Genomic DNA, 114,872 nt, shown 5'->3' with positions numbered 1-114,872 from the left:
GCTCGGCGTGGAGACGGTCAAGACGCACGTCGGGAACGTGCTGGCCAAGCTCGGGGTGCGCGACCGCACCCAGGCGGTGATCGCCGCGTACGAGTCGGGGTTCGTGGTCCCGGCCGGCTGAGTCCCCCGGCCGGGGGAGGCGGCTCACCCCGCCACGGGAGGGTTCCGAGCCGCCGTGAGCCGAGGCTCGAAGCATGACCGCCACGCTGCTCGCACCGACCCGTCACCGGTCCCGGACCGCGCCGCTCGCCGCCGGCTGGCTCGCGCTCTGGGGCGTGCTCGCCCTGATCTCCGCCGTGACCGGCGTCGGCTACCCGTTCGGCGACCACGACCGGGACCGCCCGGTCAACCTGCTCCGGCTGGTGCCGGAGGCGGTCGGGCCGGCGCTGTTCGCGGCGCTGCTGCTCACCGCCGCGATCGTCGCGCTGGCCATGGCCGGTCCGGTCGCCCACCCGTCCCGGCCGCTGCGCGCGCTGCTGCTCGGCTACGGCTGGGCGGTCGCGTTCGTGCTGGCCGTGGTGGTGCCGGACACCCGGGTGCTGATCACGCTGGGCTACGCGCCGATCCTGCTCGTCGGCGCGCCGTTCGGCTGGCCGCCGGTCGACTACGCCGACGTGTTCACCTGGACGCTGCTGTGCAAGACCGCCGCGATGGCGGGCGGGGTGCTGCTCGCCCTGGCGGTGCTCGGCTGGCAGCGCCGTACCGCCGGGGCCTGTGCCGCCTGCGGTCGCGGCGACGCCGACCGGGGCTGGACCACCCCGGCCGCCGCGGCCCGCTGGGGGCGCTGGGCGGCCTGGACCGCCGCGGTCATCCCCACGTTGTACGCGCTCACCCGGCTCGCCTGGGCGGCCGGCATCCCGCTCGGCATCTCCCGCGACTTCCTCGACGAGATGCACGACAGCGGCATCGTCTGGGCCGGTGCCGGGCTGGGCGCCTTCGCGGTGGCCGGGGCGGTGCTCACGCTCGGGCTGGTCCGCCCCTGGGGCGAGCGGTTCCCCCGGTGGATGCTCGGGCTGGCCGGCCGCCGGGTGCCGGTGTGGCTCGCGGTCGCGCCGGCCACGCTCGTCGCGCTCGCGGTCACCGCCGGCTCCCTCGGGCTGGTCACCGCCCCCCGGTTCTGGGAGCTGACCGGCGGGTTCAGCCTGACCACGCTGCCGATGCTGCTCTGGCCGTTGTGGGGTGTGGCGCTCGGCGCCGCCGCGTACGCCTACCTGCTGCGCCGCCGCGGCGTCTGCCGACACTGCGGGCACTGACCGCCCCCGGTGGTCGGTCCCGGTCACGGGGCGGGACCGACCACCGGGCGGCACCGGAAATCTGAGCTAGCGTGGGCGGGTGAGCGCTCACACCCAGGTCTCCCCGGTCCCGCCCGCCGAGCTGCCCGGCACGCTCGGCGCACTGCGCGCGGCCGGTCACCACTACCGCACGGTCAAGCAGGAGCTTCGCGACAACCTCCTCGCCCGGATGCGCGCCGGCGAGGAGCGCTTTCCCGGCATCGTCGGCTACCAGGACACGGTGCTGCCCGAGGTCGAGCGGGCGTTGCTCGCCGGCCACGACATGGTGCTGCTCGGCGAGCGCGGGCAGGGCAAGACCCGGCTCATCCGCTCGCTCGGCGGGCTGCTCGACGAGTGGATGCCGGTGATCCCCGGCTCGGTGCTCAACGAGCACCCGATGCACCCGCTCACCCCGGCCTCGCGCGCGCTCGTCGAGTCGGCCGGCGACGACCTGCCGATCGGCTGGCTGCACCGGTCGATGCGCTACGGCGAGAAGCTCGCCACCCCGGACACCAGCGTCGGCGACCTGATCGGCGACGTCGACCCGGTGCGGCTCGCCCAGGGCCGCACCCTCGGCGACCCGGAGACCATCCACTTCGGGCTGGTGCCCCGCACCAACCGGGGCGTCTTCGCCGTCAACGAGCTGCCCGACCTGGCCGAACGCATCCAGGTGGCGTTGCTCAACGTGCTGGAGGAGCGCGACATCCAGGTCCGCGGCTACCAGTTGCGGCTGCCGCTGGACCTGCTGCTGGTGGCCAGCGCCAACCCGGAGGACTACACCAACCGGGGCCGGATCATCACCCCGCTCAAGGACCGCTTCGGCGCCGAGATCCGCACCCACTACCCGCTCGACCTGGAGCTGGAGCTGGCGCTGATCCGGCAGGAGGCCGACCTGGCCGCCGGCGTGCCGGAACACGTGCTGGAGGTGCTCGCCCGGTTCGCCCGCGAGGTGCGCGAGTCACCCTCGGTGGACCCCCGCTCCGGGGTGTCCGCCCGGTTCCCCATCGCCGCCGCGGAAACCGTGGCCGCCGCCGCGCTGCGCCGCTCCGGCCTGCTCGCCGCCGGCGGCTCGGCCGAGGCGGCCGTCGCGCGCGTCGGCGACGCCGCGTCGGTGACCTCCACGCTGCGCGGCAAGGTGGAGTTCGAGAGCGGCGAGGAGGGACGCGAGATCGAGGTCCTCGGGCACCTGCTGCGGACCGCCACCGCCGAGACGTTCCGGTCCCGGCTCGCCGGGCTGGACCTCTCCGGCTTCACCGCGCTGGTCGCCGAGGGCGCCGTGATCGAGACCGGCGAGCTGGTCTCCTCGGCCGAGTTGCTGCGCCAGGTCGGCACCGTGCCGGGGCTGGCCAAGGTGCTCGACCGGCTCGGCCTCGGTGACGCGCCCAGCCCGGAGGAGGCCGCCGCCGGCATCGAGTTCGTCCTCGAAGGGCTGCACCTGACCCGCCGGCTGGGCAAGGACGTCACCGACGCCGGGCGCACCGTCTACGGCGGCCGGGGCTGACCGTGGCCGGCAACCGGTTCCGGTACGGGCAGTGGCGCGGCGGACCCGACCCGCTCGCCCCGCCGTACGACGTGCGCGCCGCCGTGGACGCGGTCGGCGCGGAGGTGCTCAACGGCGGCAGCCTGCGGGAGGCGCTGCGCGACCTGCTGCGGCGCGGCCCCGACGGGCGTGGCGGCCTGGAGGATCTGGCCGCCCGGGCCCGGCGGATGCGCCGGGAGGCGCTGCGCCGGGGCGACCTCGACGGCACGGTGACCCGCGCCCGCGCGCTCCTCGACCAGGCGCTCGCCGCCGAACGCGACGAGCTGCGGGGACGCGACGGCGACGACGCCCGGTTCGCCGAGGCGGTCCTGGACAACCTGCCCCGGTCCACCGCCCGCGCGGTGTCCGAGCTGGCGGGATACGACTGGGCCAGCGCCGAGGCGCGGCAGACCTACCAGCGGATCCTCGACGGGCTGCGGGGCGAGGTGCTGGAGCAGCGCTTCGCCGGGCTGCGGGACGCGGCGCGCGCCGCCGCCGACCCGGAGGCCCAGCGGCAGCTCGCCGAGATGATGCGGGACCTCAACGACCTGCTCGCCCGGCACGCCCGCTCGGAGGACACCACCGACGCGTTCGCCGAGTTCATGCGCCGGCACGGCCGGTTCTTCCCGGAGCACCCCCGGGACGTCGAGGAGCTGGTCGACGTGCTGGCCCGCCGGGCGGCGGCTGGCGAGCGGCTGATGCGGTCGCTGTCCGACCGGCAACGCGAGGAACTGGGCGGGCTGATGCGCCAGTCGCTCGGTGACCGGCTGGCCGGGGAGCTGTCCCAGCTCGACGACCACCTGCGGTCGCTGCGCCCCGACCTGAACTGGCAGCGCGGCGAGCGGGTCCGCGGCGACCAGCCGCTCGGCTACGGCGAGGCCGCCGGCGCGCTCGACGAGATCGCCGAACTCGACGAGCTGCTGGACTCCCTCGACCAGGATCAGGCCGGCGCCACCCTGGACGACGTCGACGTCGACGCGGTGGCCCGGACGCTGGGCCGCGACGCCGCCGACGACGTACGCCGCCTGCGCGACCTGGAACGCGAGCTGCGCCGCCAGGGCTGGGTCGACCGGGACGCGGACGGGCTGACGCTCAGCCCGAAGGCGCTGCGCCGGCTCGCCGGCACCGCGCTGCGGCGGGTCTTCGCCGACCTGACCGCCGGCCCGCGCGGCCAGCACGACCTGCGTACGGCCGGCGCGGCCGGCGAGGTCAGCGGCAGCTCCCGCCCCTGGGAGTACGGCGACGAGCAGCCCCTGGACGTGGTGCGCACGCTGACCCGGGCGGTCCGCCGGGCCGGCCCCGGCGTGCCGGTGCCGCTCGCGGTCGAGGACTTCGAGGTGGTGGAGACCGAGCGCCGGGCGTCGGCGGCGGTGGTGCTCTGCGTCGACCTGTCGTACTCGATGATCTCGCAGGGACGCTGGGGCCCGATGAAGCAGACCGCGCTGGCCCTGTCGCACCTGATGGCCACCCGGTTCCCGCAGGACGCGCTGCAGATCGTCGGCTTCGGCCGGGAGGCGATGCCGTTGACCCAGCAGGAGCTGGCGGCGGCGGAGCCGGACATGCAGCAGGGCACCAACCTCCAGCACGCGCTGCGGCTGGCCGGCCGGCACCTGCGCCGCCACCCCGGCGCCGAGCCGGTGGTGCTGGTGGTCACCGACGGCGAACCCACCGCCCACCTCGACCCGGAGGACGGCGAGGCGTACTTCCACTGGCCGCCGCTGCCGGAGACGATCGAGGCGACGATCCGGGAGGTGGACCGGCTGACCCGCTACGGCGCGACGCTCAACCTGTTCATGCTCGGCGACGACCCGGGGCTGCGCCGGTTCGTGGACGCGGTGGCCCGCCGGTCGAAGGGCCGGATGTTCACCCCCGACCTGGGCGACCTGGGCGAGTACGTCGTCTCCGACTACCTCCGCGCCCGCCACGGCCGCCGCTGAGGTGTAAGGAGGGGCCCCCGGTTAACGCATTCGGCATAGGAGGGGCCCCCTCCTAACACCGCAGCGCTCGCCGGGCCCGCCGATACGCCGGCTCGCGCCACCCACCCGTCCTCCCCGGTGCCCTGACGCACTCACGGTGTGCCGTCAACGCGCGGGCGGGCTGGTCGCGTCCCGGGTGGCTGGGAGGGCGTGAGGCACCCATGGTGTTCCAGCCACGCCTCCGTCGGCCGGTGGGTGGAACGTCATGGGTGTCTGGGCGGGCGTGAGGCACCCGTGGTGTTCCAGTGACGCCTCGGTGGGCCGGTCGGTGGAACGCCGCGGGTGTCTGGGAGGGCGTGAGACACCCATGGTGCTCCAGTGACGCCTCGATGCGCTGGTGGGTGGACCGCCATGGGGCTCCGGGGACGGGATGCACCCGTGGCGTTCCACTCGGCGAGCCGGGCCGGCCGGCGTTGTGCGGTGGTATCTGCTCGGGTGGGCGGGGTGTCCGGTTCGGTGGTGGTGGGTGGCACGCTGGCGGTGGAATCGGGGCGGGGTGCGGGGCGTTGTAACCCGGTGAACGACCGAGGAAGGCACGCCCCACGGCCCCACCCCCGCCGAGGGAATGACGGTGGCCGCCCGGTCGTTACACACACTCCCGGCGCCGCACCGCGAGCAGCCGGACCCCTTGATCTTTTCGAGCGCCTGACGGTGCCCACACCCCGCCCCCGCGGGGTGTGTCGACCCCCGAATGGAGCCCCCACCATGAACACGATCCTGCGTAAGAGCATTCTCGGTATTGCTGGTCTGGCCTTCACCGGTGGTGTGTTCGCCGGTCCGATCGCCGCCCACGCCGACACCCCCGCCCACGCCGCCAAGCCGGTCACGGCCGCGACCGTGCAGGGTGAGCAGTCGAGCATCAGCCTGAACGACGAGCAGACGGCCAACGTCAAGGCGATCATCGCCGCGACGAAGAAGGCCGGCCTGCCCGAGCGGGCCGCGGTCATCTCGATCGCCACCTCCCTGCAGGAGTCGAAGCTGGAGAACCTCGGCCACCTCGGCGACCGCAACGACCACGACTCGCTGGGCCTGTTCCAGCAGCGCCCCTCCTCCGGTTGGGGCACGCCGGAGCAGATCACCGACCCCGAATACTCCACCCTGGCGTTCCTGAAGGGGCTGAAGCAGGTCGACGGCTGGCAGGACATGCCGCTGACCGACGCCGCGCAGACCGTCCAGGTGTCCGCCTACCCGGACGCGTACGCGCAGTGGGAGAAGCAGGCCACCGACCTCGTCGCCCAGCACTGGACCAAGTAAGCAGCACCGCGAGGGCCGGCACCCCGAACGACGGGTGCCGGCCCTTCCGCGTACCCGGAACGGGTGAACCGGGCCGGGTAGCCGCGGTGCGGCCGGCGGAGACCGGGGTTGGATGCGGGCATGGACGAGGTGGACGCCGCCGACCTGCGACGGGCGTACGACGAGCTGTTCGCGGAGGTGGACGCGGGCGGGTTCGGGCCGCCGCCGGAGGGTGAGCTGAGCGCCGAGCAGATCGTCGCGCACCTCGCCGCCAACGACGAGTTGATGAGCGAGGCGACGGAGGCGGTGCTGGCCGGTTCGCCGTTCGCCTACTACGACGTGGACACCATCCACCGGCCGCAGCTCGACGCGCTGGTCTCGGAGTGCGGCGGGCTGGACGGCCTGGCCACGCTGCTGCGGGCCACCAGCCAGAAGCTCTGCTCGCTGGCCGAGCGGCTCGGGCCGGCCGCCGAGACGCCGGTGGAGACCGTGCTGCGGGAGGGGTTCGACCTGGACGTGGACGAGTCGCTTCCCTGGGGCCGGGCGCTGGACCTGCACATGCGGGTGCACCTTCCGCTGCACCTGACCCAGCTACGCGCCCTGCGCCGCCAGCCCCACCTCGCCTGAGGGCGCGCGGAAGGTGCGGCGGTAGGCCGTCGGGGACACGCCCACCCGGGCGTGGAAGTGCTGGCGCAGGGCGGCGGCGGTGCCGAAGCCGGCGTCGCGGGCGACCCGGTCGACGCTCAGGTCGGTGGTCTCCAGGAGCACCCGGGCGTGTTCGGTGCGCTGCTGGAGCAGCCACTGAGCCGGGCTGAGCCCGGTCTCGGAGCGGAACCGCCGGGTGAACGTGCGTACGCTCATCCGCGCGTGTGCGGCCAGCTCGCGCAGCGTGACCGGCTCGTGCAGCCGCTGCCGGGCCCACTCCCGGGTGGCCGTGGTGCCGGCCTCCGCGACCCGGGGCACCGGCCGTTCGATGTACTGCGCCTGACCGCCGTCGCGCCACGGCGGCACGACGCAGCGCCGGGCCGCCCGGTTGGCCACCGCGCTGCCGTGGTCGGTGCGGATCACGTGCAGGCAGAGGTCGACGCCGGCGGCCACGCCGGCCGAGGTGAGCACCCGGCCGTCGTCGACGAACAGCACCTCCGGGTCGAGGCGTACGCCGGGGTGCAGCCGGCGGAAGCGGGACGCGTACGCCCAGTGGGTGGTGGCGGGCCGGCCGTCGAGCAGGCCGGCGGCGGCGAGCACGAACGCGCCGGTGCAGATGGACATGATCCGGGCGCCCCGGTCGTGGGCGGCGCGCAGCGCGGACGCCACCTCGGCGGGCACCGTGCCGTCGGTGAGCGGCGGGCCGGCGTGGATGCCGGGGACGATCACCGTGTCGGCGCTCTCCAGCAGGTCGAGCCCGTGGTCGGGGAGCACCTGGAAGCCGGCGGTGCTGCGGACCGGCCGGCCGCCGGCGGTGCAGGTGCTCACCGCGTACAGCGGGGTCTGGTCCTCGGTGCGGGCGGCGCCGAGGACCTGGGCCGGGGTGCCGAGGTCGAGGGCGACCACGCCGTCGAGGGCGAGGACGGCGACGCGGTGCGGTACGACGGACATGGCCCGATTATTGCGCACGATGGCTTTCCGGCCACTCGTCCCGTCCCCACCAGCGGCCCGAGACTCGGCGGGTGAGAAGACTGCATCCCGCCTGGCTCGTCGCGGCGGTCGCCTTCGTGGCCCTGGTCGGCGCCGCCGGCTTCCGGGCCACCCCCGGCGTGCTGCTGCACCCGCTGCACGCCGAGTTCGGCTGGCCGCTCGCCACCATCTCCGCCGCCGTCTCGGTCAACCTGCTGCTCTACGGCGTCACCGCGCCGTTCGCGGCGGCGCTGATGGACCGGTTCGGGATCCGCCGGGTGGTGGCGTGCGCGCTGGCGCTGGTGGCGGCCGGCAGCGGCCTCACCGTGGCGATGACCGAGAGCTGGCAGCTCATCCTCTGCTGGGGCGTGCTGGTCGGGCTGGGCACCGGCTCGATGGCGCTGGCCTTCGTGGCGACGGTCACCGGGCGCTGGTTCGTGCGGCGTCGGGGCCTGGTCACCGGCGTGCTCACCGCCGGCGGCGCGGCCGGTCAGCTCGTGTTCCTGCCGCTGCTCGCGGTGCTGGTGCGCGACCACGGCTGGCGCACGGCGGCACTCGTCGTCGCCGGGGCCGCGCTGGCGGTCGTACCGCTGGTGGTGTGGTTGTTGCGCGAGCACCCGGCGGACCTGGGCCGGCCGGCCTACGGCGCGACCGAGGTCGTCCCGCCGGCCCGGCCGGAGGGCGGCGCGGCGGCCCGCGCGGTCGGCGCGTTGACCGCCGCCGCCCGGACCCGGCCGTTCTGGCTGCTCGCCGGCGGCTTCGCGATCTGCGGCGCGACCACGAACGGCCTGGTCGGTACGCACTTCGTGCCGGCCGCGCACGACCACGGGATGCCGGAGACGACCGCGGCCGGCCTGCTCGCCGTGGTCGGGCTCTTCGACATCGCCGGTTCGATCGCCTCCGGCTGGCTCACCGACCGGGTCGACCCGCGGCTGCTGCTCGGCGCCTACTACGCGTTGCGCGGGGCGTCGCTGCTGGTGCTGCCGAGCCTGTTCGCCGGCTCGGCCCGGCCGAGCATGCTGGTCTTCATCGTCTTCTACGGGCTGGACTGGGTGGCGACCGTGCCGCCGACCGTGGCGTTGTGCCGGGAGTGGTTCGGCGCGTCCGGCGCGGTGGTCTTCGGCTGGGTGTTCGCCGCGCACCAGGCCGGCGCGGCGGTCGCCGCGACCGGCGCCGGCCTGGTCCGCGACCGGCTCGGCGACTACGCGGCGGCCTGGTACGTGGCCGGCGCGCTGTCCGTCGGCGCGGCCGGGCTCTCGCTGCTGCTGCGCCGCCGGGGTGGGGAGCCGGCGTTCGCCCTGCCGGTGCCGGCCGGCCGGCGGGCCTGGAGCTATCGGGGCTGAGCGGTCAGCCGAGCGCCCACTGCTGCTCGGCGGCGCCGGTGCACGGCGCCTGTTCGAGCTCCCGGCCGGCCTCGGTGCCGGCGTCGTCGACCTGCGCGCACTTGCCGCTGTGCACGGCGACCAGGAGCACCGGGCCGGCGCCGGTCGGGTTGAGCTTCCACTGCTGGTTGGCCTGCCCGGTGCAGGTCCACTGCAACACGTCGGCGCCGTCGTCGCCGCTTGCCGCGTTGACGTCCAGGCACTTGCCGCTGGCGGCGTTGACCAGCAGGTAGGTGTCGGCGGAGACCGGCGTGACGACCCACTGCTGCTCCGGCCCGCCGGTGCAGTCGGCCAGCGCGGCCTGCGCGCCCTCCGGGTTGTCGCCGACCACGCCGACGCAGCGCCCGGACGGCACGCCCCGGACCACCTTCGGCGTGGCCACCGGCGCGGCGGGCGTGGTCGTCGCGGCGCTCGGGGTGGGCGACGGCGCGGCCTCCGTCGTCGGCGGCGGCGCCGAACTCGACTCGCTCGCCGCCGGGGTCGGCGCGGCCGCCGCCGGCACGATCTGCCGGTCGGCCCCGCCACCGAGCACGCCGGTGGCGAAGAAGGCCCCCAGGAGTACGCCGACCAGGGCGACGCCCAGCGCGATCCGCATCAGCGGGTCCCCGGGCAGCCGGACGCCACGGGCGCGGCGGGCGCCGTAGACGGTGCCGGACGGGTCGGTGTGCTGCTCGGCCATGGGGGCATCCTGACCCACCGGGGCGTCCGAGGGCCAGTCGACCCGGCGGCCGGGTGACTCAGTCGACGACCCGGACGTCCTTCCAGAACGCCACCCGGTCGCGGACCATCTCCGCGTCCGGCTTCGGCTCCGGGTAGTACCAGACCGCGTCCGCGCTGGTGGCGCCGTCGTGTTCGAGCGTGTAGTAGGAGGCGGTGCCCTTCCACGGGCAGACCGTGTGCGTGTCGGAGGGGCGGATCAGGTCGTCGCGCAGGGCGGACCGGGGAAAGTAGTGGTTCCCCTCGACCAGCACGGTGTCGTCGCTCTCCGCGACGACCAGGTCGTTCCAGACGGCTTTCGGCATGCCCTCCACGCTATGCCGGTGGCCGCGCGCCGGCCACCGGTCAGCGCACGGGTTCCGGGTCGGTGACGTCGGCGACGGTGGCGCCGAGCGCGGCCAGCGCGGCGTCCGCCGCGAGCGCGACGGCGAGGCCGTGCTCGCCCGCGCCGAGGGTGATCTCCCGGCCACGCAGCCGCTCGTCCGCGATCACCGGCCAGGCCGTGGTGGCCCCGAACGGCGTGATGGTGCCGCGCGCGTAGCCGGTGGCCTCCTTCGCGGCGGCGGCGTCCGGCAGGGACATCCGGCTCACCCCGAGCAGGGCGCGCAGCTTGGGCCAGGAGACGACCCGCCCGCCGGGGGTGAGCACGAACAGGTGGTCGCCCGCGCCGCGACGGACCACGATCGTCTTCACCACGTCCGGCACCTCGACGCCGCGGGCCGCCGCCGCCTCGGCCAGGCTCGCGACCGGCCCGTGCCGGATGACGCGGTACGGCAGTCCGGCGGCGTCGAGGGCGTCGAGAGCGGGGTTGACCATGGTCGTCACGGTAACCCGCGCGTCGCCGGCGGGTCGGCGGAAGGCCACCGTGGACATCCCACGAATTGTCGTACCCGGGCGTAAAGTGATCTCATGCGAGCTGTCCGTGATCATGAACGGGCGGTGGACGCGCTCCGGCGGTCCTACGCCGCGGTGCCCGCCGGCGAGACGGTGCGGCTGGCCAAGCAGACCTCGAACCTCTTCCGGCCCCGTTCCGCGCCGCGCGCCCCGGGGCTGGACGTGAGCGGGCTGACCGGGGTGCTGGCCGTGGACGAGGCGGCCCGCACCGCTGACGTGCAGGGCATGTGCACCTACGAGGACCTGGTCGACGCGACCCTGCCGCACGGGCTGATGCCGCTGGTCGTGCCGCAGTTGCGCACCATCACGCTCGGTGGCGCGGTGACCGGGCTGGGCATCGAGTCCACCTCGTTCCGCAACGGCCTGCCGCACGAGTCGGTGCTGGAGATGGACGTGCTGACCGGGGCGGGGAAGCTGGTCACCACCCGGCCCCAGGGCGAGCACGCCGACCTGCACCGGGCGTTCCCCAACTCGCTGGGCAGCCTCGGCTACGCCACCCGGCTGCGCATCGAGCTGCAACCGGTGGGCCGGCACGTGGCGTTGCGCAACATCCGGTTCACCCGGCTGGAGGAGCTGGTCGACGCGATCGGCGAGGTGGTCGACAAGGGCGCCTTCGCCGGCGAGCCGGTCGACGCCATGGACGGGGTGATGTTCAGCCCCGGCGAGTCCTACCTGGTGCTCGGCACGTTCACCGACGAGGCCGAGGGCCGCCCGTCCGACTACACCGGCCAGGAGATCTACTACCGCTCGCTGCGCCGCCGCACCCGTGACGTGCTGACCGCGTACGACTACCTGTGGCGGTGGGACACCGACTGGTTCTGGTGCTCGGCCGCGTTCGGCGTGCAGCACCCGCTGGTCCGGCGGCTCTGGCCGCAGCGCTACCGGCGCAGCGACGTCTATCACAAGATCGTGCGGCTGGAGCACCGGCACCAGGTGGCCGCCCGGGTCGACCGGTGGCGGGGCCGCCCGGCGCGCGAGCGCGTGGTGCAGGACGTGGAGATCCCGCTGGACCGGACGCCCGAGTTCCTCCGCTGGTTCGCGGGGAACGTGAAGATGGATCCGGTGTGGCTCTGCCCGCTGCGGCTGCGGGAGCCGGCCGGCCCGGGATCCGCCCGGGCCTGGCCGCTATATCCGCTCCAGCCGGGCGAGACATATGTGAACATCGGCTTCTGGGGGAGCGTGCCGATCACGGCGGGCGCCGCCGACGGCGACGTCAACCGGCAGATCGAGCACATGGTGTCGGAGTCGGGCGGGCACAAGTCGCTCTACTCCGACGCGTACTACGACCGGGACGCGTTCGACCGGCTCTACGGCGGGGAGACCTGGCGCGCCGTGAAGGACCGCTACGACCCGGATCACCGACTCACCGGACTGTACGAGAAGGCGGTATCCCGAGCATGAGTCTGACCGACCGAACACCGGGGGCGGCGAGCGCCTCCGCCGGACCACCGGCGGACGGCCGGCGCACCGGACCCACCGTGGCGGACGTGATCCGCGCGGTCACCACCGGCGACCTGCCCGTCCGCGTCACCGGATACGACGGCAGCGCGGTGGGCCCGGCGGACGCCGGGATCACCCTGTCGATCCGCACCGAGCGAGGGCTGTCCTACCTGCTCACCGCGCCCGGCGACCTGGGCATGGCCCGGGCCTACGTCAGCGGTGACCTGGGGCTGGACGGGGTGCACCCGGGCGACCCGTACGAGGCGTTGCGGGTGCTCAAGGACGAGATGCCGCTGCGCATGCCGCCGGTGGCCGACGCGCTGGCGCTGGTCAAGGCGCTGGGCTGGGAGCGGCTGCGCCCGCCGCCGCCCCCGCCGCAGGAGGCCGCGCCGCGCTGGCGGCGGGTGATGAGCGGGCTGCGCCACTCGAAGGTGCGGGACAGCAGCGCGATCTCGCACCACTACGACGTGTCGAACGCCTTCTACGAGAAGGTGCTCGGGCCGTCCATGACGTACACCTGCGCGGTCTTCCACAGCCCGGGCGACACGCTGGAGGAGGCGCAGCGTGCCAAGTACGACCTGGTCGCCGGCAAGCTGGCGCTCAGGCCGGGGATGCGGCTGCTGGACGTCGGCTGCGGCTGGGGCGGCATGGTCCGGCACGCGGCCCGGGAGTACGGCGTGAAGGCGCTGGGCGTGACGCTGTCCCGCGCGCAGGCCGAGTGGGCGCGGGCCGCGATCGAGCGGGAGGGGCTGGGCGACCTGGCCGAGGTGCGCCACCTCGACTACCGGGACGCGCCGCGCGAGCAGTTCGACGTGATCTCCTCGATCGGGCTGACCGAGCACATCGGGGTGCGCAACTACCCGGCCTACTTCGGCGCGCTGCGGTCCCGGCTGAAGCCGGGCGGGCGGCTGCTCAACCACTGCATCACCCGCGCCGACAACCGGGCGCCGCACCGCTCCGGCGCGTTCATCGACAGGTACGTCTTCCCGGACGGCGAGCTGGCCGGCCCGGGGCGGCTGGTCAGCGAGATCCACGACGCCGGGTTCGAGGTGCACCACGAGGAGAACCTGCGCCAGCACTACGCGCTGACGCTGGCCGGCTGGTGCCGCAACCTGGTCGACAACTGGGACTTCTGCGTGAACGAGGTCGGCGCGGGCACCGCCCGGGTGTGGGGCCTCTACATGGCCGGCTCCCGGATGGCGTTCGAGCGCAACGGCATCCAGTTGCACCAGGTGCTCGCCACGCACAACGGCCCGCAGGGGGTCAACGGCTATCCGTTGCGTCCCGACTGGACGCCCTGACCCGTACCGACGAGAGGCCGCGCCGCCCGCGCGGCCTCTCGTCGTTCCTATTGACAAAGAAGTTTTGTACGTACAAACTGATTTTGCCATGAGAGACGTCCTGTACCTGGAAGAACGCGAGCAGGCCGAAGCCCTGCTCAAGCCGCAACGCATCGAGGTGCTGCGGCAACTCGCCGAGCCCCGCACCTGCACCGAGGTCGCGGCCCGGCTGGAGCAGACACCGCAGCGCGTCTACTACCACGTCAAGCAACTGGTCGCGGCCGGCCTGGCCGAGCAGGTCGCCGACCGGCGGGTGCGCGGCATCACCGAAGGCATCTACCAGGCCGTCGCCCGGTCCTACTGGCTGTCCCCCCGGCTGGTCGGCCGCATCGGCGACGGGCGCCGGGTGCGCGACGAGCTGAGCCTCGGCTACCTGCTCGACCTGATGGAGGAGGTCCAGGCCGACATCGCCGCGCTGGACCGGGCCGCCCCCGAACTGCCCTCGATCGGCGTGTCCGGAGAGATCCGGGTGCCCGCCGAGCGGCGCCAGGAATTCCTGCACGACCTGCAGTCGACGCTGCGGGACCTGTTCACCCGCTACGGCGGCGCCGACGGAGACGCCTTCAAACTCGCCGTGGCCTGCTACCCGAAAGGCGACACCCATGACTGAGCCGCTGACCGTCCGCGCCCGCCTCGCCGCCGACCTGGCGACCGTCCGCCGCGCCCTGACCGACCCGGCCGAGCTGCGCGTGTGGCTGGCCGAACACGCCGAGGTCGACCTGCCCCGACGCTACGAGTTCTGGGGCCGCTACACGCCCGAGGGCGACGCGCCGCACCAACGGCTGCTGCACGCCGACGACAAGTCGCTGCGCTTCGCGTGGACGCTCGACGGGGTGGAGACCACCACCGAGTTCGAGCTGGCGCCCGACGGCGACGCCACCATCCTCACCCTGCGGCAGAGCCACTTCCTCATCGAGGAGGCGATGAACGGCAGCACCATCCGGGGCGTGCTCCAGACCTACTGGGCGCTGAGCGTCGCCAACCTCAACGCCCACCTGGAGGGCCGGCCGCTGCTGCCGCGCACCGACTTCACCTCCGCCGACCTGCGCGGCGAGCTGCTGATCGACGCCCCGATGGACAAGGTGTGGACGTCGCTGACCGACTCCGAGCAGGCCAGCGCCTGGTTCGGCTACCCGATCGGGATCGAGCCGTGGGCGGGCGGCCGCTACGCGATGGGCGGCTTCGAGACCGGCTACGCGGCCAAGGTGCTGGACGTGACGCCGGGGCGGGTCCTCTCGGTCGACTGGGGGCCCACCGGCGTGAGCACCTGGGAGCTGGCCGAGTCCGGCGGCCGGACCAGGCTGACGTTCGTGCAGTCCGGCTTCGACGAGGGCAACCCGCCGTACGCGGCCTGGACCGGCGCGGTGGCCGGCCTGGCCGAGCTGCGCCGCTTCCACGAACTCCCCGCGTGGCAGCCCATCTGGCTGGCCGACGAGGCCCCGACCGGCGCCTGACGGCCGCGAGGGGGTCCCGCGCAGCGCGCCGGACAAGCTGCGGGACCCCCGGGCAGTCGGAAAGGCGTCACTCCGATCAGGCCGGTGCGGACCTAGACTGGTCTGCGTTGCCCCATGCATGACGCGACCGCGTCCACTGTGCTCTCCACCGCGGCTAGAGGACGTCCGTGACCGGTGAACTCGTCGACCAGATCGTCGACCGATACTTCGGGCGGACCGGCCGGTTGCATGGGCCCTACACGGCCCCCGGTGGTGCGTCGCTGTCGACCGTACGGACCGAGATCATCCCCAGCACCCTCTATCGCTACGAACTGGTCGACGGCGACAGCCGTGCGCTGATCCTGCAGATCTACCTCAACATCGCGGCGCTCGGCGGGTTGATGTGGGAGCAGGAGATCCGCGTCCTCCTGCGCGCGAACGGCCTGCGTCACCCGGCGCTACCGGAGATCGTCGACGGCGGCTACGAGGACGACGGGGATGCCTCGCGCAACGGGTTCGCCTTCGTGGTCACGCGCGGCGGGTTGAACACGCTCGCCAGCGTGGCGGGCAGCACGGGCTTCCTGCACGAGCGTCCGGCCGAGGCGCTGCGGCACTTCTCCATGCTCGCCAGCGCCCTCGCGATCCTGCACGACCACGGCCTGATCCACCGCAACCTGTGGACCGGCTCGATCACCGTTGAACCCGTCAGCGAGGAGACCGACGAGCTCGTCCTGCGGCTGTCGCGGTTCGAGATGAGCACGCTCGTGGCGAACCTGCTGCGTGCGGCCACACTTGACGCGTCGTCCACCAACGATCAGGTACGTGAGCTGCTGCTCGACCAGCGCGACGGCTCCCGGGCGCTTCTCTACGCCTCACCGGAGCGCATCGACTTCCTGTTCCCGCCCGCTGACCGGGGCGGCTTCCTGGACGACCAGCGGTCCGACGTCTACAGCCTCGGCGTGGTGGTGTGGGAGTGGTTCTTCGGGCCGCTGTCCGTCGAGGTCCCGGCGCACCTCGGCGACACGGACGAGGTGCAGGTGTGGGCACGTGCGGCCCGGGAGCGGATGCGGACCCGCCTTCGGGAGGAGCGGAGCATCCCGCGCGCCCTGTGTGACCTGCTGCTGTGGATGCTCGGGGAACAGCCGGGTGACCGCCCGGAGTCGTCCATGGTCGTCACCCGGCTCGCCGAGCACTATGCGGTCCTGGCCAACCACTTCACCGCCCGGGTGAGCGACCGGCCGTTCCTGGTGGCCTACATGCCCAAGGAATCGATCCCGACGATCTACGAGTGGGGCTGGATCCGGTCCAGTCCGATGACGCCCGAGGGGCGGGCGGAGCTGGCCGCCTTCCTGGAGCACGACCTGCGCGCCGCGATCCTCGTCCACGCGCCGCACGGCTCCGACCCATACATCGACGCCGGCACCCACGTCGGCAAGCGCGAGGCGCAACAACTGCTGGTGGGCGAGCGGGCGGCCTGGTTCTGCCAGCCGTTCCGCCCCACCAACGCGTTGGGCATCGCCAGCGCCACCCCGATCGACGAGGTACTCCTCATCAAGTACGTGGTGCCGTTGGAGAGCCACCGCGCCCGCCGGATCCAGGCCCAGCTCGACCGCAGCCGCTTCCGGCAGCGACCGACGCCGATCCAGGCGATCGCCTACGACATCCACCCCAGGGAACTGGAGTCGCAGCGGTCGGGCCGGCCGTCCTGGCGCCCGCTCATCGAGTCGGTTCGTTCGCCCGTCGAACGGACCTCGGACGAGATGCTCTACGAGCAGGCGATCGAGTGGCTGCTCGAATACCAGGGGGTCGAGCTCCGGGCCCGGGAGTACGCATACAGCCGCGTCGAGACGTCCGGGGGAGGCCAGATCAAGCTGGTCTTCGACGACCTGCGGGACCTGGCACGACAGCATGGCCAACCGATGCTGGCGAAGTTCGCCTCATCCGTCCGGCGCCGCCCACCGTTCGCGCGGTTCTTCGAGAGCCTGTCGCTCCAGGACGGTAACGCGCTGATCGAAGCGGTCGCGGACGACCGGGGCGTGCCGGCCGACCGGGTCTTCTCCGGCAACGTCCGGTTTGTTCGGTTCGACAATGACACCACGCTTGTCGTCCAGGCCGTCGCTGGGACCGGCCGGCTGCCCGAGCGCGGCTGGTTGCGTCCCGCGGACGACTTCGGGACGCGAATCGCGCTGCAACGCCAGCTCGCCGCCCGATGGGAACTGCTGGACAACCGCACGCTGCTGGACCAGTTGCGCAACCCGGTGACCATCCGGGGCGTGCCGACGCGGTGGCAGCAGGCGATCCACGCGTTCGACAACGGCGACCCCAAGCCGCGGCCGCTGGGCGGCAGCAGCGCGGAGACGGTGCTGGAGATGCTGGTCTCCCAGCCTTTCTACGCCGTGCAGGGACCGCCCGGCACCGGTAAGACCGAGATCGCCAGTCGGGCGGTGGCCGCGTACCTCACCGCGGACCACGGCTCCCGGGTGCTGATCTCGGCCCAGGCCAACTTCGCCCTGGACAACCTCGCCGAGCGGCTCCTGCGTTACCTGGGCGCGCTGGACGAGCACGGCCGGATGGTGGTCAAGCAGGACCTGCTGCCGGTGCGTATAGTCTCGCCTTCGACGGACACCGTGGACGCGACGCCGATGGGGCAGTTCAAGCTCTCGCAACTGACGCCGCAGCGGCGGAAGATGATCGCCGACGCGGTCAAGCAGGATCTTTCCCGGGACGACGGCTGGACAGCGGTCCGCGAGCGGTACCTGGCCGCCCTGCCGGCCGCGCTGCCCGAACTCGACGACCGGTTCCTCCGCGGCGCGAACCTCGTCTTCGCGACCTGCCTCGCGGCGACCCGCGGAGCGCTGGCCACCACCGACAGCTCGCTGTTCGACTGGGTGGTCGTCGAGGAGGCCGCGAAGGCCTGGCCCGGGGAGCTGGCCATCCCGCTCTCCCAGGGACTGCGCTGGACCCTGCTGGGCGACCACAAGCAGCTTCCGGCCCACCGGCGCGACGACGTCCTCGGCTTCCTCGGGGAGTGCGCGCTCGACCCGAACCCGGACCTCAACGTGCACGGGCGCCGGCAGGCTGAGTACGAGCGGGTGTTCTCCCTGTTCGGCGCGCTCTTCGACGACGAGATGCCGGCGGCGCGAGGGCCGCTCAACCGCCCGTTGCGCACGCTGGACAGCCAGTTCCGGATGCGTCCGGCGATCGGCGAGTTGGTGAGCCGGGTGTTCTACCCCGCCGCCGGCGGGCCGGAGTGGACCGGCGGGCACCTCCCGCCGGGAAAGGTGTCCTCACCGGTCGACGGCGATCCGCACCGTTTCGTGAGCCCCGAGGCGATCAGGGGCCGGGACCTGGTCTGGCTCGACACCGCCAAGGTTGCGGCCTGCCAGGACGTCGAGGCGTGGAGCAACGAGGGTGAGGCGCGGATCGTGGCCGACTTCGTGCGCCGGCTCCGCCCCGCGCCGGCTCCGGACGGGCTCACCGTCCTCACCCCGTACCGCGAGCAGAAGGACCTGCTCCACCGGCTGGGCCTGCCGATGGAGCAGCTCTCCACCGTGCCGGCCTTCCAGGGCCGGGAGTCGGACGTGGTCGTCCTGTCCCTGGTGCGCGACCGGCTCCGAGGCGACTCCCCGATCAGCAACATCGGCTACCTGATCCAGCCCGAGCTGGCCAACGTGATGATGTCGCGCGCCCGCAAGCTGCTGGTCATCGTCGGCAACTTCGACCACTTCGTCGGCGTCGGCGACTTCTGGGCCCGGGTGTGCGCCGGCGTCGAGCAGTTCGGGGTACGCCTCGACGCGGCCGAGGTGATGGCGGAATGAGCGCCACCACGCTCTACGTGCCCTGCGAGGTGATCCGGGTTCGGGTCACGTATGGGTACGGGGAGGGGCTCAGCCCGATCGAGTTGGTGATGCTCGGCGCGGTCTGCCAGCGACCGGACGGTGTCGCCGTCGAGGAACTGCTGACCCTGTTCCGGCTCGGCGAGCGGGTCACCCTGGACCTGCTCGGCGATCTGCTGCGACGCGGCTACGTGGTGGTGGACTTCGGCACCGCGATGGTGCGCCCCGCGCCGGGGATCGGTCCGATGCAGCTGGGCGCCCTGCGAGGTGCGGAACGATCCAAGGCGACCGTCGACCTGATGGTCGACCGCCTGGTCGGCGCGGTGTTCCCGGTCGAGGAGGGCCGGCGCCGTTCGGGTGACTACCGCTTCGAGGTGCCCGCGCCACTCAACGCCCACGAGGACCGGATCACCGAGGCGCAGTTGCTGGCCGTGCTGGACCGCGCCTTCGAGCGGGACCAGCTCCGGCGCAAGGAGAAGCGCCTTCCCGGCCGGACGCCCCGGGTCATCGCCGCCCACCTCGCGCCGGACCACCTCGGCAGCACCGGGGAGCTGCGCTGGTTGCCGGTGGATGTCACGGTCCGCGAGGACGAGGCGACCAATCTGCTCCGGTTCGCGGTGACCGATCGCCGGCTGACCGTAGCCCAACGGGCGCTCGCGGAGTCCCGCCTCGGGCAACTCGTGGCGGACCAGTCCGACAGCCGCTTCGCCCAGGCGCTCCGCGGTTGCGTGGACCGTACGTTCACGGAGCCACCGACGCTGCCGGAGCTGCTGAGCCGGTTCAATCGGCAGACGGCGGCCGCCGGACACGCCAAGGCGGGCACCCGGATCCAACGCCACCAGGACCTACGGGCCGACTACGAGAGCATCGCCAACGAGCTGCGTGCCCTGCGTGACGCCGAGATCGAGGCCACCGCCGTCGGCGGGCGGGAACGGCACGACGAACTGGTCGCCCAACTCGTCGCCGACGCGCATCAGCAGATCGTGCTGGTGTGCCCGACGCTGCACTACGACGTGCTCATGCGCTACTTCCCGCTGCTGGAGGCGGCGCTCGGGCGGGGTGTCCAGGTGGTCCTGATCTGGGGTGACGGCCGCGAGGCGGAACTCCCCTCGAAGGTCCGCACAGCCCTGTCCAGCCTTCAGTGGCGCAACGACGGCAGTGACCTGTCGCGGTTGCTGTCGTCGACCATGCCGAGCCGGCTCAACGCGGCGCTCGTCGTCGCCGACGACCGGGAGGCGCTGGTGACCGGCTACCACTTCCTGCGCCGGGACGAAATCGGCCTCCAGCAGGTCGGCCTGCATGTCCGCGCTCCGCACGCCGGGCCCTGCCTGCCGATCGAATCGTTGCTGCTGTGGGCCCGACGCACCCTCCAGCACCAGTACGGGCAACTCATGCTGGTCCGGCACGACGAGTTCGACCCCGTCCCGGTGGGAGCCCCGGCGCGGGTCACCGACGCTGCGCCCCGCTGGCCGGAATCGGAGGCCCCGGCACCCGGGCCGCCGCCGGAGGGTGAGACGGACGAGCTGACCGCCAGCCAGGTCAAGCTGTGGGCGGAGCAGTGGCAGAACGCCGCGGCCCGGCTGGCCCAACTGGTGGCCGGTCGTACGCTCCCGCGCGTGCGCCTGGTCGAGGACGCGGCCCACCGGGAGCTGCTCTGGGACGCGCTGCGCCGGCCCGGGCGGCGACTCGTGCTCGGCGGCTTCCTGGCGCACCCCGACGCGCTGGACCCGCGGTTGCTCACGGCCATCGACGAGCGGGCATCGGCCGGCCGTCGGATCTCGCTCGTCTACCACCGGTCGACCGCCTCCGGGACCGGCCGCGACGCCCACGGCTCCCTCCAGGGGCTCGGCGGCGCCACGCCGGTGACGGCCGAGCGCCGGCCGACCAACGCCCGGGTGCTGGTGACCGACGACCGGGCGGTCGTGGGCAGCTTCGACTTCGTCGGCAGCAGCGGCCGGACCGGCGCGCGCTACCGGGAGAAGGCCGAACTCGGCCTGGAGGTGGTCGGGAGGCAGGTCGTCGACGACATCGCCCGGCTGCTCGGCATCGAGGTGGTGGAATCCGAGGCACCCGTCGCCAGTGAGCAGGCTCCGGCCGTCGAGCTGTCGGCGGCGGGGCGGCTGCTCGGGGCCGTGGCGAACCTGCCGGCCGACGACCGGGCCGGGGTGGTCGTCGCCCACCTGACCGGGAACGCCGAGGACTGGCAGCTCCTGGAGGACCTGCACCACGTCGACGCGCCGGACGAGATCCTGCGCGTCGCCGCCGCCGCGATGCTGCGTCGGGACCAGCGGCGGAACACGCCGACGGCTCAGCGCTGGATGCACTGGTTGGCCGGGGAGGCGTGGCACCGGGGCGCGTTCGTCGAGGCGGCACTGCTGCGGTCGGCGGTCGTCGACCCGGTGCTGCGTCCACGTACCAAGGTCACCGCCGTGGCCGCCGCGCGTCGAGGGCCCCGGGTCGGCAGCGCCCTCATCGACGCCTGGAGCGACGACCTGGCGTCGGCGGAACATCAGGCTCTCGCCGTGCTGGCCGCCGTGGACCTGCTCCTGGCCGACGGGCAGCCGGCCGTGCTGTCCAACCTGGTCGACAACGACGTGCCCGACCTGCTGCCGCTGTTCGAGCTGGTCGAACCGTGGGCGGATCTCGTCACGCTGACCACCAGGTACTGGAAGTCCACCAGCGGGCCGTTGCCGCTCCGGGTCATCAACGCGGACAATGCCGGCACCGACCGGCGACAGGTCCTCGACAGTGCCTGGCAGTCCCTGGGCACCGCGGTCGACCAGTGTCGCAATGCCCGTCTCGGGTTCAAGCTGGCCAGCCGGCATCTGTTCGGCACCCATGGCGTCTACCACGCGATCGTGGACGCGGTGGCGGACCGGAACGTCGACGCGGTGCGGGAATGGGTCGGCGGGGCAGGTGGGGTGGACGCGCAGGAGCAGTTCAGCGCCGCCGAACGAGAGGCTGCGGGCCTGCGCAAGCCGACTCCGGTCGCGCGCACCCAGCCGTACGTGGACAGGATGCGGCGGATCCAGGACGCGGCGGGCGCGCTGCTGCGTTGCCACGACGAGGAGGTGGGCGAGGCGCAGGACCTCCGAGCCGACGTGGCCCGGGTCTTCGCCCGCCAGCTCCACCACCTCTGGCCCCGGCTGCGCCAGGCGTCGGTCGACGGTCCGGAGTCGATCGTGATCGAGACGGCGTTGGACGATCTCGCCCTGGTGCAGAGGTGGGGCTCGACGTGAACGAGAACCTGATGGACGTATTGCCCACGTGGTCGCAGCGGTGGCGGTTCCCAGAGCTGGTCGCGGTGCGGGAACGGTCCGCCGACCCGGATGACACGGATGTCCTCGACGCCCTCCTGGACGGCCTCGCCCAACCGGTGACCGCCCCCGCCGACGCGGTCCGCCGGCTGGTCGGGCTGGGCGAGTTCCGGGTCGCCGCCGGCCTGTGGCGGGACGACGCGCTGATGGGGTCGCTGACCGCCACCGACCGGGCCGCACTTTCCGCCGTGATCCTCGACGGCGAGCAGGCGGCCCTGGCCGACGTGGAGCGGCGTCGCAACGAGCTTGTCCAGCGTGAGGGCCGGGTCGCGTTCTCGACGTCGGAGCCGGAGGGCCTCCGGGCGGCCGTCGGTCGCCCGGCCGAGCTGAACGCGTTGTTCGACGAGTGGCGCGGCCGGATCGAGAAGGCCGAGAAGGCCCGAGCCCGGGACATCCGCCAGCGGCTCGCCGCCCGGACGGACGACGCCCCCGAGTGGAGGGAGGCGGTCGAGGACTGCATCAAGGCGGGTGAGCTGACCGCGGCGACGGACATCCTGGAGGCCGGCCCGACTCCGTTTCCGGACGCCTCGCCCTTCGCGGCGAGGCCCCGGGCCGCCTGGCCGTGGGGGGAGTGGAAGCTGGTGCAGTTGTTGCAGTGGTACGCCGACCCGGGCCTGGCCCCGGCGGGCTTCAACGTGCGCTGGCGACCGCCGGCGGAGGACGACGCCGCGGCGGGTGTGATCGACGCGTTGCGGGCGCTGCGGGAGACCGTCGACCGCGGCACGGTCACCGAGTTCGTGCGGGCCTTCCACATCCTCCTCGACGTGCCAGGTGTCCCGCACGTGGTGGCGGACGAGGCGGAGGGCTTTCGGGCGGAGCTGTGCGGGCTCACCGACGCGCGGCTGCCCCGTGAGCTGCTTCCCGACCGGATGACGCTGTGGTTCGGCCCGGCGGACTGGACCCCGCCCACGGAGCGTTCGCCGGCTGTCTGGTTCCGGCTCGACGCACCCCCGTCCGCCGGGTCCGGCGGACCCGCTGTGCTCACCCCCCAGACCGTCTTCGAGCTGGTCGCGCCGGACCACGGCCGGGCCCGGTCGTACGCCGCCCGGCGTATCCACCTGCTGCGCGAGCTCTGCCGGCAGCTCGACCTCGACGACCTGATCGGTCCGGACACCGAGCTGCTGTTCGAGCCGGCGACGTTCCGCACCGGGGTGGGCTGGTTGCTCGAACTGCTCGGTGTCCGCGTCGACGGAGTGACCCTCGATACGTTGATCTACGACACCGCCCGGCATCCGGTGCTTCTCCGTGCCGCCCTCGACCATCTGCTCGGGCCGCGGGCCTCCCGACCGGACCGGATCACTACGCAGGACCTCGCACGGTGGCGTGCCGACCGCGCCGGCGTCGAGCGCCTCTGCGCCCGCCTTCGGCGGGGTCTCGACCGGCGCTCGGAGGCGGTGCTTGCCGCGGCCGTCCTGACCGGCATGGACTTCGGCGCAGAGCCGTTCACCGCTGACGATCTCGCCGCCCGGCTGCTGGAGGTGCAGGTCGAGGCGGAGGCGGACGGGCCTCGGCGGCCGGCGACCGACCTCGTCGACGTCGATCGAGCCCTGGAGCGGCTGGTCGACGCCGGGTTGGTTGTGGTCCGTCCCGAGGACGGCGGTCACCGACTGCGCAGCGCCGGTCTGCTGTCGCTGCTGACCACCGGCGCCGACTGGGCGGCGGTGGCCGGCGAGATCCTCGACCGCCTCGCCGAGCGGTTCGACGAGGTGCTGGAGAGCGTGCAGACCGAGCTGTCCAGACAGGCGGTCCTGCACTGGATCAAGAATGACCTTGAGGCACTCGACCTCCAGATCGACAGCATCCGGCAGTACGCCGACGTACTGCCGGAGGAACCGCGAGAGATGTGGAAGCTGCTCGCGGAGACCCTCAACCGGCTGCAGAAGGCGCGGCAGGCAGCCGGCGACGGCATCCGGGAGCGGTTGCGGGCCGAACGGGTGGATCTCGTGAAGCTGCTGGAGGAGTTGGTCGCCATGGAGCGCCGCTACCAGCGTGACGCCGCGCTCGACCTGGACGCCGAGGACGGTCCGGTCGTGGTGGAGGCGAGCTACTTCCTGCTCGACCAGGCAGTGCGGAACCTGCTCACCAACGCGGTGCAGCAGTTCCGGACGCGGGGCGGCGGTCGGATCCAGGTCCGGCTGCGCAACCTGGCCGGCGTCGCCCCCGCCGAGGGAGACTGGGCGGTCATCGAGGTGCACGACTCCGGGCCCGGCCTGACGGCCGAGCAGCGGGAGCGGTTCGAGGCGGGGGAGAGGTTCAGCAGCCGCACCGGTGGCGAGGGCACCGGCCTGCGTTACGCCCGTTCGCAGATCGACTACTGCGGTGGCAGCCTGACGCTGGATCCGGGTCGCAGCGACCTGGGCGGCGCCCTATTCCTGATCCGGCTGCCGCTGGCGTCGTCGTCGCCGGAGCTCAGCCGCCCGGGCTGAACAGGCGATCGATCATGATCCGGACGTTGATCCCCGCATTGCCCTCACCCTTCCGGTAGACGCCGACCACCCCGTAGCGCTCCACGCTTTCGGACTCGAATCCGGCCGGGGTGTCGGCGGTCATCAGCACACTGCGGGTGTCGGTGTGGTCCCTCAGGTATTCCAGGACGTGCAGACCGAGCCCGTCGTTCATGTTCTGTTCGAGGTGCCGGTCCACCAGTGCGCCATCGAAGTCGAGTGGGCCGTCGGCGGTGAGCCGATCCCACTCTTCGAGGCTGCGCACCAGGGTGCAGTCGAACTCCGGACGCAGCCGGATCATCAGGGTGCGCCCCAGCACGTCGTTGTCCTCGACGATGAGTAGCCGGCGGCGAGCCCCGGGGATGGGCGCGGGCCGGCCGCCGACAGCACGCGGCCTGGCGTTCGGCGGCGTCGGTGTGTCGCCGGTGGATCGCCGCAGCGCCTCGGCCAGGTGGGTGTGCCCGAGAGCGTCGAGATGATCGGGCAGCTCGCCGAGCCGGTCGCGGCTCTCGACCAGTTCCCACAGCGCCGCCACCTGATCGCCGGGAGGGAAGCGTTCCCGCTCGACCGGGCTGATCCCGTAGAGGTCGGCCAGCTCCCGAACGTTTTCCCGCTGCATCCTGCGGCAGAAGTCCACCTTGGCCCAGCCGGGGAACGGATTGCCGCCACGGCGGCGCGGGACCGCTCGCTGATCCAGCATCGTGGCCTGCCTCCTGCCGCGAGGCTCCGGTCGGTCGGCGCCTCGTCGCTCGTCGCGGGCCCGCCCGGGCTGCCAGGGCTGCGGACGGGATGAAGGGCTCCAGCACAGTGTGACGCGAGCACACCACAGCGCGACGACCCAGGCAAGCGGGTCAGATGGCGAGGACGGCGTTGACCACCAGGACGAGAGCCAGGAGGGTGACGAAGAGGAGGGCGGCGAGCCGGAGCAGTCGTACCGATTCGCGCAGTTTGTGGTAGCGCTGGCGGTGCTGCTGGATCCCCACCCACAGTTCGACTTCGGCGGCCTGCCGGATGTCGCGCGAATGCTGGCCGCGCACCGCTGTCCGGAACTCGTCGAAGTTCTTGACGTGTGCCACGGTGTCGGTGCCATTGAAAAGCAGACTGCGGGGCAACGACGCGCCGTCGGGCAGAATCTCCCGACTGCTACGCACCGTGACCAGGACGTTAGCCGCCTTGACCAGGGACCCGACCACGAGCGTCGCGCCCAGCAGGGCCACCGCGGTGCACGCCAGCATCCACCAGGCGGGCATGCCGTCGTCGCCGCCGAGGAGCTGACCGAGCAGCAACGCGTTGCCGGCGGAGAGGATCGCGCCCGCGCTGAGCACCGCCGAGGCGCGACCCGCGGTGGAGACCCGCAACCGGTCGTACCGTTCGATGTGCCATCTCAGCAGGGTCAGCGCCCTGTCGTCGGCGTCGTCGCCCGGTGCCTCCTCGCGGCGTTGGATCTTCCCCCTCGCCATGGACAGCCTCCCTGATGAAGCGGCGCGGTAGCCTCGGCTGCCAGTGCCCTGTGGACGCTCACGGAAGGGTAGAGCCTTGAGTCAAACCCCCGGCGATCGCCTGACCGACCCGGACGTGTGGCGCGCCGCGCTCCCCAACGAGGTCTACCAGGGCCTGGTGTCGTGGTCTCGGGCACAGCCGTACCGGTGGACCCACCGCCGGTGGCTGACCGACGGGCGCAGCGGGGCCCTCGTCGCCCTCGTCCGCCGGACCCCGGACCGGGGAACCATCAGTCAGATGATCATGAAACTCCTGCCGCCGGACGCGGCGGAACAGGAGACCCGCCAGGTCGGCCTGGCCCAGCAACACACGCCCGAGTCGTTCTGGCGGCGGCACATGGTGCCGACCACCACGAAGTGCGCCATCCCGGGCACCCACTGGTGGCTGCATCTGCAAGAGATCGCCCAGGCGGACGTCGGCGAGCTCCGTCCGTTGTCGGCGCTGCTCGACGACGTCCACTTCGGCGGGTTCTGCGCGACGATCGTCCATGCGGTCGGCGACGAGTGGAGCGACGGTCACGACCCGGCACCGGTGACGGGTACGGCCGTGGGCCACCTGGGTGACTTCCTCGCCGGTCACCGGGACCGGCTCGCGGACTTCGCGGCCCGACACGGGCTCTCCCTCGACCGGCCGTCGGACGAGATGACGTTGCCCGGACGCCCGGACCCGCTGCCCGACCCGTTCGGCCTCCTGGCCGGCACGCTGCCGGTGGCCCACGAGGAGGTCGAGGTGTTCGTCGGCAACGGCCACGGCGACCTCCACCCGGGCAACGTGTTCGTGCCGGTCCGCGACCAGGTGTACGCCGCCGACTTCCGTTTGATCGACCTGGGCCGCTTCTCGCCGGTCACGCCGGTGTCACGCGACCCGGTCAAGCTCCTGCTCTCCGTGGCTGCCGCCTGGCTGCCGGCGCTGGTACCCGGCTCGTCGTTGCGGTCCACGCTCGCCGAGCTCGTCGTCACGCCACAGCGCCACCCGGCGGCGCCACCGATGGCCGGCTACCTGACCGTCGCTCGGCAGATCCACGAGGCGGCTGCGGGCTGGAGCCGCCGCCGCGGGCTGGAGCCGGAGTGGACGCGCCAACACCTGCTCCTGCTGGTCGGATCCGCGTTGCGTACCGTCGCGGACGAGGCGCTTCCACTGGACGACCGGTGGTGGTTCCTGCAGGTGGCGGCGCTGGCGACCCGCGCCTACGGCGAGTCCTTCGGGCCGGAAACGGCGCACCCGGTGACCCCGCCCACCCGGGCGGTCGCGGTGCCCGCCGAGCCGCTGGCGGCCCGGCGGCCGAGCCCGGGGACGTCGGCGCGGCTGGACACCCCGGCACGTCCGGCGCCGGCCGGCTACCCGGGCTGGGTCAAGGTGCAGTTCTGCCGCAGGCTCGGCACGAGCTGGGCCGAGCTGGCTGACTCGCTCGACGTGCCGCCGTACGAGCGGAGCCGATTCGCCGCCGGCTCCGAAGGGCGTGAGCTGTGGGAGTGGCTCCAGGTGCGGCACCTCCTGCCGGCGCTGCCCCCGGCGCTCGCACTGATCGGCCGGGACGACCTGGTCGAGCTGCTCGCCGCACCCGGGCCCGAATGACGTCCCGGGTGTCAGGGAGGTCGCCATCGGGTACAGCACCGAGATGTTCTTCATCTTCGGGCTGCGGACCAAGGTCGACCGGTCCGGCGTCGTCACCCAGGTCTGCCGCCACTGCGGCAACCAGGCCGCGCAGGTGATCAGCCGGCGGGTCACGAAGTTCAGCCTCTTCTTCATCCCCCTGATCCCGATCCGCACCCGCTACACGCAGCAGTGCACGTTCTGCGGCGCCCAGTACGACATCTCCCGCGCCGAGGCCGAGCGCCTCCCGGTCGGCTGACCGTGACCCGCTTCCTCTGCTGGCTGATCGGGCGGCAGCCGGTGACCCCGCCCGTCGTACCGGTGCACACCGCCGCCCGCCCGCCGTGCACGCCCGGCCGCCGGCACCGTCGCCGCAGCCGGCCGACGGCGGGCGCGCTGTCCCCCCGCTCCCCGTGGAACCGTTCCGCCGGCCGTTGAGTCGCCGGCCCAGGTGTTAAGCGGGGCCCCCTCCTCTACCGGAGGCGTTAACCGGGGCCCCCTCCTTACACTTCATCGGGTGGAAGATCGGCTGGGGGAGATTCGGGGTGGGGGGCCGCCGCGGCGGCACAACGCCCGCACCATCGCGGCGCTGACCGGCAACCCCGGTTGCACCCGTCGTGCCGTGCTGGACAGCGCCGGCGCGGACAAGCCGGCGCTCGCCGAGCGACTGGGCTTCCCGGCCCGCTTCGGCCAGTCCCGGTTCGCCATCACCCGGGGCAACGCGTTCGAGGCGCAGCTCAAGGCGGACGGCGGGGTGGAGCTGCTGCGCCTGGTGGCGGAGCGGCTCGGCGTACCGGTGCCGCCCGGCGCGACCTGGACGGACCTGGGCGGCGACGACGACCGCCCGGGGCGGTCCCGCGCGGCGTTGACCGCGCCCGGCGACGGTCCGGCCCTGTTCGACCATCCGCTGCTCGGGCTGGACGTGGCCGGCCGGCGGGTGCACCTGGAGCCGGATCTGGTCGCCGCCCGGCTGGCCGGCCGGTTCCACGTCGTGGAGATCAAGTCGTTCCCGGTGATCGACGGGCAGGCCGACCCGGCCAAGGTGGCCGCCGCCGCGATCCAGTCCGCGGTCTACGTGCTGGCGTTGCGTGAGCTGCTCGCCGCCGAGGGCCGCGACCCGGAGCTGGTCTCGCACGAGGTGGTGCTGATCTGCCCGCGCAACTTCGGCAATCGGCCGGTGGCGAGCCTGCTTGACGTGCGCAGGCAGTTGCTGGTGCTGCGCCGCCAACTGGCCCGGATGGCCCGCGTCGACGAGCTGCTGGCGACCGTGCCGGCCGGTTTCACCGCCGACCCGGCCGCCGACCCCGGGGTGCTGGCCGCCGCCCTGCACCAGGTGCCGGCCCGCTACGCGCCGGACTGCCTGGCCGTCTGCGAGCTGGCCCACTTCTGCCGGCACGAGGCGCGCGGCCACACCGGGGCGCTGGGCCGGCCGGTCCGGGAGGCGCTCGGCGGCGTGGTCGAGGTGGCGGACGTGCTGGCGCTCGCCGAGGGCGGGCGCGCCCCGGAGCCGGAGCAGGCGGAGGCCGCCGCGCTGCTGCGGGCCGCCGCGCGCCTGCGCGCCGACGCCCTCACCGGAAACCCGGCATGAGTACGCGCCGAAGCGCGCGCCGGATCGCGCCGCGTGACCGCCCGGCGCCCGCCGGGCCGGCGTCGGGTGGTCGTGCCGCGTGCGTGGGTCGGGTGGAGTGTGAGCGTCCGGCGCCCGGCGGGACGGTGGCGAAGCGTCGACGCCGGGCCGGTGGGCCGCGGTGAGCACGTTGCGGGCGCTGGCGCGGGCGCAGGCGGTCGCCGCCGGCCGGGCCCAGCCGGTGGCCACGGTCCGGCACCTGCACCTGTCGGACCGGCCGCTGGTGCTGGTGCCGCTGGCGCTCGCCGGTGAGGCGAACGCCCCGCTGGCGGCGCTGGTCGGGTCCGCGCCGGAGGACGCCCGGCTGCTGGTGGTGCCGCAGCCGCGCAACCGGGACCAGCGGTTCGCGTTCGCCGCCGAGCTGGCCGGTGTGCTGCTGCCCTGGCTGGACTCGTTCCGTCAGGTGACCGAGGCGGTGGCGGTGGACCGGGGCCGCGACGTCCGCCACCGGTACGTGGACGCGCCGCAACTGCTGGTGCCGAACCCGGCGGGGATCACGTTCCTGCGGTTGTTCGGCCGGTCCACCCGGTTCCGCCGCCCGGACGGCGAGCATCCGGTGCACCCGTCGGTGCCGGTGCTGGGCCGCTGGTTGACGTTCTTCGCGGAGCGGGCCGAGCAGCCCGGCTCGTCGGCGTTGCTGGCGTTGACCGACGCGTTGACGGTGCACTGGGCGACCGGGCAGAGCGCGGTGGAGGATCTGCACCTGCCGGCGGTGCTGGGCTGGCTGGATCCGCCGCCGGGGTCGACCGGGGCCGAGGCGGCGGCGCGGGCCGAGGACCCGGCGGTGTGCCCGCCGGCCGGGCCGGCCACCGACCCGGACTTCGACAACCACCGGCTCGCCCCGGCGATCGAGGCGTACGCGGCGGCCGAGGACGACCCGGTCGCCCGCGCCGAGGCGTACGACGTGCTGTGCGGGCTGCTGCGTGACCAGCTCACGCCGACGTGGGAGCTGATGTGGCGCGGTGTCGGGTTGTTGCGGGCGTTGCCGGCCGGCGCGCGGGTGGCCGGTCGGTGGGCCGGTGACCGGGACGCGTTCACCGGGTTCGCCGAGCACGTGGACGCCGGCGGCGGGCCGCAGCCGCGTCGGGACGGGGCGGTGGCGGCGGCGGTGCGGCTGCAACGGTTGGAGCGGGCGTCGACCGCGTGGGCGGTGCAGCGGGCGTACGACGATCCGCTGGTGATGGCGGAGCACCGGCTGGCCGGGGAGGCGTTCGTGGGTGAGGTGACGCTGGCCGACCCGAAGCGGGTGGACGACTCGGGGAGGCGGCCGGTGTTGCGGCCCCGGATCCAGGTGGTGACCACCGAGCCGGTGCCGATGCCGGTGGGCGCGACGCTGTACTCGCCGGCCCGGCCGGGGCAGAAGGCGACTGTGGTGTTCGTGACGCCGGGCGCGGACGGCAAGACCGAGGTGGTGCTGGAGTTGTCCGGCGGGATGGGGCGGGGGTTGACCGCGCCGGCGGGCAGCGTGCCGGAGGTGGGGGAGCGGATCTGCCTGACTGGCCTGTCGGACGGGTTCCTGCCGGGCGGCGCGTTCCCGGCGCCGGAGGAGACGCCGTGGACCCACGGTGGCCCGCCGGGGCGCCACGAGGAGTAGTTGTATCAACTCATTTACATGCTTGAAACTTAATCGGTTCAGTAGTGCACTGGGGGCATCACCGTCCCGACCCGAAAAGGTGACCCATGCGACGAAGCAGGTTCCGCCTCGCGTCGACCGCCGCCGCCACCGTCCTGGCCGCCGCCACCGCGCTCTCCGTCATCACCCCCGCCGAGGCGCACACCGTCTCACCGGTCAACGCCAACGCGTCCACCGCCACCCGCGCCGTGCTGAACTGGCTGGCCCACCTGCCCAACCGCAGCAGCAACCGGATCGCCTCCGGCTTCTTCGGCGGCTACAGCAACAGCGGCTTCTCGCTGACCCAGACCGAGGAGCTGCGCTCCGCCACCGGCCAGTACCCGGCGATCCTGAGCTGCGACTACGGCTCCGGCTGGGCGACCAACAACGACATCACCGCGCTCGTCGACCACTCCTGCAACTCGTCGCTGAAGTCGTGGTCCGCCGCCGGTGGGCTGGTCACCATCAGCGTGCACCTGCCCAGCCCGGCCAACGCCAACGGCGGCGGCCTGAACACGCCGATGGGCAACTTCGCCGACCTGCTCAACCCGTCCACCGCGGCCGGCGCCCGCTGGCGGCAGCTCCAGGACAAGATGGCCGCCGGCCTGCAGGACCTGGAGAACGCCGGGGTGCCGGTGCTGTTCCGGCCGTTCCACGAGGTCAACGGCGACTGGTTCTGGTGGGGCAACCGGGACCCGAACACGTTCAAGCAGGTCTGGCAGCAGATGTACACCTACCTCACCGGCACCAAGGGGCTGGACAACCTGCTCTGGGTCTACTCCGCCGACTTCAGCCGGGGCAACCGGACCGCGTACTACCCGGGCGGTTCCTACGTGGACGTGGTCGGCATGGACGCCTACGACGACAACCCGCAGGTCGCCGGCATCCAGTCCGCGTACAGCGAGCTGGTCGGGCTGGGCAAGCCGTTCGCGTTCGCCGAGATCGGGCCGGACAGCCAGGGCTCCTTCGACTACGGGCGCTGGGTCACCGCCTTCCAGCAGAGCTACCCGAAGACGTCCTACTTCCTGGCCTGGAACGACGGCTGGGGCCCGGCTCGTAACTCCGGCGGCAGCACGCTGTTCAACAACTCCTGGATCGCCAACCGGGGCGAGGTCGACCTGGGCAACGTGACCGAGCCGGGTGGCGGCGGCACCACCACCCCGCCCCCGTCCGGCGGGACGCTGCTCAACGGGTTCGAGACCGGCACCGAGGGCTGGACCGGCGCGGGAGTCACCGGCGGACCTTGGCAGGTCACCGAGTGGGCTTCGCAGGGCACCCGCTCGCTCAAGTCCGACGTCAACCTGGCCGCCGGGGCCGCGTACCTGAAGAAGACCGCCACCACGAACCTGAGCGGGCGCGGCACGCTGCGGGCCACCGCGCGGGTCGCGCCGTGGGGCAGCTTCGGCGCCGGCAGCCAGGCGAAGCTGTACGTCAAGACCGGCGCCGGCTGGCAGTGGTTCGACGGCGGCTCGGTCGCCGTGACCTCGGCCGGGGTGAACCTGTCGCTGTCGCTGTCCGGCGTGGCCAACCTCGGCGACGTGCGGGAGATCGGCGTGCAGTTCGTGCCGGCCGGCGGCGCGAGCGGCACGTCCGCGATCTACGTGGACAACGTCACCGTCCAGTGACGACCGAGGTCCGGCCCGGCCGCCGCGCCGGGCCGGACCTCAACCCCGAACGGCGAGGGCCGCCCGCACCTCGTCCGCCGCGGGCCGGTCCGGGTCCGCGGCCAGCAGCGCCTCCAGACTCCGGGTGTACGCGAGGTCGCGCGCCCGCCCGGCCGGAACCTCGACGTCCGGCGCCACCCCGCAGCCCTCCCAGTTGGTGCCGCTGACCGCGTGCACCGGCCGGGCCACCGGCACGGTCAGCTCCAGGTGGCGGTGCAACCGGTGCCCGATCCGGGGGTGGGCCCCGCCCCGGGTCCGCTCGCCGACCACCGTGGCGCGGCCGAACTGTTGCAGGTCGTACGCCAGCTCCTCGCCGCCGGAGAACGTCACCGGACCGGTGAGCACGTGCACCGGCTTCTCCGGGGCGTAGCGGGGGACGGGCAGCCAGGCGGCGCTCCAGAACTGGCGGGTGGCACCGGACCGCTCGTGCATGGTGTGCAGGTGCACCGGCTCGGCGAAGAACCAGCCACAGAGCAGGGCCACGCCGTCCGGGCTGCCGCCCTCGGTGCCGCGCAGGTCGAGCAGGAGCGCGTCGGTGTCGGCGAGCAGCCGCAGCGCGGCGGTCAGCGCGTGGCCGGCCAGGTCCGGCGGGAACACGTACGGGGCGATCTCCAGCAGTCCGACGTTGCCGGGCAGTCGTTGCACCCGGACGATGCCGCCCATGGTGCGCGCGGCGAGCCGGGCGAAGTGCTCGTCGGTCGGGTCGTCGGCGGCCTCGGGCAGCGGTTCGTCGTGGTGCTTGAGTCGCAGGTGGAGGTCGTGGTTGACCGACTGGAGGTCGGTGGTGACCAGCGCGCCGAGCGCCGCCGGGCCGGCCGCCCCGGCGTACGCGCCGGAGCGCAGGCGCTCGCCGAGATGCGTGCCGATCTGCTCGGCCACGTCGGGCAGGACGTATTCGGCGGCCACCAGCTCGGCGGCCCGCTGGACGATGTCGGTGATCTCGTTCGGACGCATGGGGGGCAGTGAAGCATGCCGGCCCGGCCACCCTCAGCCAGCTCGCCGCCCGCCTCGGCGCGGCGAAGGGCACGGTCGCCCACCACCTGCGGGTGCTGACCGAGCCCGGCATGGTCCGCGAGGCGCACCGCCGGCAGGTCCGCGGTGGAACCGAGCGCTACCACGAACGCGCGTTCCGCCGGCTGGTCGGCCACGCCACCGACGCCGGCGCCACCGCCGTGCTCCTCGGCGCGTTCGCCGAGGAGTTGGCCGGCGACCCGGACCCGCTGGTGCACCTGCGCCAGCTTCGCCTCACCCCGGCTCAGGCGCAACGGCTGCGGTCCACCCTGGACGCGCTCGTCGGCGAGGCCGAGGAGGCGCCGCCGGGCGAGCCACGCTACGGCGTCCTGGTCTCGCTCTACCGGCACCCCGCCCAGGTCAGGTGACCGACAGCGAACGACTCTGGCGGCGACCTCCGGCGCTGACTAGGCTTGCGCCGTTCGTCGTCCGCCGTCCGGTCCTCGTCGCCGAGGGCGCACGTCTGGAAGAGAGCCGGAGCGCATCGTTGTCCCCCAGCACGACGTGAGCCTCGCCGTCGCCGCGCCGGCCCGTCACCCGCTCGCCGGCCGTGTCGGACTCGTCGCGGCCGCCGTCGTCGTCCTCGGGGAGATGGTCTGGCTCGTCGTCGGCCTGCCGGGTGCGGCGCTGGTCAGCGACCTCGGTGCGATGGCGGTGTCGAGCTGGGCGGCGGTGCTCTGCGTCCGCGCGGCCCGCCGGCACCCGCTCGCGCTGCGGCGGTTCTGGGGCCTGCTCGCCATCACCATGCTGCTGGCCGCGCTCGGTCGTACGGTGTGGACCGTCGAACGGCTCGGCGGGATCGACCTGCCGCACACCCCGCTGGTCGGCGCGCTCTTCGCCGCCGGCATCGTCACCGGCACCGCCGCGCTGCTCTGCTCCCGGGCCGGCGGGCGCAGCCTGGTCGGGCAGGCCCGCACGCTGCTCGACGGCGTGATCGTCGCGCTGGCGCTCATCCCGGTCGGCTGGGTGGTGGTGTTCCGCGACCTCGCCGACGCCGACCTGTCCGACCCGCTGCGCACGTTCGGCCTGCTCTACCCGATGTTCGACCTGATGCAGCTCACCATCCTGGTGGCGGTCGCCGGGCCGGGCCGGCAGATGTGGCGGGCGCTCACCGTGATCGGCGCCGGCCTGGCGATCCGGGCCGGCGCCGACGCGGTCTACGTCTCCCTCGTCGCGCACGGCAACTACGCCGCCGGGCACCCGGTCGACGTCTGCTGGCCGTTGAGCTACCTGCTGGTCGGCCTCGCCACCCGCTACCCGCCGCCGGGCGCCGGGGACGCCGACGACGACGCCGGTGAGTCGCCGCTGCCGCCGTGGTGGCGGGTGGCCCTGCCCTACCTGCCGGTGGGCGGCGCGATCGTCGCGGTGATGCTGTCGCGGCAGCCCACCGGGCAGACCCCGCACCTGGTCTTCGTCGGCATGATGGCGCTGCTCGGGGTGCTCGCGCTGCGCCAGGGGCTGGCCGCCAACGAGAACCTGCGCCTGGTCGCCCGGCTGCGCCGGCTCGCCTACTCCGACCAGCTCACCGGCCTGCCCAACCGGCTGACCTTCATCCGGCGGCTGCGCCGGGCGCTGCGCGAGGGCGGCCCGGTCGCCGTGGTGCTGCTCGACCTGGACGGCTTCAAGCAGGTCAACGACCGGTTCGGGCACGCCGCCGGGGACCGGCTGCTCACCACCATCGCGGAGCGCATGCGGGACGCGATCGGCCCGGACGGGATGATCGCCCGGCTCGGCGGCGACGAGTTCGCCGTGCTGGTCGCCGGCGACCGCCCGGTCGCCCCCGAGCGGCTCGCGGTCCGGCTGCTCGCCGCGCTCGAACCGCTGCCCGGCGAGGAGGAACTCGGCGTCCACCCGTCGGCCAGCATCGGCATCGCCGAGTACGGCCCGCAGCACAGCTCCCACACCGACCTGCTCCGCGACGCCGACATCGCCATGTACGCGGCCAAGGCGGCCGGCAAGTCCGCGTGGCGCACCTGCACGCCGGAGCTGCGCGAGTCGGCGGTCAGCCGGGCCGAGCTGATCGCCGACCTGCGCCGCGCCGTCGACGAGGGCCAGCTCCTGATGGAGTTCCAGCCCATCGTCGACCTGGCCACCGGCACGGTACGCAGCGCCGAGGCGCTGGTCCGCTGGCGGCATCCCCGCCTTGGCGTGCTGCCCCCGGCGAGGTTCCTGCCGCTGGCCGAGGAGACCGGGCTGATCCTGGCCATCGACCGGTGGGTGATCCACGAGGCGTGCCGGTCGGCGGCGACGTGGCGCGAGCGGGCGCCGGAGGTGACCGTGGCGGTCAACATCGCCGCCGCCCACCTCTGCCGGCCCGACCTGATCGCCACCGTCACCGGCGCGATGGGCGCGGCCGGGTTGCCGCCCCGCGCGCTCACGCTCGAACTCACCGAGTCGGCGCTGATCGAGGGCAGCGAGGCGGTGCTCGACCGGTTGGCGCAGCTACGTGACCTCGGCATCCGCATCGCCATCGACGACTTCGGCACCGGCTACTCGTCGCTGAGCTACCTGCACCGCATCCCGGCCACCGAGCTGAAGATCGACCGCTCGTTCGTGTCCCGCCTGGACGCCGGCGACGCCCGCGCGTACGCCACCGTGGAGATGGTCAACCGGTTGGCCGGCGCGTTCGACCTGGCGGTGGTGGCCGAGGGCGTGGAGACCGGCGAGCAGCACGCGGCGGTCACCGCGATCGGCTGCCGGCAGGGTCAGGGCTGGCGGTACGGCCGCCCGGCCGCCCTGTCCGAGCTGCTGCCCACGCTCGCGCCCGCCGACGTCGCCCGCTGACCGTCCCGTCCCGACGCGGGTCGAAGGTCCCGGCCGGTACGGGGGCTTCGACCCTGCTCCCGGCCGCCCGACCGCCGCCACGATGGTTCTCGTCGATCCGCCCTCCACCCGGGAGCCAGAGATGAAGCGACGCACGCTCGACCTGTTGTTCAGCATCGGCGGACTGGGCCTCGCGGTCCTGCTGCTCGTCGTCGGCGTGGTCCTGACGACGAACGCCACCTTCGCCAACACCTACGTGCACGACCAGCTCGCCGCCCAGCACATCAGCTTCAAGCCGGCCGCCCAGCTTACCGACGAGGAGAAGAAGTCGGACTGCCTGCGCGAGTACGCCGGCCAGCAGCTCACCAGCGGCAAGCAGGCCGAGTGCTACGCCAACGAGTTCATCGGCCTGCACCTGACGTCGATCGCCGGCGGCAAGACGTACGCCGACCTGGGTGAGCCGCAGGCCGCGCTGCGCGAGCAGGTGGCCCAGGCCGAGCAGGCCAAGGCCGCCAACCTGGCCGACCTGCAGAAGCAGCTTGCCGACGTCAGCGCCCAGCGGGACACCGTGTTCAAGGGCGAGACGCTGCGCGGCCTGCTGCTCACCTCGTACGGCTTCAGCGAGTTCGGCCGCAAGGCCGAGCAGGGCGCACTGGCCATGTACCTCGGCGCGGCGCTGCTCCTGCTGCTGTCGGCGGCCGGCCTGGTGCACGCTGTGCGGACCCCGGCGAACGCGGCCTTCGCCGCACCGGAGCAGGAGAGAATCACCAACTGACTTGACCCTCACGCTGCGGGAGGCGGGAGCCTTGGTCGCGGAAGGGAGGGAACCGATGGCGTACACGGTGGGGCAGGTGGCGCGTGCGGCCCGGGTGACGGTCCGCACGCTCCACCACTACGACGAGATCGGGCTGTTGCGGCCGAGCGGGCGCACGTCGGCGGGCTACCGCCGCTACGACGACGCCGACCTGGACCGCCTGCAGCTCATCCGCTACTACCGCGAGCTGGGGTTCCCGCTGGACGAGATCGCCGAGATCCTGGACGACCCGGCCGCCGACCCGGCGGCGCACCTGAACCGGCAGCACGAGCTGCTGTCCGGGCGGATCGGCAAGCTCCAGGAGATGGTGGCGGCGATCGAACACGCGATGGAGGCGAGGAAGTTGGGGATCCAGTTGACGCCGGAGGAGCGGTTCGAGGTGTTCGGGGACTTCGACCCGGACGAGCACGCCGACGAGGTCGAGCGGCGCTGGGGCGACACCGAGGCGTACCGGCAGTCGCAGGAGCGGGCCGCCCGCTACTCGAAGGAGGACTGGCTGCGCAACAAGGAGGTGAACGAGGACTGGGGCCGGCGGTTCGCCTCGCTGATGGACTCCGGCGCGCCGGCCGACGGCCCGGAGGCGATGGCGCTGGCCGAGGAGCACCGGCAGCTCATCACCCAGTGGTGGTACGACTGCCCGCTGGAGATGCACACCGGGCTGGCCGACATGTACGTGGCGGACCCGCGGTTCACCGCGTACTTCGAGACCATCCGGCCCGGCATGGCCGCCTACCTGAACGAGGCGATCCACGCCAACGCGATCAGCCGGGCCTGACCCGCGCCGCCGGCACTCCTGGCACGATGGCCGGATGCTCATCGTCGCCGGCACCCTCTACGTCGATCCGGCCCGGCGGGACGCCTACCTGGCGTCCTGCGCGGAGGCCGTCCGCGCGGCCCGGGCCGCGCCCGGCTGCGTCGACTTCGCGGTCAGCGCCGACCTGGTCGAACCGGGCCGGATCAACGTGTACGAGCGGTGGGAGTCCGACGAGCAACTGTTGGCGTTCCGGGGTTTCGGCCCGAACGCCGAGCAGGTCGCGGAGATCCTCGGCGCCGAGGTGCACAAGTTCCGCATCTCCGGCGTCGAGGCCCCCTGACCGCTGCGCCCCCGGCTGACTCCGCCGGGTCGCGCTCTCCGGGCCGGTCCCGCCGGCTCGTCTGCGTCTCCGCGTCTCCGGCAGAGTGCGCTTCGGCCTGCCTTTAGAGCTGAGTCGTTGGTGATGTCAACGGCCGGCGGAGTCCGCGCCCAAGGTGCCTCCGGCCCCGGTCCCTGGCCAGCACCGCCGTCCCGCCGCGATCGCGCCACGCGCCGGCAGTGCCGCCGCGTCCGGCAGTGCCGCCGCGTCCGGGAGTGCCGCCGCGTCCGGCAGTGCCGCCGCGTCCGGCAGTGCCGCCGCGTCCGGCAGTGCTCCCGCGTTGGCAGTGCCCTCGCGCCCGCCGGACCCGCTGTCCCCGACAGCGGCGTCGGTCGGCGTGACCGGTCCGAGTCGTCGGTGCTCTCAGCTCCAAAGGCACTCGCGGGGAACATCCGCCCGGCGCGCCGGGGCGGCTAGACGAAGACGTCGAGCAGGAGGACGCCGAGGAAACCGACCACCGAGATGATGGTCTCCATCACCGACCAGCTCTTGATGGTCTGCCCCACGGTCAGCCCGAAGTATTCCTTGACCAGCCAGAAGCCGGCGTCGTTGACGTGCGAGAAGAACAGCGACCCGCAGCCGATGGCGAGGGCCAGCAGCGCCACCTCGGGGCCCTGTAGCGTGGCGGCCAGCGGTGCGACGATGCCGGCGGCGGTGATGGTGGCGACGGTGGCCGAGCCGGTGGCCACCCGGATGCCGACCGCGACCAGCCAGCCCAGCAGCAGCGGCGACAGGTTGGCGCCCTCGGCCGCGTCCGCGACCAGGTTGCCCACGCCGGCGTCCACCAGCACCTGCTTGAAACCGCCGCCGGCGGCGACGATCAGCAGGATGCCGGCGATCGCCGGCAGCGAGCCGCCCAGGAAGCCGGAGACCTGGCTGCGGCTGAAGCCGTTGCGGTAGCCGAGGAAGATCATCGCGAAGATGACGCCGGCGAGCAGCGCGACGATCGGGGTGCCGACGATGTCCAGCGCCTTGCGGCCGGCGGTGTCCTCGCCGAGGGTCAGCTCGCCGATCGCCCGCAGCAGCATCAGCACCACCGGCAGCAGCACGGTGACCACGGCCGCCCAGAGCGCGGGCGCGCGGCGTGACCGCCGGCCGACCGGCTCCTCGATCGACGCGCCCGGCCGCCCGGCGCCCGGGTTGACCAGGTCGTCCTCGGTGACCAGGTCGCCGTCGGCGTCGGCGCGGCCGTCCCCGGGGCGGGTGGGGCTGCGGTCCCCGGCGACCGCCACGTCACGGCGGGTGGGCAGCAGCGACTCGGGCGCGGTGGCCGGCACGTAGCGGGCGATGAAGTTGCCGAAGACCGGACCGGCGATGATCACCGTGGGGATCGCCACCAGCAGGCCGAAGGCGAGCGTCTGGCCGAGGTTGGCGCCGAGCGCGTCGATCGCCACCAGCGGGCCCGGGTGCGGCGGCACCAGGCCGTGCAGCACCGACAGGCCGGCCAGCGCCGGGATGCCGATCTTCATCAGCGGCACGTTCACCCGGAGCGAGACCAGCAGCACGATCGGCACCAGCAGCACCACGCCGACCTCGAAGAAGAGCGGCAGGCCGATGAGCGCGGCCACCCCGGCCATCGCCCAGGGCAGCGCGCCGCCGGAGACCCGGCCGACCACCCGCTCGACGATGCTGTCCGCGCCGCCCGACTCGGCGAGCATGCCGCCGATCATCGCGCCGAGCGCGATCAGCAGGCCGACGCCGCCGACCGTGGAGCCGACCCCGCCGCTGAACGAGGTGACGATCTTGTCGGCGGGGACGCCGGCCACCACGCCCAGCACCGCGGCGCCGAGGATCAGCGACAGGAACGGGTGGACCTTGCCCCAGGCGATGAGCAGCACCACCGCGGCGATGCCCAGCAGGGCGGCGACGACGAGTTGGGTGTTGCCGGCGTTCGTGAGCGGTTCCGCCGGTGCGGCGAGCAGTGTTACCACGGCAATCACGACCTCTGGTTGGTCACTTGGGCGGTGCGGTCGGTGGTGGCTCCGGCGGCAGGCTCGGGGCCAGCCGTCGCAGCGACGCGAACGTGGGCACGAGCGCGTCGTACAGCTCGGAGAAGAGTGGGAGCAGCGCCGCGTAGGTGGCGGCGGCGGCCGGATCGGGGTGGACCGTCTCCTCGATCCGGACCAGGTCGGCGGCGACCTCCACCGACTCGATCAGGCCCAGCGCCTGCATGCCGAGCAGTGCGGCGCCGAAACCGGAACCCTCGTGCCCGGCCGGGAAGCGCACCGGCATGCCCAGCGCGTCGGCGAGGATCTGCCGCCACAGCGGGCTGCGGGCGAAACCGCCGCTGGCACGGACCTCGCGTACCTCGTTGCCGGCCGCGCGGACCGACGCCAGGACCAGCGCGAGCTGCTGGCAGACCCCCTCCAGCGCGGCCCGCACCAGGTGCGGGCGGCCGTGGCCGTGGGTCAACCCGATGTACGCGCCGCGCGGCAGCGCGCTCCAGTGCGGGGCCCGCTCGCTGAGCAGGTACGGCAGCATGATCAGCCCACCGGAGCCGACCGGCGCCCGGGCGGCCAGGCCGAGCAGCTCCTCCTCGGCGTCCTCGCCCAGCTCCGGGGCGAGCGCGTCGTGCGCCCACTGGAGCACGATCCCGCCGTTGTTGATCGCGCCGCCGACCACCCAGCGGTCCTCGGTCAGCGCATAGCAGAAGACGCCGCCCAGCGGGTCGACGCCGGGGCGTTCCACCATCACCCGCATCGCGCCGCTGGTGCCGATCGAGCAGGCGACCACGCCGGGGCGTACCGCGCCGAGGCCGAGGTTGGCCAGCGGCCCGTCGCCGGCGCCCACCACCAGCGGGGTGTCCGCCGGCAGGCCGGTGGCCCGGGCCGCGTCGGCGGTCAACCCGGGCAGCACGTGCGTGGTGGGGACGAGCTGGGGGAGCTGTTCCTCGGTGATGCCGGCGACGCGCAGCGCCTCGGTGTCCCAGGCCAGCCGGTGGATGTCCATCAGGCCGGTGGCCGAGGCGACCGAGTGGTCGGTGACCAGCGCCTCGGCCAGCCGCCGCAGGACGAGGTCCTTGATGCCGACCCAGTGCGCGACCCGCTCGTGCAGCTTCGGTTCCTGCTCGGCGAACCAGACCAGCTTGGGCAGCGGGGCCATCGGGTGCACCGGGGTGCCGGTGCGCCGGTGCAGGGCCAGCCCGGACGGCGCGGCGCGCAGCCGTTCGGCCTGCGCGCTGGCCCGGGAGTCGGCCCAGGTGATCGACGGGGTGAGCGGGTTGCCGTCGGCGTCCAACCCGATCAGGCTGTGCATGGCGGTGCTGAAGGACAGGCCGGCGACCGGCCGGCCCAGCTCGTCGACGACCGCGCGGATCACGCCGAGCACGGCCTGATGGATCAGGTCCGGGTCCTGCTCGGCCCAGCCCGGGTGCGGCTCCTCCAGCGGGTAGCCGATCGAGTGGCTGGCCAACTGCCGGCCGTCGGTGTCGAACGCGACCGCCTTGCTGCTGGTGGTGCCGATGTCCACGCCCACCACGACGGCCGGGTCGCCCACCGGTGCACCTCCGCTCGCCGCCGGGGGCCGCGTACGCCCCGCCCTGCGGCTGACGTTACCGACGAGCCCCGCGGCCCGCATGGCGAAGCGGAGCGCCCGTCAATCAACCAATCGGACTAATTAGCGACTTTCGCGTGTCTTCGTACCCCTACCCGGCCGTTGTTCCCGGTGACACCCCGGTTGGTGGGCTCGCGCGGCGGAGGAGTCGGCGTGGCGATGACTGATTCGACGGGTTCAACCTGGCGTTACCGGTGGGCGCACCGGCAGAACGAACGGCGGCAGCGCGCGTTCCGCGCGGCCGACGAGGCGTGGCGACGCCGCGACGACGAGCTGCGTCGCCGGCGTACCCTCGCGGTGTCCTTCCACGGGTCGGAGCGGGCCGGCGTCGGCCTGCCCATGGAGCTGGCCCCCGGCGAGGTGGTCTTCTGGACGTTGCCGGCGGCGCAACTGGTCGAGGTGCGGCACACCGCCGTGCTGCCGGCCCCCGACCTGACCGTGGACCCGGACCCGCCGGTGCTGCGCCCGCGCCGCCCGGAGGGGGTCCGCGTCGTCGACGCCGGGCTGGCCGTGCTCACCAACCGGCGCCTCGTGCTGCTCGGCGGGCGCGGCCGGCGGGACTGGACGTACGGCCGGATGACCGGCCTGTCCCACGACCCGGCCGCGCCGGTCACCCTGATCCAGGTGCTGGACCGGCGGCGTACCTCCGGGTTGCTGCTGCCCACCGGCGCGGTGGCCGACTTCCGGTTCACGCTCACGCTGGCCTTCGCCGACGCGATCGAGCAGCGCGCCGCGGTCGTCGCCGAACTGGACGAGCTGCTCGCCGAACACGCGGAGCTGCGCCCGCAACGCCCGGCCGTGCTCACCCCCGCCCAGGCCCGGTTCTCCGCGCGGCTGCCGGGCGGCCGGCGGACGGTGGCGGTGGGCGCGGCGCTCGCGCTGGCCGTGCCGGCGATGCTCGTCGAGTCCAACCCGCCCACCCGCGCCGGGTCGGAACGCGCCGCCGCCGCCACCCCGGCGGCCACCGGCACGCCCGCACCGCCGGCGGTCGCCCCCGCCGTCCAGGTCCGGCCCAGCACCAGCCCGCAGCCGCACCGCAGCCGGTCCGCGCCGCGCGGCACCGACCCGCAGCCGGCGGCCGAGCGGCGCTGCGGTGCCCCGCCGAACCCCTTCGGGTACGACTTCTGTGGCGGCAACCGGATCCGCAAGCCGGCCGCCGGGATCTGCGACTGGTTCGAGTGCGTACCCGGGTTCTGGTCCGGCCGGGGCTGGCTGGTGCAGTGCCGCGACGGCGCGGTCAGCCGCACCGGCGGCCAGCGCGACGTGTGCGCCGGCCACCGGGGGCTGCGCCGCTCCGTCTGGAGTTAAGGCGGGGCCCCCGCTTAACGCTTTTGGTATAGGCGGGGGCCCCGCCTAACACCACCGCTGCGCAGCGGCAGCAGGCCGGACAGGACCAGCGCGGCGCCGACCGGCAGCAGGTCCAGGTTCACCGCGATCGCCAGGAACCCGACCAGCACCAGCACCGGCGCCCACACCGGCAGCAGTCGCGTCGCCGCCGCCCGGTAGAGCAGCACCAGCAGGCCCAGTTCGAACAGCGCCGGCCCGCCGAGCAGCACCACGCCCGGCGTGTCGACCGCGTCGGCGAAGCGCGGGAACAGGTCGCCGAGGATCACCCAGACGAACGCGGCGGCGCCGACCAGGCCGGCCAGCGCGGCCACGTCGTCGAGCGTCCGCAGCCGGGTCGAGCGGGTACGCAGCAGGCCGTGCAGCCCGACGATCAGCGCGGCGAACCCGAGCACGCCGAGCAGGAACAGCGTGTGGCCGGTGTTCCACGCCCAGGCGCCCTTGTCGCTGTGCCCGTCCAGGCGGTCGAACAGGCGCAGCAACCCGTAGCCGAGCAGCAGCGACGCGGAGGTCACGCCGACCGGCCGCAACCAGCGGTACGCGGCACGCGGCGGGGAATCGAGGAGGCTCATCGCCTCAGCCTGGCCGTCACCCGTCGCCGGGACATCGGGGTGCCGCCCCGCACCGCTCCCGGAGGAATGCGCTCGCCTCCCGTAGGGGTGCCCGGTTAACGTCCGGCCGTGTCCCGCACCGTGACCGTGGTCCTGGTCGACGCCGACGGCCGGCCGCTCGGCGCGCTGCCCCCGTTCGAGGTGCCCGACCCGTGGTGGCAGCAGGTCGCGTCGATCGTCGACGGCGCCCGCCGCCGGTACGGCGTGGACGTGGCCGTGCTGCGCCTGCTCGACGCCGACCGCCCCCACCCGCCCGGCGGCCACGTCCGCTACCTGGCCCAGCTCCTCGACGCGCCCGCGCGCGGTGCCGCCGCCGGCGGCGTACCCCGGGAACCGGCGGCCGTGGACCTCGCGCCGCATCCGCGACGCCAGCCGTGGGCGGAGCCGGGCGGCCCGGCCCGCAGCGTCGCCTGGGCCACTGACGAGCTGCGCCGCCTCGGCCGCCCGGTGACCGCCGTGGCGCAGCAGCGCACCTGGAACCTGTCGGCGATCTGGCGCCTGGACACTCCGCAGGGCCCCGCCTGGCTGAAGCAGCTCCCCCCGTTTGCGTCCCACGAACCCACGGTCCTGGCCTGGCTGGCCCACCCCACCGGTCCGACCGTCCCCACGGAGGCGAAAGCGGGAGCGGGGGCCGGGGGTGGGCCGGTGGTGCTGGCGGCGGACGGGGAGGGGCGGATGCTGCTGGAGCACGTGGCGGGGAGGACCGGTACGGGGCCGGGGAGGCGGAACGAGCGGCGATCATGGCCGCCCACCATGCGCGGCAGCGGCACGCCGTGGGAGCGGTGGATCGGCTGGTGGCGGACGGGGTGCCCGATCTGCGCGGGCATCGGCTGGCCGAGTGGATCCGGGCGCGGCTGACCGGGCACGACGTGTCGGTCGCAGCGGGGCTGCTCGACGGGCTCGACCGGCGGCTCCGGCGGCTCCGCGACTGCGGGCTGCCCGACACGCTCGTGCACGGCGACCTGCACCCCGGCAACGTCCGCGGCGACGGCACCCGGCCGGTGGTCATCGACTGGGCGGACGCGTTCGCCGGCCACCCCGCGTTCGACATCCTGCGCCTCACCGAGACGCTCGACCCGGCGACCGCCGGCCGGCTGGTCGACGCGTGGGCCGACCGGTGGCGGGCCGACGCGCCCGGCAGCGACCCGCACCGGGCGGTCGACCTGCTCCGGCCGGTCGCGCCGCTGCGGCTGGCCGCCGTGTACGCGATGTTCCTCGCCGGCATCGAGCCGAGCGAACACCCCTACCACGCACACGACGTGCCGGCCGCGCTGGCGCAGGCCGCCGCCGAGGCGTCCTAGACCTGGCGCACCGGGATCCACAGCTCCGCGTCGGCGGTGGCGCCGCCCTCGGCGACCCGCACCCGGGAGATCTCCGGCCCCGGTCGAATCTCGTACGGGTTCGACGGGAACCACTGGGTGAACACGTCCCGCCACAGATGCTGCAACGCCTCCGGGAACGCGCCGGAGCTGCGGAACACCGCCCAGTCACCGGCCTCCACCGGCAGGCCGTCCAGCCCTTCCGGCACCTCCGCGCCGGTCACCACCCCGTGCCAGTAGTCCAGCTCGGTGCCCTCCGCGCGGGAACCGGCCAGGTCGTCGCTGACGTTGACGACGCCGCGCGGCTCCTGGTCCGACAGGGCCCCGATCCGGCGTACCGTCTCCGGCTCCAGGCCCTTGAGGAACGCCACGATGTGCGGGTTCATCCCCTCGTGCACCAGCGGCACCCGCGCCTTCACCCCGACGAGCCGGAAGGCCTCCTTGGCCACGATCCGGTAGTCCATGCTGCTGCTCCCTTCGACGACGAGCCGGAAGGACATCCGGGGCTGGGACCGCAGCACCGACCCGGCGCGCCGGGCCTCCGCCGGTCCCACCCCGTGCACGGCCCGGAACGCGCGGGCGAACGCCTCGTTCGAGCCGTACCCCCAGCGGACCGCCACGTGGAGCAGCGACTCCCGGTCGGCGAGCACGTCGGCGGCGGCCAGGGTCAGCCGGCGGCGGCGCACGTACTCCGACAGCGGCATTCCGGCCAGCGCCGAGAACAGCCGCCGGAAGTGGTGCTCCGACACGCAGGCGACCCGGGCCAGCGCGGCCACGTCGAGCGGCTGGTCGAGCCGCTGTTCGAGGTGGTCCATGGCCTGGTTGAGTCGATCCAGCACCGATGCTCCTTCCTGGTCACGCCTATGACGCCAGGGTGCCGTCCACCCGTCTACCCGATCGCACCGGGTCCGTTCCGGTCGGCTGATCCGGAGGTGGCGTGGGTGTCGCATCATGGCGTCGTGATCATGCGGAAGCGACACCACAAGAAGAAGCGGCACCGGGACTGGTGCGACTGCGACTGCGACCTGGTCGACTGCGACGGCCCCGGCTGCTGCGACCTCGGGCTCTTCTCGACGCTGCTCACCCTCGGTGCGGTGACCGCCGGCATCGCGCGGACGCCGGTCGTGGACCGGGCCGGCCGGGCCGCGATCCTCGGCTACCGGCGTTGGCTGTCCCACCGCTGGCCGGGGACCTGCCGCTACACGCCGACGTGCAGCGCGTACGGGCTGGCCGCGGTGGAACGGCACGGGCTGGCGGTGGGCGGGCGGATGGCCGCCGAGCGGGTCCGCCGCTGCCGCCCCGGCGTGCCGCGCGGCACCCACGACCCGCTGCCCTGACCGTGTCACGGCGGCCGGTCAGGGGACCGCGGTGGGGCCGCCGAAGACGACCGGGACGCCGGGGGAGTGCAGCACGCTGACCGGCGGGCCGTCCGGCGCGGGCAGGCCGGCGACGGTGACCAGCTCGTCGTCCAGGTGCAGCAGCTCGGCGCGGTGCAGCGGCCATTGCGGATGCCAGTTGGGCAGGTGCCGGGTGTGCCCGTACGCGCGGGTGTGCAGGCCCCACCGCGCGGTGAGGAAGTGCTCCAGCGGCGTCGGCTCGGCGATCGGCGCGCCGACGCGGACGGTCATCCGGCTGGACGCGCCGGCCGGGCCGGGCCAGCGCCGCCGGCAGCGGTAGGTGAGCGTGTCGCCGGCGCGGTCCACCGTCATCGCGGACCACTTGTAGGGCAGGCGGAGGCTCAGTTGGGCGACCAGCACCGGCACCAGCCGCGACGCGTCCAGCGAACGGAACACCACCGCCCGGCGGCCGGCGCCGTCGACCGAGTAGAGCCGCACGTTGGTCTCCCAGAACGTGCCGAAGTAGGGGATGCCCGGCCCCCGGCCGAGCCCCAGCCCGACCATCCGGAACCCGATCAACCCGACGTAGGTGAGCCCGTCGATCGTGTCGGGCCGGGTGCCGGCCGGCAGCAGCGGCGCGACCCGCTCCGGCGGGACCGCCCAGTGCAGGAACGTCAGGTCGTGCCAGCGCTGCGCCAGCCAGGCCCGCCGGATGGCGCGGACGGGTGCGTGCTCGACCGGCTCGATCTCCACCGGTCCATCCTGCCTCCCGCCGGGACGGCGGGTCACTCCGGCCGGTGGCAGACCGCCTCGACGTTGTTGCCGTCGGGGTCGCGGACGAACGCGCCGTAGTAGCCGGCGTGGTATTCCGGCCAGACCTTCGGCGCGTGCAGCACCTCGGCGCCGGCCGCCACCGCCGCGTCGTGGAACGCCCGCACGGCCGCCCGGTCGGGCGCGGTGAACGCGATGTGCACCGGCGCCGGGGCGGAGTCGGCCGGCGCGGGCTCGACCCAGAAGTCGGGCGCGTTGACGCCGTAGCCGATCGGGCCGGGCTCCATGATCCGCCGCCCGCCCAGCGGGGCGAGCACGGCGTCGTAGAACGCGGCGCTGGCCGCCAGGTCGCGCACCGCTACGGAGAAGTGGTCGAGCACGTCGCCCCCTGTCGATCGTCGATGACCGGGTCAGGCTACGAGCCGGCTACGACACTTCCCGGCCGTTCCGCGACCACGCTCTCCCCGGCGTGGTCGGCCGCGCGCCGGGCGGAGCGCCGCCGGGTGGCCGTCTGCACCGCGACCAGCAGGCCGGGGAGCGCGCCGAGCAGCCAGATCACGCCCACCGGCCAGTGGATCAGCCGGCCGACCGCGCCCCGCACGCGCGGCTCGTCACCCACCATGTAGGACGCCTCCGGGTCCGACGACCGGCACTCCATCGTCCACGCGCCGGCCGCCGGCACCCGCACCGAGGCGATCCAGGCGAACGTGGCGGCGTCACCGCCGTAGCCGCCGGGCGGCACGGAGACCGGATCGTCCGCCCGGACCGTCGCGCCGCCGCCGGTCAGCCGGCAGTCCGCGCCCGCCGGTGCGTCACCCACCCCGAAGATCGCGTACGCCCCGGGCGTCGGCACCGTGACCCGCCCGGCCGACGTGGCGTAGGGGCCCGTCCCGCCGTACTCCCGGGGGTTGTCGCCGATCGTGCTGCCCTCGGCGCCGAGCCGGACCGCGGACTGCGCCAGCAGTGCCCCGAACACGACGGCGAGCCCGCCGACCAGGTAGCCGCGCCGCGACGCCGGGTGGGCCCGGTGGGCGAGGCGACCGCCGGCGGCGTACCCGATCAGGGCGCCGACCACCGCGAGCGCCAGGCCACCGAGCAGCGCCCACCCCCAGCGGGCCTCCCCGGTCAGCGGGGCGACCCATCGGAAGAAGGCCAGCGTTCCGCTCAGCAGCACGGCGGTGACCAGCGTGGACACGGCGACTGCGAGCGCCACGCCGACCGGACCGCGACCCCGGGGCTGACCGGCCGCGACCACGGCGGCGAGCACCGGCGAGGCGAGCACCGGCCACCACAGCGCGGGGGCGACCGTCGGGTCCTCCTCCCAGCGGTGCGTCCACGCGAAGAACAGCAGCGGAGCCGGCACGGTCGCCAGCAGCCACGCCGCCAGCACCTCCGCGCGTGCCGTCCGAAAAGGATTGGTCACCGACGGTAGGATACGCGGTGACACAGTCGAACACACGGGGGAAACGATGTTCGAGCGACTGGGCAGGTTCGTCGTCGGCAAGGCGTGGTGGGTGATCGGGGGTTGGGTGCTCGCCGCGATCGCGATCGTGGTCACCAGCCCGTCGCTGAGCGACATCACCTCTGCCGACCAGGAGAGCTTCCTGCCGCGCTCCTACGAGTCGGTGCAGGCCACCGAGCTGGCCACCAAGGCGTTCCCGCAGGCCGCGACCGCCACCGCCACCATCGTCGTCAAGCGCGGCGACGGCAAACCGCTCACGCCGGCCGACGAGGCGCGCGTCGGGCAGCTCGCCCAGGCGCTCAAGGGGCGGAACATCCCGCAGACCGCCGGCTACCTGACCGGCCCGCAGGCCGTCGCGCCGGACAAGTCGGTGCAGATCATCTCCGTCGGCCTGGACGCCGACACCCCGGATGACCCGAAGCTGCTGGACGCCGTCCGCGACCTGCGCGCCGGCCTCGGGCCGGACCTCGCCGGCAGCGGCCTGACCGCCGGGGTGGCCGGCGACGTGGCCAGCTTCGTCGACAACGAGGACACGTTCAACTCGGCGTTCGCGGTGGTCGGCGTCGCCACCATCATCCTCATCATCGGACTGATCCTGATCATCTTCCGCAGCCCGATCGCCGCGCTGCTGCCGGTCGTGGTGATCAGCGTGGTCATGTCCGTCACCACCGGCCTGGTCGCCGCCGCCGGCAAGGCGTTCGACCTCAACGTCAGCCAGGACCTGCAGACCATCCTGCTGATCGTGCTGTTCGGCATCGGCACCGACTACATCCTGTTCCTGCTGTTCCGCTACCGGGAACGGCTGCGCGCCGGCGACGACAAGCGCACCGCCATGATCGTCACCGTGCAGCGGGTCGGCGAGGTCATCACGTCCGCCGCCGGCGCGGTCATCGTCGCGTTCCTGGTGCTGCTGCTCGCCTCGCTCGGCTTCTTCGGCTCGCTCGGCCCGGCGCTCGCCATCGCCGTCGGCGTCATGCTGGTCACCTCGCTCACCCTGATCCCGGCGATCGTGTCGCTGCTCGGCCGGTGGGTGTTCTGGCCGTCGAAGGCGTGGCAGCGTACCCCGAAGGCGAGCCTGTCCCGCCGGCTCGGCGGCGCCGTCGGCCGTAAGCCCGCCCTGGTGGCCGCGGCCTCCGGCGCGCTGCTCGTCGCGCTCGCCGCCGGGGTGCTCAGCTACCAGGCCGACTACGACTTCAGCGCCGGCTTCCCGCAGGACACCGAATCGGCGCGCGCCGCCAAGGACCTCCAGCGCGGCTTCGCCGCCGGGGCGCTCGCGCCCACCGAGGTCTACCTGACCACCGGCAACGGCACCCCGCTCACCGACCAGCAGGTCACCGACTTCGCCGCCGCCTCCGCCGACGCGCCGGGCGTGGCCCGGGTGCAGCCGGCCGAACGCAGCACCACCGACCCGAGCGTCGCCCGGATCAACCTGCTGCTCGACGAGAACCCGGTCTCCAACGAGGCGATCACCCTGGTCCGCGACGACCTGCGCGACGCGCTCCACGCCAAGGCCCCATCGGGTACGAAGGCACTGGTCGGCGGCCCCACCGCGATCTTCGCCGACATCAACTCGGCCAACAACCGCGACCTGTCGGTGATCCTGCCGGTCGCCGCCGGCCTGATCGCGCTCATCCTCGCGCTGCTGCTGCGCAGCCTCGTCGCGCCGATCTACCTGGTGATCGCGGTGCTGCTCAACTTCGCCGCCACGCTGGGCGCGACCGTCTACCTGTTCCAGGGGCTGGAGGGCAAGCCGGGCGTCACGTTCCAACTCCCGATCATCCTCTACCTGTTCGTGGTGGCGATCGGCACCGACTACAACATCCTGATGATCGCCCGGCTACGCGAGGAGGCCCGCGAGGGCCACGAACCACACCAGGCCGCCGCGATCGGCGTGGAGCACGCCGGGCCGACGGTGGCCGCGGCCGGGCTGATCCTGGCCGGCACGTTCGGGGTGCTGATGCTCGCGCCGATCTCGTTCCTCCAGCAGATGGGGTTCGCGGTGGCGATCGGGATCGTGCTGTCGGCGTTCGTGATGTCGATGTTCTTCGTGCCGGCGCTGACCGGGTTGATCGGGCACAAGGCGTGGTGGCCGGGGCACGGGGACGAGCGGCGTGATGGTGGGGGGCGGCACGCGGCGCCGGAGTCGGCGAGCGAGGTGCAGGTCTGACGCGCGCTGCTCCGTTTCGTCCTTGGCAGCGGCAGGCCCCGCAACACCGGCTCAGCGGACAGGGGCGTGGTGTCTGGCGTGCCTTTCGAGCTGAGTCGTTGGTGATATCAGGCGGCGATCGTCCGAGCAGCGGCGTACATGTCGGCGGGCAGCGCATGCCCCAACTCCCAGAGGATCCGCATCGGGCGGTCCCCGCTGTGCTCCCGGTACGTCATCGGCCCGGCATACAGGTACGGCGGCGCACCCAGGTCCCGGTCGGCAACCCGGGACTCCCGCACGAACAGATGCACCGTCGACCCCTGCGCAACGTGGCCGACATACCGCTGCCCGGTCGCCGACGCCGCCGACGTCGTGCTCTGCGACTCCCACTGGAACAGCCGATCCGTGATGGCCCGGTCCGCATACATCGTGGTCGGGGAGTAGTGCTCCGCCGACTTGACCAGCGTGACGAAGAACAGGTCCGCCTTCTCGTCCGGCAGCCACTTCACGCCTTCACGCAACGACCCCGGGTTCGCCATCCCGAAAGCCGCGCATGCCTCGTTCCGGCTGTAGCGAGCGTGCACCCGCAGCGGCACCCGCTCCGAAGCGGGTCGCTCGGTGACCCGGTGAATCCGATCGCGCAGCACCTCGACAACCTGTCGCAGTTCCGCGCACCGTGCCGGCTCCGCCCAGAGCCGCTTGAGCCGCGCGTCGCGCTCGGTTAACGGGGTCGATGGCCCCCACAGGCTGAAGTGCAGCATGTCGAGCAGCCGCCCACCAGCAGGCGATTCACCCGCCGCCACCCGGCCGATGAGATCCAGCCGATCGACGTCGTCCACGTGCAGCATTCGACCAATCGCCCGACCGAGATCGCGATCGTCCGGGCCACCCGGAGCAGCGTCGAGACCGGCAAGGCGCCGCAGCCCCGCCCAACCGCCGACGCCCGCGGAGCGGTACACGTCCTCGATCTCCAGGCCGGTCTCCCGAAGGAACTCGGCAAGGCTCACGTCGCCAAGCTGCCGCAGCTCACCCACCAGCGCGTTCTTCGACGTGGGGAGCGCCGATTTCAGGTTGGCGAGCACGATGTCCTTCGCCACCCGGTCCAGCTCGATGTGGCATCCGCTCGGCAACGACGGGAAGTCCTCCCGGACGGCCGACTCGACGGCCCGCCGGCTCACCCCGGCCAACGCCCGCCACCGCAGGTCGAAGCGGAAGTTGGCGTGCTGCCCGCCGATGAAGTCGAGGACGGTCAGGCACGGCTTGTCGTCGTCCAACCGCAGCCCTCGCCCGAGCTGTTGCAGGAAGATCGTCGCGCTCTCGGTCGGCCGCAGCATGAGGATCGTGTCAACCATCGGCAGGTCGACGCCCTCGTTGAACAGGTCGACCGTGAACAGCACCCGCAGCTCCCGCCTGCGGAACCGGTCGATCAGCGTGTGCCGCTCGCCGCGATCGAGCGTCGACGTCACCGCCGCCGCCGGTACGCCGTGCCGGGTGAACCAGTCGGCCATGAACTCGGCGTGCCCGATGCTGACGCAGAAGCCCAGCGCCCGCATCCGCCCGACGTCAGCGATCCGGTTGACCGCGTGCAGGATCAACCGCGCTCGCGCGTGGTTGCCGGTGTAGACGCCGTCCAGGTCGTTCTTGTCGTAGCCCTGTCCGCGCTTCCAGCGCACCCGCGTCAGGTCCACCTCGTCGTGCAGCCCGAAGTATTGGAACGGCGCGAGTAACTGCCGCTCCAACGCCTCCCACAGGTGCAACTCCACCGACGCGCGGCCGTCGAACCACCGCCGCACGTCGCCGCCGTCGCTGCGGTCGGGCGTCGCGGTCAGCCCCAGGAGTACGCGCGGCCGAAGCCGCTCCAACAACCGCGTGTACGTCGGCGCTTCGGCGTGGTGGAACTCGTCCACGATCACCATGTCGTACGCCTCAGGGTCGATCTCCTGTCGGTGCAGCGACTGGATCGACGCGAACACATGCTTCCAGCCCTGCGGCCGGTCACCGCTGACCAGCGTCTCCCCGAAGGTGCCGTCACCCATCACCTGGCGGAACACCGACCGGCTCTGCCTCAGAATCTGTTCCTGGTGCGCGACGAACAGCAGCGAGTCAACGTGCCCGGCCCGCTGGAGCCGGCGGTAGTCGAGCGCCGCCACCACCGTCTTGCCGGTGCCGGTCGCCATCACCACGAGATTCCGCCAACGCCCGTGCACCAGCCGCTCGGCGTCGAGGTCGTTCAAGACCTCCTGCTGGTACGGGAACGGCCGCACGTCCAGGTTCGCGATCTCGGTAGGTGCCTCGTCGGTGCGTTCCCCGCGCAGCGCGACGCGCAGCCGCTCGGCGTCCTGCGCCGGGTCGTACGTCTCGAACGCCGAGTCGTTCCAGTAGTCGGCGAACGTCGCCTCGAACGTGTCGATGACGTGCGGCTGCTCCAGGTTCGAGATGCGGACGTTCCACTCCACGCCGTCGACAAGCGCGGCCTTCGACAGATTGGACGAGCCGACGTACGCGGTGGTGGTGCCGTTGTTGCGGCGGAACAGCCACGCCTTCGCGTGCAGGCGGGTGGTCCGGGTCTCGTAGGAGACCTTGACCTCGGCGCCCAGCTCGGCGAGCCGGTCGAGCGCCCGCTGGTCGGTGGCACCGAGGTAGGTCGTCGTAATGACACGGACCCGACCACCTCGGGCGATGAGTTCGGTAAGCGCCGGCTCGATGATGCGCAGCCCGTGCCACTTGATGAACGCGCAGAGCAGGTCGACAGCGTCCGCCGAGGCCATCTCGTGGCTGACCTCGTGCCCGATCCGCGGTTGGTGCCGACCGTTGACCAGGAGCGCGCCGGTGGAGAGCGGCGTGGAGGGACGGATCGGAAAGACCGGTGCGGCCGGTGGGATGGGCGGGGCTGCGATGGCGTGCAGCAGGCGTAGAGCATCTGTCACCTGGTCGTCAGCGGTGACGGCGCGTGGCTCGGCCTGGGCGATGTGCGCGGCGATGCGATTCGCCAGGTCGACCTGGCGGGCGAGCTTGTGCTCACCGCCGCCGACCGCGAGCAGCGCCCGCCGCGCGAGAGCAGCAAGGTGGCGTGCAAGCACGTCGTGCGCATCGGCGGAATTCAAGGTAGACCGCTGAATGACGGCAGGCCCCACCTCCAGGAGGTCAAGGCATGCAGCGATGTCAGCAGTTATCAGGTGTTCATAGATGCCGTAGCCAAGATCCTTCACTCCCTGCAACGTACTCACTTCGCTCCTTCACGCAGGTCGCGGGACCCTCCGATTTTTGTCGGGTGCTTGACAGTTGCGGCTGGCTGCGTGTTGATCAAGTGGATCTGCTGGACCTCTAGCCCCACCCGGCAGCCCGCCTCCTTGCCGTCGAGCAGCCATCTAAGCAGCCGAAACGCACTTCGTCGATAAGTTATGCATCCACGTTGATCGATTGATCAGGATGTGATACCGCATCGCGGGGTCTCAGGATGAGACGTGTGCGCCTCCCTGTCTGCCGTGTCTCCCTGTAGCCTGCCGAACACACTACTGAGAGGGGGCCGAGGTTGCATGTGTAAGGCACCGTTGGCAGTCAGTGGATGCAAGGTGAGGGCTGTCGCTGTTAGACGTCGCTTCGTGGGAACCGAACGGGGCCAGCGGCGGGCTTACTGAACATCGATAGCCACCATTCCCAGCGTGTCCGAGTCTATCGATTCGCAGAACGAGAAACTATGACGGGCCCTCCAAATAGATCTGAATGGCGGTAAAGAACGTATGCATCTGTTGTTTTTTGGCTATAGCGCTCGCCCCCCTGTCTTAAGCGAAACGATTCGAGAGGTCGCCTTTAATCTAGGATTGGGAAGCAGCAAGACGCATTCCGTTACGTGGGAAGATCTGATGGTGGATGGACGATTAATCGTCCATGAAGTCGAGAAAGCTATTGACAGCTGCACCTTTGGTCTTTTCGATCTCACAACCCTAAGTGCCAACGTGCTGTTTGAGCTAGGGTTGGCGATCGGAAAGCGTAAGCGAGTTGCGATTCTAATCGATGGGCAAGATGCGCACGCAGTGAAGGAGCTTCGAGCTTTTGCGCTACTTACCACGACTGGCGCAACGTCTTATCGCAACGCCAGCGATCTAACCAAAACCGTGCAGCGCTTGGTGGCGGAACCTTCTCTGCCTCTCTGGTATGACCTGACCGGAGGGGCGGAAATACCCCCGCCGGACGGTACCAAGTTATTCTACATGCCAAGCTTCAAAGAGGATGAGCCGAGCAGGCGCCTTTCTCGAGTCCTCGATGCATATGATAAGTTCGATGTGCAGACTGTTGATTTCGAGGAGTATGGCAGTGCTCCTTTAGCCTGGTTTGCGGAGGAGCTCTTTACCTCACAATTTGCAGTGTTCCATATGACGCCTGAGCGTGCGTTCCTTTCGACCACGGCGAATGCACGCGTTTCGCTGCTTGCAGGTATAGCTCGCGGGCTAGGGCGCGAGATTCTGATTGTTTTCGAAGACGGTGCGGATATGCCACTTGATTACCGCGACCTGGCGTTGCATTATCGCAACGCTGCAGACCTAGAAAAGCGTGCCATTCAGTGGATAGAGGGCCTCAGATCGCCCGCCCATAAAGCGCCTACACGCGTACGCCAACACTTAAGTGTTGAGTTGGCTGCGCTCCGATTCGGCAATCACGTTGCCGAGAGCGACCAAGATGGTCTAGATCAGTATTTCGTAGAAACGCGTGATTTTAGAGATGTTGTCGAGGCTGCCGCTACGATCTTCACCGGCAAGAAGGGAACCGGTAAAACGGCGAACATGCTGCAAGCGGCAGAGGCTCTACGGGACGATGCAAGAAATTTAGTTTGCGTTATTAAGCCGGCTAGCTACGAACTTGAAGCGCTGCTCGAGGTTCTTGCAAAGGTTGAATCTCGACATCTTGGCGACTACCTTATCGAAGGTCTGTGGAAATATCTGCTTTACACAGAAATCGCGGCACGAGCCGTTGACGAAGCGGAGAAGCGTCCGGCTGGGGTGCCGACTGGCTCGGCGATGGATCAGCTGAGGGATTGTCTCACGCAGAGCCATCGCGGGGTTGACGCGAGTTTTTCTATTCGCCTCGAACGTCTAGTTAAATCGCTGGAAAGCACCCTCTCGGGTGGAGTTGACGAAAGGGATGTTGAGGCATCACGGAAAATAGTTAACGCGGCGCTTTATGGCGATACGCTGCGTACATTGCGGACTCTTATTGGGAAGGCTCTTGCCGATCGAAACCGGATCGCAGTATTAGTTGATAATCTTGACAAGGCGTGGCATAGGGGCGCCGATTTAGAGATGCTTTCGCGATTGCTCCTAGGTTTGCTGACCGTAGTGGGCCGTGTGGTTGATGAGTTCAAGAAAGAGACTTCGCGGAAGCTTAGTGTCAATGTAACGCTTACGGTCTTCCTGAGAAGCGACATCTACGCCCATGTGAGAGATAACGCTAGGGAGCCAGACAAGATCAGTACGACTGAGATCGAGTGGCGGGACACCGAGCTGCTGGCGCGAGTCTTGGAGGATCGGTTTCTCGCTTCGCGGCCGAATGCGCGTAGCGCAAGCGAGCTATGGGAGAGCGCGTTTGTAGAGTCTGTAAAAGGCATGTCGGCGCGAAATTATCTACTTTCTAGGGTGCAGCCGCGTCCAAGAGATCTCGTTTTCTTCGCAAACGCGGCAGTCCTTCGGGCAACGAATGCAAAACATCCAAAAGTCCAGGAGTCGGATATTCTGGAGGCGGAAGCGACCTACAGCACCTTCGCCTTCGAGGCGTTATTGGTGGAAGGTGTGGCGGCTGAGATGGATTTAGAGCCAATTCTGATCGAGTTTGCTGGAGAAGGTTCTATCATCACGGAGCCGCAGCTGAATCGGATCTTGAAATCAGCAAGTCTGCCAAGGGAAAAAGGGGATGTAGTACGCGTCTTGCGAAGGTTGGGATTTCTAGGGATCGAAACCAGCGATTCAACATTTGATTACGGAGGTACGGAGGGTGAGATGAGGAGAGCGGATGTACTGGCAAGGAAGCTTGCGAAAGCCTCTAGAAAAAGCAAGAGATTCCAGATCCACCCGGCTTACCGTCCATACTTGGAGATTGAAGAGTAAGCAGGCTGCACCCTACCATACGATAGCCATTAAGCCTACATAGGTGAGCGCGAATAAAACTGGTACGATCTGTTCAACTTGGCTTATCGGCCAATAAACTCGCTTGTCACGGCCGCTTCCTAGCGCCGCCCATTCCGCTTTCCAGTATGGGGAGGCAGGCAGGTGTTCTTCCAATGCACCGATCACTCTATACTTGGCCGAATTTAGCTGTTGGTACGACCGCAAGATGGCAAACCATGCACCCGTCTGTGTCAATAAGACAATGAGAAGCAAGTAGAGTGCGGCTTTTGGTCGTTCTTTTAGTGATTCACTTAAAATGGTTCCGAGCGATGCGATGGCTGTGTTTAGGGTAAGGAAAAAAGTATTCGTTAGACCTCGGCGACTAGAGAGTCGGTCAGCCATTTCGACATACAGCTTGTACTGCTCAAGGATGGCTTGACTAACACTGTCTGGGCGTTTCGTGGCATCTTGGGGAGCTAGCAATTTGGCACGAATTTGGTCCATATCTACCCGGCGGCGCGCTATTGGGTTGAGTTTCGATGGCAGCGATCGTGGCATTCACCCATTGTCGTACATCGAGCTGTGCCGCCGCTAGATCGGTCACCAAGTAAACCGAGAACATGTAAGGGTGCTGTGGCTCCCATGGGGCGGTCAGCTTTAAGGGTTCGATTTCGGCAATCTCGATCAATCGTGATAGTGGACGTGGTTGGGCCGCCTTCCTCGCCTGACCGGCAACGTCTACCAGCGCTGCTGGGGCGATTAGCGAAAGTGCGCGGAAGGGTTAACTGCACCCGACTTGGCTTCCGCGCTTTGGAGGGTTGACCGTCTCGTTTGCCTTGAGGTAAAGGGCGAGGATGTCCCCGGTGAGCGCTGGGGAGACGGCGAGCGTAAATTTAGAGTGCCAACCATGGGATGTGCCGTCCCCATCAACCACTTCGGCCCCTGCTTCTCGGGCGATTAAAGTGCCGGCCGCGACATCCCATGGGTGGTTCGAAAGTGTCAGGGCAGCATCCAACCGACCTTGCGCAAGCCAAGCCAAATCGAGCGCAGCGCTGCCCGTCATGCGGATGCGGTAAGCCTTAGATGCTAGCTGGGCGGTTAGTGCAAGCCGTAATCTGTTTTTGGCATCAGCGTCAGGTTCAGTCGCGTAGTCGCCGATTGCAACAATAGCGTCCCTTATGGCATTCGTGCTGCTGACTTTAAGGTGCTTCCCATTCGCGTAGGCGCCGCCCCCCTCCACGGCGGCGTACAGAGAGTGCAGGAATGGCAGGTGGATAATTCCAAGTACGGGATGCCGCTTATATGCGAGGGCGAGCGAAACGCCGCATAGCGGTAAGGCGCGGACAAAATTTGCGGTGCCATCGATGGGATCGAGAATCCACTGGAGCTCGGTCGGTCCTGACATGCCGTATTCCTCGCCGAGGAAACCGATCTCCGGTGTCTCAGTAGCTAGGAAAACGCGAGCGTCGTGCTCGATAGCAAAGTCGAGTTCGGATGCTACATCACGGTCGCCCTTGAAGGTGAGGGATCCGGGTGACCCATGCCGCATCGCGTCGGTTGCGCGTCGGACCGCTTCAGTAGCGATGGGCAATAGGTCATTGTAGCTACTCATAGCGTACGTCCTTGCTGCCAATCCGACTCGAAGACCTGCTCAAATACCTCATACAGGCCAGCCTGGCGGACATCTTTCCCGATAACGAAGGCGGGTGAGTCTACGCCCCGGCTATCGCTGAGGTACGGCTGGGTCACGCACTGATCATCCACGATAAGGATGTTGAAGCGAAGGGTCTGATCGTAGGTCGCTAGCTGCATCTGACTCTGAAGCTCTGATGGCAGGCGATCGCGAACTCGCAGCAACGTGTCCATGTTGAGCTTGGTCAGCGCTGTGAGCTGCCCAGGTGGAAACGCTTCTTCTGTCTCGCGTGCTTGGATGGCCGAGCCGGCGGGGTCGAGAAACAGGCAACGAACGCGAGCGCCAGCTGTCACCAGAGTCTGCCAGTGGCGGTCCGCGTAATCCTGACAGAGCACGTTGAGGGACAAGCCCATCGCTCGAACGCTACGAGCACCATCGAGCAACCGATCTGCCGGTAGCCGGGCAGTGAGCTGAGATCGGCTCGGGTAAACCGCGGTCAGGCCGCCAAACCTGTCGGGCGATCGGATATCCGAACCGCGCAACACATCGAGTGCTAAGAGGACATCGCCAGGCGGCGTGTCCGTCGTCTCCCAGCCGGCGACCGCCTCGGCGCGAGGGGTCCAGCCGAGGACACCGCCGAGGACGCTGGCGAATGCGTCCGGCGAGAGGCCGGCGGATCGCCGAGTATCGGCTAGGCGCTGTCGGGCTATCGTTGCAAGGTCGGAGAAGGTTTCCGTCGCGACTGGGTGTCCCATGCTGCTCCGCTGCGTCGACGTGAAGCGATTGCGCACATCTTCTGTCGCTTTGCTGAGTGCCGTATCGAGTGCCGCCTGCATCTCAGGACGCGGACAAGTGGTCTCCTGCCCAGCCTCCCACTTCGAGACGGTGCGTTCGGCGACGCCGAGGTGCGCGGAGAAGTCGCGAATGCTCATCCGCAAGGCCTGACGCAACGCCCGGGTTTCCCGTCCCGTCCACCTCTGCACGGTCGTCGTCATCGTGCCGTCCTCGATCAGGCCTGAGTCAGTACCGAGGCAGCGTAGCGCTCGACGGTGCAGCGTAGGTACCGGCAAAGTGCAGAGCGTAGTCATGTTGTGGCCCCAACAGGTTGCCGAGGCTTGTCGCATGGCCCGGGGCGGGTGCCGGGCTCCGGCCGGTGTCGCGTCCCCGATCGCGGCGACCCGCCGACCCCGCCCGCCCCGGCGCCACCCCACGACACCCGCACCCGGAGGCGCCCACCGATGTCCGCCGTACTCACCGACTTCCCCGTCCTCACCCCGGTCACCGACGAGGACCTGGTCCTCGCCGCGCTGGCCGTGCGCGTGCACGTGCCGGAGCGCTGGCCGCAGGGCCCGCTGTGCCGCAGCGAGCGCGTCCCGTACCCGTGTCGCCTGGCCCGCTGGGGGCACGGCACGTTGCGCGCGGCCGGTTTCGGCGCGGACGCGGCGCCGTGACCGAGGAGGCGGCCCGGTTCTGGGCGGCGGTCGAGGACCGCTGTCCGGGGTTGCTGCCGGAGCGGGACGCGCCGCTGTTGCACGCGTCGCTGTCGCGGTTGCTGGAGGGCGGTGACGACCGGGCCGGGCGGCTGGCGTTGCTGCGGGCGCTCGGGTGCGCGTACCGGAGTTTCGGTCTGCGGCCCTGGCACGCGGCGGCGGTCGGCGACGCGCTGCTGCCCGCGCCGGGTCTGGGCTGGTGGCGGGCGTGGCGGCTGGTGGAGCGGGCCGCCGCCCGGGTGGGTGACGGGCCGGCCTGGTGGCCGGTCGAGGTGGTCGACCACGACCGCGCCGCCGACACGATCGCCACGGTGACGGTACGGCCGTGGCGGCGGCTGCCGCACCGCGCCGGCCAGGCGGTGCCGGTGTGTACGTCGCGCCGGCCGGGGCGGTGGCGGTGGCTGTCGCCGGCGAACGTGCCGCGGGCGGACGGGACGATCGAGTTCCACGTCCGGGCCGTCGGGGCCGTCTCCCGGAGCCTGGTCCACGAGGTACGCCCCGGCGAGCTGTTGCACCTCGGCGCGCCGCTGGACTCCGGGGTGGAATTGGTCGACGGCGGTGACGATCTGCTGCTGGTGGCCGGCGGGACCGGGCTGGCGCCGTTGCGCGCCCTGGTGGAGCAGGTCGCCGCCGCGCCGGTCGCCCGGCGGGTCACCTTGATCGTCGGCTCCCGCACGTTCGCCGACCTGTATGACGCGATCGCGCTGGACGATCTCCAGCAGGCGCACGACTGGCTGAGCGTGGTGCCGGCGTTCTCCGACGACCCGGAGGCCGCGCCGGCCGAGCGGGGCACGGCGGTCGCCCTGGCGACCTACCACCACCGGGCCGGTCAGCACGTGCACGTGTGCGGGCCGCCCGCGATGCTCGCCGCCGCGCGCCGCTGGCTGAGCATCGCCGGGGTGCCCGCCCAGCGCCGGCACCTGCCGGTGATCGGGGACCGGTGATGGCCGTCTACCGCAGCTCGCACGCCCTGGTCGGGCCGCTCACGCCGGGCCGGGTCGAGGCGGTCGAGTTGCCGTTGACGTCGCGGCTGCGGCGCGGCTACCGCACCGAGGACGTGGACGCTCTCCTGCACCGCCTCGCGTACGAGCTGGCCGAGCGGTCGCGCCGGCTCGGCATGGTGAGCGCCGAGAACCGCCGGATCAAAACTGCGTTGCGCAATTGGCAGTCGGAGCGGGTCAACGTTGGAAATTCCACCGATTGAGCGGCGGCGAGAATATCGGTATGGCGACAGGCTGCGTCCCACGCGGGGGGTGGTGATCAGGGAAGACGCTTTCCTATTCTGCTTGGACAGAGGAAGTCATCAATGTCCGACGGGGGTGTGGAATGACTTTTTCCCGCGCGTACCGAATGGTGGTGGCCGCCGTCCTCGGCGGTGCCCTGATCGCCGTCGCCGCGCCCGCGCAGGCGGTGGCCGCCGCGCACCGCGAGCTGACCGACTACCTGGCGGCCCACCCTGGCGGGGTGCCGGTCACCGCCAACGAGATCAGCTACGGCGACGGCGCGTTCCTGGTCACGCTGCGCGCCCCGGCCGGCGTCCACGCGGTGGCCGACTGCCCGCGCGGCTGGTTCTGCTTCTACGACCGGCCCGACTTCGGCTATCCCCGGGGCAAGCTCTCCGACTGCGGCCGGCAGAACCTCGCCACCTGGCAGTGGCAGTTCCGGATCGGGTCCGCCCACTACAACATGTCCAGCGGGAAGGCCACGTTCTCCTACAACGACACCGCGCTGTTCACCGTCGGGGTCGCCAGCCCGGTCCGCACCGACGCCGCGCCCTGGCGGGACTGGGCCAACTACGTCACCCGTCGCTGCTGACCGTCGCCGGGTCCCCGCACGGCGCCTCCTCGATCGTGTCGGTGCGGGCGCTGTCCAGGAACAGGTAGTAGGCGAGCAGGGTGTCGTCGGCGCTGGTCTTCACGTGGCTGAGCAGGCGGCCGGTGTCCTCGTCGAAGAGGAGCGTCTCCCACTGCCCGGCGGCGTTGCGCGCGCTGACCGCGTAGCCGTAGCGCTCGGCGCGGTCGCCGTAGCGGCCCCCGTCCACGATGCCGTCCGCCTCCGCGAGCCACCGCAGCAGCGCCGCGCGCTGCCCGGCCGTCAGCGGCCGGAACTGGTACATCCAGGCGACCGTCTCCAGCATGCCGGCCGCGTTGCGCAGCGCCGGCGGCTTCGCGCGCAGCAGCACGTCCATCTGCCGGCGCAGCTCGGTCAGGTCCGCCGACGGGTCCGGGGGCACCGCCCGCAACTCACCCCGGTCGTAGCGGGCCTCCTGCGCCCGGGAGCGCCGGCCGTCGTCCACGTCGTGCACGGTACGGCGGCCCGAGCGCTCCCGGGTCCACCACAGCCGCTCCTCCTGGTAGCGCATCAGGTCGTCCGAGCCGAGCGCGAGATCCTCCGGCGACCACACGCGCAGGCAGGTGAACGCGTACCGGCCCCGGCTCGGCGGCTCCGCCATCCGCTGGACCCGCTCGGCGATCTGGACGAGCTTCGCGCCCGGATCCAGCGGTTCCGACGGCACCGGGCCACGGTCGCCGCTGCGGCTCGACGGCGGCGTCTCGGTGCGGCTGGACGGCGGCACCGCCACCGGCGGCCGGACGTCCCGGTCCGACGCGCTGCCGGGCACGAGCTGCGCCACCAGGCTGCCGCCCAGCGCGGCGAGAACCGCCATGGTCAGCCGGCGTCGGCCGGTGCCGCCCGCCGGCCGTCCCACCCAGCGGCGCAACACCGCGCCGGGCCGGGACACGGCGGCGTACCGGCCGCGGTTCCGGTGCGCCACCGGCCCGCCGGACCCGTCGGGGTCGACGCCGGCCGGGGTCGCGTTGCGCGGAAGGCCGGTGCCGGCCCGGTGCCGGCCCGGCCCGGCGGTCCCGTGCCACCGGTCCGTGGCCCGGTCGACGTGCGCCGTCAGGTCGAGGACCGGCGTCTGGTCGAACCGCGTGTCGGCGTCGACCGCCAGCTCCGCGTGGATCGCCTCCGCCGCGTACGCGGCCAGCCGGAAGCACCACCAGCGGCCCTCGCGGTCGAGGTTGTCGTAGGTGACCGCGGTGAGCGCCTGGGCGAGCAGCGACAGCCGGTACTGCGTACCCCAGTCCTCGCGCCAGTTTCCGGACGCGGCGTACCGCGCCCCCTCCTCGTGGGTGAGCCGCACCAGCTCGGCGAGCGCGGGCGGCAGGCTGCTCGGCGCCGGCCGGTCCGGGTCGACCAGGTAGTCGAGCAGGGCGACGGCCTGCTTGCGCGGCAGGCCGTCCGGCCGGTCCCCGTCCGGGCCGGGGCGGGGCGCCACCCACCGGAGGACCGTGGAGACCAGCAGCGTCACCAGGTCGCGGGTCAGCGGCGCGGCGCTCTCGTAGCGGTCCAGGTCGACCATGGTGAACGTCTCCGGGCGGACGGTGCCGTCGCGCCGGGCGGCGAAGAGCAGGTTGCCGCCGTGCAGGTCGCCGTGGCTGAAGCCGTGGACGTACTCGATCTCGACGTCACCGACCGGCCCGCCGGCCTCGGCCAGGCGCAGCGGGTTGGGCCGCCGGCGACCGTCGACGTCCAGCCAGTCCCGGTCCAGGTCGTCCCGCCCGAGCCGGCCGGCCTTGGCGGCGACCTCCCGCAGCGCCCCGGTCGCCGTCAACTCGCGCCGGACGTACTCCCGCACGGTGGTGGTGGCGGTCGGCGGCCCGGCGGGCTCGGTCACGCCGTTCCAGTCGTGCAGCAGGATGCCGGCCACCGTGCGGTAGGCCACGACGAGGTGGTCGTCGTCCTCGACCTGGTCCAGGGTGCGGACCGCGTCACCGCCGTTGGCGAGGTCCTGGAAGGACAGGTGCCGGTCGTCGTCCACCGGGTAGCCGCCGAAGTGCGGCTTGACCATGTGCCGCTCGGCGAAGCCGGGCGCGTCCCGCTGCGCCTGCTCGTGCCGGCGGGCGCCGGACGGGCCGTCGCCGCCCGCCGGGTGCACCTTCACCAGCAGCTTGCGGCTGCCGATCCGCCCCGGGCCCGCCGGACTGTCCAGCTTGACGACGAAGAGGTACGCGTCGGTGTAGCCGCGCATCGGGCCCTTGCGCGACAGCACCCGGACGGTGCCTCGGTCGGCTGCCCATCGCCGCAGCGCGTCGCGCACGCGGTCGTCCTGCCTGAGCCACTCTGGTGTGGCGCCCGGACCATCGTCCATGGTGGTCGTCGAACCTTCGGCGAAGAGGGATGTCGGAGGTGCTGAGGGGGGTGCGACGGCTCAAGCTACCCCAACTCCCGGCGAAGCAGTTACTAATTCGCGCCTCAGGATGAAGCCCTACTTATCGGTAGTTCAAAGATCACTTAGAGGTTGTCCTGGATCACGAGAAGTAACATCTAGCAAGATGAATGTCGAATCGGGAGGGCGGCGTGACGGAACCGACTGATTCCCTGCTCAGGCACCAGACCGAACCCGCGATGATGGCGCTGCTGCGGGCCATGTCCGTCTGCCACACCCGCGCCCAACGCCTCGACGCGCTACGCACCACGACCTCCGTGACGGTCGCCGCCGCCGGCGCGGTCGTCGCGTTCACCGGCGTGTCGGCCACCGCCGTCACCGCGCTCGGCGCGCTCTGGGCCGTGGTCAACGCGCTCGGGCTCGCCACCTGGTCACGCGGGCAGCTCCGCCGCGCCGCCACCATCCAGGAGATGTTCGACGTCGACCTGTTCCGCCTGCCCTGGAACGAGGTGGCCGCCGGCGACCGGGTCACCGCGCCGGAGATCAGCCGCCTCGACCGCGCGTACCGGGGCGACGAACGCTACCTGCGTGACTACTACGAGATCCCGGACCTGCCCGCCCCCTACGACGTGCTCGCCTGCCAACAGCAGAGCCTCGGCTGGGGCGCCCGGCTGCGCCGCCGCTACGCCCACACCGTGCTCGCCGCCGTGGCCACCTGGGCGGCGGTCGGCGTCGTCTACGGCGTACTCGCCGGCCTCACCGTCGCCCACCTGCTGCTCGCCTGGTTCGTGCCGTCACTCGGCGCGCTGCTGCTCGGCGTCGAGATCTACCGAGGCCAGCGCGACGTCGCGACCGAACGCGACCGGGCCACCGCCGCCGTCCACGACCACCTCACCGCGGCCGTCCGCGACCCGACGGCCGCCGCCGCCCTGCCCGCCGTGGCCCGACAGGTGCAGGACCTGCTGTTCCGCACCCGCTGCACCCAACCCCGCGTGCCGAACTGGTTCTTCCGCCGGTTCCACGCCGCCGACCGGATCGACTTCCAGTCCACCATGGCCGGCCTCGACCACCTGCTGCACCCGGGGTGACCGATCCGCCACGTCGAGTCGTGCGGGGCCACGCGATGATCCGGACGTCGGTACCGTCCGTCGCGTGTCGCACACCGAAGACCTGCTGGTCGGGTTCACGCCGCCCCGGCCGTACACCAGGGACGTCGTCGCCGGCGCGCCCGCCGCGCCCGGCGTGCACCTGGTGCTCGACGGCGGCGTGGTCGCCTACGTCGGCTACACCGGCGACCTGCGCGCCCGACTGCGCCAGCACCTCACCGGCAACCGCGACTCGTCGGTGCTGCACGACCAGGTCGGCCAGCTCCTCGACGCGCCGGGCCGGGCCGCGACCCGCGACGACATCGCCGGGTGGCTGGGGCGGTGCGAGGTCCGCTGGCAGGAGACCGACAACCCCGAGGGTACGAAGGAAGCGCTGGTCCTGGCGCTGCGTCCCCGCTTCAACCGTCAGGTGCCCCGCGCCCGCTGACGGTCGGGCCGCGCCGCGCGCAACGCGTCGACCACCACCGCCCAGCGGCTCGGCGTCATCTCGTCCGGCGCGCGCAGCACGTCGCCGTCGTGCACCACCACGCCGGCGTCGCGCAACCGCCGCAGGTTGGGCTGGTAGACCGGATGCGCGGCCAGCGCGGCGTTCACCCGGGGAAAGACGTGGATCGGCAGGCCCGTGCCGAGCAACTCGTTGAGGATGCCCAGGGCCAGCGTGTCGCTCGCCCCGGCCGCCCACTTGTTCAGCGTGTTGAAGGTGGCCGGCACGACCGCCGCGGCGTCGGCCGGTGGATGGGGTTCGGGGTCGCCGGGGCGGCGCCAGTCGGCGCGTACCTGATGGCCGGTCTGGGCGGCGAGCGCGTCGACGTCGAGCCAGCTCGCGGCGATCGGGGTGGCGATCAGGCAGACCCGCCAGCCGTCGGCGGCGAGCAGTTCGGCGAGTTCGCCGACCCGCTGGGCCGGGGGAGCGGCGCAGACGATCAGGTGCAGCACCGGCGCTTCACTCATGCCGCCCAGTCTTACCGCAAACGGCCCCGCCCGAGCACCGTGTCCGGGTGCTCGGGCGGGTGGGGTGTTAGGCGGGGGCCCCGCCTATGCCGAATGCGTTAAGCGGGGGCCCCGCCTTTCTGCACGATGCCGTTGACCGTGAGGGTGTACGGGGCGTACTGCTGGACCTGCTCGGTGGGCTCGTCGTAGGCGACCACGGCGACCACCTTCGGGAACAGCGAGAGCAGCGCGAGCTGCGCCCGGTTGAGCGTCAGGCTCGACTTGCCGTCGAACTCGAACTGCCAGGCCAGCGAGTGCTTCTCGTCCAGGCCGACGAGCCGCACGTTCCAGTTGGCGACGGCGATCGGCTTGATCTCGGTGGGCGAGTCGAACGCGGCGAGGCTGCTGCCGTCGCTGACCGTGGTGCCGCCGACGGTGACGTCGTCGACGCGCAGGCCGCCCTCGTTGACGCCGCCGTCACTGACGTAGCGGAAGCCGAGCAGGATGTTCTTCCCGGCGTACGCGGACAGGTCGAAGCTGTGCGGCTCGAAGCCGTCGGTGGTGCCGTTCAGCGCCGGGCCGAGCGGGCCGTCGATGGTCTTGTCGCCGGCGACCGCCGTGTAGGTGGCGCCGCCGTCGGTGGAGACCACCACGTAGCCGTAGTCGAAGCCGAGCTCCGCGCCGTACTTGGCGACGAAGCGCAGCGTCGGGTCGGTGGTCGGCACGGTCACCGGGGTGATCGCGGCGGCGTCGGTGTTGTTGGCGTTGCCGGAGAACAGCACCGGGTTGCCGGGCCGGTCCGGGTCGTCGGTCACCACGGTCCAGGCCAGCGGCAGCGCCGGCAGCGTCTTCGCGCCCTGGAACGACAGCGACCGCAGGTCACGGCCGCGCAGCACGGTCCCGTCGGCCTTCGACAGCGGGACGTAGTCGGCGCCGTTGGGCGCCGCGCCGGGCGTGGCGTACGCGGCCGGGTTGGCCAGGTTGACGGTGGAGCGCAGGCTCGGCGTGGTCACCCGGCTCTTCGGTACGCCCAGCATGATGCCCCGGCGCGACTCCCCGACGATCTTGTCGACCAGCGTCATGGACTGGTAGTCGTGGATGACCTGGTACATGTTCTTCGCGCCCTCGGCCTTGAGCGCCGCGTCGAGGCTGGCCAGCCCCTGCAGGTCGGCGTCGTTGTGCAGCCGGTGCACGATGTCGTTGCCGTAGCGGTCGTAGAGGAACTGGATGAACGCGTACGCGTTGCCGTAGTCGGCGAGCACCGCGTTCGGGTTCGGGCTCTCACCCCACAGGTTCAGCGAGTTCTCCGGCCCGCCGCAGTCACGCGGGTTCGCGTTGTACGGCGTCTGCACCGTGCCGAAGCCCTGCTGGCAGTAGAGGTGGCTGTCCGCGCCCCGGTCGAAGACGGTGGCCTTGGTGTCCACGTACCCGGTGAGGGTCTGCGCGAAGTCCGACAGGCCCTCGTTCATCCAGGTGGTCTCGAAGGGATCCGAGTAGTAGTGCGCCAGGTGCTGCCACTCGTGGGCGAACGTGCCCTCGTAGCTGAACGGGCGGGCCGGGCGGCTGGTGCACAGGTCGGAGGTCGGCTCGTCCGGCGGGTTCGCGCCGGTGCGGTGCAGCCAGTCGAACGCGTCGACGGTCATCACGTTGCGGTCGAACAGCTCGTTGAGCTGCGCCGAGAAGAAGCCGGCGATGTAGGTCGGCGCGGCCGGGAAGTCGTAGAAGTTGTCGTCCCGGACGTTGTCGATCAGGGTGACCGTCTTGTTGCCGCCGCCGGAGTAGTCGCCGCCGTTGCCCTGCGCGTCCGGCGGGATCTGGGCGTTGGTGCCGTCGCGGTCCGGCGGCCGGCTGAACGCGACCGTCTCCTTCGGGTACATGTTCGTGTCGAACTCGTGCACGAAGCTCTGCACCTGGGCGTCGGTGATCTGCGTCGACGTGGGGATCTGGTTGCGGCAGTCGTCGGCCGGGAACGCGATGTCGTCGGCGACCCACACCTCGACGTTGTCGCCGACGCCGCGCAGCGTGTAGTTCTTGCGGTAGTAGCTGCCCTGGACGTCGTCCATGCCGAGCCACTGCCGGACCGTACCGACCGGCGGGGTGGTGGCCGCGGCGGCCTTCGACCGCGACTGGGCGCGCTTCTGGTAGCGGGCCGGGGTCTTCACCGGCTTGCCGTCGAGCGTGAAGTCCTTGCGGGTCAGCTCGCGGGTGTCGTCGGTGACCGGCTTGGCCTTCGCCTTGGCCGGTGCGGCCGACGCGGCCGTGGCGGGCAGGACGCCGAGGAACGGTAGGACGAGTGCGATGGCTGCGGTACCGGCGATCCGGCTGCGTGCCATTGGCCCCCCTTGTCGGGTGTGCGGATCCGGCCGACGGGGTCACCGTCGTATCCACCGGAGAGATATTCACCGTCGTTCGTACGCCACATCGTTGCCCTTGGCAACCAGTTGAACGTGTTAAGAAGGGGCCCCGCCTCTACCGAATGCGTTAAGAAGGGCCCCCGCCTTGCAGGTAGTCGAGAGTGTGCTGAGCGATGTGCGTGAGGGCGCGCACCGGGGGGTGGTGGTCGACTCGCCGCCCGGCGCCGGCAAGAGCACGCTCGTCGTGCGCGCCGCCGCCGAGCTGGCCGTCACCGGGGACCCGCTGATGATCGTGGCGCAGACCAACGAGCAGGTCGACGACCTCGTCGACCGGCTCGCCCGCAGGGCACCCGAGCTGCGCATCGGCCGGCTCTCCGCGGCCGACTACCGGCCCACCGGACGGGTCCGGGACCACGCGACGGTCCGGGTCGCCGCGAAGGTCGCCGACCTGGGCGGCCCGGCCGTCACCATCGGTACGGCGGCCAAGTGGGCCACCGTCACCGAGGGCACCTGGCCGTGGGCGATCGTGGACGAGGCGTACCAGATGCGCGCGGACGCGCTGCTGCGCGTGGCCGGGCGCTTCGAGCGGGCGCTGTTCGTCGGCGACCCCGGTCAGCTCGACCCGTTCTCCACCGTCGAGACCGCTCGCTGGACCGGCCTGACCTGGGACCCGATGCAGTCGGCGGTGGCCACGCTGCTGCGGCACAACCCGGAGCTGCCGGTGCACCGGCTGCCGGTGTCGTGGCGGCTGCCCGCCTCCGCCGCGCCCGTGGTGTCCGCCGCGTTCTACCCGTTCACCGGGTTCCGCGCCGGCACCGGGCCGGCCGACCGGGCGCTCACGTTCACCGAGCCGGGCCCCGGCGACGGCTACGACGCCTCGGTCGAGCTGGCTGCCGCCACCGGCTGGGCGCTGCACGAGCTGCCCGCCCGGCACACCCTGCGTACCGACGGCGAGGCCGCCGCGGCCTGCGCGGAGCTGGCGTTGCGGGTGCTGGCGCGCGGCGCGGTCGCGGTCAGCGAGGCCGCGCCCGGCGGCGCGCCGGTCACCGCGGACCGGATCGCCGTCGGCGCCGCCCACCGCGACCAGGTCGCGGCCATCCGGTCCCGGCTGGGCGCGGCCGGCGCGGGCATCACCGTGGACACCGCCAACCGGCTCCAGGGCCGGGAGTACGACGTGACGATCGTGCTGCACCCGCTCTCCGGCCGGCGCGACGCGACCGCGTTCCACCTGGAGTCGGGGCGGCTCTGCGTGCTGGCGTCCCGGCACCGGCACGCGTGCGTGGTGGTGGCCCGGGCCGGCATCGGCGAGCTGCTCGACGCCTACCCGTCGACCGAGCGGGTGCACCTGGACGTGCCGGTGAAGTTCCCGGACGGGTGGGAGGCCAACCAGACCGTGCTCACCCACCTCGACGCGCACCGGGCCTGAGTACGCGCACCCGGGTACGCGTACCGGGCGGAAGCGACGGCGGGCCGGACCGGGCGGTCCGTTCGGATCTTCCGACGGCCGCGGGTGGTGGGCAGGATGGCCGGGTGCATCCTCACGACCCTTATCAGCCGGATCCGTACCAGCCGTACTATCCGCCGCAGTACCCGCCGCCGGAGCCGGAGGGGATCAACTGGTGGACGGTTCTCTGGGTCGCGGTACCGGCACTGCTGGTGATCCTGTGCTGTGCCGGGTGCGTGTTCTCCGGGTTCGCCGGGGGGTTCATGGACGGTTTCCAGGAGGGGTACTCGTCGTCGTAGCCGGGCCAACCCTCGACGGGCGCGGCTGGCGGCGGTGCGTTAGACAGGGATCATGACCATGAGCGTGCTGCTCTGGCTGGGTGGGGCCGTGGTGGCGGTGGCGGCCGGCTTCCTGGCCACCCTGCTGCCCCGGCGACGCGCCCGCGCCGACCGCCGGAAGGTCGCCTGGTCGTCGGCGTGGGCGGCGATCCAGGACGCCACCGTCAGCCGGGACGCGTCGACCACGCCGGTGCCCGAGGCGGAGCGGCTGCTGGCCCGCGCCGAGCTGCTCGCCGCCGTGCCCGGCGGCGGCGCGGACGCGGCCCGGGAGGCCGCCGCGCAGGCCCGCCGCGCCGACGAGCTGTGGCGGGCCGGCGGATGAGGGTACGCCGGGAGCTGCTGCGCTGGTCGCTGCTGGCCGTGGCGGTGGCGGTGCTGGCGGTGTTCCTCGTCGCGCAGCGGCAGAGCACCGAGGTCAGCTACGGGCGGTCGCCGTCGTCGGCGTCGCTGCCCGGGGAGGGCTCCGCCGGGGAGCTGAGCGACGCGGGCGTGCCCTCGGTCGAGGAGATGACCGCGCTGGTGGCCGCCGAGCCGGTGGTGCGCCTGCCCGGCGCGGTCGCGCGGTGGGACACCGCGCGGGTACGGGCCGCCGCCGGTCCGGGCGGCACCCGGATCCTGGTCGCCCCGCCCGGGTTGGACGAGGCGGAACGCCGGCGGGTGAAGGACGTGGAGAACGCCGAGATCCGGATCGTCGGCACCGAGGTCAGCGGCGGCGTCCTGGCGGCCACCCCGGACGACCTGCCGGGCTGGCGGGCCCAGTTCGCCACCGACGACGTCACCGACCAGGTGCTCACGCTGCTCGCCGCGCTGCGCAAGCAGCCGCTCCCGGCGGACCGGGACGACCTGCGGTGGCGGGACCCGACCGACGCCGAGCTGGCCCCGGTGACCGCCGCGCTGCGCGCCACCGGCCGCTGGGTCGCTCCCGGCGCCACGCTGCCCCGGCTGCCGGAGCGGTCCGCACGGGAGGCGTTCCCGGGCGGGGCCTGGTTCGTGGTCCTCCCGGCCCAGCCGTACGGGACGCCGCTGCCGGCGTACGGGCCGGCGCTGCACCGGCTCGCCCCGGACCGGCCGGTGGTGGTGATGTACGGCGGCTGGATCGAGTACCACGGTCCCGGCGCGGCGGACTTCGCCGAGGTGGCCGGCGCCAGCTTCTACGCGCAGTACGGCAGCCGGCTCAGCCGCTACGCGTATCCGCAGGACACCGTGCTCGGGGCGTACCTGGCCCGGGTCACCGACGTGCGCTACGCGGGGCTGTTCGACCGGCCGTTGCCGTACCGGCCGTTCGACCCGCTGCGGGTGGCGTTGCCGGCGCTGCCGTGGCTCTTCGCCGGCTGCGTGGCCGGGTTCGTGGCGCTGTCGATCCGGACCGCGCGGGGCGGACGCCGGAGGCGGCCGGGCGACCTCGGGCCGGGTGGTACGCCGGCCCGGCTGGCCGGGCTCTCCGCGCTGGCCGTGGAGCTGTCCCTGCTGACCGACGCGCGCAGCGACCCGGCGCTGGTGCGGGGCATCGGCCGGCTGCGGTCGGCCCGGTACGCGCTCGACGACCGGCTGCCCGACAAGCACGTACGCGGGCTGCTGGCCGACGCGGAGGCGGAGCTGGACGGCGTCGCCCGGGACGTGCGGATGCCCGGTTACCGGCCGGACGTCTACCTGCGCGGGAGGTTGTCGTGAGCGTCGACGCGCGGCGGTGGCTGCGCCGGCTGGTCGGCACCGCGTTCGGCCGGGCAGTGCTGGCCTGCCTGGCGCTGGCCGGCTGGGCGCTGTGGTCCGGTGGGCTGTTCGACGGGCCGGCGGCGCGGCAGGTGCGCGCCTCGTCGGTCTACGCGGCGCCCGGCGTCGACCTGGACCGGGCCGCCGCCGAACGGGTGATCGGCAACCGGCGGCTGGTGGTGCTGATCATGGCACCGGGCACCGATCTGGCCGGGACCTGCGACGACACCGAGCGCGCCACCCAGGGCACGCTGGTGCTGGCGATGAGCCGCGACGGCGACGACTGGGACACGTACGGCTGCTCCCGCCTCGGCGGCGACAGCCCCCGCGACATCGGCCGGTCGGTGGTCGTGGAGAGCGTCATCTCCCAGGGCGCGGACGCGTTCGTGGACCGGCCGGTCGAGGCGCTGAAGGTGATCGTGCTCAACTACGACCGGCTGGTCCGGACCGGCCTGGTGCCCGACGGCGCGCGGACCATCAGCCCGTCGCTGCCCCGCTACCTGCTGGCCGTCGGCGCGGTCGGTGGCGTGGTGGCCGGCGCGGCGGTGCTCTGGCTGGGCGGGCGGCGGGCCGGTCGGCTGGCCGACGCGCGGCGGGCCGGGCGGGACGCGCGCGCCGACGAGCGGGCCGCGCTGGGCGCCGCCACCGCCGTGCTGGCCCAGCAGATCATCGACCTGGACTCCGCCGGCGGTGCGGGCCACCGGCGGTTGGCCGGCGACTACGTCGGACTGCTCGACGAGGTGTCCGGCGTGGACGACGGCGACTCGACGGGCCGGCTGCGCGAGCGGGTCGAGGAGCTGAGCCGGCGGGCGGCGGACCTGGCCGCCGAGACGCGCGGACGGGGCCGGCGGTGAACCGCCGACCCCGTCACCTGTGCGCCGTCAGCGACCGGCGCCGACCACCGTGGCGGCCGGCCAGCTACCGCTGAAGACCTGGGCGGGCGTCGCGCTGCGGGCGGCGAAGCCGAACAGCGAGTCGACCCGGGAGGCCTCGGCCGAGCTGGGGTACGGGTTGGTGCAGCTCGTGCCGGCGCTGCCGCCGGACATCAGGATGGCGCAGTTGCCGTTGTAGTTGTCCGGCAGGCCGAGGATGTGGCCGATCTCGTGCGTCATGATGCGCAGCGGCGAGTACTGCTGGGCCTGGTAGTAGTCGATGACCACGCGGCCGTTGCCGAGGCTGGTGCGCTGGGCGTACGACCCGCCGCCGTAGGTGTAGTAGATCATCAGGTTCGACCCGCACTGGGCCATGTTGATGTTGTTGGTGTAGTTGTTCCAGATGGACGCCGCCTGCACCGCGTAGCTGGCGAACGGGCCGGCCTGGCTGGTGTTGTAGCAGACGTTGCGGACCGCGGCGGAGGCCGGTGCCGGGTTGACGGCGACCGCGCCCAGCGCCGTCAGCGTCACGGCCGCGAGGGTGGCGAGGATCCGGGACAGCTTCGGCGTACGCATGGTTCACGCTCCTTGGGGGTAGGGGGAACGCCGCCAGCCTATAGATAGCCTTCTATCGATATCAAGCCCCGGAGAGAAGGAGGGGCCCCCGCTTAACGCTTCCGGTAGAGGCGGGGGCCCCGGTTAACACGTCGCCGCCCGGCGCGCGCTCAGGTGGCCGCGTGCGGGTCGGCGGCGTTCAGCGTGGCGACCACCTCGGCGTAGTCGCCGCGCGCCTCGGCGTGCCGGAGGAGCTTCACCCGCTCCACCTGGATCTCGGTGGCGTCCGGCCGCGTCTCCAGCAGCGTCACCACCTCGGCCACGAACTCGTCCAGCGGCATGGCGAACTCGCTGGTCTCCTGCCCGGGCAGCAGCCCGGTCCGCACCGCAGGCGGCACCAGCTCCACCACCCGTACGCCGGTCTCGGCGAGCTGGAGCCGGATCGACTCGCTGAGCATGTGGATCGCCGCCTTCGAGGCGTTGTAGCTCGGGGTGACCCGCAGCGGCACGAAACCCAGGCCGGACGAGACGGTGACGATGGTGGCGTCCGGCCGCTTCGTCAGGTGCTCGACGAACGCGCCGATCAGCCGGATCGGCCCGAGCACGTTCGTGGTCACCACCTCCTCGGCCGAGGCGAGGAACGTCTCCGGCGACCGCCAGTCCTCGATCCGCATGACGCCGGCCATCGCGACCAGGACGTTGAGGTCCGGGTGCCGAGCCAGCACCGTCCCGGCCGCCGCCGTGACGCTCGCCGGATCGGTCGTGTCGATGGGTACGGTGTCCAGGTCCGGGTGGGCCGCCGCGATCTCGTCGAGCAGTTCGGTACGCCGCCCGCCGACGATCACCGTGTTGCCCCGGTCCCGCAGGGCGAGCGCCAGCGCCAGGCCGATGCCGCTGGTGGCGCCCGGAATGAAGATCGTGTTTCCGGAGATGTCCATGTCGCCAGCATGGCCCGACGGCGGAGAACGGTGCAGAGATCCGTGATCGGGGGATCGCGGATCCCTGGTTCGCGCCCCCGCACGGCGGATACTCGGATCATGGACCGCGCCGCCCTCGCCGACTTCCTCCGCCGCCGCCGCGAGGCGCTGCGCCCCGGCGACGTGGGGTTGCCGGAGGGCGCCCGCCGCCGGGCACCCGGCCTGCGGCGGGAGGAGGTCGCCGCGCTCGCCGCCATGCCACCGACTACTACACCCGGCTGGAGCAGCGGCGTGGCCCGCAACCGAGCCCGAACCTGCTCGCCGGGCTGGCCCGGGCGCTGCGGTTGACCGGCGACGAGCGTGACTACCTGTTCCGGGTGGCCGGGCACAGCCCGCCCGAGGCGGTCGGCACCGCCACCCACGTCGCGCCGGCGCTGCTGCGGGTGCTGGACCGGCTGGCGGACACGCCGGCGTTGATCCTGTCGAACCTGGGGGAGACGCTGGTGCAGAACCGGATGTCCGCCGCGCTGCTCGGTGACCGTTCCGGGCACACCGGGCTGGCCCGCAGCGAGGTCTACCGGTGGTTCACCCGGCCCGACGAGCGGTGGCGCTACCCGGCCGAGGACCACGACCGGCAGAGCCGCGCCCAGGTCGCCAACCTGCGCGCCGCGTACGGATCGATGGGCCCCCGGTCGCGCGCCGGCGAGCTGGTGCGGGCGTTGCGCGCGGCCAGCGCCGAGTTCGCCGAGCTGTGGGACCGGCACGAGGTGGCGCAGCGCTTCGCCGACCACAAGACGCTGATCCACCCGGAACTCGGCCCGATCGAGCTGGACTGCCAGGTGCTGTTCACCGAGGACCAGTCGCAGGCGTTGCTCGTGCTCACCGCGCCGCCGCGCAGCGAGGGCGCGGAGAAGCTGCGGCTGCTCGCCGTGCTCGGACACGAGCGCTTCCCCGCCTGACCGTCCCGCGCGTGAACCGGGCACAGGAACGGTCATTCACGCCGCCGGGAATCCCCGGCTTTGCTGTCAACCTCCCGTCACGCAGGGTGTTCTGCTGATCCCTTCCGGTCGATAGCGTCGATGCACTGCCGTCGACGAAGGGCCGACGATGAACGACAACGGACAAGCGCTCGACCGTCGGCGACTCCTCGCCGGCGCGGCGGCGGCCTCGGCGGTCACCCTGACCGGCCTGGCCGTCGCGACCACCACCGGCGCCGCGGCGGCGGCCCCGACCCGTACCGGATCACCGCTGGTCGCCCGCGACCGGGTCGGCGCCGCCGCGCTGCGCGCACCCGACGGCGCCGCCACGGCCGTCCGGATCCAGGCCGACTTCCACGCCCGGCTCACCGCCTGGCTGGCGTTCTGGTCGGCGAACTCGCCGCGCGCGTGGAGCACGCCGGCGCACCTGGTCGCCCGGATCGAGCCGGCCGGCGACGCGCTGGTGCTGCACGCGATCCGCTACCGCCGCGACGACGAGCTGTACGCCGGCTTCGCCGCCGCCCGCCGCGACGCCACGCACCTGGCCACGTTGGCCAGCCTGCACCACCACTTCCCGAGCGTGCGGTCCCGCCCGGACGGCACGGTCCGGGTCGGTGACGGGCCCGCCGGCTTCACCGGCACGCCCGAGCAGGTCGCGTTCGCGGTCGCCGCCTGCCGCGAACTGTGGGCGGAGCCGGCCGCCGCCGGGCGCTGGACCGCGCACGCCGGCCGGGCCCTCGCCCGCGCCGGACAGCCCGCCGACGCCGCCTCGCACGCCGGCTGGGCGGCCTTCACCCGGATCAGCCTGCGTCGCGGGCTGGGCACCGAATCGTACGAGTGACCGGAGGTAGCACATGGCCCGCAACGAGTTCCGCTTCGTGGTCGACGGAGTCGACCTGACCCCCGACCAGCAGACCCTGATCGCCGGCGAGATCCAGAAGGCCGGCCTGGCGGCCCTGCGTACCGCCGACGCCAAGCTCGCCAACCCGCTCACCCTCGGCCACGGAAACATCAAGCTGCGCCCCGAGTGGTACGGGCTCTGGGTGCTCGACGGCCAGCTCGCGCAGGACCTCGGCCAGAAGATCAACGACATCGGGTTCTGGATCCAGCGGTGACCGACGCCGCCCGATCCGCCGGCCCGCCGGAGCGGATGTGCCCGAGCACGCCGGCGTCCAACGCCACGGTGTTCCTCGGCATGATCACTCCGGCGGGCCGGGTGGCCTATGTGACGCCGGCCGTACCGGCCGAGGTGGGTCTCGCCACGGTCGACCGCTCCGGCGGGCCGGTCGAGTCGCAGGTCCGCCTCGCCGGTCCCTGCGTCACCTCGTCGTGCGGCTTCTGGACCGGCTCGCACTGCGGGCTGGGCGCCCGGATGGCCGCCTCGTACGCCGAGACCGCCCCGCCGGCCGAGGAGACGCTGCCGAAGTGCGCGATCCGGCGTACCTGCCGGTGGTTCGCCGAGCAGGGCCCGGCCGCCTGCCCGGCCTGCGCGCACGTCGTCACCGACGCCCGCTGAGCGGGGCCGGCGGCGCGAATATGGCGTTCCCGCCTGTCGGAGGTGTCGACTAGCGTCGGGAGGTCATGGAGCCGCGGTTCGGCGAGGGGATCATCGGTCGGGAGCACCCGGCCGGGTTGCTGCGTGCCGAGGTGACCCGCGTGGTCGACAGCCACGGCGGCTTGGTCCTGGTGACCGGCGAGCCGGGCATTGGCAAGACCACCCTGGTCTCGGCCGCCGCCGACGAGGCCCGCCGGCGCGGGGCGCTGGTGCTCGGCGCCGCCTGCTGGGACTCCGACACCGCCCCCGACTACTGGCCCTGGGTGCAGGTGCTGCGCCGGCTGGCCCGGGCCACCGGCGACCCCGCGCCCGCCCGCGAGGCGGCCGACGCCGGGCTGGCGGCCCTGCTCGGCGAGCACACCGCCGACGGCGCCCCGATCGGCGAGCGGGCCGTGGACGGCGCCCCGATCGGCGAGCACATCGCCGACGGCGCCCCGATCGGCGAGCGGGCCGTGGACGGCGCCCCGATCGGCGAGCGGGCCGTGGACGGTCCGCGAGCCGCCGCCAGCCGGGTCACGGAGGGCGGCCCGGCCGAGGACGGCGATCCGGTCGAGCCGGGCGACGACGGCGGGCGGGCCGAGTTCGACCGGCACGACGCGGTGACCAGCGCGCTGGTCGCGGTCGCCCAGCACCGGCCGGTCGTGGTGGTCCTCGACGACCTGCACTGGGCCGACCCGGCGTCGCTGCGGCTGCTCCAGTTCGCCACCCAGCACACCTGGTTCGAGCGGCTGCTGCTGATCGGCACCTACCGCGACGCCGAGGTCGAGGCCGGCGACCACCGGCTGGGGCCGCTGCTGCTGCCGCTGACCGCCAAGGCCACCACGGTGACGCTGACCGGCCTGGACCGCGACGAGGTGGCCGCCCTGATCAGCCGCACCACCGGCCGGGAGCCCGGCGCGGGCCTCGTCGACGAGGTGCACCGCCGCACCGGCGGCAACCCGTTCTTCGTCGAGCAGACCGCCCGGCTCTGGCACACCGACGGCCTGGCCGACACCATCGCCCCCGGCGTACGGGAGGCGGTGCGCCGCCGGCTCGACCAACTGCCCGCCCCGGTGGTGGAGGCGCTGACCGTGGCCGCCGTGCTGGGTCGCGAGTTCCACCGGCAGACGCTGGCCGCCTGCGTACCCGGTCCGGCCGCGCAGGTGGACCGGCTGCTCGACCGGGCCGCCGCCGCCCGGCTGGTGCTGGCCCGCGGCGGTGGCCGGTTCGCCTTCGTGCACGACCTGGTCCGCGAGACGCTCTACGACGGGCTGCCGGAGGACGACCGCCGCGCCCGGCACGCCGCCGTGGTGCGGGCCGTCGACCGCTCCGACACGCTCGCCGGCCGGCTCATCCCGGCCGAGCTGGCCCGGCACGCCTGGCTCGCCGGCGCCGACCTGGATCCGGTACGCGCCGGCGACCTGCTGGTGGCCGCCGCGCGCGACGCCGGCGGGCGGCTGGCGGTGGAGGAGTCGGTGCGGCACTTCCGGCGTGCGCTGAGCCGCACCGACGAGCCGGCCCGGCGGGTCCGGATCCTGATGGAGTTCGCCGGGCTGCTGCACCACGCCGGCACGCCTGGCGACGCCGAGGAGTTGCTCGTCCAGGCCGCCGCGCTCGCCCGCGAGCTGGCCGAGCCGGCCGTGCTGGCCCGGGTGGCGCTCACCGCCCGCAGCCAGCACTCGGCCACCCGCCGCCGCCTCGACGCCGACGCGCTGGTCCGCGAGGCGTACGCCCGGCTGATCGGCCCGGCCGACCCGGAGCGGTCGACGCGTGCCCTGGTCACCGACCTGATCACCGCCACCGAGACGCTGGCCCGGCACGGCCGCGACGACGAGGCGCTCACCTTCAGCCTGTGGGCCCGCCACGACACCACCTGGGGGCTGGGCACCGCGCAGGAGCGGGCCGTGGTCACCGCGGAGATCCGCGAGGTGGCCCGCCGCGGCGGTGACCGGGACACCGAGCTGTGGGCCACCTCGCTGCGGTGGGTGGCGCTGCTGGAGCTGGGCGATCCGGGCTACCGGCACGAGCTGGCCGCGTTCGTCGACGGCTGCCGGGCCGGCGACGTGGCCCGGCAGCGGATGGCGGCGTCCATCGACAGCGGCATCATCGACGCGCTCCGGGGCGACTTCGCCGCCGCCGAGGCGAACTTCGCCGAGATGGACCGCTACGGCGAGTGGGAGCACTCCGACCACGCCTTCATGGGGCACCACCTGCGCTGGTCCGTGCTGCTGCTGCGCGGTCGACTGACCGAGGCCGAAGCCCTGCTCGACCAGACCGGCGCGGCCCACCATCCGCACGTGGAGCTGCTGCGCGGGATCACCGCCGCCGAGCGCGGCGACACCGCGACGCTGCTGCGGCTCGTCGGTGGGATCGAGGCGGCCGGGACGACGTACCCCCGACCGGTGTCGACGCTGTGGCTGCGGCTGCGGGCCCAGGCGGCGGCCGCGGCCGGCGATCCCCGTCGTTGCGCCGAGGCGCGGGCGGCCCTGGCGCCGCACCGCGGGCGGTGGCTGGTCGCGCTGTTCGGCTGCGACATCGGTGGTCCGGTCGACCTCTGGCTGGCCGGGCTGGACGCCGCCGAGCGGAGGTGGGACGACGCAGTCGCCGGCTATGCCGCGGCCCGGGACGCCGCCGACCGGCTCGACGCCCGGCCCTGGTCGGTGCTCGCCCGGGCCGGGCTGGTGACCGCGCTGGTCGGGCGCGGCGGGCCGGGCGACGCGGCCGAGGCGGCCCGGCTGCGGGCCGGGGCGGAGGCCGAGGCGCGGGAGCTGGGCATGACGCACGTGGTGGCGCGGCTGAGTGCGGGCGGGGTGTCGCCCGCCTCCGGCGGGGACGCGCCCGGCACGGCGGTGGTCGACGTCTCCGCGCCGGCTCCGCCGGTCGGCGCCGTCGCTGCCGTCGGGGCGGCTGTTCCGGGCCGTGCCGGCGTGGACGGTGGCCCCGGCGTCAGCGGCTGGTCCGGCGTGGCGATCGGCGCGGGCGCGGCCGGTCGCGCCGCCGAGGGTCGGCCCGAGTTCTGCTTCGACGGGTCGGTGTGGCGGCTCGCCTGGGCGGGCACGGTGGTGCACCTGCCCGACGCGAAGGGCCTGCACGACCTGCGGCTGCTGCTGAGCCGACCCGGGGTCGACGTGCCCGCGGTGGAGCTGCTGGACCCGGCGGCCGGTGCGGAGCTGGTCGCCGCCCGACGGCTCGGCGCCGACCCGGTGCTCGACGACGAGGCGAAGACCCGCTACCGCCAGCACCTGCGGCGGCTCGACGACGAGATCGACCGGGCGGCGGTACGCGGAGACGAGCGGCGGCTGGCCGCCCTGGACGCCGAACGCGCCGCCCTGCTCGACCAGTTGCGGGCCGCCGCCGGGCTGGCCGGGCGCACCCGCCGCCTCGGCGACTCCGCCGAGCGGGCCCGCAAGGCGGTGACCGGCCGGATCCGGGACACGCTCCGGCGGATCGAGCAGCGGCACCCGGCGCTCGCCGCCCACCTGCGTGACTCGGTCACCACCGGCGGCACCTGCCGCTACCTCCCACCCACCCCGGTCCCCTGGCACCTCTGACCCACCCCGCGCGCCCCGCGCGCCCCGCCCGCCCGCCCCGCCCCGCCCCGCCCCGCCTCGCCCCGCCCCGCCCCGTCGATCTTGGACTTGTGGCACCTCCTGTACCGGTGCAATTCCGGCATTGTGGGCGCCACAAGTCCAAGATCGACGAAAGCGGGGCGAGAACGGGAGCGAAAGCGGGCGAGCGGGAGCGAGGGTCAGCGGCGGTTATAGCGGCGCATGGTCAGGGTGCCGAACACCACCACGAAGCCGGCGCTCCACAGCAGCAGCCACATCGTGTTGGTGGCGTCGGTGGAGCCGGCCATCGCGGCCCGCACCGAGGCGACCAGGTGGGTGACCGGGTTGACCTTCACGAACGCCTGCAACCAGCCGGGCATGGTGGCCGGCTCGACGAACACGTTGCTCAGGAACGTCAGCGGGAACAGCACCATCATGCTGACCCCCATCACCGACTTCTCGCTGCGCAGCACCAGGCCGAAGAACGTCCACACCCAGGAGAACGCGAACGAGAAGACCACCAGCAGCGCGATCCCGGCGACCACCCCGGCCAACCCGCCCTCGGGCCGGAAGCCGAGCGCCAGGCCCACGCCGAGGATGACCACCGCGGCCAGGATGTAGCGCAGCACGTCACCGAAGATCATCCCGACCAGCGCCGCCGGACGCCACACCGGCAGGGTACGGAACCTGTCGAAGACACCCTTCTCGATGTCGTTGTTCAACCCGACCCCGGTGTACATGGTGATCATCACGACGCTGGTGACCATGATGCCGGGCAGGAAGAACTGCAGGTACGCCCGCGGGCTGTCGGCGAGCGCGCCGCCGAACAGGTAGGTGAACATCAGCACCATGATGATCGGGAACGCGGTCACGTCGAACAGTTGCTCCGGCACGTGCTTGATCTTCAGCAGGGCACGCCAGCCGAACGTCAACGACGCGGACAGCGCGTTCGGCCGGGCCGGGCGCTCCCCGGGCGCGAGCACGGTGGCCAGCGCCTCGCTGGACGGCACGTAGACCGACGGCGCCCGCCCGGTCGTGGTGGTCGCGGTGTCGCTCATCGGGCCGCCTCCAGTTCGTCGTCCCGCTCGTCGGCCGCGACGGCCGGGCGGTCGGTCAGGGCCAGGAACACCTCGTCCAGGCTGGGCTGGCCGAGGGAGAAGTCGTCCACCACGATGCCGGCGCGGGCCAGTTCGCCGAGCGCGCGGGCGGCCTGCTCGCCGGCCTCCAGGGCGGTGCCGTCCTCGCCGACCCGGGCGGTCAGCGCCACCGGGTCCGCCGCGAGCTGCACCGGCACGTTCAACGCGGTCCGCAGCACCTCCTCGGCGCGCGGTCGCTGGCCGGCGTCGCGCAGTCGTACGTGGACGGTGCCGGACCCGACCGACGACTTCAGCTCGCCCGGGGTGCCCTCCGCGATCACCCGGCCGTGGTCGACCACCGCGATCCGCCCGGCGAGCTGATCGGCCTCGTCCAGGTACTGCGTGGTCAGCAGCACGGTGGTGCCGTGCGCCACCACCGCCCGGACGATCTCCCACACCTGGTTGCGGCTGCGCGGGTCCAGCCCGGTGGTGGGCTCGTCCAGGAACAGCAGGTCCGGGGTGTTCAGGATGCTCGCCGCGATGTCGATGCGCCGCCGCATCCCGCCGGAGTACTTCTTCACCTGCCGGCCGGCCGCCTCGGTCAGCCCGAACGCCGCCAGCAACGCCTCGGCCCGTGCCCGCGCCGCCGGGCGGCCCAGCCCGAGCAGGCGGCCCAGCAGGACCAGGTTCTCCGCCCCGGTCAGGTCCTCGTCCAGCGAGGCGTACTGGCCCGTCAGGCTCATTCGGGCGCGGACCGCGTCGGCCTCGGTCACCACGTCGTGGCCGAAGACCCGGGCCGTGCCGCCATCGGGACGCAGCAGCGTCGCCAGCACGCGGACGGCGGTGGTCTTGCCGGCGCCGTTGGGCCCGAGCATCCCGTACACGGTGCCGGCGGGGACCCGCAGGTCCAGTCCGTCGAGCGCCCGCGTGGAGCCGAACGACCGGACCAGGCCGTCGGCCTCGACGGCCAGGCCGGTGTTCCGGTTACTCATGATCGTTACCTCTCTGCAGTGGGTGGTTCTCAGCAGGCGTACGGCCGGGCCGCACGACCCTCGCGCAACGCCAGGCCCCACCAGCACAACTCGTCGAGGAGCACCCGGACGTCCTGCCCGAGCCGTTCCTCGTCGCGCCCGGTGGGCTCGCCGTCGAGCAGGTCGACGCCGACGGTGTCCCGCACGGTCATCGCGTGCAACGCGGTGAAGACCGTCCGGAGCTGGTCGACCGCGTGCAGGCCGACCGACCGGCAGCCGTACGAGACGAAGCCGACCGGCTTGGCCTGCCACTCGTCGTACGCGAAGTCGATCGCCTGTTTCAACGAGGCCGGGAAGCTGTGGTTGTACTCCGGGGTGACCACGACGAACGCCTCCGCGTCCGCCACCTGCCGGACGAACCGGAGCATCGCCGGCGTGGGCTCGGCGGGCAGCGCGGCCGGGAAGGCGTACCCGGCCAGGTCCAGCTCGTGCACGACCAGCCCGGCCCGGCGGCGGGCCTGGGCGGCGAACCAGCGACCGATCCGGTCGCCGACCCGCCCCTCGCGGGTGCTGCCGATGATCACGGCGAGCCGTAACGGCGTCATGCCACCCTCCCTCGCTGCCGGGCTCACCCGACAGGCGCCAGACGGCCCGCCAGAAGAGATCTGGCGGGCCGTCTGTCGGGGGGCTCTGGTCGAATCGGGGGCATGACCGAGGTACGCATCGTCCGGTGGAGCGCCGGCGACCTGGCCCTGCTGCGGGCGCTGAACAGTCCCGAGGTGCGGGCGCACACCGGCGGCCCGGAGACCGACGAGCAGGTCCGCGACCGGCACGAGCGTTACGTGCGCGGCCCGGGCCCTCGCAGCGGCACCATGTTCGCGGTGCTCACGCCGGACGGCACGAGGGTGGGCAGCGTCGGTTTCTGGCCGCGCGACTGGCGCGGCGAGCCGGTCTACGAGATGGGCTGGGCGGTGCTCCCCGCGCACCAGGGTCGGGGGCTGGCGACGGCGGCGGTGCGCGCGGTGGTCGCGGCCGCCTCGGCGGTGGGCGACCGGCGCCACGCGCACGCCTACCCGTCGGTGGACAACCCGGCGTCCAACGCGGTCTGCCGCAAGGCCGGCTTCACGCTGCTCGGCGAGACGGAGTTCGAATACCCGCCGGGCCACCTGATGCGTTCGAACGACTGGCGGACCGACCTGACCCGCTGACCGGTCAGTGCGCCGCGTCCAGCCGGGCCCGCTGCGCCGCGGTCAGCTCCAGGTCCACCGCGGCCAGGGCCTCCTCCACCTGCGCCACCGAGGAAAAGCCGACAAGCGGGACCGCCGGCACGTCGCCGCCCATCAGCCAGGCCAGCACCACCTGGTTGACCGTGGCGCCGGTCTCGGCGGCCACCGCCCGCAGCGCCGCCAACCGGGCCGGGGTGCCCGGCAGGGCGTACGCCTCGTCGAGTCGTTCCGGCTTCGCGTACGCGCCCTTCAACAGCGGTGAGTACGCAACCAGGGTGAGCTGCGGCTCGGCCCGCAGATAGCTGACCAGGTCGGGGCCGGCCCAGCCGACGTCGCCGTCCGGGTCCAGCTCGCCGGGCAGGTCCACCCGAGGGGGCAGGTAGCTGCGGTGATATTGCAGCACCTCGTACCCGGGCAGGCCGGCCGCCGCCGCGATCGCCCGGGCCCGCTCGACCCGCCAGGCGCGGTGGTTGCTCGCGCCGAGCAGCCCGACCGTGCCCTCGGCGACCAGCTCGGCGAAGCCCTCGACGGTCTCCCGCAGCGCAACGGTCCGGTCCTCGATGTGCGCGTAGAGCAGGTCGATCCGGTCGACGCCGAGCCGTTCCCGGCTGCGCTCGGCGGACTCGCGGATCACCTTCGCCGACAGGCCCTCCGGGTTGTCCAGGTAGCTGGTGCCGGGCGCGAGCGGGCGGGCGCCGAGCTTGGTGGCGAACACGATCTCGTCGCCGACCCCGCGACTGCGCCGCCAGCGGCCGAGCAGCTCCTCGCTCTCCCCGCCCTGCCCGCCGTTCTGCCAGAACGCGTAGTTGTCCGAGGTGTCGACGAACGTGCCGCCGGCCTCCACGTAGCGGTCGAGGATGGCGTACGAGGTGGCCTCGTCGGTGGCGGTGCCGAACAGCATCGCGCCGAGGCTGAGCACGCTGACCTCGCGGCGGGTGGCCGGGTCGGTGCCGATGGTGCGGTAGCGCATGGAGTTCCTCCCCGTCGGAGCGTTCCCGCCACCCTGCCCCTTCGAGTGTGCGCGAAGTCAACGGCGGAGGGGGCCCCGGTGCCCCGGGACCCCCTCCGGCGCGCGCCGGCTCAGCTCGGGATGTAGTCGAACGTGTCCGGGTTCGGGCCCTGCCGACCGTTCTCGCCCTTGTCCAGCGCGGTGATCCGCTCCATCGCGGCGTCGTCGAGCGTGAAGTCGAAGATGCCGAAGTTCTCCTCGATCCGCTTCGGGGTGGTCGACTTCGGGAAGACGATGTCGCCGCGCTGCACGTGCCAGCGCAGCACCACCTGGGCCGGGGTCCGCCCGACCTGCTCGGCGAGGTCGACCACGGTCGGATCGTCCAGCACCTTGCCCTGGGCGATCGGCGACCACGCCTCGGTGAGGATGTTGTGCGACCGGTCGTACGCGCGGACCTCCTCGTTGCCGAAGTAGGGGTGCGCCTCGATCTGGTTGACCGCCGGCACCACGTCCGCCTCGGCGGCCAGCCGCTCCAGGTACGCCACTTGGAAGTTGGACACGCCGATCGACTTCACCTTGCCGTCGCGGCGGAGTTCCTCCAGCACCTTCCAGGTGGAGACGAAGTCGCCGTCGTAGAGCGTGGGCAGCGGCCAGTGGATCAGGAACAGGTCGAGGTAGTCGAACTTCAGCTCCCGCAGCGACTGCTCGAACGCCTTGCGGGCGTCGTCCGGGCGGTGGAAGCCGTTGTTCAGCTTGCTGGTGACGAAGATGTCGCCCCGGTCCAGCCCGGAGGTGCGGACGGCCTGGCCCACCTCCGCCTCGTTGCCGTACATCTGGGCGGTGTCGATGTGCCGGTAGCCGGTCTCCAGTGCCGCGCCGACCGCCTGCGCGGTGTCCCTCGGTTCGATCTGGAACACCCCGAAGCCGAGCTGCGGGATGGAGTTGCCGTCGTTGAGCGAGATGTCCGGAACGCGGTTGGCGGCCATGTCGTGTCTCATCTCCGATCGTTCGGGGGGCGCCCGGAAGCGCTTCCACGCGGCGGCTCCCGGGCCGTGCCACCAGGTGTTCCTACCCGCTCGACGGGCATCCTCACGTCTGGGACAAGGTCAGCCCCAGATCGCCCGCGCCCACTCCGGGTGGTCCACGAACGGGTTGCGGTTGCCCTGCCAGCGCTCGTAGATGCGCTGGTTGCGGCGCTGCTCGAAGGCGTCCGGCGGGTCCTGCTCGTGCCAGGCCAGCAGCTTCGTGAGCCGCCCGAGCCGGGGTGCGCCGCCGTTGGCCACCGAGTCGTTCGGCTCCAGGTCCGGCCAGCCGTCGTCGCCCTCGTACCGGATCGCCATGTAGAGGATCATCCGGGCGACGTCGCCCTTCACCGCGTCGCGCGGCTCGAACGAGTCGGCGTCGGTGTAGCAGCCGGGAGCCTGGGCGACCGCGCTGCCGCCGGTGTCGAAGTCCTTGTTGCCGCGTGCCGAGTTGACCGAGACGTCCTCCGGCCGCAGGTGGTGCACGTCGGTGCCGGGTCCGGTGGCGGTGCCGAAGTCGCCGTGCGACTTGGCCCAGACGTGTTCCCGGTTCCAGTCGTCGACGCCGCCGCCGTTGGTGGTCTTGCTCTGCGAGCGCCCGCTGTAGAGCAGGACGACGTTGGCCGGGTTAGCCGGGTCCTGGTCGGTGTCCTTGAGCGCCTCCCACACCTGGTCGTAGCTGAGCTTGGTCTGCACCTTGATGATGGTGTGCAGGGCGCTGCGCAGCGCGGGACCGGTCTTGCCGGTCGCGGCGGCGTAGTAAGCGCTCGGCGAGGTGGTGCCGCTCGGCGTCGGGCTCGGACTCGGGCTCGGCGTGGTGCCGCCGCCGAGGCTCATCGCGGTCGGGTCCTTCAGGCCGCCGTGGCTGAAGTAGGCGGTCAGGGTGCCGGTGGCGGTGACCTGCCGGCCGCGCAGGGACGGGTTGGACAGCAGTCCGAAACCGCTCCGCCAGGCGGCGGTGACCTGCACGTACAGCATCCGGGCGGTGCTGGTCTCGCCGGCCTGGTCGGCGATCGCGATCGCGGTGTCCGCGGTGTAGCCGGACGTGAGCACCGTGTTCGTGGCGGTGGGTTGGCCGATGATCCAGCCGGTGACGGTGGCCGTGCGGCCGTCCTGTGCGGCCAGCGCCTGCGTCACAGTCAGGGTGGCCGCCGCCGACGCCGCGTTGGTCACCACCAGCGGGGTGGCGACGGTGACGGTCAGCACGACCGCCGCGATCAGCCGCCCGGGTCGCGAGCGGGTGACGCTCCTCATATTCATGAACGGCGATGCTAGTCGGTGCCGGGTGAACTCCGGGAGATCACGGCGACAACTTTCCGCCCCGACCGGCCTCGAACAGCACCGGCCAGGGGCGCTCCGCCGGGGTGCGGAGCGCCGGCCCGGCCGGCGTCTCCGGCGCGGCCAGCATCTCGGCGGCGAGCCGGCCGAACATCGGCGCCGCCGGGTGCGCCGCCCGGCTCGGCCAGGCCGCGGAGATCCGCCGCACCAGTGGCGCGCCGGCGAGCGGCCGCCAGGCGATGCGCGGCTCCCGACGGGCCAGCGTGGCCGGTTCGACGGCCACCGCCCCGCCGGCGAGGAGCAGGCCGAACAGGAACTCCGGGTTGCGCGCCGGACGGACCCGGCGCGGCACGAAGCCGTGCTGCCGGCAGACGGTCAGCAGGTGTTCGTGCCAGCCGGGCGCGGTGGCCGGCGGCGCGGTGACCAGATCCAGCCCGGCCAGGTCGGCCAGCGCCACCTCGCGGGCCCGGGCCAGCGGCGAGACCCGGGGCAGCAACGCGCCGACCGCCACGTCCACCGGCTCGCCGAACCGCAGCCCGGCCTCCTCGACCGGGTGGTGCAGCAGGCCGACGTCCAGCCGGCCCTCCGCCAGCATCCGCCGCTGCTCGGCGCTGGTCAGCTCGTGCAGATCCAGGTCGAGCCCGGGCGCGCGGGCGGCCAGGCCGTCGAGCAACGCGCGCAGCGTCACGGCCGGCGTCTCCGGGGGTACGCCGGCGCGCAGCACGCCGAGCGCACCCCGGCGTACCCGGTCGGCGAGGTGGCGCAGGCGGCGTTCCCCGGCGAGCAGGTCGTCGGCCTCGTCCAGCAGCAACTGGCCGGCGGTGGTGAGGCGGACCCGCCGTTGCGACCGGTCGAACAGGGTGGTGTCCAACTCCTGCTCCAGCCGCCGGATCGACTGGCTCAGTGGTGGCTGCGCCATGCCCAGCGTCTCGGCGGCGTGGCCGAAGTGCAGCTCGCGGGCGACCACCACGAAGTGCCGCAGGTGTCGCAGCAGGTCCACCCGCGCACCCTAACCCGCGCGCTGGCTACCGTGTCGGCGTGGATGCGGCGGAGCGGGTGGGGAGATCTTCGGGCGGGCCGGGCTGAGCGGTTGCCTGCACGTGGCCGACGTGGCCGACCCGGCGCGCCAGGTGGCGCTGCGGGCCGACGAGCGGATCGTCATCGCGTCCGTCTTCAAGATCCTGCTGGTGCTGGAGTTCGCCCGGCAGGTCGCCGCCGGGCAGCTCGACCCGACCGAGCGGGTGCTGGTCGGCCCCGCCGACCGGCTCGGCGGCTGGGGTGTGGCCGGCTGCGCCGACGACGTCGAGATGTCGCTGCGCGACCTCGCCTACTTCGCCATGTCGGTCAGTGACAACACGGCCGCCGACCTGCTGCTGCGCCGGGTCGGCCCGGACGTGCCGTCGATGCTTGCGGCGGAGCTGGGGCTGCCGCGTACCCGGATCGTCGGCGGCCCCCGGCACCTGGTCGAGACGATGCTGGCCGACGTCGGCGCGCGGACCGAGGCGGACTTCGCGCAGATATTCCCCACCCTGCCGCCGGAGCGGGTCCGGGCCATGCGGGTCTTCGACCCGGAGCACACCTCCTCCAGCACCGCCCGGGAGCTGACCCGGTTGCTGTGCCTGGTGTGGCGCGACGAGGCCGGCCCGGCGGAGGCCTGCGCGACGGTCCGTGAGCTGATGGCCCGGCAGCTCTTCTGGACCCGGCTCGCGGCCGGCTTTCCGCCCGGCGTCCGGGTCGCCGGCAAGACGGGCACCCTGCCCGGCCTGCACCTGGAGGCCGGTGTCGCGGAGTATCCCGACGGCGGCCGGTACGCCGTCGCGGTCCTGGCGCGCACCGACCGGCTCGACACCCGCCGGATCGACGTGGACCTGGCGATCGGCGAGGCCGCCCGGGCGGCGGTCGAATCGCTGCGCTGACAGTGAGGATGTAGGAGCGGTCACCCGGCTGTCTGACCCTTGCGCTGACCGACGGTTGCTGTCCTTCGCTGGATCTGTCGACTGTCCGGGTGACCGCTCCTGCACGTCACTGGCTGGGCGTTCGTGACTTCATAGGAGCCTGTGCGAGAGGCCCCGTCACTGTCTTGTCCGCCTGCCCGGCGGGTGCGTGCCGACCCTGTTCGGTGCGAGCGAGAGGGACGACGAGTTCAGCATGGCAGCCAAGAAGCGCCCGGTCACGGGTGGGATAGACACCCACGGCAAGACTCATCACGCCGCTGTCGTCGATCAGGCCGGCCGCGTACTGGGAGATCAGCAGTTCACCGCGACGCCGGCCGGCTATCGGGTGCTGCTGGCCTGGCTGCGGTCGTTCGGCCGGCTGATCAAGGTGGGAGTGGAAGGCACCGGCACCTACGGCGCAGGACTGGCCCGATATCTGGCCGGCGAAGGTGTTTGCCTGGTCGAGGTCGACCGGCCCGATCGCAAGACCCGCCGCAGCAAAGGTAAGTCCGACCCGATCGACGCGGTCGCCGCCGCCCGCGCGGCCCTGTCCGGGCAGGCCGCCGGCACACCCAAGACCCGCACTGGACCGGTCGAGGCCATCCGAGCGCTGCGCGTGGCCCGCCGGGGCGCGGTCAAGGCCCGCACCGCTGCCCTCAACCAGCTCCACGGCCTGATCACGTCAGCGCCCGATGCCGTGCGCAGCAGCCTGGCAGGGCTGCCCAGACCCGCGCTGATCACCACCTGCGCGAGCCTGACGATCGACGACACCGCCCTGACCGACCCTGTCCACGCGACCAGAGCCGCGCTACGCGCGGTCGCCACCCGAGTGCAGGCCCTCGACACCGAGATTGCCCTGGCCGACCGGCGGCTGCGCCCGGCAGTGGCAAAGACTGCCCCACGCCTGAGCGCGCTCTACGGCGTCGGACCTGAGGTCGCAGGGCAACTCCTAGCCACCGCCGGCGACAACCCCGACCGGCTGCGCTCCGAAGCCGCCCTCGCTCACCTGTGCGGCGCCGCGCCGATTCCCGCCAGCTCGGGACGCACCGACCGCCACCGCCTCAACCGCGGCGGCGACCGAGCAGCCAACAACGCTCTCTACACGATCGCGTTAACCCGCATGCGTTACGACCCGCGCACCCGTGACTACGTGCAACGACGCACCAAACAAGGTCTCGCCAAGATCGAAATCATGCGCTGCCTCAAGCGCTACATCGTCCGCGAAGTCCACGCCGCACTAATGGCCGACTTCGCCGCACTCAACACAGCTTGACTTCCATAGGAGCATCCTGCGGTCATATCGGTTCGGATATCGAACCTGCCATCTTTCGATCTTGGACAGGGTCGCCGGGCCGGTGGTGGAGTGGGCCCGCAGACGCACCGATCCCGAACGGGGAGGACGACCCATGCCCGAGAACCGCCCGACCGGCTACGACCGCCGCCGACTCCTGCGCGACACCGCCGTCGGCGCCGCCGCCGTCACCACCGCCGGGCTCGTCGCCGGCGCCCCGGCCCGGGCCGCCACCACCACGGCCGCCCCGGCCGCCCGGTCCGCCGGCCGACCCCGCCCCGGCGCGGTGAGCTTCCGCTGGTGGGGGACGGCCGGCTGGCGGATCGACATCGGCAACCGGACCGTGCTGGTCGACCCGTACCTGAGCCGCTACGACACCGGTCTGTTCCGCAACGCGTTTCGCCCGGACACCAAGCTGACCGTGGCCGCCGACGTGGTCGACCGGTTCGCCGACCGGGCCGAGAACATCCTGGTCACCCACACCCACTGGGACCACTTCAACGACGTGCCGCACATCGCCGCTCGGACCGGCGCGCGGGTCCTCGGCACGCTCACCGCCTACCACCTCGGGCTGGCGTACGGGCTGCCGACCGGGCAGCTCGCCCCGGTCAAGGGCGGCGAGGTGCTCGACTTCGACGGCTACACGGTCGAGGTGGTCGGCTCGCTGCACAGCCGCAACCCGTCCTGGTCGATGGCCTTCCCCGGGGTGCGGGTCAGCAAGCCGCCGCAGCCGGCGACGATCGCGGACCTGCCCGAGGGGGACACCCTCGCCTACCAGATCCGGGTCGACGGCGGGCCGGCGGTGTTCTTCATGGGCGCCAGCGACCTCGACGAGCGCCGGCTGACCGGGCTCGCGCCGGACGTCGCGATGGTCGCCTCCGCGGCCACCACGTCCGTCGCCGACTACGTGCCAAGGCTGATGGCCGCGCTGGAGTATCCGAAGATCGTGGTGCCGGTGCACTGGGACAACTTCGAGACCGAGCTGGTCAACCCGCCGACCGTCGCCGAGACCGACCGCGCCCGCCTGGACGCCCTGATCGCCGAGGTGCGCCGGGTGTCACCGCGCAGCCGGGTGCTGGTGCCCGAATACCACACCGCGTACCGCTTCTGACCCCGTCGGTCAGCCGGCGGTCAGGTCGCGCAGCGCCAGCACCGACTTCCAGTTGCGCACCGTCGCCACCACCCCCAACGTCTTCTCCAGGTACGCGGTGGTGAACTTCGTCCGACCGTAGTTGCCGGCCGGGTAGTGCAGGTGCAGCTCCCGGCCGGCCACGGCGTACTCCATCTCCTCGCCGGACGGCACGGCCAGCTCGCGGACCCGCGCCGCCGTGGGCGCGGCGGACAGGAACGCCACCAGCACCCGGGTCGGATCGTCCTGGCGACCGGCGTACGGGCCGGCGTCGACCACCGCGGCCAGCTCGCCCGCGTCCCGGACCAGGACCGGCACGCGCAGGCCCAGCTCGTCGGCGAGGCGCTTCGCGATGCCCTCGGCCAGCACCTCGTCGCGGGTGGGTGGGCTGCTGAACACCACGTTGCCGCTCTGCAGGTAGGTCTTCACGTCGTCGTGCCCGAGGTCGGTCACGATGCGGCGCAGGTCCGCCATCGCCAGCCGGGTGGTGCCGACGTTGACGCCTCGCAGCAGGGCGGCGTACCGGGTCATGGCCGCCAGCCTAGGTCAGGCGGACGCCAGCCGGGCGTAGACGTCGCCGGAGCGGCCGGCCGGCCGGTACGTCTCCAGCAGCCGCACCAGCCCCGCCGCGTCCAGCCACTCGTCGGCGGCGAACCGCATGGTCTCCACCGGCGAGTAGTTGTAGCGGTAGCCGCCCGCCCCCGCGCCCAGCCGTTCCACCAGGTCGAGCGCGGCGAGCGCCGCGTCGTGCGCCGGTGGGAGGTATTCGAAGGAGAGCGCGCGCACCGGCCGGCTCAGCCCGGCCAGCACGTCGACCTCGAAGCCCTCGACGTCGACCTTGCAGAACGCCGGTACGCCGTGCCGGGCGACCAGGTCGTCAAGCGTCACCACCGGCACCTCGACCGAACGGTCCCACCGCACCCCGGCGAAGCTCGGGTCGGCGGTGACCGAGTCGATCCAGGACGACGACATGGTGGACACCGTCGGCGTCGCCGAGGACAACTCCAACCGTGCCTGCCCGGCCCGGGCGCCGACCGCGGTGGGCTCGATCGTCACGCCGTCGTCGCGCCCGAAGGCCAGCCGCAGCACCCGCAGGCAGTCCGGCTGCGGCTCGACCGCGACCACCCGCGCGCCCAGCCGCCGCCAGGTGCGGACCCGGCCGCCGACGTGGGCGCCGATGTCGAAGCCGAGGTCGCCGGGGGAGAGGAACTGGCCGTACAGCTCCCGGGCGCGCCGGTGCTTGGCCGGCTGACCGTGGTAGATGGCCAGGGACCGGGTGATCCCCCAGGCCCGTGCGAGCATCGTCACGACGTTCCTAACTGTGAGTCCTGGACTGCGGTCCGAAGGCCCGCAGGAACCGGTCGCGGAACGACTCCATCGGCCACACCGCGGCGTCCGGGTCGGGGTTGAGGCCGTCCTGCCAGCCCCAGCCGGAGATCTGGTCGAGCACGGCCGGGTCCTTGGCCACGACCGTGATCGGCACGTCCCTGCCGGCACCCTCGCCGGTGATCGCCCGGGCCGGCTGGTGGTCGCCGAGGAAGACCAGCACGAGGTTCTCGTCACCGTAGCGCTGGACGTAGGAGACGAGCGTCCGCAGCGAGTAGACGATCGACTTCCGGTAGGCCCTCCGGGTGCCCTCGTCCGCCCGGTCCGCCCGGTTGGTGCCGGTGAAGACCGACCCGTCGCCGAGGTCGTCCCAGTCGACCAGGCTCGGCACCGGCGACCAGGGGATGTGGCTGGACAGCAGCGGGATCTCGGCCATCACCGGGGCGTGCCCGGGCTTGCGCTCCGCGCGCTGGAACGCCTCCAGGGTGAACTGGTCCGGCGGCGAGGAGAAGCTGAACGTCGGCCCCCGGTAGCCGAGGTCCTCGGCGCCGTAGACCCGGTCGGGGGCGAAGAAGTCCGCCTCCGGCCAGGCCCGGGTGAGCGCCGGCATGACCAGCGAGGTGCGCCACCCGGCGCGCCTGAACGCGCCGTTGAGGGTCAGCCGGTCGCTGCGCACCAGGTTGGTGTAGCGCAACTGGTTGTCCGCCCGGATGCCGCTCATCAGCGTGGCGTGCGCCAGCCAACTGCCCCCGCCGGTGGTGGACGAGGTGAGGAACGCGCTGCGGCTGCCGTAGCCGGCCGCGGTCAACTGCCGCGTCCCCTCGTCCAGCGCGGCGTCCACCTCGCCGGCCAGCTCCGGATCCTCCACCGCCACCCGGCCGTAGCTCTCCACGAACGCGACCAGGACGTCCTTGCCGCGCAGCCCGGTCAGCAACTGGTCGCCGGGGGTGTCGGCGAACGGGTCGCCGGCGAGCTGGTCGTCGAGCCGCTCCTGGTCGTGCAGGCCCGCGTTGACCTGCCGGCTGCGGTCCCAGACGCCGGCCGCCACGGTGTCGGCGGCCACCGGCAGGCCGGGCACGATCTGCGCGCCGAGCACGGCGCAGGCGACCCAGGCGGCGGCGAACGCGGCGGTGGTGCGGGCGCCGACCAGCCGGTGGTCGCCCAGCAGCCGGGCCAGCCGCCGCGTCGACAACGTCACCAGCACCGGTACGGCGACGACCGCGACCACGGCCAGCGTCACGGCGCCCACCTGGGCGGGCCGCCCGTAGGACTCGGACAGGAACTCCGCGCCGGCGCCGAGGAAGGCCCAGTCCGCGATCAGGTCGAAGGGCCGGTCGAGGACCGTGGAGAAGCCGAGGTCGGCGAGCTTCAGGACGAGGACCACGCCGAGCAGCGCGCCGAGCACCGTGGCCACGATCCGGCGCGGCCTCGGCGGCAGCACCAGGAGCAGGGCGACCGCGATCAGCCCCTCCACCGGGATCCGCAGGAACGCGGCCGGGGTGAGGTCGTTGACGTCGGCCGGCGCGACCAGGGCGACCAGCACGAGCGCGGCGGCCAGCACGGTGGCGATCGCGCCGAGCACCCGGCGTCGGGTCGGGTGGTCGGTCACGGGCGCCGGCCGCCGACCTCGGCGCGGCCGACCAGCACCGGCGCGCCGGCCTTCCAGCCGTTGCGGCGGGCCGCCGGCGCGGGCGCACGGCCCGCCGGCCGGGCGACTTCGGGGCGGACCGTCGCCGGCGTGACGGCGACCGGCGGCGCGGCGACCGGCGGCGTGACGGCGGCCGGCGGCGCGGCGACCGCCGGCGTGACGGCGGCCGGTACGGCGACCGCCGGGCGGTCGGCGCCGGCGCGGTGCCGCCACAACCAGAGCACGTCACGGCCGAACGACTCGACCAGCAGGGCGAGCGCGCCCACCAGCACCACCACGGCGAACGCGACGGGCAGCACGTCGGCCGCCACCGCCGCCAGCGCGATGCCCTGCACGGCGGCGACCGTCTTGCGCCAGTAGCGCGGCGGCAGCGAGCCGTTCAGCCAGGGCAGCACCCAGCCGGCCGCGACGAAGAGGTACCGCATCGCGCCGATCACCAGCACCCAGGGACCCACCTGGCCGCTCACGTACACGCAGAGCACCAGGACCAGGAAGGAGTCGACCTCCATGTCGAATCGGGCCCCGAGCGCGCTGACCGTGCCGGTGCGCCGGGCCACCTGCCCGTCGACCCAGTCCAGGGAGAGCGCGACCGCGGTGAGCACGACCAGCACCGGGACCGCGACCGGGCGGCTGAACGAGTCCGCGACCAGCGCGGTCACGCCACCGGCCAGGGTGGCCCGGCCCAGCGTCACCCAGTCGGCCGGCCCGAGCCGCTCCGCGCCCGAACGGCGCAGGCCGCGCCCGAGCACGGCGAGCGTCACCACCCCGTAGACGAGGCCGGCCAGCCAGCCGGCCAGACCCAGGCCGACCGTGCCGGCGAGACCCGCCAGCACCCCGACCTGAAGGATCGTCCCCGCGAATGGATCAGTCCGAACCGCTGTCACTGTGCCTCCGAATTGCGCGCCACGACCCACCGGTCTGTACGCAGTACATGCCCGAACGGTTCGCTCTGATGCGGAAAACTCACGATCACGAGTGGCTTCGCACCGAAGGCCCGCACCGGATGCGCCCGTCGTGATTCATTCGATGCCGTGTCCCGACCCGCTGACCGCGCCCGCAAGGTGCTGGCCGTCGCCGAACTGCTCGACCTCGCCGGAGCGCCGGACGAGGCGCGCGACCTGCTCGCCGCCGAGGTCGCCGCGGACCGCACCGGCGCGGCCGACCGCGCCCGCCTGCTCGGGCGGCTCGGCGCGGGGCACGGCCACGACCGGCCGTCGACCGCGTTGGCGCAGGTGCGGCAGGCCCGCGCCGGCGCCGAGCCGGAGGACCGGGGCTGGCTGCTCGCCACCGAGGCGTCGGTCGCCGCCCGGGTCGGGCACCCGGACACCGACGGCCTGCTGCGGTCCGCCGGCCGGGCCCGGGCGGCACACCCGACGCCGGGGGCCGCCGTGCGGCTCGCGCTGGCCCGCGCCGCGCGTGCGTTCTCCGCCGGGGCGGTGCCCACCGCCCGGGACCTGCTCGCCGCCGTCGACCCCGACCACCCGGCGGTACGCGGCGAGGCGGTGGCGGTCCGCACCGACCGGATCGAGGCGCAACTCGCGCTCGGCGGGTACGACGACGCGGCGGTCGCGCTGGACGCCGCGTACGCCGACCTGCCGGCCGGGGCCGGGCCGGCGTTGACCGCGCTGTCCTGCCGGCGGCTGCTCTCGGTCGGCGCGCTGCCCGAGGCGGACGCCCGGGCCACGCTGGCGCTGGACGAGCCGGCCGGCGCACTCGGTGCCGAGGCGCGCTCCGCCCTGGTGGCGGCCCGCGTCGAGGTGGCGTACCGACGTGGCCGGCCGGACCGGGCGCGGACGCTGCTGGCCGCCGCCGGGCCCGAGCCGGACTGGCCCGACCGGGTGCCGCACGCGGCGCTGGGCTGTGCCGCGGCCGGCGACCCGGAACCGGCGCGGCACCGGGACCGGCTGCGCGCCGTCGCCGACGACCTCACCCGCACGGTCCGGCCGGTGCTGCTGGTCGCCCAGTACGGTCCCCGGCTGGTCCGCGCGTTGCTGCTGCTCGGCGACGCACGGCGGGCCACCGCGGTCGCCGGTCGCCTCGCCGAGGTGGCCGCCCGCACCCGCGTACCCCTCTGGGCCGGGCTGGCCGGGCACGCCGATGGCCTGGTCCGGCGCGACCCGGCGGCGCTGCGGGCGGCGGTGGGCTCGCTGCGCGGCACGGCCGCCCGACCGGCGCTCGCCGACGCCCTGCTCGACCTGGCCCGCTCGCCGCGGGTGCGGCTGCCCGAGGCCCGGACCGCCGCGCGGGAGGCGGCGGCGCTGCACGGGCGGGCCGGCGCGACAGGCGACCAGGAGAGCGCGCAGTCGTGGGACGCGCGGCTCGACGCGACCCGCCGCCGCCCGGCGCCCCGGCCGCCGGGGCACGGCCTGGCCGCGCTGACCGCCCGCGAGGCGGGCGTCGCCGAGCTGCTCGCCGCCGGGGCGACCAAGCAGCAGGTGGCCGGCCGGCTGCACCTGTCGTTCCACACCGTCGACACGCACGTGCGCGCGGTCTACGCCAAGCTCGGCGTGCGCAGCCGGCTGCAACTGGCCCGGCTCTGGGACGCCCGCCCGGTCAGCGCACCACCGGCCGCTTCTCCCTCGGCAACGCCTCGATCATCTCGCGGGGCAGGTTGAGCGTGGCGGCGCTGATCTCCGGCGGCAGGTTCGCCATCCACTGGGCCAGCGAGATGTCGGCGAACCGGGGCTTGCGGAACATCTCCAGGAACACCAGCGGCTCGTCGCCGAGGTTCTCGATGTAGTGCCCGTAGGCGAACGGCACGTAGCCGACGTCGCCGGCCCGGAAGTCGAACGTGCGGGCCACTCCGCCGCTGGCGAAGACGCCCATCCGGCCGTGCCCGGAGAGCCAGTACTGCCACTCGTCGTCGGTCGGGTGCCAGTGCAGCTCCCGCAGCCCGCCCGGCTCGATCTCCACCAGCGCCGCGCAGATCGCGGTGGACGCGGCGAAGTTGGCCGCGTCGGCGATCCGGACCGTGCCGCCGGGAAAGCGCTCCGGGGCCTGGGCGAGCAGGCGGTGCTTGAACGAGCGCGGCACGTCGCCGGTCGGGCTGACCACCCGGTCCCGGTCCAGCGGCGGTGGCACCTCGCCGGCGAAGATGTATTTCTCCCGCTCCGGCAGCGTCGCCATCTGCGCCTCGGTCCAGCCGAAGTTCTTGGCCAGCACGCTTCGCGGCGTGTGCGCGAAGAAGTCGCTGATCAGGAACGTGCTGTTCTCCGAGAACGAGCCGTCGTCGAAGACCAGCAGGAACTCCACGCCCTCGTCGAGGGCCTGGATGTGGTGCGGGATGCCGTGCGGGAAGAACCACAGGTCGCCCTGGCGCACGTCGTCGAGGAAGTTGCGGCCCTCCTGGTCGACCGCGCCGATCCGGCAGCTCCCGGAGATCACGTACGCCCACTCGGCCTGCTTGTGCCAGTGCAGCTCCCGGTAGGCGCCGGGTTCCAGGGACATGTCCACGCCGGCCAGCTCGGTGGCGATCGGCAGCTCCCGCCGGGTGATCTCGCGGGTCCAGCCGCCGCGCTCCACCCGCGTGTGCGCGTCGGAGAAGGAGAACTTCAGGTTGGGCACGGTGCCGGCGTCGGTGGCCGGCGGGGCGAGCAGGTCCGGGTTCTCCCGGTCCCGGGTCACGTCGCGCGGCCCGACGTCACGCCCGCCGGCCGCGCCGCGTACCGGCTGCGGGAAGTCGTTCGAGGTCATGTGCCAAGCGTCGGCCGGGTGGCCGGCGGGCACATCACGCGTTCGCGGGACCGGTGTTCCGGTCGGGTCAGGCGGCGCGGCGCGGTGGCAGGCCCAGCGCGGCGCGTACCTTCGCCGCCTGCCGGACGCCGTCGTGCGCGGCGGCGGCCCGGATCTCCCGGCGCAGCTCGGCGGCGCCGTCCGCCCCGGCGGCGAGCTTCCAGTGCCGCAGCGCCACCTCGTGCTCGGCGAGCAGCGCCGCGATCGGCGCCTGCACGGCGGCCGGCCAGCGGACGGCGCGCAACTCCTCGGCGCAGGCCGCGTCGGCGGCGGCGACCGCGGCGGCCCGCTCCCGCACCGACCGCCAGGGCCGGCCCGCCTTCTCGGCCTCCGCCAGCTCGTCCCGGGCGATGTCGTACGCCGCCACCACGGACAGGTAGCGCCCCTTCGCCTCCTTGACCGTCAGCGGCGCCACCGTGCTCGGCGTGGGGCTCGCCGGCGGCGGGAGGGCGACCTGTTCGGTCTCACCGCCGCAACCGGCGAGCAGCAGGACCAGGACCAGGGCCGGGGGTGCGAGCCGAGGACGCAACGGGAACTCCCATCGGGCGGCGGGGGCCCCGAGTCTAGGACGGCCCCCGCCGATCGTGCCGGCCCTGGGTCACCGGTCCACCAGCCGCCAGTACTGCCGCTTCCCCTCGTCGCGCACCACGACGCCGAGCCGGGCCAGCTCCCCGTGCAGCTCCCTGACCTCGGCGTCGCGGCTGTCCTTCAGCGCCCGCTCCCGGGCCCGCAGCAGCGCGTCCGCGCCGGCCGGCAACCCGGGCAGGCCGGGCACCCACCGCCGGTACGCGTCCCGGTGCGGGTCCTGGTCGACCCACGGCCAGCCCTGCCCGGTGAACGCCTCCCGCAGCCGGCCGGCGCCCAGGTCGGACCGCTCCCGGGCCAGCTCGCCGCCGGCGGTGTCCAGCAGCACCAGCGCCTTGCCGTCGACGAACACGCCGGCCACCTCGGCCCGCGCGACGTCCCGGCCGTGCCTGTCCCGGTGCAGCCGCACCGACCGGCGCCCGACCGTGACCCGCAGCCGCTCCCGCGTGCCCACCACGGCCAGCGCCACGCCGGCCAACGCCACCACCCCCGCGCCGAGCGGGTACGACCGCTCGTCCGGCCACCTGTCGAGCAGCTCGAACACGTCCTGGAACGGGAACCAGGCCAGCCCGGCGATCCACCCCGACAGCGCGGTCAGCCCGGCGCCCAGTCCCGCCCCGAGCAGCGGGAACCCGGCCCACATCACCACCAGCTCGCCGACCCCGCCGTCGACCACGATGTCGCCGGGTTCCCGGACCGACACGGTCAGGACACCTCCCGCCGCATCGTGCGGACCAGGCCGGCGACCAGCGGCACGACCATCCAGACGGCCAGCGAGACGCCGAGCCGACCCCACTGCCCGGCCGTCACGTCCGGGCTGAGCAGCGGCTCCATGGTGCGCGTGGTGTCCAGCCAGCCGGCCGGCTCGCGCAACGCCTTGATCATCGCCGACAGCACGCTCCACACGGTCGGCAGCAGCAGGTAGGTGACGATCGCCAGCGGCGTGTTCAGCAGCAGCAGGCCGAACCCGGCGCCCATCAGCACGTTCGCCACCTGGAACACCGCCGCGTACGGCAGGAGCTGCCAGTCGAACGTCCAGGCGCCGGCCCCGCCGGTGGCCTTGGCGGCGAGCGTGCCGGCGGCGGCGACCGCGAGGGTGACCAGCACCGAGGCGAGCGCGGCCAGCACCACCGCGGCGAGCTTGGCGACGATCACCCGGTGCCGGCGCGGCACCAGCGCGAACGTGGTCAACGCGGTGCGCTGGGACCACTCCCCGGTGATGGAGAGGATGCCCAGCACCGGCAGCAGCAGCCCCACCGGCAGCAGCGACGGGGTGAAGAACGCGGTGAACGTCTGCTCCGGCCCGTCGGTGACGAAGAGCTGCACCACCACGATCGCGACCGCGATCAGCCCGATGCTGATGAGCAGCCAGCGTCCGGCCCGGGTGTCGGCGAGCTTGCGCAGCTCCACGCCGGTCAGCCGGCCCAGCGACGGGCCGGCGACCGGCTGGTGCCGCGTCGGCGTGGCGGTGGGAACTTCAGCGGTGGCGGTGGTCATCGGACGGCCTCCTTGGTCGACGCGCCGGCGGTGAGGGTGAGGAAGAGCTGTTCCAGGCCGCCGGTGCCGGCCGGACGCAGCTCGGTGAGGACCAGCCCGGCGTCGGCCGCGGCCTGGCCGACGGCCTCCGGCTCGGCCCGGACGACGAAGCCGCCGTCGGTGCCGGCGGTGGCCGGAAGCGCGGCGCGGTCCAGGGTGAGGCGCAGGGCGTGCTGGTCCCGGGCGCGGACCAGGGTGCCGGCGCCGGCCAGCAGCTCGTCCTTGCCACCCTGGGCGACCACCCGACCGCCGCCGATCACCACCAGCCGGTCGGCCACCGCCTCCACCTCGCGCAGCAGGTGCGAGGAGAGCAGCACGGTGCCACCCCGGTCGGCGTAGTCGCGCAGCAGGCCGCGCATCCAGTAGATGCCCTCCGGGTCGAGGCCGTTGGCCGGCTCGTCCAGGATCAGCACCCGGGGGTCGCCCAGCAGCGCCAGCGCCAGGCCGAGCCGCTGCCGCATCCCCAGGGAGTACGCGCCGACCCGTCGCCGGGCGGCGGTGTCGTTCAGCCCGACCAGGTCCAGCTTCGCGGCCACCTGCCCCCGGTCCACGCCCATGGTGCGGGCGGCCAGGGTGAGCGTCTCCCGCCCGGTGCGACCGGCGTGCTGCGCCGAGGCGTCGAGCAGGACACCGATCTCCCGCCCCGGGTTGGGCAGTTGCCGGTAGGGCCGGCCGGCCACGGTGGCCGCGCCCGAGCTGGGCGGGGTCATCCCGCAGATCATGCGCATCGTGGTGGACTTGCCGGCGCCGTTCGGGCCGAGGAATCCGGTCACCGTGCCGGGTTCGCACCGGAAGGTGACGTCTTCGACGGCGACGTGCGGGCCGTACCGCTTGGTCAGATGGTCGACTTGGATCATGCCGAGAAGCCTGCCGGGGCCACCCGGTCATCCGCTGCGGCCGGCGGTCGCTGCCGGCACCGACCTCGGTTCATCGCCGGCGTCGACTTTGGTAGCTGGTAGCCGGTCCGGACGGCTCCCTACCATTGGGCGGGTGAGCAGCGCCGTCGTACCCGATCACCCCTGGCTCCTGCCGGGCCACCTGGTGCCCGCGCGGGCCCCCCGGCGGACCCCTCGGGACTGGTTCGTCGACGCCCTGCTGTTCCTGATCGCGCTGGGCTGGGTGCTCGTCGCCCACGACGACGCGATGAGCCGCAGCCCGGACTTCGCGCTCAACATCGGGCCGGACTGGCTCATCGGGGCGGACCTGTTCGTCGGTCTGCTGGCCAGCGCCGCGCTCTGGCTGCGCCGCCGCTGGCCGATCGGGCTGGCGGTGGCCACCGCGCCGCTGACGCTCTTCTCGGTCACCGCCGGCGCGGCGCTGCTGATCGTGCTGTTCACCGTGCTGGTGCACCGGCCGCTGCGGGTGGGGCTGACGCTCGTCTGTTGGAACGTGGCCGCCACCCTGCCGTACATCGTGCTCCGCCCCGACCCGGCCCTGCCGCTCTGGGCCGCCGTGGCCTGGACCGTGCTGTTCCTCGGCATCGTGATGGCGTGGGCGCTGTTCGTCCGGGCCCGCCGGCAACTGGTGCTGTCGCTGCGCGACCGCGCCGAGCGGGTCGAGGCCGAGCAGCAGCTCCGGCTCGACCAGGCCCGGCACCTGGAACGCAGCCGGATCGCCCGGGAGATGCACGACGTGCTCGCCCACCGGATCTCCCTGCTCAGCCTGCACGCCGGGGCGCTGGAGTTCCGCCCGGACGCGCCGGCGGAGGAGGTCGCCCGGGCCGCCGGCGTGATCCGGGCCAGCGCGCACGCTGCGTTGCAGGACCTGCGCGAGGTGATCGGTGTGCTGCGGGCCGAGTCCGGTTCCGAGGCCACCCCGGAACGGCCGCAGCCGACGCTCGGCGACGTGCCCGCGCTGGTCGTCGAGAGCCGGGAAGCAGGGGTACGCGTCAGCGTGGTCGACGAGGTGACCGGGCCGGCCGAGGTGCCGGTGGCGATCGGGCGCAGCGCCTACCGGATCGTGCAGGAGGGGCTCACCAACGCGCGCAAGCACGCGCCCGGCACGGTGGTGACGGTCCGGCTGGCCGGGGGCCCCGGCGACGGGTTGGCGGTCGAGATCAGCAACCCGTGGCCGGTCGGCGGTCCGGCGACCGTCATCCCGGGGGCCGGCACCGGGCTGGTCGGCGTCGCCGAACGGGTCTCGCTGGCCGGCGGGCGCCTGGACCACGGGCGCGACGCCGCCGGCGACTTCCGGTTGACCGCCTGGCTCCCCTGGGCGGTGTCCGCATGAGCGAACGCACCGAGCGGAGCGAGGGCCGTGAGCGCATGCCCGGCCAGCACGGCATGAGCGAACGCACCGAGCGGAGCGAGGGCCGTGAGCGCATGCCCGGCCAGCACGGCATGAGCGGCACGGTGCGGGTGCTGATCGTGGACGACGACCCGCTGGTGCGGGGCGCGCTGTCGATGATCCTCGGCGGGGTGCCCGACCTGACCGTGGTGGGTGAGGCCACCGACGGCGCCGAGGTGCCCGCCGCGGTCGCCGAGCACGCCCCGGACGTGGTGCTGATGGACATCCGGATGCCCCGGGTGGACGGGCTGGCCGCCACCGAGGCGCTGCGGGCGGCGGCGGACCCGCCCGAGGTGCTGGTGCTGACCACCTTCGACGCCGACGAGCAGGTGTTGCGCGCGCTGCGCGCCGGGGCGAGCGGCTTCCTGCTCAAGGACACCCCGCCGGCCGACATCGTGGCGGCGGTACGCCGGGTCGCGGCCGGGGAGGCGATGCTGTCCCCGGCGGTGACCCGCAAGCTGATCGCACACGTGACCGCCGCCGCGCCGGCGCCCGGGCCGGACCCGAAGCGGGAGCGGGCGGTGCGGCTGCTCGGTGGGCTGTCCGAGCGGGAGCGGGAGGTCGCGCTGCTGCTGGGCCGGGGGCGGACCAACGCGGAGATCTCCGCCGAGCTGTTCATGAGCGTGGCGACCGTGAAGGCGTACGTGTCCCGGTTGCTCACCAAGCTGGACCTGAACAACCGGGTGCAGGTGGCCCTTCTGGTACAGGACGCCGACCTGGCCTGACCCCCCACCCCCCGCCCTGTCGATCATGAAGTTGACCGGCGCGGTTGTCTGTTTTGTCGCCGCCAACTTCATGGTCGACTTGGCGGTGTGGGTGGGGGTGGGGGTGTGGGGAGGAAACGCTCGGGGTGGGGTGGGATTGAACTGCTGCCGGTGTCCGGCCGTACCAGTGGGCGAGGATGTGGTGCGGCCGGTCCGCCGCACCGCTGCCGAGCTGCGGGAGGCCTGCCGTGCGAGTTGGTGAGCAGTCGAGGGATCCCATCGACCAGATCCTGGGCGACGTGCCGGTGCCGGCGACGTTGACCCCCGAGGACGTCCGCCTCGCGGTCCGGGCGGTGGTGGTGCACGCCGCCGAGGAGTGGCCCGCGGGGCCGAAGTGCCGCAACGACGGGGCGGCGTTCCCCTGCCGGCTGCACCGCTGGGGACGCAAGGTGCTGGAGGCACACGGGCTGAACGAGCGCCAGATCGACGCGCTGGTCCGGCACGGCAACCCGTTCGTGCACGTACCGTTCCCGTTTGTGCTGACCGGGCCCTCGTCGGCCCGGCCGGGGGCGGCCCAGACTGCCCGGCCGGGCGCGGGTCAGGCGGCCCGGCCGGGCGCCTCGGCCCCGGCCGCCCGGCTCGCACCCGGCCAGGCGCCGCGCGGCCCGTCCCCGCGGGTCGCCGCGCCGCCGGTCCGGCCCGGCGTCGGTCGACCGACACGCGGTTCCGGGTCGAGCACACCGCCGGCCCCCGTCGCCCGGCCGCGCTGGCCCCGGGCGAGCTGACCCCGGTCCTGGTGCTCGGGCCGGGCAGACGACGACGGCCCGACGCGGGGAGCCCCCACCCCCGCGTCGGGCCGCCGTCCGCCGGCTACCTCAGTTGATCCCGCAGTTCGGGGCGGACCAGTCGGTGGCGGCGGCCGACTTGTCCTTGGTGTTCTCCCGGCGCGAGTCCACGTGCACGTGGTCGCCGTGGTCCGGGTAGCCGGGGCCGTAGATGCCGCTGAAGCCCTGGTCGCGTGCCGACCGGGCGACCTCGCAGAGGGTTCGGCTGCGGGAGATCAGGTCGGCCGCGTCGCCGTAGAGGTGCTGGCTGTCCGAGGCGCCGCCGACCTGCCGGTTGCAGGCGATGCTGCGGAAGCCGCTGGTGACGTAGAGCGGCTTGTCGCCCAGGCTGCGCCGCAGCGCCTCCAGCTTCCACATGGCGCGCAGCGCGTTCTCCCGGGTGGCGGACGACGAGAGCGGGCCCCCGCTCCACCCGCCCTTGCCGCAACCGTTGTCCAGCTCGGCGTAGCTGAAGTGCTTCGGCGTGCAGTCGTCGTCCTGCAGGGCGTAGATCTTGGCGAACGTCTGCGGGCCGGCGACACCGTCGGCGCGCAGCCCGTACGCGGCCTGGAAGCGCCGTACCGCGGCGGCCGTCTCCGGTCCGTACCGCCCGTCGACCCGCACGATGCCGCCGTACCCGGCCCAGCCGGCCACCCGGATCTGGAGCTGTCGGACGTCGGCGCCCGAGCTGCCCGTGGCGAGCGTCCGGGCCCAGGTGTAGCAGCCGTCGGCGTGGGCCGGTGGCGCGGCGACGGCGGTCGCGACGGCTGCCCCGGGCAGGGCCAGCGCGAACGCGACGGCCGCCCGCTTCAGGGTGTTGACGCGCACAGGAGTCCTCCCGATGAGAGAGCGGATGGGGTCGGGACGGGTGGAACGACCGGTACGTCCCGTCCTTCTCACCGTGACAGCCCACGGGGGTCTTCGTGGTGATTAGCGGAAATTGTTCTCACATTCGGTCATGGTCGGAGGGGCGCGGTAACGTCTGCTCCGGGCCCGGTTGGCGCGGGGGAGGTGGGCGTTGGCACGTGGCGGCGTGTTCTGCGTCGAGGGGCAGTGGCACCGCGACCTCAACGAGCGTGGGTCCGTCCTGCCCACGCTCGACCTGCTCGAACGGCTGGGCCGGATCCGCTACATCCACAAGGACGCCGCCACCCGCGACGAGCTGTTCTACTTCCTCGACCGCTGGCTGCTCAAGCAGTACGCGGACCACCGGGTCGGCTTCTTCGCCATGCACGGCGAGCCGAGCCGGCTCTGCCTCACCGACTGGGACTCCGTCGAGCTGGCCGACGTGGCCGAGCGGATGGCCGGCCGCTGCGAGGGACGCCGCCTCTACTTCGGCAGTTGCTCCGTGCTGCGCGCCTCCGACGCCACCCTCCGCGAGTTCCTCGACGTGACCGGCGCGGCGCTGATCTGCGGGTTCACCCGCGACGTCGACTGGGTCGAGTCGGCCGCGTTCGAGACCGTGCTGCTCGACGTGCTGGCCAACGGGCAGCGGCACAACGCGGCCGAGCTGCGGGTGGGCTCGGCGCACTGGGCGCCGCTCGCCGCGTACCTCGGTTTCCGGGTCATCTACGCCAACGGCCGCGCCTGGCGGCCCACCGCGCGCCCCCGCGTGCCCGAGCAGGTCTCCCCGCGCCGGGCCGCCGCCCGCCCGCGCTGAGATCCACCCCCGGGCCTGGTAGAACCGAGGGATGCCACGCAGCATCGCGCGCAACACCCGGGTCGACCGGGACGCCCTGACCGAGTTCCTCCGCCCCCGGCACCGAGTCGTGCTGATGACCACCCGGGCCGACGGTCGCCCGCAGTCCTCCCCGGTCTCCTGCGGGGTCGACGCCGAGGGCCGGCTGGTCATCTCCACCTATCCCGAGCGGGCCAAGGTGACCAACATCCGCCGCGACCCCCGGGTCTCGGCGTGCGTGCTCTCCGACGACTGGAACGGGCCGTGGGTGCAGGTCGACGGCGTGGCCGAGGTGCTCGACCTGCCCGAGGCGCTGGAGCCGCTGGTCGACTACTTCCGCAACATCTCCGGCGAGCACCCGGACTGGGACGAGTACCGCGCGGCGATGGTCGCCCAGGGCAAGTCACTGATCCGGGTGACGATCGAATCCTGGGGCCCGATCGCCACCGGCGGGTTCCCGGCCCGGCTCGCCGACTGATCAGTACGCGGCGGTGAACCGCGCGTTGCCGAACCTCGGGTTCTCGATCTCGTCGACGATCGCCACCGCCAGGTCCTCGTAGGTGAGCACCGAACGGCCCTGCGCGTCGGTCACCGGGTGGTCGGTGCCGGTGCGGTAGTGCCCGGTCCGCTCGCCGGGGTGGAACTCCAGCGGCGGCGGGGAGACGTACGTCCAGGTCACCCCGTCGGCCGAGGAGCGGTAGAACTCCAGGGCGTCGGCCTGCCCCTGCGCCGAGTCCCGGTATTCGGCCGGGAAGTCCGGCTCGTCCAGGAACCGGGTGCCGTTCGGCGTGAGCAGCGTCGCGCCGCCGCCGACATGGATCACCCGGGGCGGGTCGGGCAGCTCCCGGAGCGCGTCGACGAGCGTCCGCGCCGCGTCGCGCCACAGGTCACGCTCGCCACCGCCGATCGCCACCACCAGCACGTCCGCACCCTCGGCCAGCTCGCGTACGCTCCGCGCCGAGGTCGCGTCACCGGTCACCGTGCGTACGCCGGGCGGCAGGTAGCCGACCGCCTCCGGACGGCGTACCGCCGCGGTGACCCGGTGCCCCCGCTCGACGGCCTCGGCGGCGATCCGGGAGCCGGCCGTCCCGCCGGCGCCGAACACGACGATGTCGCTCATGCCTCACAGGCTAGGCAGCGGGCCGCCGGGCGGGTGCCGTTCCGCCGGAACCGGCCCCTCAGTCGACGAGCGCCGAGTAGACGAGCTGGCGCAACTGGCTGCGCAGCGGGTAGGTGCTCGACGGCATGAGCTGGGTGAAGAGCAGCGCCGTGATCTCCTCCACCGGGTCCACCCAGAACGCGGTGCTGGCCATGCCGCCCCAGTAGAACTCGCCCACGCTGCTGGGCACCCGCGACGGCACCGGGTCCAGCACCACGGCGAAGCCCAGCCCGAAGCCGATCCCGTCGAGGACGGTCTCGCTGAACCCCTCCGGGGAGAACGAGGCGAGGTCCCGACCGCCGGGCAGGTGGTTGCGGGTCATGAAGCGCAGCGTGCGGGGGCCGAGCAGGCGTACCCCGTCCAACTCGCCGCCGCGCAGCAGGAACTGGGTGAAGCGGTGGTAGTCGGCGGCGGTGGAGACCAGCCCCCCGCCGCCGGAGTGCCAGCTCGGCTCCGCCAGCGCGGCCTGGCCGATCCTGTCGGCGCGTACCGCCTGGCCGGTCGCCGGGTGCGGGGCGTAGAGCGCGGCCAGCCGCTTGGCGTCGGCCGGTTCCGCCCACCAGCGGGTGTCGGTCATGCCGAGCGGACGCAGGATCCGCTCGGTGAAGAACGCGGCCAGCGACTGCCCGGAGATCACCTCGACCAGTCGGCCCAGCACGTCGGTGGAGACGCCGTAGTTCCAGCTCGTCCCGGGCTGGAAGAGCAGCGGCAGCCGGGCCAGGCCGGCCGAGGCCGCGGCCAGGTCGGTGCCCGGCGGCACGCCCAGGTCGAAGCCGGCCGCCCGGTAGAGGCCGTCGACCACCGAGACCTGGGCGAAGCCGTACGTGAGGCCGGCGGTGTGGGTGAGCAGGTGCCAGATGCGGATCGGCTCGGTCGCCGGCACGGTGTACGGCTTGAGCACCGAGCCCCGGTCGTAGACCCGGACGTCGGCGAACTCCGGCAGCCAACGGCTGACCGGGTCGTTCAGCTCGAACCGGCCCTCCTCCCAGAGCATCATCGCGGCGACCGAGGTGATCGGCTTGGTCATCGAGTAGATGCGCCAGAGCGTGTCCGACTCCACCGGCGTGCCGGCCTCCCGGTCACGCTGCCCGTAGGTGGCGGAGTGGGCGATCTCGCCCCGCCGGGTGACGACGATCTGCCAGCCGGCGAGCCGACCGTCATCGACGTAACGGGCGAAGTGCTCGTCGATCCGCGCCAGCCGGGCGGGGTCGAAGCCGAGGCGGCCGGGGTCGGTGCTCACTACGACGCTCACGCCGCGAACCTACCCGCCGGTACGGCGAGCCGGAAGTGTCCGCCGGCCACACTAGTGTCGGCGGCATGCCGGAGCTCGCCGAGGACGTCACCTACCGCCACCAGGACTGGTACGCCGAAGAACTGGTCGACCGGCACTTCGTCCGCTGCGAGTTCTTCCAGGTCGACCTCACCGAGGCGGTCAGCCGGGGCGCGATCTTCACCGAGTGCGTCTTCGGCAACGTGGCGTTCAACGCCTCCCGGCACACCGACTCGGCGTTCACCAGGTGCACGTTCACCCGCTGCAACCTGTTCGAGGCCGAGTTCACCGGCTGCAAGCTGGTCGGCAGCAGCTTCGACCGGTGCGACCTGCGCCCGCTGCGGATCGACGGGGGCGACTGGTCCTTCGTCGCCCTGCCCGGGGCCGACCTGCGCGGGGCGCGGATCACCGACGCGCGGATGCGCGAGGCCGACCTGACCGGAGCCGATCTGACCGGCGCGGTGCTCACCGGCGTCGACCTGTCCGGCGCCCAGTGGCGCGGCGCCAAACTGACCCGCGCCGACCTGCGCGGCAGTGACCTGTCCACGCTCGACCCGGCCGAGGTCGCCCGCGCCGGGGCGCGGGTCGACGTGGCGCAGGCCGTCACGCTGGCGCAGGCGCTGGGTTTCCAGGTCGGCTGACCCGCCCTGCCCGGCGGTCGCCTCCGCCGCTTCGGCCGGCCCCACTCGCCGACCCGGCCGTCGCGTTGGTCGGACGCCGCTTCGGCCCGGCCTCACGCCAGCAGCGAAGGGCTCCACCTGGGAGCGTTATACCTCGGAGTCATCATTATGACCCTCAGGTATAACGGTTTACACGCAACGTTTCTCCCCGACGGGACGCGCCCGAACCGGCCGGGCGAAAAATTGGTGCGCTTCGACGGCTTCTCGATGATCGAAGCATGTGTCATCCTGCCCTGCGGCGAGCCACGGTGATGGCCGCCCGCGTCTGCGGCCGAGGGAGGGGCATTGGCTGAGGACGACATCACGCAGTCGGGGATCCGGGTCGGTGGCTGGCTGCCCGCCGTGCGGGACGGGTCTGACGCCGCGCCGCCGCCCGCCGGCCCGCGCCGCCTGCCCGGGGATCCGGACCCCGCCGCGACCGTCGGGCCCGCACCCGCCGTACCCGCTCCGACCGGACCCGCTCCGACCGGACCCGCTCCGACCGGGCTCGGGACGGCCGGCTCGGCGTCCGCCTGGCCACCGGCGGGACCGGACCGGGACGCCTCCTGGCCCTCGGGCGCGCTGCGGTCGACCGGCGCCCGGCCGCCGGTGGGTGGGGGAGCGACGCCGGTCGCGCCCGGCCGTCACACCGCCTCGGAGAGCCTCGGCGCGCGGGTGGCCGGGCCGGTCGTCGCGCTCGCGACCCGGGTACGTGGGGGGTCGAGCCGGCTGCGCACGGCGTACACCAGGGTGTCGGGTGGAGCCGGGGCGACGGCCGGGTCCGGCGCGGAGAGCCCGGCCACCCGGGTGGGCGCGGCCCGGGCCCGGCGGCACCGGCGGCGGGTGGTGCTGGCCGTCGTGGCGCTGAGCGTGTCGGTGGCGGCGCTGGCGTACTCGGCGCGGCCGCCGGCGTCACCCCAGCGCCGTGCCGGCGTGCCGGCGGCCGCGCCGACGGATCCGACGCCGGCGCCGACCGCGGCGCCGCCCACGGTCGTGCCGGCGAGCGGCGCGCCGGCGTTGCCCGGCGGGCCGCTGCTCAATGTGGACCAGCAGGCGGTGCCGGCGGCGGTGTCGCTCAGCCTGCTCGGTACGCGGGACTGGCGGCACTGGGGCGGGACGGGCGCGGACAGCGTCCAGCGCAAGCAGCGCGGCACCGGGGAGATCCAGGACCCGGGCGGCGCGCGGCTGGAACACAACGCCGGGGTGTCCGGGCTGACCTGGACCGACGGCACCCCGACGGCCCGGGAGGCGGGCACCCGTGCGGGTGTCTTCCAGCGCGGCGCCGGGAAGTCCTTCTCGCTCGCCGTGGCCGGCAGCGGTGACCTGCGGACCGTCCGGCTGTTCGTCGGCACGTTCTCGGCCGGGGCCCGGCTCGACGTCTCGCTCTCCGGTGGCGGCGACCCCGCCGTCCGGGAGGTGGCCCTCGCCCGGGGCGACCGCTTCTACCAGTACGTCATCCACTTCCGAACGCCCCGTGACCAGCGGCTGCTGATCAGTTGGCGGGCGCTCACGGTCACCGGCGGGCAGAACGACGGGGTGTCGCTCGAGGCGATCACGGTAAGCTGACCGGCCGCGCGACTACCGCTTGGTAACGAACTGGAAACGCCCGTCGGCTCACATATGGCGCAAACGACCGGCCGGTGACACCGTGGAGCCGGTCGCGCTCCGGCCGCTCCCGGTGGCGCGGCGTGACACGAAGCGGAGGGTTTGGTGGGCGAGGAGGACCGTTCGCGGACCGGCACCGGCTCGCACCGGGAGGGGCGCCCGCACACCAGGTCCGGGCTGCGCCGGCTGCGGCGCCGGCGGCGGATGCTGCTGGAGGCCCTGGCCGCGGTCCTCTGCCTGGCGGCGGTGGTGGTCTATCTCGGCACCGAGCGGCACGACACGCCCCGCGAGGAGAGCGCGGTCCTGCCGGTGGCGCCGACCGGCCGGGTCGGGCTGCCGAGCGAGGGCGACGGCGCGGTCGCCACCCCCGGGCTACGCCCCCGCCAGCGCCCGCCGTCGCCCAGTCCCTCCCCGTCCACCGTGGCGCCGACCTCGGTGGCGCCGCCGACCGTGGCGGTCAGCCGCGCCGAGGTGCCCGCCTCGGTCGACCTGACCGCCGTGGGCACCGTCGACTGGGTCCAGTGGGGCCTGCTCGGCGCCGACCGCACGGTCCGCAAGCGGGGCGGTTCCGGCGAGATCCGGGACGAGGGTGGCCGGGGCAAGCGGGAGAGCTACAGCAACAACCCGGAGGAGTACGCCTGGCGTGACGGCGCCCCGGTGGCCTCGGCCAGCGGCACCACGTCCGGGGTCTACACCTGCGACCGGGGCAGCGGTTTCCGGCTGACCGTGGCCGGCAACGGCCAGCCGCGCACGGTGCACCTCTACGCCGGGCTCTGGATGGCCCGCGGTCGGCTCGACGTGCGGGTGGCCGACGGCCCGGCCAGCACCGTCCGGATGGAGGACCCGCACACCGCGCTGACCGCCGACTTCACCGTGCGGTTCCGGGCGCCACGCGGCGCGAAGCTGACGCTGAGCTGGACCGTGGAGGAGTCGCTCGGGCAGTGCGGCAACGTCAGCCTCCAGGCCGTCGCGTTGCGCTGACGCCGTTACCTCCCGGGTAATCGACCCGGTGCGGCCCGCCCGCGCAGAATCGGTGGCACCTGCCGCGCCGGCACACCGGCGCCGCTCACCGGGGAGGACACCATGCCCGCTTTCGCGCTCGCCAGCCTGCGTCCCGCGCAGCTCAACGAGGAGATCCTGGAGTACATCGAGAAGGTGCAGTCGACGTTCGCGCCGTTCGGTGGGCGGTTCCGGGTGCACGGGGCCGAGCCCGAGGTCCTGGAGGGACGGTGGCCGGGGACCGTGGTCATCGTCGAGTTCCCCGACGTCGAGCGGGCCCGCGCCTGGTACGCGTCCGCCGCGTACCAGAAGATCCTGCCGTTGCGGACGCGCAACATCGAGGGCGACACCATCATCCTGGACGGGGTGGGCCCGGACTACGACGCCACGCGCACCGCCGCCCGGATGCGGGCCTCGCTCGGCTGAGCCGCCGGGACAGTTTGTCCGTCGCGGGTCGGGCCGGGCGTCGTACGTTTCCGATGTCCCGCCCGACCATCCCCTGTGGAGGTTCGACCCGATGAGCCGCCCCGCGTCCGTAACCCTCGCCCGTCAGCCCGCCGACGGCGGTGTGCTGCGGGACATCCCGCTGCCGCCGTACGTGACGGTCGAGGACGTCCAGTTCGCGGTGCGGGCGGTGGTGGTGCACGCGCCACGGACCTGGTCGGGCGGGACCATCTGCCGCAACGACGCCAGCCCGCACCCGTGCCGGCTGCACCGCTGGGGGCGGCGGGTGCTCGCGCTGCGTGGGCTGCCGGCGGCCGAGATCGACGCGCTGGTCGAGCGGGGTGACCCGACGGCCACCCCGCGCCCGTACCGGCCCGGCGCCTGAACGCCGGGCCGGCACGGACCGGTCAGCAGCGGACCGGCTTGACCCAGGAGCACTCCCGACCCTCCGGCACGCGCGGCGAGTCCGGCGCCACCGGCACCGTCCGCCGGGCCGTCGCGGTCTCCTTCTCGGAGTACGAGGCCAGCGCGATCGCGATCTGGTCCTCCAGCCCCTTGACCGACGAGGTCAGGTAGTTGTTGAGGACGATCGAGAAGGCCAGCAGCCGGCCGTCGGCGTCGGTGACGTAGCCGGAGAGGCCGGAGACCCCGGTCAGGCTGCCGGTCTTGGCGTGCACGTTGTTCGCGGCGGCGGTGCCGGCCATCCGGCTGCGCAGCGTCCCGCCGACGAAGCGGTCGGCGTTGCCGGCCACCGGCAGGGCCGCGTACCAGGTGTCGAACCAGGGTTCGGCGCGGACCGCCGAGAGCAGCGTGACGAACTGGGCCGGCGGGATCAGGTTGCGGCGGGACAGCCCGGACCCGTCGCGCTGGCGCAGCGTGCCGGTGTCCATCCCGGTGTCGCCGACGTACTCGCCGATCGCGGTCAGGCCGGCGGACCAGGTGCCGGAGCCGGAGAGCACCCGACCCAGTTCCTTGGTGAGCACCTCGGCGTGCCCGTTGTTGGAGAGCTTCAGGAACGGCACCATCAGGTCGGCCAGCGGCATCGAGTCGTGCCGGGCCAACGGTCGGGCGGTGTCCGGGGTGGCCGTGCCGAGCACGGTCCGGCCCAGCACGCGCACGCCGTGCCGGCGCAGGGCGGAGCGGAAGACGTCGGCGGCGTACCCGGTCGGTTCCCAGACCGTCACCCAGTCGCTCTCGATGGCCTGACCGGCGGCGATCTGGCCGGTCACCACGACGGTGTTGCCGCCGTGCTCCCGCTCGATCGAGATGCTGGTCTCGCCACCGGCGACGGTCTCGGCCCGGTTGTCGACGCGCAGCCAACCGTTGTCCGGCGTCATCGAGATCTTCGGCCGGGTGCCGGCCCGGGTGCCCGGCGCCACGTTGACGATCACGGTGCCGGCGTCGTAGTCGGTGTCCGGCGCGACGGTCAGCGCGGACACCTGCGCCGCGTAGTAGTAGGGCTCGTCGTCCCAGGTCCAGTCCGGACCGAGCCGGCTGCGGTCGTAGCGGGTGTCGTCGGCGACCAGGTTGCCGGTCACCACCCGTACGCCGGCGTCGGCGACCTGCGCGGCGAGCCGGTCGTAGTCCGCCGCGAGCATGGTCGGGTCACCGCCGCCGCGCAGGTAGAGGTCGCCGGAGAGCAGCCCGGCGCGGCGCGGCCCGCCTGCGCTGACGTCGGTGGTGAAGCGGTGGCCGGGACCGAGCAGTTCCATCGCCGCGGTCGAGGTGAGCAGCTTGGTGTTGGAGGCGGGGACGAGCCGCCGGTTGCCGTTGCGGTCGTAGAGCGTGCGGCCGGTGGCGGTGTCCACCACCACCACGCCCGCCTGCGCACCGTCGAGCCGGCTGTCGGCGAGGACCGCGTCGATGGTCGCGTGCAGCCGGGTCTGCGCCGGGGTGGGCGCTTCGGCCGTGGCGTTCGGGGCGCCGGCGGTGGCCGCGGTGGCGACCAGCACCAACGCCGCGAGGGCCCGAGGAAAGAGACGACGATGCATGCGCCGATGCTGCCATGGAGCTTTCCTGCGGGATAGGTCCCAGAGCGAAAGTTTTCGTCAGGCTCACGGTCGCGGGGTGGCCACCCGTTCCGCCGGCCCCCGCCCGCCCGCGCCGGGCCGCAGGATCAGCGGCGCGACCAGGGCGGCGAGCGCGCCCCCCAACAGCGGGAAGACGATGAACACCCAGAGCTGGCGCAGCGCGGCCCCGCCCTCGAACAACGCCGGGCCGAACGACCGCGCCGGATTCACCGAGGTCCCGTCCAGGGTGAGGCCGACCAGGTGCGCGGCGGCCAGGGCCAGGCCGATCGGCACCCCGGCGAACGCGGCGTGCTCACCGCGACCGGTCACCACCAGCACCACCAGGACGAAGAGGAACGTCAGCACCGTCTCCAGCACGGCGGCGCCACCCAGGTTGATGTGCGCGCCGTACCCGTTGGTGCCGAGCGCACCGGTCTGGTCTTCCACGTCACCCCACCGGGTGAGCGCCCAGATCACGAACGCGGCGACCGTGGCGCCGGCGAACTGCGCGATCCAGTACGCCACCGCGCCCAGCGGGGAGATCTTCCCGGAGAGCAGCACGCCCAACGTCACCGCCGGGTTGATGTGGCTGCCGGAGAGCGGCCCCATCGTGTAGACCAGCGCCAGCATGGTGAACCCGAAGGCCAGGGCGACCACCACCACGCCACCCTGGACGCGGGCGAAGACGGCGCTGCCCACACCGAAGAAGATCAGCAGCAGTGAGCCGAGGAACTCGGCGACGTACCTGCGCGGGTCGTCCATACCCCGAGCTTAGGGAGCCGGCGGACGCCCCGGAGGCAAAAACCCCTGTTCACGCCGGTGCTGGCCGATCACCCGGCTCTATTTGACGGATCCATCGGCAGCGGGCACGGTGGGTGGGGAGGGGCCGTCCGACCGCCCCGCTTCCGCGCGGCGAACACTGTTTCGTCCGCTTCCGCCGGCCGTGAGCCGACCGCGTGGGCCGAGCCGCCCGCGAACCTTCCGCACCCAGCCATGAGGAGTTCCGCCATGCTGACCATGACCGACAACGCCGTGCTGGTGATCCGTGACCTCGCCGCCCAGGAGGATCTCGCCGAGGCGGGCGGCCTGCGGATCGCCGCCGACACCGAGGCCGGGTCGCTCTCCATCGAGCTGGTGCCCGAGCCCGTGCAGGGCGACCAGGTGGTGGACACCGAAGGGG

Annotated in this window: 103 protein-coding genes and 2 pseudogenes (2 of these 105 cut by a window edge); 62 read left to right on the top strand and 43 right to left on the bottom strand. The window is 73.0% G+C overall.

Annotation, left to right across the window (positions count from 1 at the left end):
* The 6 genes from H1D33_RS19120 to H1D33_RS19095 form a co-directional block, all read left to right on the top strand.
* Positions 1-121, top strand: partial view of a response regulator gene (locus H1D33_RS19120; RefSeq protein WP_181571845.1) — the 3' end only. It extends 530 nt beyond the left edge of the window; only the last 121 of its 651 coding nucleotides appear in the window; the start codon falls outside the window, past its left edge; the stop codon is at positions 119-121.
* Positions 122-194: 73 nt separating this feature from the next.
* Positions 195-1,253 carry a hypothetical protein gene (locus H1D33_RS19115; protein WP_181571846.1) on the top strand — a complete coding sequence of 353 codons (1,059 nt, stop codon included), beginning with the start codon at positions 195-197 and terminating at the stop codon, positions 1,251-1,253.
* 79 nt (positions 1,254-1,332) lie between these two features.
* Complete coding sequence (locus H1D33_RS19110; RefSeq protein ID WP_181571847.1) at positions 1,333-2,772, top strand: magnesium chelatase ATPase subunit I; 1,440 nt, start codon at positions 1,333-1,335, stop codon at positions 2,770-2,772.
* A gap of 2 nt (positions 2,773-2,774) precedes the next feature.
* Positions 2,775-4,727 (top strand): VWA domain-containing protein, encoded by a 1,953-nt coding sequence (locus H1D33_RS19105; protein WP_181571848.1) that lies wholly within the window; start codon positions 2,775-2,777, stop codon positions 4,725-4,727.
* A 744-nt stretch (positions 4,728-5,471) separates the two neighbouring features.
* Positions 5,472-6,020, top strand: coding sequence for a hypothetical protein (locus tag H1D33_RS19100; RefSeq protein WP_181571849.1), 549 nt, complete (start codon positions 5,472-5,474; stop codon positions 6,018-6,020).
* Between the two features lie 129 nt (positions 6,021-6,149).
* On the top strand, positions 6,150-6,626 hold the full coding sequence (locus H1D33_RS19095) for a hypothetical protein (protein WP_181572670.1): 477 nt from the start codon (positions 6,150-6,152) through the stop codon (positions 6,624-6,626).
* Here H1D33_RS19095 and H1D33_RS19090 read toward each other — a convergent pair.
* The gene (locus H1D33_RS19090) at positions 6,591-7,595 is read right to left on the bottom strand and encodes a GlxA family transcriptional regulator (protein WP_181571850.1); all 1,005 of its coding nucleotides are present in this window, start codon (positions 7,593-7,595) and stop codon (positions 6,591-6,593) included. The two genes, H1D33_RS19095 and H1D33_RS19090, sit on opposite strands and share 36 nt — an antisense overlap.
* Positions 7,596-7,666: 71 nt before the next feature.
* Here H1D33_RS19090 and H1D33_RS19085 point away from each other — a divergent pair, with 71 nt between their 5' ends.
* On the top strand, positions 7,667-8,956 hold the full coding sequence (locus tag H1D33_RS19085; RefSeq protein ID WP_181571851.1) for an MFS transporter: 1,290 nt from the start codon (positions 7,667-7,669) through the stop codon (positions 8,954-8,956).
* Positions 8,957-8,960: 4 nt separating this feature from the next.
* Here the strand turns inward: H1D33_RS19085 and H1D33_RS19080 are convergent, their stop codons facing one another.
* The 3 genes from H1D33_RS19080 to H1D33_RS19070 are packed head-to-tail and all read right to left on the bottom strand — an operon-like array spanning position 8,961 to position 10,528.
* Positions 8,961-9,674, bottom strand: coding sequence for an RICIN domain-containing protein (locus tag H1D33_RS19080; protein WP_181571852.1), 714 nt, complete (start codon positions 9,672-9,674; stop codon positions 8,961-8,963).
* A 58-nt stretch (positions 9,675-9,732) separates the two neighbouring features.
* Entirely contained in the window at positions 9,733-10,017 is a 285-nt protein-coding gene (locus tag H1D33_RS19075) for a DUF427 domain-containing protein (RefSeq protein ID WP_181571853.1), read from the bottom strand.
* A 40-nt stretch (positions 10,018-10,057) separates the two neighbouring features.
* Positions 10,058-10,528: an aminoacyl-tRNA deacylase gene (locus H1D33_RS19070; RefSeq protein ID WP_246412008.1), complete on the bottom strand. Its 471-nt coding sequence runs from the start codon at positions 10,526-10,528 to the stop codon at positions 10,058-10,060.
* A gap of 93 nt (positions 10,529-10,621) precedes the next feature.
* On the opposite strand from H1D33_RS19070, the gene H1D33_RS19065 reads away from it, so the two are divergent.
* The 7 genes from H1D33_RS19065 (at position 10,622) to H1D33_RS19035 (ending at position 24,398) form a co-directional block, all read left to right on the top strand.
* Complete coding sequence (locus H1D33_RS19065; RefSeq protein ID WP_181571855.1) at positions 10,622-12,007, top strand: FAD-binding oxidoreductase; 1,386 nt, start codon at positions 10,622-10,624, stop codon at positions 12,005-12,007.
* Positions 12,004-13,347 carry a class I SAM-dependent methyltransferase gene (locus tag H1D33_RS19060; protein WP_181571856.1) on the top strand — a complete coding sequence of 448 codons (1,344 nt, stop codon included), beginning with the start codon at positions 12,004-12,006 and terminating at the stop codon, positions 13,345-13,347. Before H1D33_RS19065 ends, H1D33_RS19060 begins: the two co-directional genes overlap by 4 nt.
* Before the next feature lie 88 nt (positions 13,348-13,435).
* Complete coding sequence (locus tag H1D33_RS19055; RefSeq protein ID WP_181571857.1) at positions 13,436-13,996, top strand: winged helix-turn-helix domain-containing protein; 561 nt, start codon at positions 13,436-13,438, stop codon at positions 13,994-13,996.
* A complete protein-coding gene (locus tag H1D33_RS19050) occupies positions 13,989-14,840 on the top strand; it encodes an SRPBCC family protein (protein ID WP_181571858.1) in 852 nt (283 codons plus the stop codon). The genes H1D33_RS19055 and H1D33_RS19050 overlap by 8 nt, the downstream gene beginning before the upstream one ends.
* A 167-nt stretch (positions 14,841-15,007) precedes the next feature.
* The gene (locus H1D33_RS19045; protein ID WP_181571859.1) at positions 15,008-18,637 is read left to right on the top strand and encodes an AAA domain-containing protein; all 3,630 of its coding nucleotides are present in this window, start codon (positions 15,008-15,010) and stop codon (positions 18,635-18,637) included.
* Entirely contained in the window at positions 18,634-21,894 is a 3,261-nt protein-coding gene (locus H1D33_RS19040) for a phospholipase D-like domain-containing protein (protein ID WP_181571860.1), read from the top strand. Before H1D33_RS19045 ends, H1D33_RS19040 begins: the two co-directional genes overlap by 4 nt.
* Positions 21,895-21,905: 11 nt before the next feature.
* Positions 21,906-24,398: a sensor histidine kinase gene (locus H1D33_RS19035; RefSeq protein ID WP_181571861.1), complete on the top strand. Its 2,493-nt coding sequence runs from the start codon at positions 21,906-21,908 to the stop codon at positions 24,396-24,398.
* Here H1D33_RS19035 and H1D33_RS19030 read toward each other — a convergent pair.
* A complete protein-coding gene (locus tag H1D33_RS19030) occupies positions 24,382-25,116 on the bottom strand; it encodes a response regulator (RefSeq protein WP_181571862.1) in 735 nt (244 codons plus the stop codon). The two genes, H1D33_RS19035 and H1D33_RS19030, sit on opposite strands and share 17 nt — an antisense overlap.
* 151 nt (positions 25,117-25,267) lie before the next feature.
* Positions 25,268-25,876 carry a hypothetical protein gene (locus H1D33_RS19025; RefSeq protein ID WP_181571863.1) on the bottom strand — a complete coding sequence of 203 codons (609 nt, stop codon included), beginning with the start codon at positions 25,874-25,876 and terminating at the stop codon, positions 25,268-25,270.
* 76 nt (positions 25,877-25,952) lie between these two features.
* Here H1D33_RS19025 and H1D33_RS19020 point away from each other — a divergent pair, with 76 nt between their 5' ends.
* The 5 genes from H1D33_RS19020 to H1D33_RS19000 all read left to right on the top strand — a co-directional run bounded on the left by H1D33_RS19020 (position 25,953) and on the right by H1D33_RS19000 (position 32,373).
* Positions 25,953-27,491, top strand: coding sequence for a hypothetical protein (locus tag H1D33_RS19020; protein WP_181571864.1), 1,539 nt, complete (start codon positions 25,953-25,955; stop codon positions 27,489-27,491).
* Between the two features lie 43 nt (positions 27,492-27,534).
* Positions 27,535-27,768, top strand: a complete 234-nt coding sequence (locus H1D33_RS19015; protein WP_181571865.1) for a zinc-ribbon domain-containing protein — start codon at positions 27,535-27,537, stop codon at positions 27,766-27,768.
* A 258-nt stretch (positions 27,769-28,026) separates the two neighbouring features.
* Positions 28,027-29,097: a hypothetical protein gene (locus H1D33_RS19010; protein ID WP_181571866.1), complete on the top strand. Its 1,071-nt coding sequence runs from the start codon at positions 28,027-28,029 to the stop codon at positions 29,095-29,097.
* A gap of 160 nt (positions 29,098-29,257) precedes the next feature.
* The gene (locus tag H1D33_RS19005; RefSeq protein WP_181571867.1) at positions 29,258-30,730 is read left to right on the top strand and encodes a hypothetical protein; all 1,473 of its coding nucleotides are present in this window, start codon (positions 29,258-29,260) and stop codon (positions 30,728-30,730) included.
* An 86-nt stretch (positions 30,731-30,816) separates the two neighbouring features.
* Positions 30,817-32,373, top strand: coding sequence for a glycosyl hydrolase (locus H1D33_RS19000; RefSeq protein WP_181571868.1), 1,557 nt, complete (start codon positions 30,817-30,819; stop codon positions 32,371-32,373).
* Positions 32,374-32,412: 39 nt separating this feature from the next.
* Here the strand turns inward: H1D33_RS19000 and H1D33_RS18995 are convergent, their stop codons facing one another.
* Positions 32,413-33,366 (bottom strand): S41 family peptidase, encoded by a 954-nt coding sequence (locus tag H1D33_RS18995; protein ID WP_181571869.1) that lies wholly within the window; start codon positions 33,364-33,366, stop codon positions 32,413-32,415.
* An 8-nt stretch (positions 33,367-33,374) separates the two neighbouring features.
* Between H1D33_RS18995 and H1D33_RS18990 the strand changes: the two genes are divergently transcribed.
* The 5 genes from H1D33_RS18990 to H1D33_RS18970 all read left to right on the top strand — a co-directional run bounded on the left by H1D33_RS18990 (position 33,375) and on the right by H1D33_RS18970 (position 38,094).
* Positions 33,375-33,791 (top strand): ArsR family transcriptional regulator, encoded by a 417-nt coding sequence (locus tag H1D33_RS18990; protein ID WP_181571870.1) that lies wholly within the window; start codon positions 33,375-33,377, stop codon positions 33,789-33,791.
* Positions 33,792-33,927: 136 nt separating this feature from the next.
* Positions 33,928-36,207: a putative bifunctional diguanylate cyclase/phosphodiesterase gene (locus H1D33_RS18985; RefSeq protein WP_181571871.1), complete on the top strand. Its 2,280-nt coding sequence runs from the start codon at positions 33,928-33,930 to the stop codon at positions 36,205-36,207.
* A gap of 121 nt (positions 36,208-36,328) precedes the next feature.
* Positions 36,329-36,961: a hypothetical protein gene (locus tag H1D33_RS18980; RefSeq protein WP_181571872.1), complete on the top strand. Its 633-nt coding sequence runs from the start codon at positions 36,329-36,331 to the stop codon at positions 36,959-36,961.
* Positions 36,962-37,016: 55 nt separating this feature from the next.
* Positions 37,017-37,775 carry a MerR family transcriptional regulator gene (locus H1D33_RS18975; RefSeq protein ID WP_181571873.1) on the top strand — a complete coding sequence of 253 codons (759 nt, stop codon included), beginning with the start codon at positions 37,017-37,019 and terminating at the stop codon, positions 37,773-37,775.
* Between the two features lie 34 nt (positions 37,776-37,809).
* Complete coding sequence (locus tag H1D33_RS18970) at positions 37,810-38,094, top strand: putative quinol monooxygenase (protein ID WP_181571874.1); 285 nt, start codon at positions 37,810-37,812, stop codon at positions 38,092-38,094.
* Positions 38,095-38,546: 452 nt separating this feature from the next.
* Here the strand turns inward: H1D33_RS18970 and H1D33_RS18965 are convergent, their stop codons facing one another.
* Positions 38,547-40,064, bottom strand: a complete 1,518-nt coding sequence (locus H1D33_RS18965) for a GntP family permease (protein ID WP_181572671.1) — start codon at positions 40,062-40,064, stop codon at positions 38,547-38,549.
* Positions 40,065-40,086: 22 nt separating this feature from the next.
* Complete coding sequence (locus tag H1D33_RS18960; RefSeq protein WP_181571875.1) at positions 40,087-41,628, bottom strand: gluconokinase; 1,542 nt, start codon at positions 41,626-41,628, stop codon at positions 40,087-40,089.
* Positions 41,629-41,838: 210 nt separating this feature from the next.
* Between H1D33_RS18960 and H1D33_RS18955 the strand changes: the two genes are divergently transcribed.
* A complete protein-coding gene (locus H1D33_RS18955; protein ID WP_181571876.1) occupies positions 41,839-42,993 on the top strand; it encodes a hypothetical protein in 1,155 nt (384 codons plus the stop codon).
* Between the two features lie 14 nt (positions 42,994-43,007).
* On the opposite strand, the gene H1D33_RS18950 is transcribed toward H1D33_RS18955, so the two are convergent.
* On the bottom strand, positions 43,008-43,601 hold the full coding sequence (locus tag H1D33_RS18950) for a hypothetical protein (protein ID WP_181571877.1): 594 nt from the start codon (positions 43,599-43,601) through the stop codon (positions 43,008-43,010).
* A 108-nt stretch (positions 43,602-43,709) separates the two neighbouring features.
* Here H1D33_RS18950 and H1D33_RS18945 point away from each other — a divergent pair, with 108 nt between their 5' ends.
* Positions 43,710-44,498 (top strand): hypothetical protein, encoded by a 789-nt coding sequence (locus H1D33_RS18945; protein ID WP_307755216.1) that lies wholly within the window; start codon positions 43,710-43,712, stop codon positions 44,496-44,498.
* Positions 44,381-44,941: a phosphotransferase family protein gene (locus tag H1D33_RS18940; RefSeq protein WP_349255136.1), complete on the top strand. Its 561-nt coding sequence runs from the start codon at positions 44,381-44,383 to the stop codon at positions 44,939-44,941. The genes H1D33_RS18945 and H1D33_RS18940 overlap by 118 nt, the downstream gene beginning before the upstream one ends.
* On the opposite strand, the gene H1D33_RS18935 is transcribed toward H1D33_RS18940, so the two are convergent.
* A complete protein-coding gene (locus H1D33_RS18935; protein ID WP_181571879.1) occupies positions 44,938-45,798 on the bottom strand; it encodes an AraC family transcriptional regulator in 861 nt (286 codons plus the stop codon). The two genes, H1D33_RS18940 and H1D33_RS18935, sit on opposite strands and share 4 nt — an antisense overlap.
* A 126-nt stretch (positions 45,799-45,924) precedes the next feature.
* On the opposite strand from H1D33_RS18935, the gene yidD reads away from it, so the two are divergent.
* Positions 45,925-46,296: a membrane protein insertion efficiency factor YidD gene (gene yidD / locus H1D33_RS18930; RefSeq protein ID WP_246412185.1), complete on the top strand. Its 372-nt coding sequence runs from the start codon at positions 45,925-45,927 to the stop codon at positions 46,294-46,296.
* Between the two features lie 18 nt (positions 46,297-46,314).
* Here yidD and H1D33_RS18925 read toward each other — a convergent pair whose 3' ends face one another.
* From H1D33_RS18925 to H1D33_RS18915, 3 genes are read right to left on the bottom strand one after another with little or no spacing between them, the layout of a single operon-like run.
* On the bottom strand, positions 46,315-47,049 hold the full coding sequence (locus H1D33_RS18925) for a YqjF family protein (RefSeq protein ID WP_181571881.1): 735 nt from the start codon (positions 47,047-47,049) through the stop codon (positions 46,315-46,317).
* A 32-nt stretch (positions 47,050-47,081) separates the two neighbouring features.
* Entirely contained in the window at positions 47,082-47,447 is a 366-nt protein-coding gene (locus H1D33_RS18920; protein ID WP_181571882.1) for a VOC family protein, read from the bottom strand.
* A gap of 35 nt (positions 47,448-47,482) precedes the next feature.
* Positions 47,483-48,490, bottom strand: a complete 1,008-nt coding sequence (locus tag H1D33_RS18915; RefSeq protein WP_246412010.1) for a hypothetical protein — start codon at positions 48,488-48,490, stop codon at positions 47,483-47,485.
* 46 nt (positions 48,491-48,536) lie between these two features.
* Between H1D33_RS18915 and H1D33_RS18910 the strand changes: the two genes are divergently transcribed.
* Positions 48,537-50,696 carry an MMPL family transporter gene (locus H1D33_RS18910; protein WP_181571883.1) on the top strand — a complete coding sequence of 720 codons (2,160 nt, stop codon included), beginning with the start codon at positions 48,537-48,539 and terminating at the stop codon, positions 50,694-50,696.
* Positions 50,697-50,803: 107 nt separating this feature from the next.
* On the opposite strand, the gene H1D33_RS18905 is transcribed toward H1D33_RS18910, so the two are convergent.
* Positions 50,804-53,836, bottom strand: a complete 3,033-nt coding sequence (locus H1D33_RS18905) for a DEAD/DEAH box helicase (RefSeq protein WP_414685548.1) — start codon at positions 53,834-53,836, stop codon at positions 50,804-50,806.
* A gap of 579 nt (positions 53,837-54,415) precedes the next feature.
* Between H1D33_RS18905 and H1D33_RS18900 the strand changes: the two genes are divergently transcribed.
* A complete protein-coding gene (locus H1D33_RS18900) occupies positions 54,416-56,773 on the top strand; it encodes a P-loop ATPase, Sll1717 family (RefSeq protein WP_181571884.1) in 2,358 nt (785 codons plus the stop codon).
* 12 nt (positions 56,774-56,785) lie between these two features.
* On the opposite strand, the gene H1D33_RS18895 is transcribed toward H1D33_RS18900, so the two are convergent.
* The 3 genes from H1D33_RS18895 to H1D33_RS18885 form a co-directional block, all read right to left on the bottom strand.
* Entirely contained in the window at positions 56,786-57,331 is a 546-nt protein-coding gene (locus tag H1D33_RS18895) for a RipA family octameric membrane protein (protein ID WP_220138749.1), read from the bottom strand.
* A gap of 223 nt (positions 57,332-57,554) precedes the next feature.
* On the bottom strand, positions 57,555-58,385 hold the full coding sequence (locus tag H1D33_RS18890; RefSeq protein WP_181571885.1) for an inositol monophosphatase family protein: 831 nt from the start codon (positions 58,383-58,385) through the stop codon (positions 57,555-57,557).
* Complete coding sequence (locus H1D33_RS18885) at positions 58,382-59,401, bottom strand: DUF5919 domain-containing protein (RefSeq protein WP_181571886.1); 1,020 nt, start codon at positions 59,399-59,401, stop codon at positions 58,382-58,384. Before H1D33_RS18885 ends, H1D33_RS18890 begins: the two co-directional genes overlap by 4 nt.
* Positions 59,402-59,644: 243 nt before the next feature.
* Here H1D33_RS18885 and H1D33_RS18880 point away from each other — a divergent pair, with 243 nt between their 5' ends.
* From H1D33_RS18880 to H1D33_RS18865, 4 genes are all read left to right on the top strand, one after another.
* A complete protein-coding gene (locus tag H1D33_RS18880; protein ID WP_181571887.1) occupies positions 59,645-59,857 on the top strand; it encodes a hypothetical protein in 213 nt (70 codons plus the stop codon).
* Positions 59,854-60,840 (top strand): ferredoxin reductase domain-containing protein, encoded by a 987-nt coding sequence (locus H1D33_RS18875; protein WP_246412014.1) that lies wholly within the window; start codon positions 59,854-59,856, stop codon positions 60,838-60,840. Before H1D33_RS18880 ends, H1D33_RS18875 begins: the two co-directional genes overlap by 4 nt.
* Positions 60,840-61,100 (top strand): DivIVA domain-containing protein, encoded by a 261-nt coding sequence (locus H1D33_RS18870; protein WP_181571888.1) that lies wholly within the window; start codon positions 60,840-60,842, stop codon positions 61,098-61,100. Before H1D33_RS18875 ends, H1D33_RS18870 begins: the two co-directional genes overlap by 1 nt.
* A gap of 122 nt (positions 61,101-61,222) precedes the next feature.
* Positions 61,223-61,711 carry a hypothetical protein gene (locus tag H1D33_RS18865; protein ID WP_181571889.1) on the top strand — a complete coding sequence of 163 codons (489 nt, stop codon included), beginning with the start codon at positions 61,223-61,225 and terminating at the stop codon, positions 61,709-61,711.
* Here H1D33_RS18865 and H1D33_RS18860 read toward each other — a convergent pair.
* Positions 61,695-63,998 carry a hypothetical protein gene (locus H1D33_RS18860; protein WP_181571890.1) on the bottom strand — a complete coding sequence of 768 codons (2,304 nt, stop codon included), beginning with the start codon at positions 63,996-63,998 and terminating at the stop codon, positions 61,695-61,697. The genes H1D33_RS18865 and H1D33_RS18860 overlap by 17 nt on opposite strands.
* 260 nt (positions 63,999-64,258) lie before the next feature.
* Here H1D33_RS18860 and H1D33_RS18855 point away from each other — a divergent pair, with 260 nt between their 5' ends.
* Together H1D33_RS18855 and H1D33_RS18850 are read left to right on the top strand one after the other, a co-directional pair.
* Positions 64,259-65,155: an S-4TM family putative pore-forming effector gene (locus H1D33_RS18855; RefSeq protein ID WP_181571891.1), complete on the top strand. Its 897-nt coding sequence runs from the start codon at positions 64,259-64,261 to the stop codon at positions 65,153-65,155.
* A 64-nt stretch (positions 65,156-65,219) separates the two neighbouring features.
* Positions 65,220-65,600 (top strand): GIY-YIG nuclease family protein, encoded by a 381-nt coding sequence (locus H1D33_RS18850; protein ID WP_181571892.1) that lies wholly within the window; start codon positions 65,220-65,222, stop codon positions 65,598-65,600.
* Here H1D33_RS18850 and H1D33_RS18845 read toward each other — a convergent pair.
* Positions 65,579-66,124, bottom strand: a complete 546-nt coding sequence (locus H1D33_RS18845) for a flavoprotein (RefSeq protein WP_181571893.1) — start codon at positions 66,122-66,124, stop codon at positions 65,579-65,581. The genes H1D33_RS18850 and H1D33_RS18845 overlap by 22 nt on opposite strands.
* 98 nt (positions 66,125-66,222) lie before the next feature.
* Entirely contained in the window at positions 66,223-68,436 is a 2,214-nt protein-coding gene (locus H1D33_RS18840) for a choice-of-anchor J domain-containing protein (protein ID WP_181571894.1), read from the bottom strand.
* A gap of 184 nt (positions 68,437-68,620) precedes the next feature.
* Between H1D33_RS18840 and H1D33_RS18835 the strand changes: the two genes are divergently transcribed.
* From H1D33_RS18835 to H1D33_RS18815, 5 genes are all read left to right on the top strand, one after another.
* Complete coding sequence (locus H1D33_RS18835) at positions 68,621-69,883, top strand: AAA domain-containing protein (RefSeq protein WP_246412016.1); 1,263 nt, start codon at positions 68,621-68,623, stop codon at positions 69,881-69,883.
* Positions 69,884-69,987: 104 nt separating this feature from the next.
* A complete protein-coding gene (locus tag H1D33_RS18830; RefSeq protein ID WP_181571896.1) occupies positions 69,988-70,200 on the top strand; it encodes a hypothetical protein in 213 nt (70 codons plus the stop codon).
* A gap of 52 nt (positions 70,201-70,252) precedes the next feature.
* Entirely contained in the window at positions 70,253-70,561 is a 309-nt protein-coding gene (locus tag H1D33_RS18825) for a DUF6403 family protein (protein ID WP_181571897.1), read from the top strand.
* Complete coding sequence (locus H1D33_RS18820; RefSeq protein WP_181571898.1) at positions 70,558-71,910, top strand: hypothetical protein; 1,353 nt, start codon at positions 70,558-70,560, stop codon at positions 71,908-71,910. The genes H1D33_RS18825 and H1D33_RS18820 overlap by 4 nt, the downstream gene beginning before the upstream one ends.
* Positions 71,907-72,803, top strand: coding sequence for a hypothetical protein (locus H1D33_RS18815; protein ID WP_181571899.1), 897 nt, complete (start codon positions 71,907-71,909; stop codon positions 72,801-72,803). The genes H1D33_RS18820 and H1D33_RS18815 overlap by 4 nt, the downstream gene beginning before the upstream one ends.
* Before the next feature lie 27 nt (positions 72,804-72,830).
* Here H1D33_RS18815 and H1D33_RS18810 read toward each other — a convergent pair whose 3' ends face one another.
* A complete protein-coding gene (locus H1D33_RS18810; RefSeq protein WP_181571900.1) occupies positions 72,831-73,397 on the bottom strand; it encodes a snapalysin family zinc-dependent metalloprotease in 567 nt (188 codons plus the stop codon).
* A 149-nt stretch (positions 73,398-73,546) separates the two neighbouring features.
* Entirely contained in the window at positions 73,547-74,314 is a 768-nt protein-coding gene (locus H1D33_RS18805; protein WP_181571901.1) for an SDR family oxidoreductase, read from the bottom strand.
* A gap of 99 nt (positions 74,315-74,413) precedes the next feature.
* On the opposite strand from H1D33_RS18805, the pseudogene H1D33_RS18800 reads away from it, so the two are divergent.
* The 5 genes and pseudogenes from H1D33_RS18800 (at position 74,414) to H1D33_RS18780 (ending at position 80,355) form a co-directional block, all read left to right on the top strand.
* Positions 74,414-75,252, top strand: a pseudogene (locus H1D33_RS18800) (helix-turn-helix transcriptional regulator).
* A 148-nt stretch (positions 75,253-75,400) separates the two neighbouring features.
* The gene (locus H1D33_RS18795) at positions 75,401-76,111 is read left to right on the top strand and encodes a hypothetical protein (RefSeq protein ID WP_181571902.1); all 711 of its coding nucleotides are present in this window, start codon (positions 75,401-75,403) and stop codon (positions 76,109-76,111) included.
* Positions 76,112-76,124: 13 nt separating this feature from the next.
* Positions 76,125-76,385: a hypothetical protein gene (locus H1D33_RS18790; RefSeq protein ID WP_181571903.1), complete on the top strand. Its 261-nt coding sequence runs from the start codon at positions 76,125-76,127 to the stop codon at positions 76,383-76,385.
* A complete protein-coding gene (locus tag H1D33_RS18785; protein ID WP_181571904.1) occupies positions 76,382-76,786 on the top strand; it encodes a hypothetical protein in 405 nt (134 codons plus the stop codon). Before H1D33_RS18790 ends, H1D33_RS18785 begins: the two co-directional genes overlap by 4 nt.
* A gap of 65 nt (positions 76,787-76,851) precedes the next feature.
* Complete coding sequence (locus tag H1D33_RS18780) at positions 76,852-80,355, top strand: ATP-binding protein (protein WP_181571905.1); 3,504 nt, start codon at positions 76,852-76,854, stop codon at positions 80,353-80,355.
* Between the two features lie 197 nt (positions 80,356-80,552).
* Here the strand turns inward: H1D33_RS18780 and H1D33_RS18775 are convergent, their stop codons facing one another.
* Genes H1D33_RS18775 through H1D33_RS18765 form a run of 3 tightly spaced genes read right to left on the bottom strand, consistent with a single transcriptional unit; the run spans position 80,553 to position 83,004 of the window.
* Complete coding sequence (locus H1D33_RS18775) at positions 80,553-81,410, bottom strand: ABC transporter permease (protein WP_181571906.1); 858 nt, start codon at positions 81,408-81,410, stop codon at positions 80,553-80,555.
* Positions 81,407-82,420, bottom strand: coding sequence for an ATP-binding cassette domain-containing protein (locus H1D33_RS18770; RefSeq protein ID WP_181571907.1), 1,014 nt, complete (start codon positions 82,418-82,420; stop codon positions 81,407-81,409). The genes H1D33_RS18775 and H1D33_RS18770 overlap by 4 nt, the downstream gene beginning before the upstream one ends.
* 29 nt (positions 82,421-82,449) lie before the next feature.
* A complete protein-coding gene (locus tag H1D33_RS18765; protein ID WP_181571908.1) occupies positions 82,450-83,004 on the bottom strand; it encodes an NADPH-dependent FMN reductase in 555 nt (184 codons plus the stop codon).
* Positions 83,005-83,106: 102 nt separating this feature from the next.
* Here H1D33_RS18765 and H1D33_RS18760 point away from each other — a divergent pair, with 102 nt between their 5' ends.
* Positions 83,107-83,607 (top strand): GNAT family N-acetyltransferase, encoded by a 501-nt coding sequence (locus tag H1D33_RS18760; RefSeq protein ID WP_181571909.1) that lies wholly within the window; start codon positions 83,107-83,109, stop codon positions 83,605-83,607.
* 4 nt (positions 83,608-83,611) lie between these two features.
* Here the strand turns inward: H1D33_RS18760 and H1D33_RS18755 are convergent, their stop codons facing one another.
* From H1D33_RS18755 to H1D33_RS18740, 4 genes are all read right to left on the bottom strand, one after another.
* Positions 83,612-84,595: an aldo/keto reductase gene (locus H1D33_RS18755; RefSeq protein WP_181571910.1), complete on the bottom strand. Its 984-nt coding sequence runs from the start codon at positions 84,593-84,595 to the stop codon at positions 83,612-83,614.
* A gap of 110 nt (positions 84,596-84,705) precedes the next feature.
* The gene (locus tag H1D33_RS18750) at positions 84,706-85,560 is read right to left on the bottom strand and encodes an aldo/keto reductase (RefSeq protein ID WP_181572675.1); all 855 of its coding nucleotides are present in this window, start codon (positions 85,558-85,560) and stop codon (positions 84,706-84,708) included.
* Positions 85,561-85,680: 120 nt separating this feature from the next.
* Entirely contained in the window at positions 85,681-86,856 is a 1,176-nt protein-coding gene (locus H1D33_RS18745; RefSeq protein WP_181571911.1) for an endonuclease, read from the bottom strand.
* Between the two features lie 40 nt (positions 86,857-86,896).
* On the bottom strand, positions 86,897-87,874 hold the full coding sequence (locus H1D33_RS18740; protein ID WP_181571912.1) for a LysR family transcriptional regulator: 978 nt from the start codon (positions 87,872-87,874) through the stop codon (positions 86,897-86,899).
* Between the two features lie 100 nt (positions 87,875-87,974).
* On the opposite strand from H1D33_RS18740, the gene H1D33_RS18735 reads away from it, so the two are divergent.
* The 3 genes from H1D33_RS18735 to H1D33_RS18725 all read left to right on the top strand — a co-directional run bounded on the left by H1D33_RS18735 (position 87,975) and on the right by H1D33_RS18725 (position 91,210).
* Positions 87,975-88,790, top strand: a complete 816-nt coding sequence (locus H1D33_RS18735; RefSeq protein WP_307755214.1) for a serine hydrolase — start codon at positions 87,975-87,977, stop codon at positions 88,788-88,790.
* Positions 88,791-89,022: 232 nt separating this feature from the next.
* Positions 89,023-90,081, top strand: a complete 1,059-nt coding sequence (locus tag H1D33_RS18730) for an IS110 family RNA-guided transposase (protein ID WP_307755213.1) — start codon at positions 89,023-89,025, stop codon at positions 90,079-90,081.
* A gap of 133 nt (positions 90,082-90,214) precedes the next feature.
* The gene (locus H1D33_RS18725) at positions 90,215-91,210 is read left to right on the top strand and encodes an MBL fold metallo-hydrolase (RefSeq protein WP_181571914.1); all 996 of its coding nucleotides are present in this window, start codon (positions 90,215-90,217) and stop codon (positions 91,208-91,210) included.
* A 9-nt stretch (positions 91,211-91,219) separates the two neighbouring features.
* On the opposite strand, the gene H1D33_RS18720 is transcribed toward H1D33_RS18725, so the two are convergent.
* From H1D33_RS18720 to H1D33_RS30330, 3 genes and pseudogenes are all read right to left on the bottom strand, one after another.
* Positions 91,220-91,759, bottom strand: a complete 540-nt coding sequence (locus H1D33_RS18720; protein WP_181571915.1) for a DUF1697 domain-containing protein — start codon at positions 91,757-91,759, stop codon at positions 91,220-91,222.
* 15 nt (positions 91,760-91,774) lie between these two features.
* Entirely contained in the window at positions 91,775-92,530 is a 756-nt protein-coding gene (locus tag H1D33_RS18715; protein WP_181572676.1) for an FkbM family methyltransferase, read from the bottom strand.
* A 13-nt stretch (positions 92,531-92,543) separates the two neighbouring features.
* Positions 92,544-95,086, bottom strand: a pseudogene (locus H1D33_RS30330) (CDP-alcohol phosphatidyltransferase family protein).
* A gap of 147 nt (positions 95,087-95,233) precedes the next feature.
* Here H1D33_RS30330 and H1D33_RS18700 point away from each other — a divergent pair.
* Positions 95,234-96,817: a helix-turn-helix domain-containing protein gene (locus H1D33_RS18700; protein ID WP_181571917.1), complete on the top strand. Its 1,584-nt coding sequence runs from the start codon at positions 95,234-95,236 to the stop codon at positions 96,815-96,817.
* Here H1D33_RS18700 and H1D33_RS18695 read toward each other — a convergent pair.
* The 5 genes from H1D33_RS18695 to H1D33_RS18675 all read right to left on the bottom strand — a co-directional run bounded on the left by H1D33_RS18695 (position 96,756) and on the right by H1D33_RS18675 (position 100,912).
* The gene (locus H1D33_RS18695; RefSeq protein WP_181571918.1) at positions 96,756-97,895 is read right to left on the bottom strand and encodes an oxalate decarboxylase family bicupin; all 1,140 of its coding nucleotides are present in this window, start codon (positions 97,893-97,895) and stop codon (positions 96,756-96,758) included. The two genes, H1D33_RS18700 and H1D33_RS18695, sit on opposite strands and share 62 nt — an antisense overlap.
* Positions 97,896-97,962: 67 nt before the next feature.
* Positions 97,963-98,463 (bottom strand): hypothetical protein, encoded by a 501-nt coding sequence (locus tag H1D33_RS18690; RefSeq protein ID WP_181571919.1) that lies wholly within the window; start codon positions 98,461-98,463, stop codon positions 97,963-97,965.
* 69 nt (positions 98,464-98,532) lie between these two features.
* On the bottom strand, positions 98,533-99,222 hold the full coding sequence (locus tag H1D33_RS18685) for a YqeB family protein (protein ID WP_181571920.1): 690 nt from the start codon (positions 99,220-99,222) through the stop codon (positions 98,533-98,535).
* A 2-nt stretch (positions 99,223-99,224) separates the two neighbouring features.
* Positions 99,225-100,016, bottom strand: coding sequence for an ABC transporter permease (locus tag H1D33_RS18680; RefSeq protein ID WP_181571921.1), 792 nt, complete (start codon positions 100,014-100,016; stop codon positions 99,225-99,227).
* Entirely contained in the window at positions 100,013-100,912 is a 900-nt protein-coding gene (locus H1D33_RS18675; RefSeq protein WP_181571922.1) for an ABC transporter ATP-binding protein, read from the bottom strand. Before H1D33_RS18675 ends, H1D33_RS18680 begins: the two co-directional genes overlap by 4 nt.
* Before the next feature lie 133 nt (positions 100,913-101,045).
* Here H1D33_RS18675 and H1D33_RS18670 point away from each other — a divergent pair, with 133 nt between their 5' ends.
* The 3 genes from H1D33_RS18670 (at position 101,046) to H1D33_RS18660 (ending at position 103,830) form a co-directional block, all read left to right on the top strand.
* The gene (locus tag H1D33_RS18670) at positions 101,046-102,284 is read left to right on the top strand and encodes a sensor histidine kinase (protein WP_181571923.1); all 1,239 of its coding nucleotides are present in this window, start codon (positions 101,046-101,048) and stop codon (positions 102,282-102,284) included.
* 110 nt (positions 102,285-102,394) lie between these two features.
* Complete coding sequence (locus H1D33_RS18665) at positions 102,395-103,066, top strand: response regulator (RefSeq protein ID WP_181572677.1); 672 nt, start codon at positions 102,395-102,397, stop codon at positions 103,064-103,066.
* 227 nt (positions 103,067-103,293) lie between these two features.
* On the top strand, positions 103,294-103,830 hold the full coding sequence (locus H1D33_RS18660) for a hypothetical protein (RefSeq protein ID WP_181571924.1): 537 nt from the start codon (positions 103,294-103,296) through the stop codon (positions 103,828-103,830).
* 90 nt (positions 103,831-103,920) lie between these two features.
* Here H1D33_RS18660 and H1D33_RS18655 read toward each other — a convergent pair whose 3' ends face one another.
* Positions 103,921-104,697: a D-Ala-D-Ala carboxypeptidase family metallohydrolase gene (locus tag H1D33_RS18655; RefSeq protein ID WP_181571925.1), complete on the bottom strand. Its 777-nt coding sequence runs from the start codon at positions 104,695-104,697 to the stop codon at positions 103,921-103,923.
* A gap of 190 nt (positions 104,698-104,887) precedes the next feature.
* Here H1D33_RS18655 and H1D33_RS18650 point away from each other — a divergent pair, with 190 nt between their 5' ends.
* Both H1D33_RS18650 and H1D33_RS18645 read left to right on the top strand, forming a co-directional pair.
* Positions 104,888-105,529 (top strand): DUF6642 family protein, encoded by a 642-nt coding sequence (locus H1D33_RS18650; protein WP_181571926.1) that lies wholly within the window; start codon positions 104,888-104,890, stop codon positions 105,527-105,529.
* Between the two features lie 31 nt (positions 105,530-105,560).
* Entirely contained in the window at positions 105,561-106,025 is a 465-nt protein-coding gene (locus H1D33_RS18645) for a PPOX class F420-dependent oxidoreductase (RefSeq protein WP_181571927.1), read from the top strand.
* On the opposite strand, the gene H1D33_RS18640 is transcribed toward H1D33_RS18645, so the two are convergent.
* Both H1D33_RS18640 and H1D33_RS18635 read right to left on the bottom strand, forming a co-directional pair.
* Positions 106,026-106,667 carry an NAD(P)-dependent oxidoreductase gene (locus tag H1D33_RS18640; protein WP_181571928.1) on the bottom strand — a complete coding sequence of 214 codons (642 nt, stop codon included), beginning with the start codon at positions 106,665-106,667 and terminating at the stop codon, positions 106,026-106,028.
* A 58-nt stretch (positions 106,668-106,725) separates the two neighbouring features.
* On the bottom strand, positions 106,726-107,958 hold the full coding sequence (locus H1D33_RS18635; protein ID WP_181571929.1) for a serine hydrolase domain-containing protein: 1,233 nt from the start codon (positions 107,956-107,958) through the stop codon (positions 106,726-106,728).
* Between the two features lie 65 nt (positions 107,959-108,023).
* Here H1D33_RS18635 and H1D33_RS18630 point away from each other — a divergent pair, with 65 nt between their 5' ends.
* From H1D33_RS18630 to H1D33_RS18610, 5 genes are all read left to right on the top strand, one after another.
* A complete protein-coding gene (locus tag H1D33_RS18630; RefSeq protein ID WP_181571930.1) occupies positions 108,024-108,617 on the top strand; it encodes a pentapeptide repeat-containing protein in 594 nt (197 codons plus the stop codon).
* Between the two features lie 324 nt (positions 108,618-108,941).
* A complete protein-coding gene (locus H1D33_RS18625; RefSeq protein WP_181571931.1) occupies positions 108,942-110,201 on the top strand; it encodes a hypothetical protein in 1,260 nt (419 codons plus the stop codon).
* A 144-nt stretch (positions 110,202-110,345) separates the two neighbouring features.
* Complete coding sequence (locus H1D33_RS18620) at positions 110,346-111,221, top strand: hypothetical protein (RefSeq protein WP_246412020.1); 876 nt, start codon at positions 110,346-110,348, stop codon at positions 111,219-111,221.
* A gap of 102 nt (positions 111,222-111,323) precedes the next feature.
* Complete coding sequence (locus tag H1D33_RS18615; RefSeq protein ID WP_181571932.1) at positions 111,324-111,665, top strand: DUF1330 domain-containing protein; 342 nt, start codon at positions 111,324-111,326, stop codon at positions 111,663-111,665.
* Between the two features lie 91 nt (positions 111,666-111,756).
* Entirely contained in the window at positions 111,757-112,068 is a 312-nt protein-coding gene (locus H1D33_RS18610; RefSeq protein WP_181571933.1) for a hypothetical protein, read from the top strand.
* A 22-nt stretch (positions 112,069-112,090) separates the two neighbouring features.
* Here H1D33_RS18610 and dacB read toward each other — a convergent pair whose 3' ends face one another.
* Together dacB and H1D33_RS18600 are read right to left on the bottom strand one after the other, a co-directional pair.
* On the bottom strand, positions 112,091-113,674 hold the full coding sequence (gene dacB / locus H1D33_RS18605) for a D-alanyl-D-alanine carboxypeptidase/D-alanyl-D-alanine endopeptidase (protein ID WP_181571934.1): 1,584 nt from the start codon (positions 113,672-113,674) through the stop codon (positions 112,091-112,093).
* A 63-nt stretch (positions 113,675-113,737) separates the two neighbouring features.
* On the bottom strand, positions 113,738-114,454 hold the full coding sequence (locus H1D33_RS18600; protein ID WP_181571935.1) for an MIP/aquaporin family protein: 717 nt from the start codon (positions 114,452-114,454) through the stop codon (positions 113,738-113,740).
* Between the two features lie 246 nt (positions 114,455-114,700).
* On the opposite strand from H1D33_RS18600, the gene H1D33_RS18595 reads away from it, so the two are divergent.
* Positions 114,701-114,872: the 5' portion of an iron-sulfur cluster biosynthesis family protein gene (locus H1D33_RS18595; protein WP_181571936.1), read on the top strand. Its footprint extends 110 nt past the window's final position; the window shows 172 of its 282 coding nt (coding positions 1-172); its start codon is at positions 114,701-114,703; its stop codon lies beyond the right edge, outside the window.

Origin of the sequence: Micromonospora ferruginea (genome assembly GCF_013694245.2) — a bacterium.
GTDB lineage: Bacteria > Actinomycetota > Actinomycetes > Mycobacteriales > Micromonosporaceae > Micromonospora > Micromonospora robiginosa.
The sequence above is the reverse complement of the archived record's forward strand: the minus strand, read 5'-3'. Positions and strand labels throughout refer to the sequence as shown.

Coding starts and splice junctions, on each gene's coding strand:
- H1D33_RS18910 (WP_181571883.1), top strand. CDS start 48,537: ATGTTCGAGCGACTGGGCAGGTTCGTCGTCGGCAAGGCGTGGTGGGTG.
- H1D33_RS18715 (WP_181572676.1), bottom strand. CDS start 92,530: ATGCTCGCACGGGCCTGGGGGATCACCCGGTCCCTGGCCATCTACCAC.
- yidD (WP_246412185.1), top strand. CDS start 45,925: ATGCGGAAGCGACACCACAAGAAGAAGCGGCACCGGGACTGGTGCGAC.
- H1D33_RS18680 (WP_181571921.1), bottom strand. CDS start 100,016: ATGACCACCGCCACCGCTGAAGTTCCCACCGCCACGCCGACGCGGCAC.
- H1D33_RS18600 (WP_181571935.1), bottom strand. CDS start 114,454: ATGGACGACCCGCGCAGGTACGTCGCCGAGTTCCTCGGCTCACTGCTG.
- H1D33_RS18725 (WP_181571914.1), top strand. CDS start 90,215: ATGCCCGAGAACCGCCCGACCGGCTACGACCGCCGCCGACTCCTGCGC.
- H1D33_RS18950 (WP_181571877.1), bottom strand. CDS start 43,601: ATGAGCCTCCTCGATTCCCCGCCGCGTGCCGCGTACCGCTGGTTGCGG.
- H1D33_RS18940 (WP_349255136.1), top strand. CDS start 44,381: ATGGCCGCCCACCATGCGCGGCAGCGGCACGCCGTGGGAGCGGTGGAT.
- H1D33_RS18795 (WP_181571902.1), top strand. CDS start 75,401: ATGAACGACAACGGACAAGCGCTCGACCGTCGGCGACTCCTCGCCGGC.
- H1D33_RS18755 (WP_181571910.1), bottom strand. CDS start 84,595: ATGCGCTACCGCACCATCGGCACCGACCCGGCCACCCGCCGCGAGGTC.
- H1D33_RS19055 (WP_181571857.1), top strand. CDS start 13,436: ATGAGAGACGTCCTGTACCTGGAAGAACGCGAGCAGGCCGAAGCCCTG.
- H1D33_RS19065 (WP_181571855.1), top strand. CDS start 10,622: ATGCGAGCTGTCCGTGATCATGAACGGGCGGTGGACGCGCTCCGGCGG.
- H1D33_RS18870 (WP_181571888.1), top strand. CDS start 60,840: ATGGCCGTCTACCGCAGCTCGCACGCCCTGGTCGGGCCGCTCACGCCG.
- H1D33_RS19100 (WP_181571849.1), top strand. CDS start 5,472: ATGAACACGATCCTGCGTAAGAGCATTCTCGGTATTGCTGGTCTGGCC.
- H1D33_RS19080 (WP_181571852.1), bottom strand. CDS start 9,674: ATGGCCGAGCAGCACACCGACCCGTCCGGCACCGTCTACGGCGCCCGC.
- H1D33_RS18820 (WP_181571898.1), top strand. CDS start 70,558: ATGAGGGTACGCCGGGAGCTGCTGCGCTGGTCGCTGCTGGCCGTGGCG.
- H1D33_RS19000 (WP_181571868.1), top strand. CDS start 30,817: ATGCGACGAAGCAGGTTCCGCCTCGCGTCGACCGCCGCCGCCACCGTC.
- H1D33_RS18770 (WP_181571907.1), bottom strand. CDS start 82,420: ATGAGTAACCGGAACACCGGCCTGGCCGTCGAGGCCGACGGCCTGGTC.
- H1D33_RS18840 (WP_181571894.1), bottom strand. CDS start 68,436: ATGGCACGCAGCCGGATCGCCGGTACCGCAGCCATCGCACTCGTCCTA.
- H1D33_RS18980 (WP_181571872.1), top strand. CDS start 36,329: ATGAAGCGACGCACGCTCGACCTGTTGTTCAGCATCGGCGGACTGGGC.
- H1D33_RS18805 (WP_181571901.1), bottom strand. CDS start 74,314: ATGGACATCTCCGGAAACACGATCTTCATTCCGGGCGCCACCAGCGGC.
- H1D33_RS19015 (WP_181571865.1), top strand. CDS start 27,535: ATGTTCTTCATCTTCGGGCTGCGGACCAAGGTCGACCGGTCCGGCGTC.
- H1D33_RS18665 (WP_181572677.1), top strand. CDS start 102,395: ATGAGCGGCACGGTGCGGGTGCTGATCGTGGACGACGACCCGCTGGTG.
- H1D33_RS19075 (WP_181571853.1), bottom strand. CDS start 10,017: ATGCCGAAAGCCGTCTGGAACGACCTGGTCGTCGCGGAGAGCGACGAC.
- H1D33_RS18890 (WP_181571885.1), bottom strand. CDS start 58,385: ATGAGTAGCTACAATGACCTATTGCCCATCGCTACTGAAGCGGTCCGA.
- H1D33_RS18880 (WP_181571887.1), top strand. CDS start 59,645: ATGTCCGCCGTACTCACCGACTTCCCCGTCCTCACCCCGGTCACCGAC.
- H1D33_RS19090 (WP_181571850.1), bottom strand. CDS start 7,595: ATGTCCGTCGTACCGCACCGCGTCGCCGTCCTCGCCCTCGACGGCGTG.
- H1D33_RS18995 (WP_181571869.1), bottom strand. CDS start 33,366: ATGCGTCCGAACGAGATCACCGACATCGTCCAGCGGGCCGCCGAGCTG.
- H1D33_RS18645 (WP_181571927.1), top strand. CDS start 105,561: ATGCCACGCAGCATCGCGCGCAACACCCGGGTCGACCGGGACGCCCTG.
- H1D33_RS18640 (WP_181571928.1), bottom strand. CDS start 106,667: ATGAGCGACATCGTCGTGTTCGGCGCCGGCGGGACGGCCGGCTCCCGG.
- H1D33_RS18730 (WP_307755213.1), top strand. CDS start 89,023: ATGGCAGCCAAGAAGCGCCCGGTCACGGGTGGGATAGACACCCACGGC.
- dacB (WP_181571934.1), bottom strand. CDS start 113,674: ATGCATCGTCGTCTCTTTCCTCGGGCCCTCGCGGCGTTGGTGCTGGTC.
- H1D33_RS19050 (WP_181571858.1), top strand. CDS start 13,989: ATGACTGAGCCGCTGACCGTCCGCGCCCGCCTCGCCGCCGACCTGGCG.
- H1D33_RS19060 (WP_181571856.1), top strand. CDS start 12,004: ATGAGTCTGACCGACCGAACACCGGGGGCGGCGAGCGCCTCCGCCGGA.
- H1D33_RS18775 (WP_181571906.1), bottom strand. CDS start 81,410: ATGAGCGACACCGCGACCACCACGACCGGGCGGGCGCCGTCGGTCTAC.
- H1D33_RS19115 (WP_181571846.1), top strand. CDS start 195: ATGACCGCCACGCTGCTCGCACCGACCCGTCACCGGTCCCGGACCGCG.
- H1D33_RS18895 (WP_220138749.1), bottom strand. CDS start 57,331: ATGCCACGATCGCTGCCATCGAAACTCAACCCAATAGCGCGCCGCCGG.
- H1D33_RS18630 (WP_181571930.1), top strand. CDS start 108,024: ATGCCGGAGCTCGCCGAGGACGTCACCTACCGCCACCAGGACTGGTAC.
- H1D33_RS19035 (WP_181571861.1), top strand. CDS start 21,906: ATGGACGTATTGCCCACGTGGTCGCAGCGGTGGCGGTTCCCAGAGCTG.
- H1D33_RS18845 (WP_181571893.1), bottom strand. CDS start 66,124: ATGAGTGAAGCGCCGGTGCTGCACCTGATCGTCTGCGCCGCTCCCCCG.
- H1D33_RS18765 (WP_181571908.1), bottom strand. CDS start 83,004: ATGACGCCGTTACGGCTCGCCGTGATCATCGGCAGCACCCGCGAGGGG.
- H1D33_RS18865 (WP_181571889.1), top strand. CDS start 61,223: ATGACTTTTTCCCGCGCGTACCGAATGGTGGTGGCCGCCGTCCTCGGC.
- H1D33_RS19070 (WP_246412008.1), bottom strand. CDS start 10,528: ATGGTCAACCCCGCTCTCGACGCCCTCGACGCCGCCGGACTGCCGTAC.
- H1D33_RS18720 (WP_181571915.1), bottom strand. CDS start 91,759: ATGACCCGGTACGCCGCCCTGCTGCGAGGCGTCAACGTCGGCACCACC.
- H1D33_RS19030 (WP_181571862.1), bottom strand. CDS start 25,116: ATGCTGGATCAGCGAGCGGTCCCGCGCCGCCGTGGCGGCAATCCGTTC.
- H1D33_RS18780 (WP_181571905.1), top strand. CDS start 76,852: ATGGAGCCGCGGTTCGGCGAGGGGATCATCGGTCGGGAGCACCCGGCC.
- H1D33_RS18885 (WP_181571886.1), bottom strand. CDS start 59,401: ATGACGACGACCGTGCAGAGGTGGACGGGACGGGAAACCCGGGCGTTG.
- H1D33_RS18615 (WP_181571932.1), top strand. CDS start 111,324: ATGCCCGCTTTCGCGCTCGCCAGCCTGCGTCCCGCGCAGCTCAACGAG.
- H1D33_RS18695 (WP_181571918.1), bottom strand. CDS start 97,895: ATGACCTCGAACGACTTCCCGCAGCCGGTACGCGGCGCGGCCGGCGGG.
- H1D33_RS18750 (WP_181572675.1), bottom strand. CDS start 85,560: ATGGCCGCCAACCGCGTTCCGGACATCTCGCTCAACGACGGCAACTCC.
- H1D33_RS18970 (WP_181571874.1), top strand. CDS start 37,810: ATGCTCATCGTCGCCGGCACCCTCTACGTCGATCCGGCCCGGCGGGAC.
- H1D33_RS18610 (WP_181571933.1), top strand. CDS start 111,757: ATGAGCCGCCCCGCGTCCGTAACCCTCGCCCGTCAGCCCGCCGACGGC.
- H1D33_RS18790 (WP_181571903.1), top strand. CDS start 76,125: ATGGCCCGCAACGAGTTCCGCTTCGTGGTCGACGGAGTCGACCTGACC.
- H1D33_RS18675 (WP_181571922.1), bottom strand. CDS start 100,912: ATGATCCAAGTCGACCATCTGACCAAGCGGTACGGCCCGCACGTCGCC.
- H1D33_RS18760 (WP_181571909.1), top strand. CDS start 83,107: ATGACCGAGGTACGCATCGTCCGGTGGAGCGCCGGCGACCTGGCCCTG.
- H1D33_RS19025 (WP_181571863.1), bottom strand. CDS start 25,876: ATGGCGAGGGGGAAGATCCAACGCCGCGAGGAGGCACCGGGCGACGAC.
- H1D33_RS18810 (WP_181571900.1), bottom strand. CDS start 73,397: ATGCGTACGCCGAAGCTGTCCCGGATCCTCGCCACCCTCGCGGCCGTG.
- H1D33_RS18900 (WP_181571884.1), top strand. CDS start 54,416: ATGCATCTGTTGTTTTTTGGCTATAGCGCTCGCCCCCCTGTCTTAAGC.
- H1D33_RS18975 (WP_181571873.1), top strand. CDS start 37,017: ATGGCGTACACGGTGGGGCAGGTGGCGCGTGCGGCCCGGGTGACGGTC.
- H1D33_RS18745 (WP_181571911.1), bottom strand. CDS start 86,856: ATGAATATGAGGAGCGTCACCCGCTCGCGACCCGGGCGGCTGATCGCG.
- H1D33_RS19040 (WP_181571860.1), top strand. CDS start 18,634: ATGAGCGCCACCACGCTCTACGTGCCCTGCGAGGTGATCCGGGTTCGG.
- H1D33_RS18825 (WP_181571897.1), top strand. CDS start 70,253: ATGACCATGAGCGTGCTGCTCTGGCTGGGTGGGGCCGTGGTGGCGGTG.